The sequence below is a fragment of the Streptomyces sp. NPDC107765 genome, assembly GCF_055657085.1.
In genome coordinates this window covers 226176-337899 of the sequence record NZ_JBVKBL010000001.1, presented here as the reverse complement: position 1 = coordinate 337899, position 111724 = coordinate 226176, and the positions used below count along the sequence as shown (strand labels likewise).

The 111724-nt window shown below is 69.1% G+C and carries 107 protein-coding genes (2 of these 107 only partly in view); 53 read left to right on the top strand and 54 right to left on the bottom strand.

Features of this window, described 5'->3' with window-relative positions; all coding sequences use genetic code 11:
• The 3 genes from ACZ7MX_RS01635 to ACZ7MX_RS01625 form a co-directional block, all read right to left on the bottom strand.
• Positions 1–728, bottom strand: the 5' portion of a protein-coding gene (locus ACZ7MX_RS01635) for a sensor histidine kinase (RefSeq protein WP_472128264.1). The gene continues 589 nt to the left of window position 1, outside the view; 728 of the gene's 1317 nt are visible here — the first part of the coding sequence; its start codon is at positions 726–728; the stop codon falls past the left edge of the window.
• Positions 729–733: 5 nt separating this feature from the next.
• Complete coding sequence (locus ACZ7MX_RS01630; RefSeq protein ID WP_472128262.1) at positions 734–2941, bottom strand: MMPL family transporter; 2208 nt, start codon at positions 2939–2941, stop codon at positions 734–736.
• A gap of 125 nt (positions 2942–3066) precedes the next feature.
• On the bottom strand, positions 3067–3444 hold the full coding sequence (locus tag ACZ7MX_RS01625) for a hypothetical protein (protein WP_472128260.1): 378 nt from the start codon (positions 3442–3444) through the stop codon (positions 3067–3069).
• A gap of 238 nt (positions 3445–3682) precedes the next feature.
• Here ACZ7MX_RS01625 and ACZ7MX_RS01620 point away from each other — a divergent pair, with 238 nt between their 5' ends.
• The gene (locus ACZ7MX_RS01620; RefSeq protein WP_472128259.1) at positions 3683–3853 is read left to right on the top strand and encodes a hypothetical protein; all 171 of its coding nucleotides are present in this window, start codon (positions 3683–3685) and stop codon (positions 3851–3853) included.
• Between the two features lie 325 nt (positions 3854–4178).
• Positions 4179–5645, top strand: a complete 1467-nt coding sequence (locus tag ACZ7MX_RS01615) for a Dyp-type peroxidase (RefSeq protein ID WP_472128258.1) — start codon at positions 4179–4181, stop codon at positions 5643–5645.
• A 94-nt stretch (positions 5646–5739) separates the two neighbouring features.
• Here ACZ7MX_RS01615 and ACZ7MX_RS01610 read toward each other — a convergent pair whose 3' ends face one another.
• A complete protein-coding gene (locus ACZ7MX_RS01610; protein WP_472128257.1) occupies positions 5740–6318 on the bottom strand; it encodes a MepB family protein in 579 nt (192 codons plus the stop codon).
• A 222-nt stretch (positions 6319–6540) separates the two neighbouring features.
• Between ACZ7MX_RS01610 and ACZ7MX_RS01605 the strand changes: the two genes are divergently transcribed.
• The gene (locus tag ACZ7MX_RS01605) at positions 6541–7635 is read left to right on the top strand and encodes a PP2C family protein-serine/threonine phosphatase (RefSeq protein ID WP_472128255.1); all 1095 of its coding nucleotides are present in this window, start codon (positions 6541–6543) and stop codon (positions 7633–7635) included.
• A gap of 44 nt (positions 7636–7679) precedes the next feature.
• Here the strand turns inward: ACZ7MX_RS01605 and ACZ7MX_RS01600 are convergent, their stop codons facing one another.
• From ACZ7MX_RS01600 to ACZ7MX_RS01585, 4 genes are all read right to left on the bottom strand, one after another.
• Positions 7680–8120, bottom strand: coding sequence for a VOC family protein (locus ACZ7MX_RS01600; RefSeq protein ID WP_472128253.1), 441 nt, complete (start codon positions 8118–8120; stop codon positions 7680–7682).
• Positions 8121–8309: 189 nt separating this feature from the next.
• A complete protein-coding gene (locus ACZ7MX_RS01595) occupies positions 8310–9353 on the bottom strand; it encodes a hypothetical protein (protein ID WP_472128251.1) in 1044 nt (347 codons plus the stop codon).
• 103 nt (positions 9354–9456) lie between these two features.
• A complete protein-coding gene (locus ACZ7MX_RS01590; RefSeq protein WP_472128249.1) occupies positions 9457–10014 on the bottom strand; it encodes a hypothetical protein in 558 nt (185 codons plus the stop codon).
• Between the two features lie 96 nt (positions 10015–10110).
• The gene (locus ACZ7MX_RS01585; RefSeq protein ID WP_472128247.1) at positions 10111–10224 is read right to left on the bottom strand and encodes a hypothetical protein; all 114 of its coding nucleotides are present in this window, start codon (positions 10222–10224) and stop codon (positions 10111–10113) included.
• A 469-nt stretch (positions 10225–10693) separates the two neighbouring features.
• Here ACZ7MX_RS01585 and ACZ7MX_RS01580 point away from each other — a divergent pair, with 469 nt between their 5' ends.
• The gene (locus ACZ7MX_RS01580) at positions 10694–11182 is read left to right on the top strand and encodes a carboxymuconolactone decarboxylase family protein (RefSeq protein WP_472128245.1); all 489 of its coding nucleotides are present in this window, start codon (positions 10694–10696) and stop codon (positions 11180–11182) included.
• 515 nt (positions 11183–11697) lie between these two features.
• Complete coding sequence (locus tag ACZ7MX_RS01575) at positions 11698–12183, top strand: ATP-binding protein (protein WP_472129249.1); 486 nt, start codon at positions 11698–11700, stop codon at positions 12181–12183.
• 263 nt (positions 12184–12446) lie between these two features.
• Here the strand turns inward: ACZ7MX_RS01575 and ACZ7MX_RS01570 are convergent, their stop codons facing one another.
• Positions 12447–12914, bottom strand: coding sequence for a MarR family winged helix-turn-helix transcriptional regulator (locus ACZ7MX_RS01570; RefSeq protein WP_472128243.1), 468 nt, complete (start codon positions 12912–12914; stop codon positions 12447–12449).
• 61 nt (positions 12915–12975) lie between these two features.
• On the opposite strand from ACZ7MX_RS01570, the gene ACZ7MX_RS01565 reads away from it, so the two are divergent.
• Positions 12976–13551 (top strand): isochorismatase family protein, encoded by a 576-nt coding sequence (locus tag ACZ7MX_RS01565; RefSeq protein ID WP_472128241.1) that lies wholly within the window; start codon positions 12976–12978, stop codon positions 13549–13551.
• Between the two features lie 326 nt (positions 13552–13877).
• Positions 13878–14588: a carbon-nitrogen hydrolase family protein gene (locus tag ACZ7MX_RS01560; RefSeq protein WP_472128239.1), complete on the top strand. Its 711-nt coding sequence runs from the start codon at positions 13878–13880 to the stop codon at positions 14586–14588.
• 209 nt (positions 14589–14797) lie between these two features.
• Here the strand turns inward: ACZ7MX_RS01560 and ACZ7MX_RS01555 are convergent, their stop codons facing one another.
• Complete coding sequence (locus ACZ7MX_RS01555) at positions 14798–15859, bottom strand: hypothetical protein (RefSeq protein WP_472128237.1); 1062 nt, start codon at positions 15857–15859, stop codon at positions 14798–14800.
• Between the two features lie 192 nt (positions 15860–16051).
• Between ACZ7MX_RS01555 and ACZ7MX_RS01550 the strand changes: the two genes are divergently transcribed.
• Positions 16052–18199 (top strand): hypothetical protein, encoded by a 2148-nt coding sequence (locus tag ACZ7MX_RS01550; protein ID WP_472128235.1) that lies wholly within the window; start codon positions 16052–16054, stop codon positions 18197–18199.
• An 88-nt stretch (positions 18200–18287) separates the two neighbouring features.
• Here the strand turns inward: ACZ7MX_RS01550 and ACZ7MX_RS01545 are convergent, their stop codons facing one another.
• Entirely contained in the window at positions 18288–18692 is a 405-nt protein-coding gene (locus ACZ7MX_RS01545) for an ACT domain-containing protein (RefSeq protein ID WP_472128233.1), read from the bottom strand.
• The gene (locus ACZ7MX_RS01540) at positions 18689–19147 is read right to left on the bottom strand and encodes an OsmC family protein (protein WP_472128231.1); all 459 of its coding nucleotides are present in this window, start codon (positions 19145–19147) and stop codon (positions 18689–18691) included. The genes ACZ7MX_RS01545 and ACZ7MX_RS01540 overlap by 4 nt, the downstream gene beginning before the upstream one ends.
• A gap of 141 nt (positions 19148–19288) precedes the next feature.
• On the opposite strand from ACZ7MX_RS01540, the gene ACZ7MX_RS01535 reads away from it, so the two are divergent.
• The 4 genes from ACZ7MX_RS01535 to ACZ7MX_RS01520 all read left to right on the top strand — a co-directional run bounded on the left by ACZ7MX_RS01535 (position 19289) and on the right by ACZ7MX_RS01520 (position 21858).
• Complete coding sequence (locus ACZ7MX_RS01535) at positions 19289–19771, top strand: MarR family winged helix-turn-helix transcriptional regulator (protein ID WP_472128229.1); 483 nt, start codon at positions 19289–19291, stop codon at positions 19769–19771.
• Positions 19768–20223: a MarR family transcriptional regulator gene (locus ACZ7MX_RS01530; protein WP_472128227.1), complete on the top strand. Its 456-nt coding sequence runs from the start codon at positions 19768–19770 to the stop codon at positions 20221–20223. Before ACZ7MX_RS01535 ends, ACZ7MX_RS01530 begins: the two co-directional genes overlap by 4 nt.
• Before the next feature lie 136 nt (positions 20224–20359).
• Positions 20360–20908, top strand: coding sequence for a YciI family protein (locus tag ACZ7MX_RS01525; RefSeq protein WP_472128225.1), 549 nt, complete (start codon positions 20360–20362; stop codon positions 20906–20908).
• A 287-nt stretch (positions 20909–21195) separates the two neighbouring features.
• Positions 21196–21858 carry a lysophospholipid acyltransferase family protein gene (locus tag ACZ7MX_RS01520; protein WP_472128223.1) on the top strand — a complete coding sequence of 221 codons (663 nt, stop codon included), beginning with the start codon at positions 21196–21198 and terminating at the stop codon, positions 21856–21858.
• Positions 21859–21953: 95 nt separating this feature from the next.
• On the opposite strand, the gene ACZ7MX_RS01515 is transcribed toward ACZ7MX_RS01520, so the two are convergent.
• Positions 21954–23225 carry an MFS transporter gene (locus tag ACZ7MX_RS01515; RefSeq protein WP_472128221.1) on the bottom strand — a complete coding sequence of 424 codons (1272 nt, stop codon included), beginning with the start codon at positions 23223–23225 and terminating at the stop codon, positions 21954–21956.
• Positions 23226–23291: 66 nt separating this feature from the next.
• Here ACZ7MX_RS01515 and ACZ7MX_RS01510 point away from each other — a divergent pair, with 66 nt between their 5' ends.
• Positions 23292–24248 (top strand): ArsR/SmtB family transcription factor, encoded by a 957-nt coding sequence (locus ACZ7MX_RS01510; protein WP_472128219.1) that lies wholly within the window; start codon positions 23292–23294, stop codon positions 24246–24248.
• A 579-nt stretch (positions 24249–24827) separates the two neighbouring features.
• Complete coding sequence (locus ACZ7MX_RS01505) at positions 24828–25496, top strand: HAD family hydrolase (RefSeq protein WP_472128217.1); 669 nt, start codon at positions 24828–24830, stop codon at positions 25494–25496.
• A gap of 59 nt (positions 25497–25555) precedes the next feature.
• Here ACZ7MX_RS01505 and ACZ7MX_RS01500 read toward each other — a convergent pair whose 3' ends face one another.
• The 5 genes from ACZ7MX_RS01500 to ACZ7MX_RS01480 all read right to left on the bottom strand — a co-directional run bounded on the left by ACZ7MX_RS01500 (position 25556) and on the right by ACZ7MX_RS01480 (position 33203).
• Complete coding sequence (locus ACZ7MX_RS01500) at positions 25556–26557, bottom strand: aldo/keto reductase (protein ID WP_472128215.1); 1002 nt, start codon at positions 26555–26557, stop codon at positions 25556–25558.
• A gap of 601 nt (positions 26558–27158) precedes the next feature.
• Positions 27159–27935 (bottom strand): hypothetical protein, encoded by a 777-nt coding sequence (locus ACZ7MX_RS01495; protein ID WP_472128213.1) that lies wholly within the window; start codon positions 27933–27935, stop codon positions 27159–27161.
• A gap of 437 nt (positions 27936–28372) precedes the next feature.
• The gene (locus tag ACZ7MX_RS01490) at positions 28373–29326 is read right to left on the bottom strand and encodes a hypothetical protein (RefSeq protein ID WP_472128211.1); all 954 of its coding nucleotides are present in this window, start codon (positions 29324–29326) and stop codon (positions 28373–28375) included.
• 409 nt (positions 29327–29735) lie between these two features.
• Positions 29736–31382, bottom strand: coding sequence for a serine/threonine-protein kinase (locus ACZ7MX_RS01485; protein ID WP_472128209.1), 1647 nt, complete (start codon positions 31380–31382; stop codon positions 29736–29738).
• Between the two features lie 453 nt (positions 31383–31835).
• Positions 31836–33203 carry an MFS transporter gene (locus ACZ7MX_RS01480; protein ID WP_472128207.1) on the bottom strand — a complete coding sequence of 456 codons (1368 nt, stop codon included), beginning with the start codon at positions 33201–33203 and terminating at the stop codon, positions 31836–31838.
• Between the two features lie 274 nt (positions 33204–33477).
• On the opposite strand from ACZ7MX_RS01480, the gene ACZ7MX_RS01475 reads away from it, so the two are divergent.
• Positions 33478–34344, top strand: coding sequence for a GNAT family N-acetyltransferase (locus tag ACZ7MX_RS01475; RefSeq protein ID WP_472128205.1), 867 nt, complete (start codon positions 33478–33480; stop codon positions 34342–34344).
• Between the two features lie 183 nt (positions 34345–34527).
• Here ACZ7MX_RS01475 and ACZ7MX_RS01470 read toward each other — a convergent pair whose 3' ends face one another.
• Positions 34528–35193: a GntR family transcriptional regulator gene (locus ACZ7MX_RS01470; RefSeq protein ID WP_472128203.1), complete on the bottom strand. Its 666-nt coding sequence runs from the start codon at positions 35191–35193 to the stop codon at positions 34528–34530.
• Positions 35194–35287: 94 nt separating this feature from the next.
• Here ACZ7MX_RS01470 and glyA point away from each other — a divergent pair, with 94 nt between their 5' ends.
• The 9 genes from glyA to ACZ7MX_RS01425 all read left to right on the top strand — a co-directional run bounded on the left by glyA (position 35288) and on the right by ACZ7MX_RS01425 (position 44648).
• Positions 35288–36601 carry a serine hydroxymethyltransferase gene (gene glyA, locus ACZ7MX_RS01465; protein WP_472128201.1) on the top strand — a complete coding sequence of 438 codons (1314 nt, stop codon included), beginning with the start codon at positions 35288–35290 and terminating at the stop codon, positions 36599–36601.
• Positions 36598–37818 (top strand): sarcosine oxidase subunit beta family protein, encoded by a 1221-nt coding sequence (locus ACZ7MX_RS01460; protein WP_472128200.1) that lies wholly within the window; start codon positions 36598–36600, stop codon positions 37816–37818. Before glyA ends, ACZ7MX_RS01460 begins: the two co-directional genes overlap by 4 nt.
• A gap of 23 nt (positions 37819–37841) precedes the next feature.
• Positions 37842–38138 carry a sarcosine oxidase subunit delta gene (locus tag ACZ7MX_RS01455; RefSeq protein WP_472128198.1) on the top strand — a complete coding sequence of 99 codons (297 nt, stop codon included), beginning with the start codon at positions 37842–37844 and terminating at the stop codon, positions 38136–38138.
• Positions 38135–41017 carry a sarcosine oxidase subunit alpha family protein gene (locus tag ACZ7MX_RS01450; protein ID WP_472128196.1) on the top strand — a complete coding sequence of 961 codons (2883 nt, stop codon included), beginning with the start codon at positions 38135–38137 and terminating at the stop codon, positions 41015–41017. Before ACZ7MX_RS01455 ends, ACZ7MX_RS01450 begins: the two co-directional genes overlap by 4 nt.
• Entirely contained in the window at positions 41010–41663 is a 654-nt protein-coding gene (locus tag ACZ7MX_RS01445; protein WP_472128195.1) for a sarcosine oxidase subunit gamma, read from the top strand. Before ACZ7MX_RS01450 ends, ACZ7MX_RS01445 begins: the two co-directional genes overlap by 8 nt.
• Positions 41663–41818 carry a hypothetical protein gene (locus ACZ7MX_RS01440; protein WP_472129313.1) on the top strand — a complete coding sequence of 52 codons (156 nt, stop codon included), beginning with the start codon at positions 41663–41665 and terminating at the stop codon, positions 41816–41818. The genes ACZ7MX_RS01445 and ACZ7MX_RS01440 overlap by 1 nt, the downstream gene beginning before the upstream one ends.
• A gap of 4 nt (positions 41819–41822) precedes the next feature.
• Positions 41823–42707, top strand: coding sequence for a formyltetrahydrofolate deformylase (gene purU, locus ACZ7MX_RS01435; RefSeq protein ID WP_472128193.1), 885 nt, complete (start codon positions 41823–41825; stop codon positions 42705–42707).
• A 180-nt stretch (positions 42708–42887) separates the two neighbouring features.
• On the top strand, positions 42888–43592 hold the full coding sequence (locus ACZ7MX_RS01430; RefSeq protein WP_472128191.1) for a GNAT family N-acetyltransferase: 705 nt from the start codon (positions 42888–42890) through the stop codon (positions 43590–43592).
• A gap of 333 nt (positions 43593–43925) precedes the next feature.
• Positions 43926–44648, top strand: coding sequence for a hypothetical protein (locus ACZ7MX_RS01425; protein WP_472128189.1), 723 nt, complete (start codon positions 43926–43928; stop codon positions 44646–44648).
• 394 nt (positions 44649–45042) lie between these two features.
• Here the strand turns inward: ACZ7MX_RS01425 and ACZ7MX_RS01420 are convergent, their stop codons facing one another.
• Positions 45043–47001 (bottom strand): AfsR/SARP family transcriptional regulator, encoded by a 1959-nt coding sequence (locus ACZ7MX_RS01420; protein ID WP_472128187.1) that lies wholly within the window; start codon positions 46999–47001, stop codon positions 45043–45045.
• A gap of 524 nt (positions 47002–47525) precedes the next feature.
• Between ACZ7MX_RS01420 and ACZ7MX_RS01415 the strand changes: the two genes are divergently transcribed.
• Entirely contained in the window at positions 47526–47951 is a 426-nt protein-coding gene (locus tag ACZ7MX_RS01415) for a hypothetical protein (protein ID WP_472128185.1), read from the top strand.
• 479 nt (positions 47952–48430) lie between these two features.
• On the opposite strand, the gene ACZ7MX_RS01410 is transcribed toward ACZ7MX_RS01415, so the two are convergent.
• Complete coding sequence (locus ACZ7MX_RS01410; protein ID WP_472128183.1) at positions 48431–49303, bottom strand: helix-turn-helix transcriptional regulator; 873 nt, start codon at positions 49301–49303, stop codon at positions 48431–48433.
• Between the two features lie 249 nt (positions 49304–49552).
• On the opposite strand from ACZ7MX_RS01410, the gene ACZ7MX_RS01405 reads away from it, so the two are divergent.
• Both ACZ7MX_RS01405 and ACZ7MX_RS01400 read left to right on the top strand, forming a co-directional pair.
• Positions 49553–50332 (top strand): SDR family oxidoreductase, encoded by a 780-nt coding sequence (locus ACZ7MX_RS01405; protein ID WP_472128181.1) that lies wholly within the window; start codon positions 49553–49555, stop codon positions 50330–50332.
• 222 nt (positions 50333–50554) lie between these two features.
• On the top strand, positions 50555–51217 hold the full coding sequence (locus tag ACZ7MX_RS01400) for a hypothetical protein (RefSeq protein ID WP_472128179.1): 663 nt from the start codon (positions 50555–50557) through the stop codon (positions 51215–51217).
• Positions 51218–51244: 27 nt separating this feature from the next.
• On the opposite strand, the gene ACZ7MX_RS01395 is transcribed toward ACZ7MX_RS01400, so the two are convergent.
• Both ACZ7MX_RS01395 and ACZ7MX_RS01390 read right to left on the bottom strand, forming a co-directional pair.
• Positions 51245–51838 (bottom strand): NAD(P)H-dependent oxidoreductase, encoded by a 594-nt coding sequence (locus ACZ7MX_RS01395; RefSeq protein WP_472128178.1) that lies wholly within the window; start codon positions 51836–51838, stop codon positions 51245–51247.
• A 240-nt stretch (positions 51839–52078) separates the two neighbouring features.
• Positions 52079–52669, bottom strand: coding sequence for a TetR/AcrR family transcriptional regulator (locus tag ACZ7MX_RS01390; protein WP_472128176.1), 591 nt, complete (start codon positions 52667–52669; stop codon positions 52079–52081).
• A gap of 51 nt (positions 52670–52720) precedes the next feature.
• Here ACZ7MX_RS01390 and ACZ7MX_RS01385 point away from each other — a divergent pair, with 51 nt between their 5' ends.
• Both ACZ7MX_RS01385 and ACZ7MX_RS01380 read left to right on the top strand, forming a co-directional pair.
• Entirely contained in the window at positions 52721–53275 is a 555-nt protein-coding gene (locus ACZ7MX_RS01385; RefSeq protein ID WP_472128174.1) for a GNAT family N-acetyltransferase, read from the top strand.
• Between the two features lie 76 nt (positions 53276–53351).
• Positions 53352–53942, top strand: a complete 591-nt coding sequence (locus ACZ7MX_RS01380; protein WP_472128173.1) for a GNAT family N-acetyltransferase — start codon at positions 53352–53354, stop codon at positions 53940–53942.
• Positions 53943–54035: 93 nt separating this feature from the next.
• Here ACZ7MX_RS01380 and ACZ7MX_RS01375 read toward each other — a convergent pair whose 3' ends face one another.
• The 3 genes from ACZ7MX_RS01375 to ACZ7MX_RS01365 form a co-directional block, all read right to left on the bottom strand.
• Complete coding sequence (locus tag ACZ7MX_RS01375) at positions 54036–54953, bottom strand: cytochrome P450 (protein WP_472128171.1); 918 nt, start codon at positions 54951–54953, stop codon at positions 54036–54038.
• 323 nt (positions 54954–55276) lie between these two features.
• Positions 55277–56650, bottom strand: coding sequence for an NAD(P)/FAD-dependent oxidoreductase (locus ACZ7MX_RS01370; protein WP_472128169.1), 1374 nt, complete (start codon positions 56648–56650; stop codon positions 55277–55279).
• Complete coding sequence (locus ACZ7MX_RS01365) at positions 56647–56901, bottom strand: ferredoxin (protein WP_472128167.1); 255 nt, start codon at positions 56899–56901, stop codon at positions 56647–56649. Before ACZ7MX_RS01365 ends, ACZ7MX_RS01370 begins: the two co-directional genes overlap by 4 nt.
• A 179-nt stretch (positions 56902–57080) precedes the next feature.
• Here ACZ7MX_RS01365 and ACZ7MX_RS01360 point away from each other — a divergent pair, with 179 nt between their 5' ends.
• Positions 57081–57770: a TetR/AcrR family transcriptional regulator gene (locus tag ACZ7MX_RS01360; RefSeq protein WP_472128165.1), complete on the top strand. Its 690-nt coding sequence runs from the start codon at positions 57081–57083 to the stop codon at positions 57768–57770.
• A gap of 123 nt (positions 57771–57893) precedes the next feature.
• Positions 57894–58565: a hypothetical protein gene (locus ACZ7MX_RS01355; protein WP_472128163.1), complete on the top strand. Its 672-nt coding sequence runs from the start codon at positions 57894–57896 to the stop codon at positions 58563–58565.
• Between the two features lie 241 nt (positions 58566–58806).
• Here the strand turns inward: ACZ7MX_RS01355 and ACZ7MX_RS01350 are convergent, their stop codons facing one another.
• Both ACZ7MX_RS01350 and ACZ7MX_RS01345 read right to left on the bottom strand, forming a co-directional pair.
• Entirely contained in the window at positions 58807–59373 is a 567-nt protein-coding gene (locus ACZ7MX_RS01350) for a cysteine hydrolase family protein (RefSeq protein ID WP_472128161.1), read from the bottom strand.
• A 215-nt stretch (positions 59374–59588) separates the two neighbouring features.
• On the bottom strand, positions 59589–60632 hold the full coding sequence (locus tag ACZ7MX_RS01345; protein ID WP_472128159.1) for a S66 family peptidase: 1044 nt from the start codon (positions 60630–60632) through the stop codon (positions 59589–59591).
• Between the two features lie 404 nt (positions 60633–61036).
• On the opposite strand from ACZ7MX_RS01345, the gene ACZ7MX_RS01340 reads away from it, so the two are divergent.
• Entirely contained in the window at positions 61037–61945 is a 909-nt protein-coding gene (locus tag ACZ7MX_RS01340; protein WP_472128157.1) for a bifunctional helix-turn-helix transcriptional regulator/GNAT family N-acetyltransferase, read from the top strand.
• 239 nt (positions 61946–62184) lie between these two features.
• On the opposite strand, the gene sigJ is transcribed toward ACZ7MX_RS01340, so the two are convergent.
• Positions 62185–63102 carry an RNA polymerase sigma factor SigJ gene (gene sigJ, locus ACZ7MX_RS01335; RefSeq protein WP_472128155.1) on the bottom strand — a complete coding sequence of 306 codons (918 nt, stop codon included), beginning with the start codon at positions 63100–63102 and terminating at the stop codon, positions 62185–62187.
• Between the two features lie 101 nt (positions 63103–63203).
• Here sigJ and ACZ7MX_RS01330 point away from each other — a divergent pair, with 101 nt between their 5' ends.
• Positions 63204–63578 carry a hypothetical protein gene (locus ACZ7MX_RS01330; protein ID WP_472128153.1) on the top strand — a complete coding sequence of 125 codons (375 nt, stop codon included), beginning with the start codon at positions 63204–63206 and terminating at the stop codon, positions 63576–63578.
• A gap of 374 nt (positions 63579–63952) precedes the next feature.
• On the opposite strand, the gene ACZ7MX_RS01325 is transcribed toward ACZ7MX_RS01330, so the two are convergent.
• Both ACZ7MX_RS01325 and ACZ7MX_RS01320 read right to left on the bottom strand, forming a co-directional pair.
• Entirely contained in the window at positions 63953–64426 is a 474-nt protein-coding gene (locus tag ACZ7MX_RS01325; protein WP_472128151.1) for a hypothetical protein, read from the bottom strand.
• 233 nt (positions 64427–64659) lie between these two features.
• On the bottom strand, positions 64660–65601 hold the full coding sequence (locus ACZ7MX_RS01320; RefSeq protein ID WP_472128150.1) for a LysR family transcriptional regulator: 942 nt from the start codon (positions 65599–65601) through the stop codon (positions 64660–64662).
• A 90-nt stretch (positions 65602–65691) separates the two neighbouring features.
• Here ACZ7MX_RS01320 and ACZ7MX_RS01315 point away from each other — a divergent pair, with 90 nt between their 5' ends.
• The gene (locus tag ACZ7MX_RS01315; protein ID WP_472128148.1) at positions 65692–67188 is read left to right on the top strand and encodes an MFS transporter; all 1497 of its coding nucleotides are present in this window, start codon (positions 65692–65694) and stop codon (positions 67186–67188) included.
• Positions 67189–67441: 253 nt separating this feature from the next.
• Here ACZ7MX_RS01315 and ACZ7MX_RS01310 read toward each other — a convergent pair whose 3' ends face one another.
• From ACZ7MX_RS01310 to ACZ7MX_RS01290, 5 genes are all read right to left on the bottom strand, one after another.
• On the bottom strand, positions 67442–68050 hold the full coding sequence (locus ACZ7MX_RS01310) for a DinB family protein (RefSeq protein ID WP_472128146.1): 609 nt from the start codon (positions 68048–68050) through the stop codon (positions 67442–67444).
• A gap of 184 nt (positions 68051–68234) precedes the next feature.
• On the bottom strand, positions 68235–69008 hold the full coding sequence (locus ACZ7MX_RS01305; protein WP_472128144.1) for a class I SAM-dependent methyltransferase: 774 nt from the start codon (positions 69006–69008) through the stop codon (positions 68235–68237).
• Between the two features lie 181 nt (positions 69009–69189).
• Positions 69190–69513, bottom strand: coding sequence for a winged helix-turn-helix transcriptional regulator (locus tag ACZ7MX_RS01300; RefSeq protein ID WP_472128142.1), 324 nt, complete (start codon positions 69511–69513; stop codon positions 69190–69192).
• Between the two features lie 132 nt (positions 69514–69645).
• The gene (locus ACZ7MX_RS01295) at positions 69646–70551 is read right to left on the bottom strand and encodes an NADP-dependent oxidoreductase (protein WP_472128140.1); all 906 of its coding nucleotides are present in this window, start codon (positions 70549–70551) and stop codon (positions 69646–69648) included.
• Between the two features lie 135 nt (positions 70552–70686).
• Positions 70687–71757 carry an alkene reductase gene (locus ACZ7MX_RS01290; RefSeq protein ID WP_472128138.1) on the bottom strand — a complete coding sequence of 357 codons (1071 nt, stop codon included), beginning with the start codon at positions 71755–71757 and terminating at the stop codon, positions 70687–70689.
• Positions 71758–72154: 397 nt separating this feature from the next.
• Here ACZ7MX_RS01290 and ACZ7MX_RS01285 point away from each other — a divergent pair, with 397 nt between their 5' ends.
• From ACZ7MX_RS01285 to ACZ7MX_RS01270, 4 genes are all read left to right on the top strand, one after another.
• On the top strand, positions 72155–72742 hold the full coding sequence (locus tag ACZ7MX_RS01285; RefSeq protein ID WP_472128136.1) for a MarR family winged helix-turn-helix transcriptional regulator: 588 nt from the start codon (positions 72155–72157) through the stop codon (positions 72740–72742).
• Positions 72743–72823: 81 nt separating this feature from the next.
• On the top strand, positions 72824–72961 hold the full coding sequence (locus ACZ7MX_RS01280) for a hypothetical protein (protein ID WP_472128134.1): 138 nt from the start codon (positions 72824–72826) through the stop codon (positions 72959–72961).
• 193 nt (positions 72962–73154) lie between these two features.
• Positions 73155–73433, top strand: coding sequence for an IPT/TIG domain-containing protein (locus tag ACZ7MX_RS01275; protein ID WP_472128132.1), 279 nt, complete (start codon positions 73155–73157; stop codon positions 73431–73433).
• A 197-nt stretch (positions 73434–73630) separates the two neighbouring features.
• Positions 73631–74245 (top strand): DUF3995 domain-containing protein, encoded by a 615-nt coding sequence (locus tag ACZ7MX_RS01270; protein WP_472128130.1) that lies wholly within the window; start codon positions 73631–73633, stop codon positions 74243–74245.
• A gap of 283 nt (positions 74246–74528) precedes the next feature.
• Here the strand turns inward: ACZ7MX_RS01270 and ACZ7MX_RS01265 are convergent, their stop codons facing one another.
• Positions 74529–75170 (bottom strand): TetR/AcrR family transcriptional regulator, encoded by a 642-nt coding sequence (locus tag ACZ7MX_RS01265; protein ID WP_472128128.1) that lies wholly within the window; start codon positions 75168–75170, stop codon positions 74529–74531.
• 212 nt (positions 75171–75382) lie between these two features.
• Between ACZ7MX_RS01265 and ACZ7MX_RS01260 the strand changes: the two genes are divergently transcribed.
• Positions 75383–75799, top strand: coding sequence for a DUF6463 family protein (locus ACZ7MX_RS01260; protein ID WP_472128126.1), 417 nt, complete (start codon positions 75383–75385; stop codon positions 75797–75799).
• 176 nt (positions 75800–75975) lie between these two features.
• On the opposite strand, the gene ACZ7MX_RS01255 is transcribed toward ACZ7MX_RS01260, so the two are convergent.
• From ACZ7MX_RS01255 to ACZ7MX_RS01240, 4 genes are all read right to left on the bottom strand, one after another.
• The gene (locus tag ACZ7MX_RS01255) at positions 75976–77445 is read right to left on the bottom strand and encodes a pentapeptide repeat-containing protein (protein ID WP_472128124.1); all 1470 of its coding nucleotides are present in this window, start codon (positions 77443–77445) and stop codon (positions 75976–75978) included.
• A gap of 511 nt (positions 77446–77956) precedes the next feature.
• Complete coding sequence (locus ACZ7MX_RS01250) at positions 77957–78736, bottom strand: NAD(P)-binding domain-containing protein (RefSeq protein WP_472129247.1); 780 nt, start codon at positions 78734–78736, stop codon at positions 77957–77959.
• Between the two features lie 190 nt (positions 78737–78926).
• Positions 78927–79904: an aldo/keto reductase gene (locus ACZ7MX_RS01245; RefSeq protein WP_472128122.1), complete on the bottom strand. Its 978-nt coding sequence runs from the start codon at positions 79902–79904 to the stop codon at positions 78927–78929.
• Positions 79905–79917: 13 nt separating this feature from the next.
• Entirely contained in the window at positions 79918–80880 is a 963-nt protein-coding gene (locus ACZ7MX_RS01240) for an alpha/beta hydrolase (RefSeq protein WP_472129245.1), read from the bottom strand.
• 148 nt (positions 80881–81028) lie between these two features.
• Between ACZ7MX_RS01240 and ACZ7MX_RS01235 the strand changes: the two genes are divergently transcribed.
• Together ACZ7MX_RS01235 and ACZ7MX_RS01230 are read left to right on the top strand one after the other, a co-directional pair.
• Complete coding sequence (locus ACZ7MX_RS01235) at positions 81029–81718, top strand: TetR/AcrR family transcriptional regulator (RefSeq protein ID WP_472128120.1); 690 nt, start codon at positions 81029–81031, stop codon at positions 81716–81718.
• Positions 81719–82060: 342 nt separating this feature from the next.
• On the top strand, positions 82061–83377 hold the full coding sequence (locus ACZ7MX_RS01230) for a GNAT family N-acetyltransferase (protein ID WP_472128118.1): 1317 nt from the start codon (positions 82061–82063) through the stop codon (positions 83375–83377).
• 169 nt (positions 83378–83546) lie between these two features.
• Here ACZ7MX_RS01230 and ACZ7MX_RS01225 read toward each other — a convergent pair whose 3' ends face one another.
• Together ACZ7MX_RS01225 and ACZ7MX_RS01220 are read right to left on the bottom strand one after the other, a co-directional pair.
• Positions 83547–83759 carry a DUF4287 domain-containing protein gene (locus ACZ7MX_RS01225; protein ID WP_472128117.1) on the bottom strand — a complete coding sequence of 71 codons (213 nt, stop codon included), beginning with the start codon at positions 83757–83759 and terminating at the stop codon, positions 83547–83549.
• A gap of 84 nt (positions 83760–83843) precedes the next feature.
• On the bottom strand, positions 83844–84521 hold the full coding sequence (locus tag ACZ7MX_RS01220) for a DUF998 domain-containing protein (protein ID WP_472128115.1): 678 nt from the start codon (positions 84519–84521) through the stop codon (positions 83844–83846).
• A 105-nt stretch (positions 84522–84626) separates the two neighbouring features.
• On the opposite strand from ACZ7MX_RS01220, the gene ACZ7MX_RS01215 reads away from it, so the two are divergent.
• The gene (locus ACZ7MX_RS01215; RefSeq protein WP_472128113.1) at positions 84627–85247 is read left to right on the top strand and encodes a TetR/AcrR family transcriptional regulator; all 621 of its coding nucleotides are present in this window, start codon (positions 84627–84629) and stop codon (positions 85245–85247) included.
• 673 nt (positions 85248–85920) lie between these two features.
• On the opposite strand, the gene ACZ7MX_RS01210 is transcribed toward ACZ7MX_RS01215, so the two are convergent.
• The 7 genes from ACZ7MX_RS01210 to ACZ7MX_RS01180 form a co-directional block, all read right to left on the bottom strand.
• Positions 85921–86151 (bottom strand): e9imm peptide, encoded by a 231-nt coding sequence (locus ACZ7MX_RS01210; protein ID WP_472128111.1) that lies wholly within the window; start codon positions 86149–86151, stop codon positions 85921–85923.
• A gap of 267 nt (positions 86152–86418) precedes the next feature.
• Complete coding sequence (locus tag ACZ7MX_RS01205) at positions 86419–86832, bottom strand: cytidine deaminase family protein (RefSeq protein WP_472128110.1); 414 nt, start codon at positions 86830–86832, stop codon at positions 86419–86421.
• Positions 86833–87926: 1094 nt separating this feature from the next.
• A complete protein-coding gene (locus ACZ7MX_RS01200) occupies positions 87927–88328 on the bottom strand; it encodes a hypothetical protein (RefSeq protein WP_472128108.1) in 402 nt (133 codons plus the stop codon).
• Positions 88303–88515, bottom strand: coding sequence for a helix-turn-helix transcriptional regulator (locus tag ACZ7MX_RS01195; RefSeq protein WP_472128107.1), 213 nt, complete (start codon positions 88513–88515; stop codon positions 88303–88305). Before ACZ7MX_RS01195 ends, ACZ7MX_RS01200 begins: the two co-directional genes overlap by 26 nt.
• Positions 88516–88687: 172 nt before the next feature.
• Positions 88688–89236 (bottom strand): hypothetical protein, encoded by a 549-nt coding sequence (locus tag ACZ7MX_RS01190; protein ID WP_472128105.1) that lies wholly within the window; start codon positions 89234–89236, stop codon positions 88688–88690.
• Positions 89237–89604: 368 nt separating this feature from the next.
• Positions 89605–90903 (bottom strand): erythromycin esterase family protein, encoded by a 1299-nt coding sequence (locus ACZ7MX_RS01185; RefSeq protein WP_472128103.1) that lies wholly within the window; start codon positions 90901–90903, stop codon positions 89605–89607.
• A 167-nt stretch (positions 90904–91070) separates the two neighbouring features.
• Entirely contained in the window at positions 91071–91610 is a 540-nt protein-coding gene (locus tag ACZ7MX_RS01180) for a 2'-5' RNA ligase family protein (protein WP_472129243.1), read from the bottom strand.
• Positions 91611–91939: 329 nt separating this feature from the next.
• Here ACZ7MX_RS01180 and ACZ7MX_RS01175 point away from each other — a divergent pair, with 329 nt between their 5' ends.
• Together ACZ7MX_RS01175 and ACZ7MX_RS01170 are read left to right on the top strand one after the other, a co-directional pair.
• A complete protein-coding gene (locus tag ACZ7MX_RS01175; protein WP_472128101.1) occupies positions 91940–93457 on the top strand; it encodes an FAD-dependent oxidoreductase in 1518 nt (505 codons plus the stop codon).
• A 449-nt stretch (positions 93458–93906) separates the two neighbouring features.
• A complete protein-coding gene (locus tag ACZ7MX_RS01170; RefSeq protein ID WP_472128099.1) occupies positions 93907–95046 on the top strand; it encodes a ricin-type beta-trefoil lectin domain protein in 1140 nt (379 codons plus the stop codon).
• Positions 95047–95179: 133 nt separating this feature from the next.
• Here ACZ7MX_RS01170 and ACZ7MX_RS01165 read toward each other — a convergent pair whose 3' ends face one another.
• A complete protein-coding gene (locus ACZ7MX_RS01165) occupies positions 95180–98032 on the bottom strand; it encodes a helix-turn-helix transcriptional regulator (protein ID WP_472128097.1) in 2853 nt (950 codons plus the stop codon).
• Positions 98033–98337: 305 nt separating this feature from the next.
• Between ACZ7MX_RS01165 and ACZ7MX_RS01160 the strand changes: the two genes are divergently transcribed.
• The 3 genes from ACZ7MX_RS01160 to ACZ7MX_RS01150 all read left to right on the top strand — a co-directional run bounded on the left by ACZ7MX_RS01160 (position 98338) and on the right by ACZ7MX_RS01150 (position 99751).
• Positions 98338–98628: a hypothetical protein gene (locus ACZ7MX_RS01160; protein WP_472128095.1), complete on the top strand. Its 291-nt coding sequence runs from the start codon at positions 98338–98340 to the stop codon at positions 98626–98628.
• Between the two features lie 269 nt (positions 98629–98897).
• A complete protein-coding gene (locus ACZ7MX_RS01155; RefSeq protein ID WP_472128093.1) occupies positions 98898–99155 on the top strand; it encodes a hypothetical protein in 258 nt (85 codons plus the stop codon).
• Positions 99156–99481: 326 nt separating this feature from the next.
• Complete coding sequence (locus ACZ7MX_RS01150; protein WP_472128091.1) at positions 99482–99751, top strand: S26 family signal peptidase; 270 nt, start codon at positions 99482–99484, stop codon at positions 99749–99751.
• Between the two features lie 32 nt (positions 99752–99783).
• Here the strand turns inward: ACZ7MX_RS01150 and ACZ7MX_RS01145 are convergent, their stop codons facing one another.
• Positions 99784–100308 (bottom strand): hypothetical protein, encoded by a 525-nt coding sequence (locus ACZ7MX_RS01145; RefSeq protein ID WP_472128089.1) that lies wholly within the window; start codon positions 100306–100308, stop codon positions 99784–99786.
• Between the two features lie 64 nt (positions 100309–100372).
• A complete protein-coding gene (gene rph / locus ACZ7MX_RS01140; RefSeq protein ID WP_472128087.1) occupies positions 100373–102994 on the bottom strand; it encodes a rifamycin-inactivating phosphotransferase in 2622 nt (873 codons plus the stop codon).
• Positions 102995–103460: 466 nt separating this feature from the next.
• On the opposite strand from rph, the gene ACZ7MX_RS01135 reads away from it, so the two are divergent.
• The 4 genes from ACZ7MX_RS01135 to ACZ7MX_RS01120 all read left to right on the top strand — a co-directional run bounded on the left by ACZ7MX_RS01135 (position 103461) and on the right by ACZ7MX_RS01120 (position 109310).
• Positions 103461–104402 (top strand): ABC transporter ATP-binding protein, encoded by a 942-nt coding sequence (locus ACZ7MX_RS01135; RefSeq protein WP_472128085.1) that lies wholly within the window; start codon positions 103461–103463, stop codon positions 104400–104402.
• Positions 104399–105778, top strand: coding sequence for an ABC transporter permease (locus tag ACZ7MX_RS01130; protein WP_472128083.1), 1380 nt, complete (start codon positions 104399–104401; stop codon positions 105776–105778). The genes ACZ7MX_RS01135 and ACZ7MX_RS01130 overlap by 4 nt, the downstream gene beginning before the upstream one ends.
• A 4-nt stretch (positions 105779–105782) precedes the next feature.
• Positions 105783–108545 (top strand): alkaline phosphatase family protein, encoded by a 2763-nt coding sequence (locus ACZ7MX_RS01125; RefSeq protein ID WP_472128081.1) that lies wholly within the window; start codon positions 105783–105785, stop codon positions 108543–108545.
• A 237-nt stretch (positions 108546–108782) separates the two neighbouring features.
• The gene (locus tag ACZ7MX_RS01120) at positions 108783–109310 is read left to right on the top strand and encodes a DUF1877 family protein (RefSeq protein ID WP_472128079.1); all 528 of its coding nucleotides are present in this window, start codon (positions 108783–108785) and stop codon (positions 109308–109310) included.
• Positions 109311–109391: 81 nt separating this feature from the next.
• Here ACZ7MX_RS01120 and ACZ7MX_RS01115 read toward each other — a convergent pair whose 3' ends face one another.
• Positions 109392–110297, bottom strand: a complete 906-nt coding sequence (locus ACZ7MX_RS01115) for a LysR substrate-binding domain-containing protein (RefSeq protein WP_472128077.1) — start codon at positions 110295–110297, stop codon at positions 109392–109394.
• Positions 110298–110368: 71 nt separating this feature from the next.
• On the opposite strand from ACZ7MX_RS01115, the gene ACZ7MX_RS01110 reads away from it, so the two are divergent.
• Both ACZ7MX_RS01110 and ACZ7MX_RS01105 read left to right on the top strand, forming a co-directional pair.
• Positions 110369–111289, top strand: coding sequence for a dihydrodipicolinate synthase family protein (locus ACZ7MX_RS01110; RefSeq protein ID WP_472128076.1), 921 nt, complete (start codon positions 110369–110371; stop codon positions 111287–111289).
• A gap of 416 nt (positions 111290–111705) precedes the next feature.
• Positions 111706–111724, top strand: the beginning of a protein-coding gene (locus ACZ7MX_RS01105; RefSeq protein ID WP_472128074.1) for a S1 family peptidase. The gene runs 947 nt beyond the window's last position; only the first 19 of its 966 coding nucleotides appear in the window; it begins with the start codon at positions 111706–111708; its stop codon lies off the right edge, out of view.

The window sequence follows — 111724 nt, the reverse complement described above, 5'->3', positions numbered from 1 at the left end:
GCGGCCTCGGCCAGGACGACGACCGAGGCGAAGCCCTGCGCGAGGGTGTCGTGGATCTCCCGCGCCAGGCGCTCGCGTTCCTCGGCGGCTCCCTGGCGCCGGTGCGCCTCGGCCAACCGCAGCTGGGTCTGTTCCAACTCCTCGATCAGCCGGGCCCGTTCACCGCTCTGCTCGACGACCGAATGCACCCACAGCCCGATCAGCACGCTGGCCGCGACCACGATCAGGGTGGAGACCAGTGTCGATCCGAAGAACTCGGCGCTCCAGCCCTTCCGCAGCCAGCTCCCGGCCAGCGTGGACACCGTGGCGAGCCCGGTGAAGCGCAGCGAGGCCCGCACCGTACGGCCGAACAGCCAGAAGTGCGGCAGCGTCACGATGAACAGCGCCGCATAGCCGCTCCAGACGTACGCACTGCCCCCGAGCCCGAGGACCAGCACCCACAGGTAGGTGTACGGCCGGAGGACCGGGTTGCCGGGGAACCGGTCGAGGAGCGCGTAGCACAGCACCACACAGCCCAGCAGCGCCAGCGCCGCGTAGGTGCGTCCGCCCGGCCGCTCCGTCGTGGCCAGCCCGACGAACAGTGCGCCGAACAACACCCAGCAGACCGCGTTCCAGCGGCGCAGGGTGCCGGCCCGGAACGGGTCGGCGAGGCGGCCGGAGGCCGTTCCGCCGAAGACCGTTCCACCGAAGGAGTGGGGGCCGCTCGCACCCCTCGACCACCGAGTCATGGTGATCAACCTACGCCGACCGGCACGGGCGCCGTCCGCCGCGTCCGCCGCAGCCCGCGCGCCGGCCACCAACTCGCCTCGCCCAGCAGCGTCATGGCCGCCGGCAGCACCAGGATCCGGATGATGAACGCGTCCAGCAGCACGGCCGCGGCCAGCACGAACCCGATCTGCTTCATCTCGATCAGGTGCAGGAAGACGAAGCTGGCGAACACCGTCACCATCACGACCGCCGCACTGGTCACCACCGCGGCCGAGCTGCCGATCCCGTCGACCACCGCCTGGCGCGTCGGCACGCCCCGCAGGACGGCCTCCCGGATCCGGCTGACCACGAACACCTGGTAGTCCATCGACAGCCCGAAGAGGATCACGAAGAGGAACAGCGGTACCCGGGAGCCGATCGACCCGGTGGAGTGGAAGCCCAGCAGCCCCTCGGCCCAGGTGCCCTGGAAGACCAGCACCAGCAGCCCCAGCGCGGCCGAGGCCGACAGCAGATTGAGTGCGACGCCGAGCAGCCCCAGCACCACGGAGCCGAACGCCAGCGCCGTCATGACGAACGTGACCAGCAGGAGCGCACCGATGACCAGCGGCAGCTTGGCGCTCTGGTGGGCCGGGTAGTCCGTGGTCCGGGCGACGTCACCGGTCACCCCCGCCTCCGCACCGGGTATCCGCCCGACCGTGGCGGGCAGGTAGCTGCTCCGCAGTTGGTCCAGGGACGCCCGCGCCTCGGCGGAATTCCCCAGGTACGGCACGGACAGCTCCAGCACGCTGATGCGCCGGTCCTCCGACGTACGCAGCCGCGGGCGGCCGGTGAACAGGGGGTCGGCCTGCGTACGGCGTCCCAGTTCCGTGAGTGCTCCGGCCACCGCTTCGGCGCGGTCCGGCCGGGCCCGCACCACGACCTGATGGGTGACCCGGTGCTCGGGGAAGGCTGCGTTCAGCCGGTCGTACGTCCGCATCGCCGGTACTTCCCGCGAGTGCGTGTCCCGGCCCATCTCGACCAGTTTCAGCCCCGCCAGCGGAGCCGACAGACCCAGCAGGAGCAGCACCGACACAGCCAGCGTCAGCGCCGGTCGCCGGCTCGCCGGCCGGGTCAGCACCGCCCACACCCGGCCGCTGTGACCCGCTCCGTTCCGGCCGGTCCCGGCAGTTCGCTGCCACCGCGGGCCGGGTACGGCTGCCCGGCGTTGTGCCCGCCGTTCGGCCCGCTGTCCGGTCTTGACCAGCACCGCGGGCAGCACCGTCAACGAACTCGCCACGGCGACCAGGACGACCACGATGGTGCCGGTGGCCAGCGACGAGAAGATCACGTCCGCGGCCAGATACAGCGTGGCCGTCGAGACTGCCACCGCCAGCCCGGACACCACGACCGCCCGCCCCGAGGTCGCCGCGGCCAGCTCCACCACAGCCTCCGGACCGAGCCGGCCGCCGGACCGCGCCCGCTCCTCCCGCTCCCGCTTGAGGTAGAAGAGGGTGTAGTCGACACCCACCGCGAGGCCGATCAGGATGATGACATTGGTCCCGACGCCCGCATCGGGGAAGAGGTGCGAGGCCAGCATGGACAGCCCCAGGGCCGCCGCGATCGACGACAGCGCCAGCAGCAACGGCACCACGGCCATCACCAGCGAGCCGAACGCCAGCAGCAGCGTGAGCAACGTGGCCGGCAAGGTGATCGCCTCGGAGAGCGCGAGATCACTACCGCGCTGGGCATCCACCCCCTGACTGATGGACGGCCCCCCGGTCTCCTCCACCACCAGCTCCGGATGGCTTCGCTGCACCGCCGCGGTCTGCGCCTGCAACGGCCCGACGTGCTGACGCGCGGCCAACTCCGCGCCCTTCATGGTCACTTCGACCATGACCACCGGGGCGCTCCCGTGGTGCGCGGCCCGCGGCGCGGCCACGCTCTCGACCTCGGGCAATGTCCTCATCCGTACGGCGACCTCATGTGCCGCTGCATCGATAGCGCGCCGATCCGGCGCCCCGCCCTTCGCCGACACCAGCACCTGTTCCATGGGCTTCCGCTGCAGATGCCCCTCGGCCGCCATCGCCTCGGCCCGGCCGGCCTCACCGACCCGATAGTCCTCGGTCGAGGCGCTGTGGGTCCCCACCGCCGCCCCCAGCCCGAGGCACACCACCACGAAAACCAACCAACCAACAATCGCCCGCCAGGGGTGCAACGCACTCCACCGAGCGGCCCGCACGGGTAGCTCTCTCATGCCCCGAGCCTCGCGGTTCGGCCCCCACCCTCGACAGCATCGACCGGTTGTACTTCACCTCCACCGACTGGGGGACGGAGGTGGTGGGGATATCCCTACTTCAGGGGTGAGGCTGCCCCACGGTCTTACGGTCCACGCCAGGGTTCGGCCAGGCGGAGGGCGCATTCCCACATCAATGCGTGAACGAATGCCTGGGGCAGATTGCCGCGCATCTGACGTTGTATGACGTCGTACTCCTCGAAGAAGAGCCCTGGGGGACCCCCTGGGGGACCGTAAGCCGTGCGGTTGCGTTCGAACCAGCGGTGGGCGGCCACCTCGTTGCCCTGCTGGTGCTCGGCCAGCGCCGTCGCGAAGCCGCACAGGAGAAAGGCGCCTTCGGCTTCCTCCAGCGGTCGGTCGTCGTGGCGGAACCGATAGGCGAAATGATCCTGCGACAGTTCCCGGACGTACGCCCGCAGCGTTGCGACCGTGCGTGGGTCATCGGCCGGGAGCCCTCCCCGCAACGGAGGAAGAGCAGGGCACCGTCCAGGCCCGGGTCATCGGGGGAGCGTTGCCAACGCCCCGACGGATGCAAGCACGCGGCAGTGGCCGTGGAGACCAGCCGGTCCGCCAGCGCCAGCCACTCGGCCGACCGCGTTGCCGAGACCTTCGCCTGGGCGATCGCACGCAGTCCTGCGGCGCAGATCAGCCGGCTGTGGGTCCATCGGCGGGCGGCAGTTCCCATAAGCCGGCGTCGGGCTCGTGATGGCGGCGCGCGATGGCGTCGGCGGCGAGGGACGCAGCTCGCCGGGCGCCGGCATCGAGCCGGTCGTGGCGGGCCGCCGTGCCGAGCAGCAGGAGGGCCTCGCCGAAAGCGTCGAGCTGGAATTGGTCGCTGACCTGGTTCCCGATGCGGTCGAAGCCCCCGGGTAGCCGGGCAGACTCAGCTCCTGCTGCCTCGGAATCCTGCGACCGTCGACCGTGTAGGCGGGATCCATCCGGGGACCGTCCTCGTGCAGCCGGGCCGTGAGGAACCGTACGGCGTCGTCGAGCAGTGGGTGGGCGCCGGCCGCGGCGGCCGCCTGGCCGGCGCACTCGCAGACGTGTGCCGATCACCGCAATGGCGCACTGCCGCACGGTTCCGTACTCGTCGGACGACGTGGGGACTCGACTGGCGCAGCACCTGTTTAAAACGACGGAAATTTTCACAATGACATATCGGTAATCATACAACCACGCTATGTGATCGGAGTGTCGCATGACCACCACCCGCGTGCGCCCCACGGCTGCACCCGCAATGGAGCAGCTGCCCACACCCACGCTGCGTACGTCGCGGGAGATCCAGGGCAATGTCCTGGCCGCGTTCAACAAGGACCACATGGCGTTCCGCTACATGCGGTTCCCGGAGGACAAGGCAAAGGGGCGCGGGTGGCTGTCCGTGATCCTCAACAGCGTGGCGGTGACCGCGGACGTGGAGGACTTCAACGAGGAGTTCTCGCTGGCCCGCCGGGCGTACGGCCAGGACCCGGCGAAGCAGGCGACCTGGGTCGGGGTTTCCCTCACCTTCCCGGGCCTGCTCAATGTCGCCGCGGACGACGAGCAGGTGCTCAGGGAAGACCTCAAGAACTTCCCGCAGCTGCTCAACGGTGCGGCCGCGAGTGCCGGGAAACTCAGCGACACCGGAGCGAGCGACCCGAAGAACTGGCTGTTCGGCTCGCCCAACACCATGGTGCACGCGATCCTCCTGGTGGCCTCGGACAGCAAGGAGGCGCTCGAGGCGAAGCTGCAGAACATCAAGGCCGCGGACGAGGCGCACGACATGACGCTGGTCCATCAGGACGACGGCCGGACCCTGCCCGGCAAGCTGAAGGGACATGAGCACTTCGGCTACAAGGACGGCATCTCCCAGCCCGGCGTCAAGGACTTCCACCGCGAGGAGCCCACCAACCCGGGCTTCCGCGAGAACCGCCCCGGAGCCAAGCTCATCGAACCGGGTGAATTCGTCTTCGGCTACAAGACCGAGCCGAACAGCAAGAACCGCACCGGCCCCGCCTGGATGAAGAACGGTTCGCTCCAGGTCGTGCGCCGCCTGAGCCAGGACGTCCAGGGCTGGCGCGACGCGGTGGCAGAGCAGGCCGGGAAGTTCGTACCGGAGCTCGACGCAGCCCAACTGGGGGCGTGCCTGGTCGGCAGGCACCTGGACGGCACCCCCCTGGCGGCCCCCACCGACCGCCTGAAGGGCCTCGGCAGCGACGCCAACGATTTCGACTACGCGGACGACCCGGACGGCGGCCAGACCCCCTGCGCCGCGCACATCCGCCGCACCAACCCCCGCAAGGCCAGCCCCGACATCCCCGTGGACAGCAACCGCATCATGCGCCGGGGCATCCCCTACGGCCCCCTCCTGGAGGAGGACCCCACGGCGGACCGCGGGCTGATGTTCGTCTGTTACGGCACCTCAATTGACGAGCAGTTCGAATTCGTCCAGGCGATCTGGTCCAACAACGGGAAGTTCACCCCGGGCAAAGCGGGGTCGCCCAACTGCCTCGACAAGGTCACCGGGCCCGACGGCGGCGGCGAGATCGCGCTCGACCCCCCGCGCGGACCGAAGGCCACGATCACCATGGCGCAGTGCGTCACGACCAAGGGCTCCGTGTACGCCTTCACCCCCTCGATCACCACGCTGCGCCACCTCGCTGCGGGCAATCCGTTGCCCAGAGGTTGAGAGCGGGAACCCTGAACATCGAAGCCTTGCCGGTGTGGGCCCAGCGGCCCCGCGCCGGCAAGGCGCAAGACCCGTTGGCGGTCAAGCAACGCCCTCAGTTCCCACCGGCGTGGTAGAGCGCGTGGACGCGGGGAACGTCGATGGGCTCGTCTTCGGGCAGTGGGAGGAAGTGTTCCACCTGCCAGGTCTGTGTGCTGCGGGCCTGGCGGTTGGTGGTGGTCACCCATGGCGGATAGACGCGGAACGCCCGTTTCCCGCCGGAACCGTTCGTCGACACGACGTCCCGTTCACGGAGCACGTCTCGCGGGAACACGAACTGCCCGAATCGTTCGCCCTCGCGGGCACTGATGACGAACAGATCAACGGGATCCGCGGCATCGAAGGGCTGGATCGGCCCGCCCTCGGTCCTTTTCCACACCGTGACGAACTGGCCGACCTTCGTCGGGGTCGTCTTGGCCACGCGGAACCTGACCGAGAGGCCGTCCAACGTGAATGCGCAGGCCCCGTACTCGGCACTCTCCGCTTCGGGCGCCGGCTGTGAGCAGGTGAACCCACACGGGTCATACACCAGCGCCTTCGCCCTCAGCAGGTCACCGGGGATCCCCGGCCCGGGTGCCCAAGCTCCAGTGTCCCGGCCGCCGAATGTCCGAGACTCTTCACGTTCCCTCGCCATTCCCGCATCCTGTCATATATCGAACACGCGAACGAATTCGGCTCACCGGGCCAACTCCTCGGCCGCCCGCATCTCCGCAATCCGCCTCCCGCGCCCCGTGTCTGTGCCACCGAATCTTGAACGTTTGCGAACCCATCGAAGCCGGCGAGCCGGTCCGGGGCGGGCGGCCGACTCGGATCTGCCAGAGCGCTACGTCCCCTTTGCGTAGATATTCTGTGGAGTGTGATCGAGTCTGGACGGCCGCGGCTCCGTCGTCGCCACGGCCGGTGGCTTGTGCGGCTGTCGCCGGTGATCCTGACCGTCGTCATCGCCAGCCTGGCATATGCCACTCCGCCGGAAGTGGCCTTCAGTCGCCTCCTGCCCGCGGCGCCGGCCCTCGCCGCCGCCATGTGGCCGGTGCTCCCCACCGTCCTGCTGGGCACGGTCTGCCTCTTCTTGATGATCGGCCTCAGCCTCGTGTTCCCCGGCCTGGGAACGTGGTGGACGGCTGCGGGGATCATCGCGGTCACCGTGGCGGCCGCGTACGGAAGTCATGTCCGGCTCCAGCGGGAGCGGACCCTCTTTCAAGTGCGGCTCGTCGCCGACGCGGCGCAGCAGGTGGTGCTGAGCCCGATGCCGCGCCGCTTCGGAAGCGTCGAGATCGACTCGCTGTATCTCGCGGCCGCGGCGGAGGCCCGCATCGGCGGGGACTTCTACGAGGTGGTCGACACGCGGTACGGGGTCAGGCTGCTCATCGGCGATGTGAGGGGCAAGGGCCTGCCGGCCGTAGGGGCGGCCGCGGCGATCGTCAACTCCTTCCGGGAGGCGGCCTACGGCGAGGCCGACCTCGTCAGCGTCGCTCGCCGGCTGGACGCGAGCAGCACCCGTTACAACGCCGCCTTTCCCCCCGAGGGGCCGATGGAGCGCTTCGCCACCGCCCTCCTTGTCGAGATCCCGCACGAGGGCCGGCGCATCGAGATCCTCAACTGCGGACATCCCCCGCCGCTGCTCCTGAACCGCGGGGGACTCCGTGCTCTCGACCCCACGACCCCCTCGCCGCTGCTCAACCTCGCGGAGCTGATCGGTGATCACTACACCACCGACACCTTCGCCTTCGCCCCCGGCGACCTGCTGCTTCTCTACACCGACGGGATCGCCGAGGCCCGCGCCCGCGACGGCAGGTTCTTCCCGCTGGCGGCCTGGATGAGCCAGCAGCCCCCGACGCCGCCCCACGAGCTGCTCACGGCCCTTCACCGCGACCTCCTCCGCTACAGCAAAGGACGCCTGGACGACGACATCGCCGCCCTCGCCGTGCGCCTGTGTGAACCCGAAGTGTGAGGCCACACCCGAGGCCCCGGGGTGGGAAGAACCCTACGAAGGGCTCAGCGAAGCTGCTCGGCCAGTCCGACGACGATGCCCTCGGGGCCGCGGACGTAGCAGAGCCGATAGAGGTCCTCGTACTGCTCCAGCTCGCCGACCAGTTCGGCGCCGTGGGTGCGCAGTCGGGCGATGACGTCCTCGATGTCGTCGACGGCGAACATGATGCGACGCATGCCCAGCGTGTTCACCGGCGCGTCTTTCGGCTCGGCGGTGATGGCCTTCGGCCTGTGGAACTTCGCCAGCTCTACTCGGCCGTGGCCGTCCGGGGTCCGCAGCATGGCGATGTCCTGTCGGACGTCGTCGAGCCCGATGACGCGCTCGGCCCAACGCCCCTCAAGTGGCGCCTTGCCCTCCAGCTCCATGCCCAGTTCGACGAAGAACGCAATCACAGCGTCCAGGTCGTCGACAACGATGAGGACGTTGTCCATCCGCCGAATCGCCATGGTGGGTCTCCTCGGTGTGGTGCGGCCACGGTGGCCCCATCTGTCCCTGGGACGGAGTCGACAAGCCAATATCGACACCCCTGCCCCTCGCCTGCGAGAGCCGCGCGGTCTGCGCGATCTGTCAGGGGCGCGGAGCCTCAGCGAGCAGCCGGCACCACCAAGAGGCCTCTGGCCCAGAGGCCAGGAGGCTCAGTCCGTGGGTTCGGGCTCCAGTCGGTCGGTGACGATCTCGGTCATCGACAGGCAGTCGCCGCCGAGGGTGACTCCGCTCGCGGTCACGCTCGGCGTGAGGGACACCGGGCAGGCGCCGGGCCGGTTGACGGCGAAGAGTCCGAAGGTGGCCGTCCCCTCGGCGATCTCGTCACTGTGGGCGTGGCCGTAATAGACCTGAACCCCGTCGGGCTGGCAGAGCAGCACGTGGAATCCGCCGGTGCCGTCGGGCCAGGTGAGGACCAGGTAGCGCACGGAATGGTCCGTGCCGAGCGGCGCGAGCGTGGTGACCACTCCGGCCAGCGACGGGCCCTGCAGGAACGTGTCCGGCATGCTCATCCGGATGTCGGAGTCGATGCAGAGCAGCATCCGTTCCTCGCCGCACTCGATGGCGAGCATCCCTTCCTGCTCGGGCCGCACCATGTACAGCTCACCGGCAGACATCCGGCCGAGCAGCGCGACGTCCTCCGCCGTCGGCGCAGCGGTGCTGATGAAGAACACGTTGTTCTCGTCGGCGGGGATGGCAACGATGCCCGTATCGTCCGGGGCGGTGAGCTCAAATCCCGCCAACCCCGCCCGGTAGGCGATCACCGACAGTGCGAAGGCGGCCTGGTCACCGACCGGATCCCCGGCCGGGGGCGCCATCTGGGCCAGGGCGCCCAGGGAGTCGGAGAGGGCCACCTGCTGCAGGGTGCGCCAGGCGGCGAGCGCAATGACCGGTTCGTCGGAGAGCGCCGCTGCCTGGGCCAACGGCACGGCGTCGCGGCCCATCACCGTCGCCCGGTCGAGCGCTGCGGCGACCGTGAAGGGGTCCGGCGCAGGCTCCGCCACCACCTGTCCGACTGCCTGTGCCAGCGCCCCCAGCGGGCTCGGGTCGATCAGGGAGAGGATGCCCAGGGCGCGGACCCGGTCTTCGTCCTCCGCGGCGAGCGCACGGCCCAGGGCGTCGGCGAGGTCGTCGGCGTCGAGCGCAGCCAGGAGCGAGGGGTCCCCCCCCGTCCTTGGACGCGAGCAGCTGGTCAATGCGGTCGGTCATGGTCTCCGCGCCTCTCTCGCAACCCTGTGGGGTCTGACAGGGACTGGTGGGGTCTGACGGGGGCCTGTGGGGTCCGACAGGCAGTCCGACCTACAGGGTGACCTGGCAATGGCTGATCATCTTGACCGCCTGCGCGGGCGTGACCCCCGTGTTGGTCCCCGACTGCGCCCGCATGAAGTTCGCGGGGCCGCACAGCGATTCGTCCTTCTCGCAGTGCGGCAGGCCCAGGAAGTGACCGACCTCGTGGGCGAAGGTATTGCCGCTGTTCGCCGGGACGCCGTTCAGGGACACCACAGGTGCTCTCAGTCGACGCTTGGCCTTGTTCTTCCCGCACGCCCCGGGCGTGGGGGAGTACCCGTCGGCCTTGGGGTCGAAAATGCGCTTCACGACGAAGACGTCGAGAGCGTCGTTGCTGCGCACGGCAAACCGGTCGGCCAGTGCCATGGCGTCGGCCGCTCCCCTGATGATGGCGTTCGCCCCGGCGACGCTGAGCTCGATCTTGAAGCGGTTGACCGTGCCGATCACCGGACCATGTGTGGCGAAGATCGTCTTCATGACGTCCACGGAGTCGTTGACCTGCTTCGACTCCGCCGCGGTGAACGTCTCCTCGGCGACGACAATCAGATTGATGTCGACGTGCACTGCCATGCCAGCTCCAGAGGTGGCGATGTCGGAGAGGTGACGACTCCGAAGGTCCCTCCCGAAAAGGATGACGGCGGATCGGGCAGGCCGCCACTCGGCGGTTCAGTCGTCATCGGAGGAGCGGAGGATGCCGGGGAGTTCGTCCATCCACGCCAGCACCGCTCTCTCGTAATGGATGCCGAACCGCAGCGTACTGCGCTGGTACTTGTCGAACACGGGATCGGCGTCGAACTCCTGGTAGCCCTTCGGCGAAGGCCGCGCGCCCGGAATCGGTGAGGCGGTACGGGCGGGCCGACCTCGCTCGGGCGGGCTGGGCCTGGACCATGCCGGTCAGGAGGCGGCCGCTCCGTACGGCGACCCGATGTACCGGTACCTCTACGAGGGGCGGATCTGCGACCGGTACGACTCCAAGGAACCGGCGCCGGCGGCTCCGATTCCCACGACTCCCACCTTCAGGCGGCGCCGGCTCCTAGCGATGGGGGCGCGACCGCTCTCGGCCGGCTTGCTGGCTCACCGTAAGCACAGCGGTTGAGGTCCTGCGGCGACGCGTCCGTCCGTACGCGGCGCAACCAGATTGGTTCGTAGAGCGGCGAGAAAATTTCTTCGGGTTCCTGTCACACCTTGGTGGGTTGGCCCGTCGGTGCAGTGAAGCAGCCGCCAACAGGCCGATGTGAAGGAGCCAATCATGACGAACACCTCGATCTCCCGTATGCCGAACCCGTCCGAGTTCGTGCCCGAGTTGAACGACGTCAGCGCCGCTCTGTTCAGGGCCACGGGTAACCGCTCGGTACCGCGCACCACGCTGAGCCTGGTCCACCTGCGTGCCGGACAGATCGTCGGCAACACCTACCTGACGGTGCTGAACACCGGCTTCCTGCGGAAGGCCGGGGAATCGGAGGAGCGCATCACCGCCGTATCCTCCTGGCAGGACGCCCCGTACTTCAGTGACGCCGAACGTGCCGCGCTGGCCTTGGTGGAGGCCACCCTGCAGCCCGCGCCGCACGGCCAGGAGCGCGTGTCCGACGAACTGTACGCCGAGGTCGCCAGGCACTACGACGAAAAGGCGCTGGCCACTCTCACCATTGCGATCGGCCAGATCAGCTTCTTCATCGCCCTGGCTGTCATCGGCAAGCCGCAGCCGGTCAGCTCTCTCGCCGACGAGCAGTGGGACTGACCTGAGCCGTCCGTTACGCGGGTGCTGAACTCCTCGCCGGCGCCGGCATTTTGGCTGGGGGTGGACGGATGCCGGAGCAATCGCTGCGGACCGGCCTCCTCTCCACCCTCACTTTCATGGCGGAGGTTTCCGTCCGATGCCTGCGGGAAGCGGTCGGCGAGTCCAGACCTCTGGCCAAGGCACGCAAGGAGGTGGCACGCAGGAAGCGCGCGGTGGAGGAAGCCCTGGAGCATCACGCCCCGTACAGTCAACACGCAAATGGTATCCACCACTTGACGCTCGACAGAGAGTCGGTACGGCTGGCCGGCTCGGTCGGTCCGGCTTCCGGGAAATGGGGCACCGTGTCCTCGACTGTGCTCAGGGCTCAGCCTTGCCTGGGCAGGGGGTGCGGACGATTCCGCTTTATCACGCTGACTGGACGCATCAGGGCGGACCGTGCCGAACGGTACCTCTGCGGCACGCATGGTGGCAGGCTGGGTACTGACGCACGCGTGAAGGGGAGTGAGGTGAGGCCGGTGGGTTCCCATGCGGACGGGGACGGCTGTAGGGCGCTGGATGAGCATCTGATGCGCGCCGGCTACGCCCTGGATGGAGATGACGGGTGCATCGCTGATGCTCGCCACTACGCCATGGCCTTCCTCGATCGGGCCCACGCGAACCATCAGCTGTCGGTGCCCGCACGTGTGAGGGACCTTATTCAGCTGGTGGTCAGCGAGCTGGTCACCAACGCCCGCAAGTACGCCCCTGGCCCGGCTCTGATGGAACTGCGTATCAACGCCGTCAGCGTGGACGTCGTCGTATGGGACAGCGACCCCACCGTCCCAGCGGCCCGGCCCACCGATCCCGGCAGGATCGGCCAACACGGTCTGGAGATCGTCAAGGCGGTGGCGGAGGGCCTCTTCATCGAGCAGGAGCCGGTCGGCAAGCGCATCACCGCCCGCATCGCTCTGGCCGACACAGACAATCAGACGCACCACAACCACAACCCGCACCCGACGTAGCCGCCGGTACCGGGCTAGCGTCCGATCCCGCGTCGACGCTGCGCTCCTACCGCCTCAAGCGACGTACAGGCGGCATCCAATCGGCGCGCAAATGGTACATAAACGACACATGGAAACGACGTAACGGTCAGCGGGGCCATTCGGCCGCTTGGTGAATCGGGCCGCCTCCGCCATGCCGTGCACTCGTAGAGCTGGAGCTCCAGCGGTAGATCGTGGTCTCACTGGTGAGCCCGGTCCCAGTCAGTCGCAGCATCGCACGGAGATCATTCGTGGTCCTCGGTTGCAGAGGGCAGCAGCCCCTGACGAGCGGCCAGTCGGTCCAGCAGGCCGGCGAGTGCGGCGCTTTCCGGCGCGGTGAGGTCCGCCGCGAATTCCGCGTCGGCGGACTGTGCCAGTTCTCCGCAGACGGCGAGCAGTTCCCGGCCGCGCTCGGTGAGTGTCAGTAGCTGGCGTCGGCGGTCGGCCGGGTCTCTCACCCGATCAATCGCACCTAGCTTCTGGAGGTGGTCGGCGAGTGCCACGACCAGGCTGGGCGCGACACCCATCACCCCGGCTACCTCAAGCTGCGACGAAGCCCTCCCGGCGTCCAGCACGACCATCAATCCGACGTGTTTGGGCTTGAGTTCGTGGGGCTCGATGCGTTCCGCGAAGAGCTCGGTTGCCATCGCCCCGAGTACGCCGAGGCGGAAAACGACACTGGAGTTCACGTTGCTGGGAGCCACGGAGGGCATGCTACAGTAGGAGAATCATTCAGGCCGTGAATGATTAGACTTGTGACTGAAAGGGCCCGTCATGCTCAGCCCTGCCACCGTCCAACTGCACCTCGCCGACCTCCAGGAAGGCATCGTCGAGCTCAGCGGCACGACTCCACCGGCCACGATCAGGCGATCCGTCAGCTTCCTGGCCAAGCTGGCCCACCTGTTGGACATCCCGGTCACCCTCTCGGCAGCGCCACGTCCGGGAGGCCCCGCAGTCATCGAGGAGGCGTCCATCGCCGGAGCGCCCGTCTTCGTCCGTAGCGGACCGTGTGCCTGGGACGATGTGCCCACCCGCCAGGCCATCACCGCCCAGCCTCGGAAGAACCTCGTTCTCTGCGGCGTGACCAGCGAGATCGTCGTACTGCACACGGCACTGGACGCCATCGCGGCAGGCTTTGAGGTCACCGTGCTCCTGGACGCCTGTGGTGGGCTCTCGCCGCGCACCGAGCAGGCCGCCTTCCGCCAGATCGAGGCGGCCGGAGGCCGGATCACCGGCGTCGCCAGCTTCGCCTCCGACCTCGTACGCGACTTCACCACCCCGACGGGCCGCCAGGTGATCGCGGCCCTGCATGGCCTGATCCAGCAGCCTGCGGCCGACCCGGCACGGTAGCGGCCAGCGCAAGGGGCGGTCTGACGGAGTTCCTGGAGGCCGTGCGGACCTTCGTGGGCCCCTGTGGGTGGGATGCCCGTCCCCGCTGCTCAGCCCCACGGCCAGCGCGCGACCTCACGCCACGAACTCTCCAGATCTGCTGGTGAGGCAGGTCCGCAGATAGAGACACCGTTCATGCGGGCCAACTACAACACTCACGTACCCACGACATCGCTCACGTACCAACTGCAACGCTCACGGGCCAACCAGAGCCTGACTTTTCGATTACGTGATGCCTGGCAGCACCCCTGGCAACCGTCGACGTACCAGGCTGGCATGCTAGGGCCATGAAGATCGCGACAGCTCAGTTCACCTGCGTTCCTGCGGACATTTCGGCGAACGTGCAGCAGATGGCTTCCCTCGCCGACGAGGCACGTGTTCAGGGAGCTGAGCTGGTGGTCTTCCCCGAGCTGGCGCTGACCGGGTACGAGCTGGAAGCCGTGCTTGCCCGGCGTGAGCTGTGGGTGCAGTCGGGCGACGACCCGCGTCTGGATGCGGTCAGGGCGTCTGGTGTGGCCAGCGTCGTCAATTGTGTTGCCCCCACCGACGGGGAGCGACCTGCCATCGAGACGTTGGTCTTCGGCGCTGACGGCGAGCTGATCACCACGTATCGCAAACAGCATTTGTTCGAGCACGAGCAGGACGTGTTCCAGGCAGGACGGAGTGACGGGCGATTTGAGCTCGGAGGACTTCGTTTCGCTCTGGCCACGTGCTTCGACAACCACTTCTCCGAACTCGTCGCCCGTGGCGCCGCCGATGGGTGTCACGTGCATCTGGCCAGCTCGCTGTACGGCACGGGCGGCGGCGTGGAAGAGCTGGCGACGGTGTATCCGGGCATCGCCAAGAAGTTCAATCTGTACGTGGTGATGGCCAACCATGTGGGCCCTGCGGGGGAGTGGACCGGCTGCGGCCGCTCCGCCCTGTGGGCACCGGGCGGCGCCCTGCTCGCCCAGGCCGATGCTGACACGCCCATGGTGGTCACCGCAGAGGTCGGGTAGAGCCGGCTTTCTGCGCCATCCAACGCACCCTGCCCCTGGTGGCCGGGCTGGCCTTCGACGACGGGCTGCTCCGGCTGGACGAACCCGTGTGCCGCTCGGTCGGCCAGCCGCAGTTCGGCGGGGCAGGGAACACGGACGAAGGATCACCTGGCGGCACCTGCTGGACCGGTCCAGGCAATTGCCTGTGGAGATCCGTTACGGGACGGCGCTCAGGGACGTTGCATGCCCCGTACGCTGTCCAACAGGTCGAGTCCGCCGCCCGCCGATCCACGTTGCGTCCAGGAGAGCGCAATGATCCCCACCGCGCTGATCACATAGGTGGTGACCGTTGCCGGTACGTCGAGCAGGGTCAAAACGACGCCCAGTGCCGCCACCGCAGCTACGGCAGCCACCGGCCGGTAACGTCCCCGGTCTGGAACGGCTGTCACACCGGCGAGGGTTGGCGCGTCGAGAAGCGCTCCGAGGGAACCGGTGGCGTAGCGGTCCATGCTGGTGAGGACGAGTTGCGCAATGTCTCGCAGCGCGTCGTCGTCCCCCTCGTCGAGACGGGATTCAGCTTGGTGGAGGGCAGCCACCACCTTGCGGGCATGTTCGCTGAGCCCTCTTTGACGGTGGGATCTGCGGGGGACAGTACCTCGCCTACGGCTTGCCATGACGATGGCGGTTGCGTAGCTGTCCAACGCCGGAGCCACAGCTCGGAGCTTCTTGGTTCGGCTCTGGCCCCGCGCGGTTCGGGCGGCAGCGCAGGCGGAGATCGCTTTGCTGCCCAGGCCGAGTAGCTTCCACCGGCGGGCGTTGACTGACTTGGTGGACAGGGAGGGTGAGGTTCCGGTGGCTGTACCCCAGAGCAGGAGCCACGCAAGCCAGTAGAGGAGGAGGAAGAGGGTAAGTAAGCCTCCGAAGATGGCAGCGGGGACGATTCCCGCAGCCAGTTCCTCCGGTCTCGCTTGGGTGAGGCGTCGCAGTACTTCCTCCCACCAGGTCACGAAATGCTCGTCGCGTCCGGTGAAGGCATCCAAGGATTGACGTGCCGGAATGACCGTGAGACCCCACAGCCAATAGCCGGCAATGAGTTGCTTGGTCAGCGTCAGAGGGCCCTCCGCCTGCGCGTACCTCCGAAGCCCCACTCGGATCGCGGGCGACGGTCGTGAGCCGAGACAGAGGGCTCGCAGGCTCTCCTCCAACGACTTGACTGCTGTATCGCCACGACGAAGACGTAAGCGCCGTACCAGGCCGGCCAAGCGGCGTCGGGTTGCACCGATGTACGACACGCTACAAATCCTCCGTCCGGGATGCAGCCCTGGCGGCCCGCACCATGCGACGCCCGCCAGCCCCCGCCACCGTGGGGAACCGAGAAGATAGCAGTGCTAGGCGATCCGTGTGTGCCGGTACCACTTCGCGCAACAGGAGACACAGCCGGGACGGCTCTGCCAGTCTGAAGGGGTGATCACGAAGGAGGTCGCGTGAGCGACGAGGAGAAGTCCCGTCTCGGCGAGTTCAGTTCCCGGCTGGAGAGCGGCGACATCGACGTTGTCCGTGGGGCTCTGGAGGATTACCAGTCAGCGCAGGCAGACACCAGGTGGGGCGGGGACAACCCCTACTGGCCGCTGGACGACGAGGTGCGCTTCGCCGCCCGAGACCTCCTTGGGCGATCTCCGTCCGGCCGCAGCCACGCGAGCGCTCTCACCGTGTTGTGGCACCTCGCCGAGGAGGAGGACGCGGACTTGATCGCCGATGTCCTCGGAGGCGCCCCGGACGGCGAGGTACGGAAGATGGCGCTGCTCGCGGCCGGCACCGCCCTCGCGCAGGGCGAGGAGCCGAACGGGCGGCTGTTTGCGCTGATCAGCGACATGGTGCTGGACGAGCGAATCGATGTCGGGGATCGCAAGGACGCCATGCAGGCCCTGGACGATCTCGACCTCCCAGAGGTCGAGGACCTCATCGTTCGGCTCAGCGAGTCGTCCGCACTGGAACTCCAGGTGTACGCGGCAGGTTGTCTCGCGACGCCCCAGCGGCTCCGCGCCCACCGCGACCGCGTCCGGCGGCTCGTCCAGTCCTGGCCGGAGGACGCGGGTCGGGAGGCCGAGCACATTCGTCGTGAAGCGTGCGAGGGCTTCCACAGCACCTACTGGAAGGACACCGAGCTGGACGATCCCGTGCTCCGCAAGGCTCACGACGAGCTGAGGTTCCCGCTCAGCGACGAGGAATGCCTGCACGCATTCACCACCCTGCTCCGCAGCGAGGACCCGGTCGCCGTAGGTATCGCGCTCGACCATTACGAATCCTCGGAGGGGCTGCGCGGTGTCCTGGAGGACGAGGAACGTGCCGAGGCCTACCTGCCCGAGGTGCTGGCCCGCGCTCGTGAGGTGCTCCGGCGGCCGATATCTCCCGCCGAGGTGAGTGCGCTGAACATGATCGGGGCGCGGCATGCCGAGCCCCGCGACGCGGACCTCCTGCTGGATGTCCTCCTGCGCACCGACTCCAACTCCGTGCGAGCAGAGGCCATTTGGGTGGCCTCCGGCGTGCTCGATGGGGCCGAGGTGAAGGACCACAGGCTCGTCGCCGCCCTGGGCGACCTGATCTTCGACCCCTCCGTCGGCTTCTATGTCACGAAGGAGACGGCGATCCGCGTCCTGGCCGACAGCCTCGGCGCGGACGCGGACGACATTCTCCTCCGGGCGCTCCGCGAAGGTGAGCCGGAGGTGCAGGCCCACGCGGCCTATCACCTGGTCGAGACGGGAGGTCTGGATCGGCACCGGGCCACGCTGGAGGCAGTCGCCGAGAGCTGGGGTGACCAACCTCCCCATCGCCCCTGGGGCCAGGACCCCATCGAGCTGATCTTCGGCAAGCCGCACAGCATCCACTGGACAGGACATCGGCTGGCGGACCCGGACCTGTATCGCGCCCACAAGAGGCTGAGGGCTCCCGCGGTGGACGAGTCGTACCACCAGGCGCTTCGTACGCTGCTCGAAAGCGATGACCAGGCGGCCGTGGGCATCGCACTCGACCACTGGTGGAGTCCCGACGGCGCGGTGAAGCGGGGCGGCGAGGAAGCACGGGAACCGGAGAGGGCACTCGTCCTGGAGCGCATCCGGGAGGTGCTGCGGCAGCCTCCCTCGCCGGCCGGGCTCAGTCGCATGTACGGGCCCGAGGCCAAGCACCTCTCCGCGCTGTCGGCATTGGACGTCGTGGCAGCGGAAGAGCCGTCCCTGCTGGCCGAAGTCGTGGAGGCCACCGCGGACGACCGCGTGCGCCAGCGGGTTCTCGATGCGGTGGAAGCGGTGTTCAGCGACGCGGAGGAAGCTGACCTACGGCTCGTCGAGGCGCTGGGCAATGTCGCCTGCGACGAGAACGTGCCGTTGCACGACCGCCTCAGGGCACTGGGACTGCTGGATGAGTCTCCGGGGACCAACTCCGTTGAGGCGCTGGTCCGGGCGACGCGGTGCCCCGAGGTGGAGGTTCAAGCCGCCGCGGCGTGGGGGTTGATGTGGGAAGAGGTCATCGAGGACCATCGCGCCATGCTTGAGGAGTTGAGCGCGAACTGGCCTGTGGAGGACGCCCCGTGGGAGGTCACGCGGGCGCGGGACATGCTCAACGCCGCCAAGAAGTGAGGCCGGCCGCGGGCGCGTGCAGGTAAGAGGAGGAGCCCCGGGGCCGGCGCGGCTCGGCTGTCCCCGCGCAGGACCTCCCACCTCGGAGTCAGCGGTTCTCCCAGCGCACGAGGACGTCACGGCATGCCTTCGCGTGCTCCTCAGCGACCACCAGGACGAGATTGCCGGCATGATCGCTGTATTGGACCAGTACGTTGACTCCTGCATCGCCCAACCGCCGTGCCAGTGCGCCGAGTTGCCCAGGCGTCTCCTGGGCCAGCCGGGTCATGACGACATCCCGGACAGTCGCCGGGCCGAGCTGGGTCTCGCTGGCAGCCTGGAGCGCGAGCGGGCCGTTGTCGATGAGGTAGTGAGCGACGGCTTGGCCGTCGTAGGTGAACACGCCGCCGCCTTCCAGGCTCACGCCGGCGCGGCCGAGGGCTTGGCCCAGGTCGGCCAGTGCGCCCGGCCGGTCGGGCAGGTGGACCTCAAGATCCTGCAGATGGACAGTCATGCGGTCACCACCGTGGTGGTCACTTCGACGGGTACCGACAGCGAGTTGGCGATGTAGCACTCGCGGTGAGCCTGTTCAGCCAGCTCCTGGACCGTGGCCGTGTCGGTCCCGGCAGCGACCCTGACGGTGACAGCCAGGTGAATGGCACCGAGGCGGGTGGGCTTGGCCGCCAGGTCGAGGTGACTGGTCGCTTGGTCCTCGTAGGCCAGCACGTTGATACCGGCACGGGCGACGATGCCGAGGAAAGACAGCATCTGGCAGGAGGAGGAAGCCATGACGACGAGCTGCTCCGGGTTGAGCCGCTCAGGGCTGCCCCGGAAAGCCGGGTCCGCGCTCAATGCCACTTGGGTGGGGACGGGTGGTGCGATGGCGACGTGGTCGCGGGAGTAGGAGCGGATGCCGGCGGCAGTGGAGCCGTCCCAGCGCAGGTGGGTGGCGTACGTGTGCGAGCTCATGGGGGGACCGTAGGCTCGGGGTGTTTCGGTGGTCGCCGACATGTCGCACCCATATGGGGTGTCCTTGTGGAGGGATAGCAACCGGCACCCGGTGCAGAGGAATAGTAGCCATGTACATAGTATCCATGTACTGTAAGCCGGGTGAGTTCAGTAACTGAGGGTGCCACTGCAGGATTCCTGGTCTGGCGCTTGTCGATGAAATGGCGGGTGGCCGTCGACCGGGCGGTTGCGCCGTTGGGCCTGACCCATGCGCAGTACGCGCTGATGGCGTCGCTCCACGGCATGGGCCGCTCCAGACTGCGGCCCAGTCAACGTCAGCTCGCCGACACCACAGGACTCGAACCGCTCTACGTTTCCAAGCTCGCCCGTGCCCTGGAGGCCGCCGGACTCGTCGCCCGTACCCGGGACCCGCACGACCCGCGCGCGATGCAGCTGTCGCTCACCGAGCAGGGGCGCGACGTCACACGCCGAGCGATCAAGGTGGTTCAGGGACTGCTGGACCAGTTGCTGGAGCCGCTCGGGGGACAGGGCAGCCCGCGCACAAGGCAGTTCACCCGCGAACTGGCGACCCTGCTCGACACACCTCTTGATCCGCACACCGAGAACGACGAGGAGCAGTCATGACCACCACCGCACCCACAGTCAATGGCCGGGTCATAGCCCTGGCGCACTATGCCGGGCGTGCCCTCGTGGAGCGCATCATGGCCCGTCACGGCGCCACGTTCCATCAGAGCGTGGCCCTTCGGGCCGTTGTGGCCGCGGGCGAGTCCATCGGCAGGGGCGAGCTCGTCGGCGACGTCACCGGCTCGCTGAAGATCGACGAGTCGGTCGTGCGGAGCGTAATCGAGGAGCTGACGGCCACGAAGCTGCTGGAAGAGGACCCGGCGGAGGCGGTGTCCTCGTCCCGGTTGCGGCTCACGGACGCCGGACGCGAGCTGTGCGAGAGCACCGCCGCCGAGACTGCCGAGATCTCCGCCCGGCTGTACGCCGGTATCCCGGTCGAGGACCTGGCGATCGCGGGCCGCGTATTGACACTGGTCACGGAGCGGGCGAACGCCGAGCTGGCCGGCGCCTGAGGTTTGTGTCTGGCCGAGCACGATCGGGGCTTGGTGCTCCTTCTCCGGGCCCACCTTCCTCGCCTCCCTCACGTGGGGGCCTCGGATCGCTGAAACGCGTTGAGATGCTGCCGTGCGTTGGGGAGGATCTACGGTCATGGAGTTTTTCTGCTATCACCGTGATCGGGTCGACTCCGGGTCGCTGCGCGACGAACTGGCGGAGGAGCACTGGTCCTACATGGACCAGTACGCGAAGGAGTTGATCGCGCGCGGCCCGACCTTCGCCGACGACGGGGAAACGCCGACCGGCAGCGTGCACATCGTCGACCTGCCGGATCCTGCTGCAGCCCGTGCCTTCGCCTTCGACGAGCCCAACTACCAGGCGGGCGTGTACCGGGACGTGCTGCTGCGCCGGTGGCGCAACATGCTGGGGCGGACCATGTGGGATTTTCCCGGCGGCCGGACGGACGGCAATCGGTACCTGGTGCTTGGCCTCGGCCCGGAGCAGACCGCCGATGTTGCGGTGCCACCCAACCGGGACGAACTGATCGCGTTCGGGCCGCTGCTGTCTGACGACGGCACCACGTGGCTGGGCACGGCAGCGCTGGTGCGGGCCCCTGGCCCGGATGCGGCACGGGCTGTCCTGACCCCGAGCACGTACGCGGAGATCGAGGTCCACGACTGGGAGTTCGGCGGGCGGCGGTGACAAAGCTCCCCGGAGGAATGCCGCGCGTTACTGTCCCTACGACTTCGAAGAGAACGTCGAGCCCACCGCCATCCGGAGGCCAACAGCCTGAGCGGTGAGAGCGCAGTCACGGGCCGCCACCAGGGGCTGCCTGGTGAGAGAGGGGAAAGCGGGAGGTGTGGGTCCCGGAGGTTCTGGGTTCCGAGGAACCACTGCACAGTCAGGATGAGTACGGCGACTCACGCGAACAGCGGCGCCCCGCGGCGACGATGAGGGTCTGCATCGTTCAGGAAACCGGGGGACCGCTCATGCTCAGCCGCATCGCCGATACTCTGGTGCCCGTTTTCGGCCGTCTGTCGGTGACGGTCGACCCCGGCGCCGAGTTTGTGCCGGGCAGCCTGATCGTCGCCAATCACACGTCGCTGGCGGATCCCGCGGTCGTGCTCGCCGCCCTGCACCGCCTGGGTCCAGACCCGCTCATCATGGCGGCGGCGGGTCTGTGGCGCATTCCGCTGCTGGGTCGCATCCTGAGCCGTGAGGGGCACATTCCCGTCCATCGTGGCGACCGGCGCGCCGTTGACGCGTTGGAAACCGCGGCAAGGGCGCTGGAGCGGGGGCGGTTGGTCCTGATCTACGCGGAAGGTGGTCTGCCGCGGCGACGGGATGCCGCCGAGGCGGCTCCGGCGGCGTTCCGCAGTGGGCTGGCCAGGCTGGCGGAGCGCACCGGCGCACGGGTTGTGCCCGTGGGACAGGCCGGTGCGCGCCGACTGGCCTCCGGCAGCGTCGCCAAGCAGTTCGCCGGCCTGGCCACCGCGCCGCTGCGGCGGCCTTCGATGCACGTCCACGTGGGAGCGCCCGTGGAGCTGACCGGTGACCGCCTCGCGCGCACGGCCGTGGCGCGGACCGCGGTGACGGCCGCGTGGCGCACGGCGGCCTCCCAACTTGGCGAGCCCGCCGCCCTCGCCGCGTAACCCATTGGTGGGGTCCTCGGCGACGGGACTCGAACCCGCACTCCCCATCAATCCAAGGCCCGACCACTTGAGGCCGCCGCGTTCAGCCGCCGCGTTCAGTCGTCGAGTTCGTGCAGGTGACGTACGTTCCGCAAGGGTGAGCAGAAGATGATGAGCCAGCTGGTGGCGATAAGGACGGCGCCGGTGCAGATCGCGGCGCGGGGAGCGATCCAGGCACCGATCAGACCGGCCAGCAGCGCGCCGACGGACAGGGCTCCGGTGAGCAGGAACCGGTAGGTGGCGTTCATCCGGCCCAGCATCGCCGTCGGGGTCACGGTCTGGCGGGTGCTGACCGCGAGGACGTTGGCCAGGCCGGTCTGGACGATGGTGAGCATCCAGCCGGCCGCGGCCACCCACAGCAGTGGGCCTCGGGCCATGAACGGAGTGAGCAGGGCGAAAGGCCCCGTCAACATGCCGACGAGCCACAAGGCGCGGCCGTGCCCGAGGCGTCGGCCGGCAACGGGCGCGAGGAGCGCCCCAAGGAATCCGCCGAGGCCGCCGGCCGACAGCACCAGCCCCAACACGCCTGGCGACAGGTGCAGTTGTTGCGTGCACAGCACGACGAACGACACCTGACACAGCTGGATGGCGAGGTTGGTTACGGCACCTTTGACGGCGAGCGCGCGCAGCACCCGGTGACCGAGCACGAAGCGCAACCCGGCGGCCGTCTCCCGCCACAGCCGGGGCCGAGCCGTACGGTGCGGGCTCGGCTCGTTGGCCCGGATCCGCGCGATCCACCACGCCGACCACAGAAAGCCCAGCGCATCGACGGCGATGGCCGCCGCCGGCCCGAGCAGCTGCACCACCAGGCCGCCGATGCCGCGTCCGGAGACGTCGGCAACCTGGTTGAGTCCGGTGAGGCTGGAGTTGGCGGCGACGAGCCGGTCCGTACCGACAAGGGAGGGCACGTACGACAGGTGGGCGATGTCGAAGAAGACGGTGGCCACCCCGATGAGGAACACGACCACGTACAGCTGCGGAAGGGTGAGCACTCCGCAGGCCCAGGCCGCGGGCAGGGAAGCGACCAGCACCACCCTGCTCAGGTTGGCAGCGAGGAGGACGGTCCGCTTGGGCATGCGGTCGACCCACGTCCCCGCGGGCAGGCCGATGATCAGGAAGGCCATGGTGCCGAGCGCGGACAGCACGCCGATCTCACCCGCCCCCGCATGCAGCACGGTCTGCGCGAGGACGGGGATCGCCAAGAAGCTGACTTGCGCGCCGAGTCTGCCGGCCGCATCGGCCGTGTAGAGAAGCCGGAAGTTGCGGTCGGCGAGGACGCTGCGGTGCCGCTGGTCCGCGGCGGCGGGTGCGATGAGTGTGCGGGTCATGGCGCCCGAGATTGGCGGTTCCCCTCGGCCGCCCGCCATGAGTTCAGAAATACCTAAACTCAATGGGTGCTGGAATTGGAGTTCACCACCGAGGACCTGGCGCTGACCCGCTTGGCGCTCTCCCCGTTGTGGGAGGCGATCGCGAGCCTGCGCGTCCTGACCCGCCCAGACGGTCACACACTGCACCACCCGTGGCTCGCGGCCGTACGGCCGCGGCTCGCGCGGGCGCGGCTGGATCTGCGGCCGGTCACCGAACTCCTCACGCCGAAGGTCGCCGCGTTCGTCGCGCCGGCTCCGATGACCTCCGCCCCGGACATCCAGCTTGAACTCGCGACGATCCGCGCCCAACCCGCGGAACGCATCCACGCCGACCTTGATGCTCTGGGACGGCCCCGATACCCGGATCCCGCCGCGGCGGTGGAGCAGGTGGCGAGCACCATCGAGGCGTACTGGGACCTGGCGGTCGCACCGTACTGGCCGCGTATCCGCGCGGTCCTCGAAGCAGACATACGCCACCGGGCGTATCTGCTGTCCACCGGCGGAGGCCGCCGGCTCTTCGCCGACCTGGACCCCAATCTCCGCTGGGAGGGCGGCAGGCTCGAAGTCAGGCTGCGCAACAACCGCTCCGGCACCGTCGAACTGAACGGGCGGGGCCTGGTCCTCGCCCCGTCCGCCTTCGCCTGGCCCCGGATCTCGCTACTCACCACGCCTCCCTGGCAGCCGCTTCTGCGCTACCCGGCGCGCGGAACCGCGACCATCTGGGAGTCGGGCCCGGCCGCTCCCTCCACCGCGCTCACCCGGGTGATCGGCAGGCCCAAGGCGCGCCTGCTCACCCTGCTCCACGAGCCGGCGACCACCACCCAACTCGCCGCGCTCGCCGGGCTCACGGTCGGCGGGGCTTCCCACCATCTCACCGCGCTCCGGGACGCCGGTCTGGTCCGCCCCACCCGGGTCGGCCGCAGCATCCTGTATGCCCGGACCGATACGGCGGAGACGCTGGTGGGCGACGCAGTCGAACGCTGAGCAGGGGCGGCAGCTTCGCCCGGCATACGTCTTCGAACAGGGCATTTCGGGCGCGTTGTGGGGGCGCAGGTCTGCTGACGCTGGGCGTGATGCGCGAGCCCCACACATAAATGCAGGATTCCTGCCCGATTTCGGGCAGGAATTGTGGACGCTCCAGGGTGACCGCCCTAGGGTGATCACCCATGATCAGCGTGGACGCAAGAGAGACTTTTGCTCTGATATGGGGATCCCTCACCCTCACTCCCGGACTGGATGCCGCACTCTTCGTTGGCTCGGAGCCGCGTCCCTGGCGTGGAGGGGTGGCAGGCCGTGGTGTGCCACCTGGCGTCGCTCATCGAGCGGGAGCTGGCAGCAACCAACGGGTGTACACATTCTTCTGGCCATCGCCTGGGCCTGCGCGTTGATCGCCTGAGCCAGGCGGTTGATCGCCTGCGCGCACGCGGTGCGCGACCGCCCGCAACGGCCCTCGGCCCGCCGCTACTTCAATGGCCAGTGAGCCGTCGGGCGGCACCACCGCAAGGCCACAGACAGCTACCCAACGGGCGATCCGCGCATCACCCGGCCTGAAAGGACAACTGCATGAGCTCGCTCCCCACCAACGTCGAGGCCGTGGTCTTCGACTGCGACGGCCTGCTGGTCAACACCGAAGCGTGCTGGACCGTTGCGGAAACGGCGATCTTCGCGGCGCACGGCCATCCCTTCGGCCCCGAGCAGAAGGCCCTGGTCATCGGCCGGAGCGTGGAGGCCGCTGGCGAGGCCATGGCCCAATACCTGGGACGTCCCGACGCCGGTGCCGAAATCGCCGCCGAACTGCTCGGCAGAGTCCGAGAGGAGCTTTCCCGGGGCGCCTCAGCCCTCCCCGGCGCGGCCGAATTGGTGCGCGCCTGCCGGGCAGCCGTACCCATCGCCGTGGCAAGCAACAGCCCCCGGGAACTGCTGGATGTGGCCCTGTGGTCGGCCGGCCTCACCGACTGCTTCGCCCACTCCTTCGCCGCCGACGAAGTGCGTTCGCCGAAGCCCGCACCAGAGCTCTACCTCACGGCATGCGAGACACTCGGTGTGGCCCCGAAGAATTCCGTCGCCTTCGAGGACTCGGCCACGGGCATCGCCTCGGCCCGTGCTGCCGGGCTCTACGTCGCGGTCGTACCGTCCCTCGCAGGAGCCGAACCGGACCACGATTGGCTGGGCGCCAGCCTGACCGACGCCGAACTTGAGGACTGGGCCCGGGGATTGGGGACTGGGAGCTGAAGGCTGGGGTTCGCTGCCTAGGCATTCTCTCAGGCGCTCTCTCGCGGAGATCCAACTGCTCAGTGCCCCAGCCTCCTCAGAGCCGTTTCCGGGTAGCGCTCGCCCGCCACGGCTTCCTCCGGTACGGCCTTGCGCAGCAGATCGAGGTCGGCGTCGGTCAGGGCCAGTGACACGGCAGCGGCGTTCTCCTCAAGGTAGTGCCGGCGCTTGGTGCCGGGGATGGGCACGATGTCCTCGCCCTGGGCGAGCAGCCAGGCCAGCGCGGCCTGGCCGGGCGAGCAGCCGATCCGCTCGGCGACGTCCCGTACGGCCTGGACGAGTGCCAGGTTGTGCTGGATGTTCTCGTCGGCGAACCGAGGCCAGCGCCGGCGGTTGTCGTCCGGGACAAGGTCGCCGCGCGAGGAGAGCGCACCGGTGAGCATGCCGCGCCCGAGCGGGGAGTAGGCCACTACGGCGATTCCCAGTTCCCGGCAGGTGGCGAGCAGTTCGCCCTCCACCACGCTGCGGGTGAAGAGGGAGTACTCCACCTGGACCGCGCTGACCGGGTGGACGGCATGGGCTTTGCGGAGCGTCGCGGGGCTGACCTCGCTCAGTCCGATGTGGCGTACCAGCCCGGCCTGCACCAGCTGGGACATGGCACCGATGGTCTCCTCGATGGGAGTGGCGGGGTCGCGACGATGGGCGTAGTAGAGGTCGATGTGATCGACACCCAGGCGGCGTAGCGAGGCGCGGCAGGCGTGGGGAACGTAATCGGCCGACGTGTCGACCTCGCCGACCCGGCCCGTGGCCGCGTCGTGGCGGAGCCCGAACTTGGTCGCCACGACGACCCGGTCACGCTCATGAGCATGCCTACGCAGCCAGCGACCGACCAACTCCTCGTTGGTGCCTTGGCCGTAGGCGTCGGCGGTGTCCAGAAGGGTGATGCCCATTTCCAGGGCGCGGTCCAGGGTGCGTTGGGACTCCTCTTCGTCCGGGACTCCATAGGCGATGGACATGCCCATGCAGCCCAAGCCGATCGCGGACACCTCGGGACCTTCATTGCCCAGCCTGCGGTACTTCAACGAACCTCACCTTCCTCTCAGTGGGCCGAGCGGCCCGCGCCTCTTGCGACGCTTCTCAGGTCATTCCCTTGTGCCGGTTTTTCTCGAACATCGTCCCGTCGTGGGCCGCGGTGATGTGACGGGCGAGGAGTGGACGTGATGCGCGCCGTAAGGTGCCCCTTCTGCGGACGGGCGCGACTTTGTCGCCGGGGGAGAGAGATTCAGGGACACTGTCCTCATCTCGAGCTCCACGGTCGTTTCCGTGCGGTGCGGCGTAGGTGCGTTGCCCTCGAAGCGCAGTAGGCCGGTGACCTGGTTGGTTTCGGACGTTGGTGCATCGTTCTCGGGCAGCAAACGGCTGCCCGAGTTGCCGGTGATCCTGACCGACCCCGTGATCGTGTCGACCGATGCCCCGAGTTCACCGCCGGATGCTATGCAGAGTGACTGGTCGGCTGCCACATTCAGAGCTGCGTGCTCAGTCGTGCCGAGTCGTTCCGAGTCGTGGTGAGGCAGGCACGGTTTGCTGAAGCCGACCGTGATGCTCGTGGATGGTGTCAGGAGCGGCCGATGCAGTGGTCGATGCATGTGCCTGTGCATGGCAGAGAGGGTCAGCTGCAGCCGGTCACTTCCGGCGGGGCACGGTGAAATAGTCCTCCGCGGTGGAACCCCACATGGCTCCCAGGCTGAAGGTCAGGAGGGTGCCGTATCGGGCCCGCGCAGCCGCCACGCTCATCGGGGTTGTCGGGACTGTCGACCAGCGCTGGTAGATCCCGGTGTCGGCTGGGGGCCACGGGGCGGGGTCCTCGACCTGGTTCGGGAGCGGGAGGTCCGGCCGGTCCCAGTCGATCCGGAGCCCCGGAGCTGTGAGCGTCGGGGCGGGCATCAGGGTGCCGTCCGGGTTCCGGCCGTGCTTACGGTGGTAGTCGAGTGCGTAGGAAACCGTGCCGGCCGCGTGCGGCAGGTCCCGCCCCTTGCCGTACTGCGTTTCCCAGGTCGCGATGCCGGCCGCGTGGATCCGGGGCAGCACGTCGGTGATGTCGCCCCGGACGCCGAAGTAAACGACGGCATTCATGCCACATGTGAGGACGTAGGGAGACGCGTTGTTCTCGAAGACCGAGCGGTTGCTTGGCCTGGCGCAGGAGTCGGTGAAACGTGTGAGTACGTGCTCAAGGCCCTCGACAGCGGTAAGGCGCTCGATCAGGGCGTGTATCTTGCGCTCCTCCTCCGCCCGGCGGGACTCGGCCAAGGGAGATCTGGCCTGCGTCCGCAGCTTCTTCTCCGACGGCTTCCGGGAGGACGCTGTCGTCAGCCCGATCAGGGCGAACGCCAGCAACAGTCCACCCGCTTGGGCGCACCGCCCGCGGGCTCGGCGCCACCTGCTCGCCAGGGTCTCCTTCATTCCCCGCACCTCCGGCTCCACCTTTCGGTGAGGCGGGGCCGAGCGCATGAGTACGCGTACTCAGATTCGAGGGTTACGAATGTCCGTGAACGGAGGGGACGGAGGCGTCATAGGCAGGTTCCGGGGGCCTGATCCCACCAGGCGATTCTCCTTGCCGCACATGGTCGCCTGTCGTCTCAGTTTCGGTCGTATGGCGCACGTCCGGTTCGGTGGAAGCTGTTTCACGCTCAGCTCACCAGGCGTCTACGACCCCACGGGAAGGCGCGGGCCGCTGTTGTTATTGCGTACGCCAAGGAGGCGGCCCCCCCCGCCGTGCGCGCAATGGTGCAGACTGGGGGCTGGCTGGCCCCCAGTTCCGCGGAAAATTCCCCTGCGTGGCCTCGACCCTCCCTTTCCCGGGCCGAGGCCACTTCGTTGTATGGACTGCCAGTGAGGGCCTAGATCACGCGCTTGAACCAGGTGATCGGGCTGGTGGTGTCGTGGGCTTGGACGTAGACGCGGGCCGGGACGGCGACCATCCTCTGCTCGGTGTCATTGTTCTGCCGGTAGACGATATAGCCGGTGTAATACCCGCCGTTGCCCCGGGGCTCCAGCCAGCCCTTCTTCTTCCCGTCGGGCACAGTCATCTCGACGTCGGTTTCCAGGGTGCTTTGGAGCTTTTTGGTGGAGGTGGACGAATAGCTGTAGGTGAAACTCACCTCTCCGGGAAGCTCGTTCTTTCCGTCGCTGATCTTCGGTGTGATCTTTCCGCCTATTGACCAGCCTTCGGTCTCGCTCTTCTCGTCGGCCACCGAGCTGGAGATCTTGTAGGTCAGCTTCCCGCCACCGGCCAGACCGTCTCCGGCCGAGCCTCGGAGGGGGTACTTGTCGGTGAGCTTGCCGACGAAGGCGCAGGGCGGCTTCTGGCCGACGCGCGCAGGGTCGTGGTTCGGTCGATTGCAGAGCTGGTCGAGATTCTCCTGGGTCCATTCGTCCTTGTAGCCAGCTTTGCCGGTGAAGACGGGGGCGGTGTAGTCGGGCGATTCCTTGAGCCCAGAGATGGGCTGGTAGAGCCTCTTGGCGCTTTCGCGGGCAGGCTCCTTGGTGTTGGGGTCCTCGGCGAACGTCTTGGCCGCGGCCTGGGCGTCCTTGATGGCCTGATCGGGGCTGTAGTTGACCTGCCCTCCCTGTACGTCCGAGAGGTTGACCTGCTTGTCGTCGAGGCCGGTGGGCAGACCCATCACGCTCTCGGAATCCTGGAGCGGCGACCACTTGGTCAGGTCCGCCATGACCTGGTCATCGGATTCGTAGATGGTGTCGGGCACCGTGGACGAGCCCTCGGCGAAGGCCGGCGTCTGCGAACCGAGTACCGACGCACCGGCGAGAAGAGCGGTGGCGACGGCAATGGACACACGGCTGTTTCTGCGCTGACGTCGTACGGCAGCTGTGGATGCGGGCATGCGCATTCCCTTCGACCGGCACGCGCGCCTACCCCACTCGTTAAGGTGCGCATGACGGAACTGTGATGGAGAAGAACGAGGAATCAACGCTGCATCACGCAGGACGCGTTCACCGAAGTGTCCGGGAATTCATGGTGTGACGTTCCGGCGGCTTCGGTGTTCGGAGCCTTGTAGGGCTCGTTCGACCACAGAGATGGCATTCCTTGGCGTCCGGTTGCTCCGAACTGATGGGTAGCTTCCGGCGGTGTTCCGGTACGCCGGCCAGAGGGCGGAGTAGGCGAAAGGGAACGCTCGGTAGGGGTGCGGTGGCGGGGCGCGGCCCGGAATTCGGGATCGTGGACGAGAACGAGAGACTGACCGATCAGGACGGGGAGTTGACCGCCTGGTCCGGCAGCCGAATGCCCTTCATGGTGGTGTCGAAGATGGGCCGGTAGCGGGTCCACTGTGCCTCTGGGGCGGAGAGGTAGACCGTGTACTGGGTGCCGTCCGTCCCGGAGAAGGCCATTTCGACAGCCCGGAATCCGCGCTGAGTGCCGTCGAAGGTGAACTCCCAGTAGCCGGCCGGGAGTCCGCGGAAGGTGGTGCGGCTCATCCGGACGCGTTCGTAGCCGGGGTTGTCCCGGCGGGTCTGGGCCTCTTCGGTCTCCTCCCAGTGCCGCAGCGGATCCGACCCCGCGAATTTCACGACGTCGACCCGCAGGCCCACCAGCCTGGTCGGGTCGATGTAGCGGATCTCCCCGTCGGGTGTGTCCTGGCGGCTCCAGCCGTCCTGTACGGGGAGCGAGAAGCCCTGTGCCACGTTGACCTGGTGGTATCCGGAGGGCAGCGGAGGAGGAGTCGGGTTGGTGGAGGGGCGGTGCCGGGGGGTGTTGGTCGTGGAGGGGCGGGCGCGCGCTGTGGTGCCGTCGCCCGGGGGCCAGAGCAGTACGGCGCCGGTCACGCCGGCTCCGGCCACCACCGCGACCGCCGGCACCAGCCATCGCGCCCGGCGGCGGCCGGAGCGTCCCTGGCGCGCGGGGGCGACAGCAGCGGGCACCGGCTCCCGCCGGGTGGCCACCTCAACGGGAGCCACCTGCGCACCGGCCCACTTCCCCACGTCGGCCTCCTCCGCACCGGCCAACTTCCCCACGCCGGGCTCCTCCGCACCGCTCAACTCCGCACTGCCGGCCTCCTCCCGACCGACCTGCCCGCCGGCCACCTGCTCCAGGAGCCGACGGGCCGCGGAGCCGTCCATCCGCCGCGCCGGGGCCTTGACCAGCAGCCCCTCGATCACCGGGGCCAGGGCACCGGCGGCCCGGGGGTGCGGGTGGTCCTCGGCGGCGATGGCGTACGCCGTCTCGATCGCGGTGTCCCGGAGGAACGGCGGGCGCCCATCGACCGCCTGGTACAGCGTCGCTCCCAGGGACCACAGGTCGCTGGCCGGGCCGGGTTCGCCCATCGAGCTGCGCAGACGTTCCGGTGCGAGGTACTGGATCGAGCCGACCAACTCCCCGGTCCGCGTCAGCGAGGGCGTTCCGGACACCACGGCGATGCCGAAATCGGTGAGGACGATCCGGCCGTCATGCGCCAGCAGGACGTTGGCGGGCTTGACGTCGCGATGCAGCACGCCGGCGTCGTGCGCGGCGCGCAGGGCACCGGCCATCGCACTGCCGATCCGGGCCGCCTCCTGCGGCGGCAGTGCACCCTGCCGCTTGAGCAGATCGCTCAGCGTGACGGAGGGGACGTACTCCATGACGATGCACGGCAGGCCCTCGTCATCGACGACGTCGTGCACCACGATCACATGGGGATGGGTGATCCGGGCGGCACTGCGCGCCTCGCGGCGGGTCCGCTCGTGGAGGGTGCGCACCTCATCGTCGTGCAGGTGCGGCGGTACGTGGAGCTTCTTCACGGCGACCTGGCGCCCGAGCACCTCGTCCTCGGCCCGCCAGACCGTGCCCATGCCGCCCCGGCCCAGCCGTTCGATCAGCCGATACCGCCGGGCTATGAGCCGCCCCGATTCGGACACCGTCGGACCCCCTTCTCGGCTACTCGGCTTTTCGACCACGTCACGGCAACAGGTCGTCACCCTAATACGGCGACGTCGGCTGCCATGACACGGGAGCGAGTCGACGCCTCTCACCCCCAGCTTGAGCAGAATCCTCGGTCAGGCTCGGCTTCCTGGGCCCGTGACAGCTCTGGTGGGTGATCGAGGCGCGGTTGGTACGCAACCTTGCGGTGGCTGCAACACAGGGCTGGCTGACTTGCCGAGCAGGGGCACTTCCCAGACCGGCCACGTCCGGACTCGACGGGACGCCGCACGTGTGTAGCAGCCTTCGGAGGCCGCGCGTGCGTAGCAGCCTTGGACGCCGCGGGTACGTAGCCGCCTTGCCAGGCGGGGTCGTTGTGCCTGTTCCTGGAGGCGTTGGGACGCCATTGGCAGGCGCGCTTTACCGAGGTCGAGCGGTTCCCACCGGACCTATCATCGGGCCGTACCGTCCGGCACTGTGGCCGGTGCGTGCGTGCCTGGTGTCGTCGCGGTGGCCGGGGAGGCAGAGGAGGCAGGGGTGGTGGGGAGTCGGTGGGCTGCGGCGCATGCGGTTGCCAGGATGCAGGCGAGGACGGCGTAGACCGCCTGGTAGCCGCCGGTGGCATCGGCGAGGTGTCCGGTCACCCAGGGGCCGGCGAAGCCGGCGAGGTTGCTGAGTGCGTTGGTTGCGGCGATGGCGGTGGCGGAGTGGCGGCCGGCCAGTGAGCTGGTGCAGCGGCTCCAGAGGGCGGGCACGGCGGCCAGGTTCGCCGCGACGGTCACGGTCAGCGCGACCAGGGTGACCAGGGGCAGCTCGCACAGTGCCGCTGCGGTGGCGGCGAGCGCGCCGACGGCGACGGGCCCGGTGACCAGCGAGGTCCGCTCTCCTGTGCGGTCGCTGTGGCGGCTCCAGAGGAGCATGGTCGGGGCCGCGACGAGGTAGGGGAGGGCGGCCAGCGCGCAGACGCTGAAGGTATGCACGCCGGGGAAGAGGGCGGTGAGGGCCTGCGGCAGGAAGAACTGCAGTGAATAGGCCGCGAAGCACACGCCCGCCTGCACCAGCGCGAAGTGCACGACGCGCCCCAACACGGCGCGGCCGGTGGCGGTCGGCGGTGTGTCCTTGGCCAACTCGCCTTCCAGCGCCGTACGTTGGGCGTCGGTCAGCCAGGCCGCCCGGCGCGGCGAATCCGGCAGCAGGCGCAGCGCCGCGGCACCCAGGACGATGGCAGGCGCGGCCTCGATCAGAAACATCGACCGCCACCCACTGAGACCGAAGACGCCGGCATGCTCGACCAGCAGGCCGGAGGTGGGCAGACCGGCTGCCGTCGCCACGGGAATGGCCAGCAGAAACGCCGCCAGCGCACGGGTGCGCTGCTGGGCGGGGAACCAGGTGGTCAGGTAGGCGACGACGCCGGGGAAGAACCCGGCCTCGGCCAGGCCGAGGAGGAAGCGCGCCAGGTACAGGGCGCGGGCGTCGGTCACGAAGGCGGTGGCGGCCGAACACAGCCCCCAGGCAGTGACCACGCCCGCCAGCCAGCGCCGGGCACCGAACCGCTTCAGGCCCACGGCAGCCGGCACCTGGAAGAGCACGTAGCCCACGAAGAACATGCCGGCGGCGGTTCCATAGTCAGTCGCGCTCAGGTGCAACTCGGCGTTCATGGCCAGCGCGGCCACGCCGATGTTGGCGCGGTCAAGGAAGTTGACCACATACAGCACGAACAGCAGCGGCAACAACCTCCGCGCCACCGCACGCACCGCGCCCTGGCCGGCCGCCCCATCCTCCCCGTGCCCCGCCGCCCCGCTCGCCTCTTCTACCGCCATCGCTCGCCGCCTCCGCTTCTCGGGCCACCTGGTGCCGCCTGCCGCCTGCCGCCTGCCGCCTGCCGCCTGCCGCCTGCCGTCGCTGGAGTAACAACGACTCAGGCGGCCTCAGGTGTGCGGTACGTGCTCCCGTGGGCGAGGGCTTTCTGTGGGCGCCCAGCTCCTCGCCACCGCTGGTGCCGGCGGTTACTCCTCCAAGTCCCCGACTCCGTACCACGCCGGTCGGTCGGAAACCGGGTGCGGACCGTCGGTGCGGTGGTGTGTGATCGGGCGCATGGCGATTGTGTTGGGCAAGCCGGGGGTCGACGGGCTGAGCGAGGTGGTGGGCGTGCTGCGGGAGTGGCAGTACGACGGGGCGCCGATGCAACTGCATCCGGGGGACGTGGGCTGGTTCTGGCGGTCAGGTGCGGAAGCGACTGCCGCGGCGGTCAGGACATGGAGCCGGGAGGGGCAGGTTCTCGCCGTCGGGCTGCTGGACGGTCCCGGGCTGTTGCGGCTGGCGATCGCGCCAGACGTTCACCGGGACGAGGAGCTGGCGCAGCAGTTGGTGGAAGACGTGACCGAGCCGGGGCGCGGCGTGCTGCCCGAGGGGAAGGCCAACATCGAAGCGCCGATGGGTGCGCTGGTCCAAGATCTGCTGTCCGAGGACGGCTGGAACGCCGACGAGCCATGGACGCCACTGCGCCGCGACCTCACGGAGCCGGTGCCGGACCCAGGCGTGCGGATCGAGGTGGTCGGGCCGGAGCGGGCGCAGGTGTTCGCCGCCGTACATCGGTCAGCGTTCGACGGGTCGAGGTTCACGGGCGAGCGCTGGCACGCGATGGCGGCCGGATTGCCGTACGCCGACGCCCGGTCTTTGATCGCGTACGAGGACCAGGGCAACGCGGTGGCGACGGTGACGGTGTGGTCGGCCGGTCCGGGGAGGCCCGGGTTGCTCGAACCGATGGGCGTGCACCGGGACCATCGTCGTCACGGCTACGGCGAGGCGATCACCGTCGCCGCGGCCGCCGCACTCCAGGAGTTGGGCTCGTCGAGCGCGATGGTCTGCACCCCGAGCTCCAATGTCGGCGCCGTCGCCACCTACAAGTCGGCCGGCTTCCAGCAATGCCCCGAGGTCCGGGACCGGTACCGGGACGCCTAGCGTCGTGTCTCCTCGATCACGAGCGGAGCCGGACGAGGAGTGCGGCGTGCGGCAGCGGTGACGGTGGAGAGGAAGAGGTGTTGCACCTGTGGACCACCCTGGCGGGCAGGTCCCGCCTGCGCGGGGAGGAACCACGGGGCGTCGCGCACTGACCTGACCGGTCCGGAGCGCCGGCAGAGGGCTTCAGATGGCCTCGCGGATGGCCCGCTCGAAGCCCTCGACGTGACCGCGGGCGAGCTGTGCCGCCTTGTCGGGGTCACCGGCGACGATCGCCTCGATCAGGGGTCCGTGCTCTTCGACATGGCCGGCCATGTCTGACATGCGCTCGACGAACAGGCACCAGATGCGGGTGGCCAGGTTGTCGTGGCGGACGAGGGTGTCCTCCAGGTACGGGTTGTGTGTGGCGGCATAGATGGTGCGGTGGACCTGAAGGTCCAGGCGCATGAGCTCGTCGGCGTCGCGGCGGCGGGAATCCACGCTCTCCAGCTCCCGCCGTACGGCCGTCAGGGTCGCGCGGTCCGCAGTTGTGGCGCGCCGCGCGGCCTGGGCGGCGGCCAGTGGCTCCAGCTCCAGGCGGACCTCGGAGATGTGGGCGAGATCGGTGATGTTGACGTCGGTGGCGAAGGTGCCGCGCCGGGGATAGGTCGTGATCAGCCGTTCGTACTGGAGCCGCTTGAGCGCCTCGCGCACCGGCGTCCGCCCGACGCCCAGGGAGTGTGCCAGCTGGTCCTCGTTGATCGGCGCGCCGGGGCGGATCTCGAGCATGACGAGCCGGTCGCGGATGGCGCGGTAGGCGCGCTCGGCGAGGGAGAGCTCCTCGCCCCTGGGCTCGGTCGCCACGTGCTGCATGAGGCCCCCTTGACGTGTTCAGCAAGCTCCCATACCTTAACGCACAGTCTGATATATCAGTTGCTCATTAGTTGGCTCCCAGAATGGTGTGCAGATGGCAACGAACCCGTCGATCGCCACGGTCGCCTCGCCCCTCACCCTCCCGCTGAGCACGATCGACCCGGAGATCGCCACCGCGGTGGACGCAGAGCTCCAGCGTCAGCAGTCGACCCTGGAGATGATCGCCTCGGAGAACTTCGCCCCGGCCGCCGTGATGGAGGCCCAGGGCTCGGTGCTGACCAACAAGTACGCCGAGGGCTACCCGGGCCGCCGCTACTACGGCGGCTGCGAGCACGTCGACGTCATCGAGAAGCTGGCCATCGACCGGGTGAAGGAACTGTTCGGCGCCGAGGCCGCGAACGTGCAGCCGCACTCGGGCGCCCAGGCCAACGCGGCCGCGATGTTCGCGCTGCTCAAGCCCGGTGACACGATCCTCGGCCTCGACCTGGCGCACGGCGGTCACCTGACCCACGGGATGCGCCTCAACTACTCCGGCAAGCTGTACAACGTCGTGCCGTACCACGTGCGTGAGTCCGACCTGCGCATCGACATGGACGAGGTCGAGCAGCTCGCCCTCGCGCACCGGCCCAAGATGATCGTCGCCGGTTGGTCGGCCTACCCCCGCCGCCTGGACTTCGCCGCGTTCCGGCGGATCGCCGACGCCGTGGGCGCGTACCTGATGGTGGACATGGCGCACTTCGCCGGCCTGGTGGCCGCCGGCCTCCACCCGACCCCGGTGCCGTACGCCGATGTCGTGACCACCACTACGCACAAGACCCTCGGCGGCCCGCGCGGCGGTGTGATCCTCAGCCGCGCCGACCTCGCCAAGAAGATCAACTCCGCGGTCTTCCCGGGTCAGCAGGGCGGTCCGCTGGAGCACGTCATCGCGGCAAAAGCGGTGGCTTTCAAGGTGGCGGCGGGCGAGGCGTTCAAGGAGCGCCAGCAGCGCACCCTCGACGGCGCCCGGATCCTGGCCGGACGGCTGCTGGCCGACGACGTGGCCGAGGCCGGGATCACCGTGCTGACCGGTGGCACCGAGGTCCACCTGGTCCTCGTCGACCTGCGGAACTCCGCTCTCGACGGGCAGCAGGCCGAGGACCGGCTGCACCGCATCGGCATCACCGTCAACCGCAACGCGGTGCCCTTCGACCCCCGCCCGCCGATGATCTCCTCCGGGCTGCGGATCGGAACCCCGGCCCTGGCGACCCGGGGCTTCGGAGCCGGGGAGTTCCGCGAGGTCGCCGACATCATCGCGCTCGCCCTCAAGGAGGAACGCGCCGACGAGCGCACCGATGAGCTGCGCGGCCGCGTCACCGCGCTCGCCGGGAAGTTCCCCCTCTACGCCGACCGGAACGGATTCGCCGGATGACCACCACACCCCTCCCGGAGCACCCCGACTGGCTCTGGCGCAACCCCGAGCCGCGCTCCTCGTACGACGTCATCATCGTCGGCGCCGGCGGTCACGGCCTGGCCACCGCCTACTACCTCGCCAAGCACCACGGCATCACCGATGTCGCCGTCCTGGAGAAAGGCTGGCTGGCCGGCGGCAACATGGCACGCAACACCACGATCATCCGCTCCAACTACCTGTGGGACGCGAGCGCCGCCATCTACGAGCGGGCGCTCAAGCTGTGGGAACAGCTGCCGGAGGAGCTGGACTACGACTTCCTGTTCAGCCAGCGCGGCGTGCTCAACCTCGCGCACACCCTGCAGGACGTCCGCGAAGGCGTACGCCGGGTCAACGCCAACCGCCTCAACGGCGTCGACGCCGAATGGCTCGCACCGGACGAGGTCGCCAAGGTCTGCCCGATCCTCAACGTCTCGGCCGACACCCGGTACCCGGTCCTCGGCGCCACCTACCAACCGCGGGCCGGCATCGCCAAGCACGACCACGTCGCCTGGGCGCTCGCCCGCCGGGCCGACGACATGGGAGTCGACCTGATCCAGGGGTGCGAGGTCACCGGCTTCCACAAGGACGGTGACCGGGTCGTCGGCGTCGAGACCAGCCGCGGCCGCATCCACGCCGGCCGGGTGGGCCTCGCGGCCGCCGGGCACAGCAGCGTACTGGCCGAGCGGGCGGGCTTCCGGCTGCCGGTGCAGTCCCACCCACTCCAGGCACTGGTCTCCGAACTGCACGAGCCGGTGCACCCCACCGTGGTGATGTCCAACCACGTGCACGTCTACGTCTCGCAGGCGCACAAGGGCGAACTGGTGATGGGCGCGGGCGTCGACGCGTACAACGGGTACGGCCAGCGCGGCTCCTTCCACGTGATCGAGCAGCAGATGGCGGCCGCCGTCGAGCTCTTCCCGGTCTTCGCCCGCGCTCATGTGCTGCGCACCTGGGGCGGCATCGTCGACGTCACGCCCGACGCGTCCCCCGTCATCGGCACCACCCCGATCGAGAACCTCTACGTCAACTGCGGCTGGGGCACCGGCGGATTCAAGGCCACCCCGGCCGCCGGCCTGACCTTCGCCCACACCATCGCCACCGGCGAGCCCCATCCGCTCAACGCCCCCTTCGCCCTCGAACGCTTCACCACAGGCGCACTGGTCGACGAACACGGCGCCGCAGCCGTGGCCCACTGAAACGCCGCTGAGAGAAGGACACCGTGCTGCTGATCAGCTGCCCCTGGTGCGGTCCGCGCGACGAGACCGAGTACCACTACGGCGGACAGGCCCATGTCCCCTACCCCCAGACCCCCGCGGACCTCACCGACGAGCAGTGGGCCGAGTACGTCTTCTACCGCGACAACCCCAAGGGCCACTTCGCCGAACGGTGGATGCACGGCCTCGGCTGCCGCCGTTGGTTCAACGTCCTGCGCGACACCGTCAGTTACGACGTCCTCGCCGTCTACCGGCTCGACGAACCCCGCCCCGAACTGCCCCAGGCCGGAGAGAACCGATGACCGACCAGCACTTCCGGCTCCGGCAAGGCGGCCGGGTCGACCGTGGCACCGTGCTGCGGTTCACCGTCGACGGCCGCGAGCTGACCGGCCACCCCGGTGACACCGTCGCCTCCGCGATGCTGGCCAACGGCATCATCGAGGTCGCGCCGTCCCTCTACCGCGGCCGCCCGCGCGGCATCGTCGCCGCCGGTGTCGAGGAGGCCAACGCCCTGCTGCAGATCGGCGGTTCCTGCTCGGAGGGCATGCTCCCGGCAACGGCGGTCGAGCTGTACGACGGCCTGTCCGCCACCACGTTGTCCGGTATGGGCCGGCTCGACCCGGCCCCCGACCCCGCCGTCTACGACAAGAAGTACCTCCACACCGACGTCCTGGTCGTCGGCGCCGGACCGGCCGGGCTCGCGGCCGCCGCCGCTGCCGCCGACTCCGGCGCCCGGGTGGTCCTCGTCGACGACCGGCCCGAGCCCGGCGGTACGCTGCTCTCCGGGCGCACCGAGACGATCGGCGCGCAGCCCGCCCTCGCATGGGTCGCCCACATCCGCGCGGCGCTCGACGCCGCTCCCGAGGTCACCGTCCTGCCGCGCACCACGGCGTTCGGTTCGTACGACGACAACTACGTGCTGGCCCTGCAGGCGCGCACCGACCACCTCGGAACTGCCGCTCCCGAGGGTGTCTCGCGCCAGCGGTTGTGGCACATCCGCGCCCGTCAGGTGGTCCTGGCGACCGGCGCGCACGAGCGTCCACTGGTCTTCGCCGGCAACGACCGGCCCGGGGTGATGCTCGCCGCGGCCGTGCGCTCGTACCTGAACCGGTACGGCGTGGCGCCGGGCTCGCGGGCCGTGGTGAGCACGACCAACGACAGCGCCTATGACACGGTCGCCGATCTCCACGCCGCCGGTATCGCCATCGCCGCCGTCGTGGACGCACGTCCGGAGCTGTCCCACCGGGCCGCCGAGGTCGCCGCGGCGACGGGCGTGCGGGTGCTGGCCGGCAGCGCGGTGGTCGACGCCGCGGGCGGGGGCCGGCTCACCGGAGTCACCGTCCAGTCCCTCGACGCCGACGGCCAACTCGCAGGCACCCCGCAGACGTTCGACTGCGATCTGCTCGCCGTCTCGGGCGGCTGGAGCCCGGTCGTGCACCTGCACAGCCAGCGGCAGGGCCCGCTGCGCTGGGACGAGGACCTGGTCGCCTTCGTGCCCGACGGCACCGTTCGGGACCAGCGCGTCGTCGGAGCGGGCCGTGGAACGTACGACCTCGACGACTGTCTGGCCGAAGGGGCGCGGGCCGGTGCGCAGGCCGCGACGGACGCCGGGTTCCCGGTCGCCGTACCGCCGCCCGGCGATGCCCGGCCCGTGAGCCCGACGCGTGCCCTGTGGCTGGTCCCCGCCCCCGACGGCGAGCCCGGCGCCTGGGACACCCACTTCGTCGATCTGCAGCGCGACGTCACCGTCGCCGATGTCTGGCGGTCCACCGGAGCCGGCATGCGCAGCGTCGAGCACGTCAAGCGCTACACCTCGCTCGGCACGGCCAACGACCAGGGCAAGACGTCCGGTGTCAACGCGATCGGGGTGATCGCCGAGGCCCTCGGCGCGGGCGCGTCACCCGGGGAGATCGGCACCACGGCCTACCGTGCGCCGTACACGCCGGTGGCCTTCGCCGCCCTCGCCGGGCGGGAGCGCGGCGAGCTGTTCGACCCCGAGCGGACCACGTCCCTGCACAGCTGGCACCTCGCGCACGGAGCGGAATTCGAGGACGTCGGACAGTGGAAGCGCCCCCGGTACTACCCCCTGCCCGGTGAGGACATGGACACGGCCGTGGCCCGCGAGTGCCGCGCGGCCCGTGGGGGAGTGGCCTTCATGGACGCCTCCACCCTCGGCAAGATCGAGATCTGGGGCGCGGACGCCGGCGAGTTCCTCAACCGCATCTACACCAACGCCTTCAAGAAGCTCAAGCCCGGCATGGCCCGCTACGGCGTCATGTGCAAGCCGGACGGCATGATCTTCGACGACGGTGTGACGCTGCGCCTGGACGACAACCGCTACTTCATGACCACCACGACCGGCGGCGCCGCCGGGGTCCTGGACTGGCTGGAGGAGTGGCTGCAGACCGAGTGGCCCGGACTCGACGTCCACTGCACCTCGGTGACCGAGCAGTGGACGACGATCGCCGTCGTCGGCCCCCGCTCCCGCGAGGTCGTCGCCCAACTGGCCCCCGACGTCGACCTGTCCGCCGAGGCCTTCCCATTCATGGCCTTCCGCGAGACCACCCTGGCCTCCGGTGTCCCGGCCCGCATCTGCCGGATCTCCTTCTCCGGCGAACTCGCCTACGAAATCAACGTCTCCGCGTGGTACGGCCTGGCGGTCTGGGAGGAGGTGGACGCGATCGGCCGCCCGTACGACATCACGCCGTACGGCACCGAGACCATGCACGTCCTGCGGGCCGAGAAGGGCTACATCATCGTCGGCCAGGACACCGACGGCACCGTCACCCCACAGGACGCGGGCATGTCCTGGGTGGTCTCGAAGCAGAAGGACTTCGTCGGCAAGCGGTCCTACTCCCGCGCCGACACCTCCCGCACCGACCGCAAGCAACTCGTGGGCCTGCTGCCGAGCGATCGCCGGACCCGGCTGCCCGAGGGCACCCAGCTCATCGCGCCCGACGTGCCCCTCACCCCCGAAGCCGGGCCGGTGCCGATGCTCGGCCATGTCACCTCCAGTTACCACAGCGAGGCGCTGGGCCGACCGTTCGCCCTCGCCCTGGTCGCCGCCGGCCGGGACCGCGTCGGCGACACGCTCTTCGCGCCCGTCGGCGACGACCTCGTACCCGTCCAGGTCACCGAACCCGTCCTCTACGACCCCGAAGGGACCAAGCGAGATGGCTGAGCCGACGTTCGCCCCAGGCACAGGCACAGGCGCAGGCGCAGGCACAGGCCCAGTCGCACTGCGCAGAAGCCCGCTGACACATCTGGAGGAGCGGATCCGCGCCGCCGCCGTCACCGGCGCCCGCGGCGTCACGCTGACCGAGTGGCCGTTCCTCACCATGGTGAACCTGCGCGTCGCCCCCGCTTCCGAAGCGGCCGCCCGCATCGAGAAGGCCCTGGGCGCACCGCTCCCGCGGCAGTGCGGCCACACCTCCGCATCCGGCCCCCACACGGTCTGCTGGCTCGGCCCCGACGAGTGGCTCGTGCTGTCCCAGACCGAATCGACCGCTGTGACCGCCGAGTTGCGGGAGGCGCTCGCCGAAGCCCCGGGCTCGGTCGTGGACGTCTCCGCCCACCGCACCACGCTGGAGCTGAGCGGCCCGAGCGCCCGGCAGGTGCTGGAGAAGGGCTGCCCGCTGGACCTGCACCCCCGTTCCTTCGCACCGGGCCAGGCCGTGTCGACCACTGTGGGCCCCGTCGCGGTCCTGCTCTGGCAGGTCGACGACAGGCCCACGTACCGGCTGTTCCCGCGCTCCTCGTTCGCCGACTACCTGGCGCGCTGGCTCATCGATGCGATGCGCGAGTACCGCGGCCCGAAGGTCCCCTGATGGCACTCGGCCCCGGGGCCCACCTGCGATTCGGTCGGCGGGCGGTCAGCCTGGACAAGGCTCTCAAGGCTGTGCGCGACACCGGCCCGGACATGAAGAGCAAGTACAAGGAGTCCGCCCGCGGCGGCCTCGCCGTCAACGTAATCGAGTGCTGACACCATGACTGATCTCGCAGCTTCCGCCACGGCGCCGCCCGTCGAGCACATACTCACCGTCGACTGCCCCGAGGCTCCCGGCATCGTGCATGCCGTCTCGCGGTTCCTTCTCGAGCACGGCAGCGACATCATCGACAACCACCAGTTCGGTGACCGCCGCGACGGCCACTTCTTCATGCGGGTCCGCTTCGCCACCTCCGGCAGCGAGAACACCACCGAGGCTCTCCGCCGGGACTTCGCCACCGTGGCCGCCCCCTTCGCGATGCGGTGGCACCTCGAACCGGCCGGCACCCGGCGCCGCGTGCTCGTCATGGTGTCCCGTCACGGCCACTGCCTCAACGACCTGCTCTTCCGCACCCGCAGCGGTGACCTGCCCATCGACGTGGTCGCCGTGGTTTCCAACCACCCCGACCACGAGGCTCTCGTCAGCTGGCACGGCATCCCGTTCTTCCACGTGCCGGTCACCGCCTCGACCAAGCCCGAGGCCGAAGCGAAACTCCTCCAGATGGTCGACGAGTTCGATGTCGACCTGGTCGTGCTGGCCCGCTACATGCAGGTCCTCTCCCACGACCTGTGCACCCGACTGGCCGGACGGACGATCAACATCCACCACTCGTTCCTCCCGAGCTTCAAGGGCGCCAAGCCCTACCACCAGGCACACGAGCGCGGCGTCAAGCTCGTCGGCGCCACAGCCCACTACGTCACCGCCGACCTCGACGAAGGCCCGATCATCGCCCAGGAGGTCATCAGCGTCGACCACAGTCACACCCCCGACGACCTGGCCGCCATCGGCCGCGACGCGGAGTCGGCAGCCCTGGCCCGAGCGGTCCGGTGGCACTGCGAGGGCAGGGTGTTCGTCCAGGGCCGGCGCACGGTGGTCCTCCGCTGACGGCCGGACGACTGCTTCGAACGCTACGGCCGTCGCCCCGCACGGGGCGGTGGAAAAGGGTGACTCCCTCACCCGGGCGCCCCTACCGGATATGCCCTCACGTCTCCAGACTGGGAAGGCACCCGGGCGGTATCGCGCCGCTCGGCCGACAGCGCAGGCACCGGGAAAGGGCACAGCACGATGACAAGCGGTGACACCGCGGTACTGGACGACCCGGTGGGCGAGTCGCTACGCGGCCGCCACGCAGGTCTCGGCCGCCGACTCGGCCGGGCTGCCACCTACCTGCCGCACGTCGCGACCTTCTCGTCGGTACCGGCCGACGCCGACGCGGCGGACTGGGCAGACCTCGCGCGGCTCCTCGGTCACGAGGCGTTCGCCGACATGTTCAGCTGCCCGGCGTCCCCACCGTCGGACTGGGAGCAGGTCTTCGTCCTCGAAGGCCGACAGCTGATCTGGCCCGGCAGCAGCCGCCCCGCCCAGGCTCCGGCCGCGACCGGCACCGAGGTGGTCGAACTGGGCGCGGCCGACGTACCCCAGATGCTCGACCTGGTCGCACAGACCCGACCGGGACCGTTCTGGCCACATACCCACGAACTGGGCACCTACCTCGGTATTCGCGACGGCGGCAGACTGCTGGCGATGGCGGGCGAACGGCTCCGGCCACCGGGATGGACCGAGATCAGCACCGTCTGCACAGCCCCCGAGGCACGCGGCCAAGGCCACGCCGCCCGCCTGGTCAGCACTCTCATAGCTCGCATCCTGGCTCGCAACGAACGCCCCTTCCTGCATGCCGCCGAGACGAACACGGGCGCGATCGCCCTCTACGAACGACTCGGCTTCGCGACCCGCAAGCACGTGACCTTTCGCGGCTTCCGCATTCCGTGACGGGGACTGACCGGTCAGGCATCGCACGACTGTAGAGAGCGGGTTTCGCAGTCCACCACCGCGGTGTCGTTCGACCGCGGTGACACCAACTGCAGCGACCCCGTGTAAGCGGCTTGTGAGCCGAACATGAGCGAGGGGGCCAAGACTCGTGGTGTGCCGGTCACGGCGGCAAGCCCTTCGTGCCGCGCGGCCGGCGTCAGCTCCGTTCCGGCCGGTTCGGAGCTGACGCACACCCCGCTCGCCACGGGCGCCGCCTTCCCAGGGCGGCCACACCCGAAGTGGTGAACGGACCGGACGTAATCCGCCCTTCAGGTGCAAGCAAGGGAAGCAGAAATGAACGGACGAGTACGCAATCTTCTCCCGTCCAGCAGGGGCTGGCGGGCGAGGGCGGCCGCGGTGGGATCGATGGCCCTCGCGGCGACGCTGTGCCTGGCCATCAGCCCGGCGCAGGCGGACGGCGGCGGAGGCGGCTGGGTGACGTCGCCCCCTTCCGGATACACGCCCGACCCGGGCCCTGACTGGAGCACTCCCGAGGCGATCGCGACGTTCCTCTCCGATTGCGGCCAGGACTGCACCTTCACGCCCACCGCATGGGTCGGTGAGCCGTCCGAGGGCACGCCGACGATGCTGGGCAAGCCCCGCGAGAACTGCACTACCGAGAACGTCGACTTCAACTACGGCGAGTCGGAGACCACCGGCGAAACGACGATCATCGGCCTGTCGCTCGGTGCGAACCCCGTCTCGCTGCTGCCGAAGATCGAGCACAACTGGTTCACCCAGAACACCGAGAGCACCACGACCACGGGCACGCTGAAGCCCGGCGAGGTCGGCTGGTTCGACGAGGTGACGGTCAGCCGCAAGGCGAAGGGGAACTGGCAGCTCGCAGGAGTCGATCAGTCCAACCCGTTCGCTCCCGTGAACGCGCACAACACCCATGGGCCGCACGAATTCACTGACGTTGAGTCGGACATCAGTTACAAGGTCATCAGGGTCCAGTCCCGCCCCATGACCGAAGAGGAGCGCACCACCAAGTGCGGCAACTCAAGCCCTAGCTAAGGAAGTTGACGCAGCAAGTCGGTTGACTCACCAAGGCGGCTGACTCGCCAAGGCAGTCGGCGCGCCTTGCGGTGATCGCCGACATCCCGTGATCGGCCCCGCTGGGACGAGGTCAAGCCGGCCCCGGTTCGGACCTCGAAATCTGACACCGGTGACCAGCAGGTCCGTCCTGTCTCCACCACCTACACGGCCGACCACGCGGCAGCCCCAGGTCACTGACCTGGGGCTGCCGCTGTGAGCGCGACATGACCCCGGACGCGGACGCGAGAAGGCCCGCCTCAGCCCCCCACAGGCGACCCGAACCCCACACCGTAAAGGACCGAAATCCAGTTGCCCAGAAGCGGTGAAGCGGGGTGGGTCCGGGTACCGCGCCGGGCCGCGGACCCACTCGCTGTCAGTGGGGGGACACCTGCCGCTGGTCGAAGTGGGCGAGGAGCCGCCGTACGGCAGCGTCCCGGGCGCACCGCGGCTCCTCCTCCGCGACGCGCTGGGCGGCGTAGATGCGTACCAACTCCGATTGCACGTAGTGCCCTTCGACGTTTTCTTCGAGGAGGTGGGCGTCGCACAGCTCGGCGAGACGACGGCGGGTGCGCTCGACGTTCCAGCCGGCCAGCACGCCGGCGTCCTGGTCCTTCACGCACGGGCCGGGGTGCAGACCGAGGAGGCGGAAGAGCCGGGCGGCGCCGCTCGACAGGGCGCGGTAGCTGAGATAGAGGGACGCCTCCATGGTCAGATCGGCGTCGTGCGCGGACAGCTCCTGCAACCAACGACGCTCATCGGCCAGTTTGCTCGTCCAGCAGTCCAACGACCACTCGGGGTGCGCCATCAGCCGGACCGCGGCGATCCGCAGCGCCAGCGGCAGCCGGTCGCACCGTTCGACGAGCGCCCGGGCCGCCGCCGGGTCGGCCTCGACGCGCTGCCGCCCAAGCGCGTTCCTCAGCAGTTGCAGTGCCTCCTCCGTGGTGAGCGGCCCCATCCTGACCAGTGCGGCGCCGTCCCGCACGACCAGTCCACTCAGTCGCCGCCGGCTGGTCACCACCGCCAGACAGCCCGGAGTGGAGGGCAGGAGGGGGCGCGCCTGCTCGGCGGTGCCGGCGTTGTCCAGCAGCACGAGCATCCGCCGGCCGGCGAGCAGCGAACGGTAGAGTGCCGCCGCCTCCGTCACGGACTCGGGGATCTCCGCTTGAGGAACCCCCAGGGCCCGCAGAAACGCCCCCAGTACGGTGCCGGGCCGCATCGGCGGCCGCTCGAATCCGCGCAGGTCCGCGAAGAGCTGCCCGTCGGGGAACTCCGCGGCGCGGTGGTGCGCCCACCGCACCGCGAAGGCGGTCTTGCCGGCCCCGCCCGCCCCGGCGAGCACCACGCACGCCGGCCGCGGCACCCGCTCCAGATGCTGGTCCAGCACCGAAAGTTCCCGGTCGCGGCCGCAGAAGTCCGCCAGTGCGGGCGGAAGTTGGGCGATCCTGGGCGGCAGGAGCCCGAGCCGGTGCTCGCAGACATACGCGTACGGGGCGACGTACGGCACCCCACCGGGCCCCATCCCGCCGGGCCGCACCCCATCAGGCCCCATCCCACCGGGCCGCACGCCATCCCGCCGCACGCCACCCGGCCCCGCGGTCGACGGCCTCGCAGGGGGAGCCGGCGGCGGCCCCGCGTGCGCCGACGCGGCCGGTGCCGGGTGCCGTGCCGCGGACTTCGGCCCGTCGGTGGCAGGCGCGCGGCTGCGGCCGCCGGCGAGGACCGCCAGGTACGCCTCGCTGAGCGCCGGACCAGGGTCGATGCCCAGCTGGTCCTTCAGATGGCGGCGGGTCCGGTGGTACTGGTCGAGGGCCTCGGCCTGCCGGCCGCTCGCCTGCAAGGCCCGCATCAGCAACGCGGTCAGCTCCTCGTGGAGCGGATGCTCCACGATCCACCCGGTCAACTCCGTGACCAGCTCGCTGTACCGGCCGAGCTGCAGCAGCCGTTCGCCAAGCTCTTGCAGCGCGGCCAGCCGTGCCTGCGCCAGGCTGACGCCCACCGTCCGGCGCACCCGCTCGCCGGGCACGTCCGCCAGCGCCTCGCCCCGCCACAACTCCAGGGCCTGACGCAGCATCACGACCGCCGCCCGGGGATCGGCGTCCCGGGCGCCTCCGACCAGGCTGCGGAAGCGGTTCACGTCCACCGAGCCGGGATCGGCGAGCAGCATGTATCCCTGCCCCCGCGTGGCGAGTTCCGCATGACCCGCCAACAGCCCGCGCAGCCGGTGCACATGGTTGTGGACCACGCCCCGCGCTCGGGCCGGCGGCTCCCCGTCCCACGCCAGGTCGATCAGCCGGTGCACCGGGACCACCTGGTTGATCTCGCTGATCAGCACCGCGGCCACGGTACGGATGCGACCCGCCCCCAGGGCCAGTGACAGGCCCTGGTCCGTCTCGATCTGAACTGGCCCTAGGAGCCGCAACTGAACCATCGTGCCCTCTTGTGCGTACCGCCGAACGGCGCGTGCCTCCTGAACGCCCTTGCTCAAGTACTGACTGCGGAATTGACTACAGGGTTGACGGCCCCGCCTTCCTCTCACCATGTGGAACGTCTGGCGCATCAGGGCCGTGGCCGGACCGGTCCGATGCGGCTCGATGGGGTCGGCGATGCGGCTCGTGGGTCCGATGAGGTCCGATGTCGACCCGACCCCTCCCCTCGTGCCGACGTCGCCTCAGTGACTTTTTCGCATTGATGGGGGATCGACCCGGTCAGGATGCTTTGTCATCGATTGGTAAAGGCGCCGGGCAGGGTGCAACGGGCGGGGCGGCCGGCTCATCTGGGTAGTCAGCGAGGCGCACCGGGCGCCTACGCGAACGGGTGGGTCTCACCATGTGCGGGAGGTCCACGGGAGGGAAGTCCATGACCAGGACTAAGAAGACCGGGATGAGGGCGCGGGGCGGTCGTGTGGCCGTGGTCGGTGCGCTGGGTCTGGCCTCGGTGGCTCTGGCCGCAGTGCCGGCATTCGCCAAGGGCAGTGTGGAGATCACCGCGCCGCACACGGCGCATGTCGGCAAGACCTTCACGGTCAAGGCGCACGGGGACGACGACGCTGCCAGCTACCTGCAGATATGCCTCGAGGGCCGCAGCGGCGGCAAGGCGTGGCACCGGGTGACCTGCGGCGCCGTGGTCGACACGGGCACCGAAGCGCGGGCCACCGCACACGTCAAGGCCGCGCACCGCGGCACCCAGCAATACCGAGCGGTTCTGTACGGCCTGACCAGCCCGCACGACCGCCACCCCGTACGCGAGAGGACGTCTGCCGTGGCGAAGGTCGCGGTTCGCTAAGCCCAGCAGCGTGACCATGGGCAGCCAGCACCACCGTTGCCTGCGGCCGCGCGCGGTTCAGTGCCTGTTCTGCAGCACAAAACGTAGTCAGCGCACGGACGATGAACCGTCACCGCGCTGATGATGACGGTCACTGAACTGACGATGAATGACGCGCCGATGCCCCGACTCCACCGGTCGTTGTGGGGATAGCCGGGGGCGTGCGTGACGGCGGCCTGTACGACCCCGTTGGGGTGGTGCAGGCCATCGCCGTGTCCAGAGCCGGTTGCGGGTTCGGGTTCATGCCATTGCGTGGGTGGAGCTGGCGGAGATCCCGGCGGGCCGATCGAGCTAGGTGACGGGATCGAGTTTGGCCGTCTCGAACGTAGGCGATGTCATGTGCCTCGAAGGGGCCGTAGCGGTGAGCGGCCCGCCACCAGTAGCCGTGGTGCATCGTGTCGCCCAGGCACGCGCCGAGGCCCCGTGAGGGCCGTGGCCGTCTACGCTCCCCGTTCCTCCGGCGTCCCCGTCGGCTGCGGCGCAGTCCAGCTGGTGAGGAGCCGGAGCGCCTGGGCGGTGTCGGACGAGGGCTCGACGTTGTAGACGCACAGGGTCTGTTCGGCGTCGCCGGGGACCTGGAAGGACTCGTAGGAGAAGGACAGGTCGCCGACCAGGGGGTGGTGGTACTGCTTCGTACCGTGCGTGCGGCGCAGCACCCGGTGGTCGTTCCACCAGACCGGGAACTCCGGTGACTTGAGGGTGAGTTCGCCGATGAGGTCGGCGAGCCGGCGGTCGTCGGGGTGGCGACCGGCTTCGAGGCGCAGGATGGCGACGGTCTCGGCGGCGATGCGCTCCCAGTCACCGACGCGGACGCGGGCCTCGGGGTCCAGAAGGTAATAGCGGGCCAGATTCCGCCGGGTCGCGGGCAGGGCATCGAAGTCGGTCAGGACTTCGCGGGCCAGGCGGTTGGACGCCAGGACGTCGGTGCGCCGGCCGAGGATGAAGGCGGGCACATGGTCGAGGGTCTGCAGCATCAGGTGCAGGCCGGGGCGCACGCGCTGCGGGCCGGCGGGGGCGCGCCGGGCCGGTGCGGGACGGGCCAGAAGATCGGTGAGGTGCTCGCGCTCGGCGGCATCGAGCTGAAGGGCGCGGGCCAGGGCCTCCAGGACCTCGGGGGAGGGGTTCTGCGCACGGCCCTGTTCGAGCCGGGTGTAGTACTCGGTGCTCACCCCGGCCAGGCGGGCTGCCTCGTCACGACGCAGGCCGGGCACCCGGCGGATCCGGCCGTCGGCGGGCAGCCCCGCCTGGTCGGGGGTGATCCGGGCCCGGCGGGTGCGCAGGAAATCGGCGAGCTCGCGACTACGGTCATCCATCCCCCCAGTGTGACGGGCGAAGGCGGGCCACACCGGGTGCCAGGTGGTACTGCCAGTACCTGCCTTGCGGATACCTGCCTGCTCAGGGCCCTTTGTGGCGTCCAGTGGGACGTCTGCGGGTGGTGTTCTTGTGAAGGGCCCGGCGGCGACAGACCGCAGACCCGAGCCCCTCATCCCACTCACCTCGAATTCCCACCCACTTTGAGATCTCACCCACCACGAAATCTCACCCCCTTCGAAAGGTGTCCCATGACCACCACGCAGACCGCTTCCCGTCCCCTCTCCGGCCGCGTCGCGGTCGTCACCGGTGCCTCCAGCGGTATCGGTGAGGCTTCGGCCGAACACCTGGCCGGGCTCGGCGCCCGTGTCGTCGTCCTGGCGCGGCGTGCGGAGCGGCTGGACGACCTGGTCGCCAGGATCGAGAAGAACGGCGGCGAGGCGCTGGCCCTCGCGGTCGACGTGACCGACGCCGCGGCCGTGCAGGCGGCCGCGGACCGGGTGGCGGCCCAGCTCGGAGGTGCCGACCTGCTGTTCAACAACGCGGGTGTCATGCTCCCGGCCCCGGTCGAGGAGCTGGCCACCGACCAGTGGCAGCGGCAGATCGACCTGAACATCACCGGCCTGATGAACGTCATCGGCGCGTTCACGCCGCAGCTGGTGACGGCCGCCAGGGAACGGGGTGTGGCCGACCTGGTCAATACGTCGTCGATCGCCGCGCAGAACATCTTCCCGAACTTCGCCGTCTACTCCGCGACCAAGGCGTACGTCACTCATCTCTCCCGGCACCTCAGAGCCGAACTGGGCGCCAAGAACGTCCGGGTCTCGGCGCTCGAACCGGGCATCGTCGGCACCGAGCTGCAGAGTCATGTCACCGACGCGGGGGCGTTGGAGTGGCTGGAGGGCTCCCAGCAGACCATGGAGTGGCTCACGCCCCAGGACATCGCGCAGACCGTCGGCTTCCTCGCCAGCCTTCCGCCGCGGGCCAACCTCCAGCAGATCACCATCATGCCCACCCGCCAACCCAGCTGAGTCGGAAGCACGCTTCCCCGCCGGTCGGCACCCTTCCACAACCATCGGTCGAGAGGGCCGTTGCCCTTGGCCGGGCGGACCTGCAGACGGTGGCCAGCTCCGGCATGGCCACCGTTGGTGTCATGGTTGGGCCATTGGGCTCGCCGGACGCGCGCGCCGGGCGATTGCAAGCTCGATGTGGTGGGACCATCGCCTTGTTTCGCCTCATGGAGCCAGGTTGTCATGAAAACATTCGCAGATCTGTTGAGTGCACTCTCCACTCTGGCATGGCCACTCCTCGCCGGCTTGGTGATCTGGCGTCTCTTCCCCACCATCAAGAAAACCATTGACTCTCGGGGATTCACCGTGAAGGTCGGATCGGCGGAGCTGACGGTTCAGGAGGTCTCCGAAAAGGTCTTGAAGACCACGGCTGATATTCAGGGGAAGCTGGCGTCGGTCAGTGCCTCTCCCGAATACGCCGGACTGGAGAACAGAAGCGTTCTCCGCCCCCTGCGAAGTGTCCTGTGGGTGGATGACCACCCGTCGAACAACGCCTACGAGGCGGCACAGTTGCAGGCCCTGGGCGTGGACGTGGTGCAGGTCGAGTCGACCGGTAAGGGAATCAACGCGATGTCGGTGTCGGTGCCGCCGTTCGACGCGGTCATCTCCAACATGGCGCGGAGCGAGGACGGCAGTCTTCACCCGGATGCGGGTATGGAGCTTGCCCGGGAGATTAGGGCGCGTGGCTACGACGTCCCGGTATTCATCTATGCCCCAAGCCAGGAAATTGCCAGGCGGGCCGAGATCCTGGCAGCTGGCGTCAAGGAAATCACCAGCTCGCCCACCCACCTCTTCACGCTGTTGCGCAAGGTGGGGGAGTTCCCGCACGAGTACACGACCGGTTGATGGCTATGGCCCAGCCCGTGCGCGGTTTCAGCCCAACAGCCCGGCGGCTTCCTGGCGTGCCTGGTGCAGCCATGCCCCACGTACGTCATCGGCCGAGTCGCTGACCGTGCGGAAGACGACGCGGCGCACGTCGGCAACTCCTACGTATGGCAGGACACATGCCGCCCAGATCCGTTGCAGCGGGTCGCCGAACTCGCTCTCCTCACGGTCGGCGGGGGTGTCGGAGGTGTTCAATACGAGGGCCTTGGCGGCCCTCAGAAGCCCTGCGGGTTCCCCTTCCGCAGCATCCAGTTTGTATGCGACGCCGGACACGAGGACGCGCTGCACCCAGCCGGCAAGGACGGCGGGCGGCATTCCCCACCAGTTCGGGTGGACGAACACCAGCGCATCAAGCGTGGCCAGCTCTGCCCGGTGCAGTTCCACCTGCGCATCGTGACTGCGTGATGCCGACCGGACCGTCTCCGTCTCCTCGGCCGACAGCAGCGGCGGAAAACCTTCCGCGTAGAGGTCATGCGCGAAGACCTGGCACTGCCGCTCACGCAGCTCCTCCACAACGGCATCGAACACAGCGTGGTTGAAGCTGCCCGACCGCGGATGTGCGAGGTAGACCCCTATACGCATAGTGCTTCTTCCCCCTACCGAGACGACCTGTCATCGGCTGTTGCTCCGTGTGGGCTGTGCGGCTGCCGCCCCCGTGCTGCTGATCGTCATTATCCATGGGCCTCTGACCGCAGGAACGGGCTTCGGCATCGCCCCGGCGAGCGGACCTCAAGAGTGCCCGAAGCTGCCGGGCCACCGCGGTCGGCGATCGAGGGTGCTCAGAGCCCGGCGTCGGGATCGTGCCGAGTGATCGCCGTGGGATCAGCGGGGGCTGGTCAGGGTGGCCAGGTAGTCGTCAAGGAGCTCGATTTGCCGTTGCGGTGGGAACTCCGCCGGGGCGAACAGGGCCTGGACCACCAGGCCCAGAGTGAAGGCCTGAGCGCCGGCCGCGAGGTGATCGGGGTTGCCTGGGGGGAGTTCGCCGGTTTCCTGAGCGGCAGCCACCCGCTCGCTCAGCCTGTCGCGGCTTCGGGCGTACTTGCGGGCGTAGTCGGTGCTCAGGGCGGGGTCGGAGAGTGCCGCGTCCCAGGAGGAAACCCAGATCCGGTTGCTGTCGGTGGCCTCGGGGGTCAGCGGCAGGATGTCCAGTAGTGCGTCCCTGACGGCGGCCAGGCCCTTGCCGGCTTGGCGGCGGGGACGGGAGAGGGTGCGCCGTTCGAGGAGGTCAAGGGCGTATTCCACCAAGGCTTGTTTGGTGGGGAAGTAGTGCGTGAGCAGGCCGGTGGTCGCTCCGAGTTGGGTGGCGACGGCGCGCAGCGTCAGGCTGGCGAAACCGCGTGTCGCCATGACCTGCCAGACCGCTTCGGAGACGTCGCGTCGGCGGGCCTCGTGATCTCCCTTGGTGCGTGGCATGCTCCCACGGTACATTGCCGTAACACCTGTTATGTGAATGGGGAGGCTCTCATGTTCTCACTGCCGCTGCGCGACGGTGCTCGCCTTGGTCCGCTGGAGGTCTGGCATGCCGAGGAGTTCGCCGACCATATGGACCGGGCTCGCGAACACATTCGTCCCTGGGTCGGGCCCGCGTTCGTCACCGGCGATGTGGACGGCGCGAGGGCCACCCTCCAGCGCTATGCCGAACGCCAGGCCGGCGACGGCGCCCGTCTCTACGGCATCTGGCGGGGCGAAATGTTGGTCGGCGGTGTGATGTTCACCGATTTCAATGCCGCTGCCGGTCTGTGTGAGATCGGTTGCTGGCTGGAGCCGTCCGCCGAGGGCCACGGCCTGGTCACACAGGCGTGCGGGGCGTTGTTGGACTGGGCGTTCACATCCCGGGGACTGCACCGTGCCGAGTGGCATTGCAGGGCCGACAACGACCGCAGCTCAGCCGTGGCCAAGCGGCTCGGCATGACCCTGGAGGGCGTACGACGCGAGGCATGGCCGTACGAGGGCGTACGCCACGACAAGCAAGTCTGGGCGATCCTTGCTCCCGAATGGCGAGCCCTGACCGGTCAGTGACCGGCGACGGCTCGGTCAAAAAATGGATCCGCCGTCCCGATGGCTGGCCCGCGCTCGCGTGGATCATGATGCGGGGATGACCAAGAACCCGAACGCCCCGGACTCTGCGGACTCTCAGGACTCCCCGGCCTCTCCCCACTCTGCGGCCTCTCCGTCGTCCACCGCCGTACGCCTGAAGCGCTACACACGAGCCGAGCAGAACGAAATCCTTGGTGACGTCGGTGATCCGTTCAGCGTTGCGGAGACCGGCCTGACGTGGCGCGGCAAGGACGAGCACTTCGGCATCCGCCACGGCGCACGTCTTGTCGCGCACGCAGGTCTGGTGCGACTTCCACTCACGATCGACGACATGCCGACCGAGGTCGTGGGTGTCGGCGGGGTGGCTGTGGCCGCTGATGTACGCGGCTGTGGCCTCGCCCGGCAAGTCGTCGCCGCGGCATTGGAACACGCCCGCACGATGGGCCCACGCCATGCTCTCCTGTTCTGCCGACCGCCCCTGGAAGCGCTGTACCGCCGGCTCGGCTGGCACCGACTCGACGGCGACGTCCTCGTGGAGCAGCCCGAATCCCGTGTGGTGGTGATGCCCCTGCGCACCATGGTCATCTCACTGCACGATGACGCGTCGTGGCCGTCGGGACGCGTACGACTGCTGTCCTTGCCCATGTGACTGGTGTGCGGATGCGCCCCTCGTCCCCGGCCGCCGCGGGGTTCACCCAGGGCGGCCGGGAACGAGGGGCCGGGCACAGGACCCGGGGACGGTTCAGCTCCCGGGTGGGGTGTCTGAGGTGAGGCGTTCGAAGGCGACCAGGAGGTGTTCCGGACCCCGCAGGATGGCGTTCTCCCGGTACGGCGGCGGATCGGTGACCAGGCGCGGGGGTTGCAGCCTGCGGGCGAGGGCGGTGAGCGCTATCTGTGCTTCCGCGCGGGCGAGGGTGGCGCCGATGCAGTAGTGGATACCGCCGCCGAAGCCGAGGTGGGCGTTGTCGCGGCGGTCGGGGACGAACCGGTCGGGGTCGTCGAAGCGGTGCGGATCGCGGTTGCCCGCGGCGAGCATGAGACGGATACGGGAGCCCCGGGGGATCGTGGTGCCGGCGAGGTCGATGTCGGCCAGGGCACTGCGGCCGGAGATCTGCACCGGCGGGTCGTGCCGCAGCACCTCTTCCACCAGCGGAGTGGCCAGGTCGGGGTCGGTGCGCAGCTGGGCGAGGACATCGGGGTTGCGCAGCAGGGCGAGGGTGCCGTTGGCGATCAGGTTGACGGTGGTTTCGTGCCCGGCGATCAGCAACAGGCCGAGGGTGACGCGCAGCTGTACCGGGTCCAGCACCCGGTCGGGGTCCTCGTGGAACATCAGGCCGGACAGCAGGTCGTCGCCGGGGTTCGTCCGGCGCTGGGTGATGAGCCCTTCCAGGTACTGGACCAACTCGCCGCGGGCCCGGTCGAGTTCGCGCAGTTCGTCTTCGGTCTGGGTGTCGACGGGGTCCAGGCCCCGGGTGAGTCGGCGGGCGAGGCTGCCGAAGAGGGCTTCGTCCTCGCGGGGCACGCCGAGCAGTTCGCAGATCACCGTGACCGGCAGCGGGTAGGCCAGATCGGCGACGACATCGAGTTGGCCGGGACGGTCGCTGGTGTGCGCGTCGAGGAGCCGGGCGACCAGTTCGCCGAGGTGATCGCGCATGCCCATGATGCGGGGAATTGAATTCCTGGGTGACCACGCGGCGCAGCTGGTCGTGGAACGGCGGGTCCTGCAGGAGCAGGCTCCTGGCGGGCTGGGGAACCTTGTTCTGCGGGGCGAGCCGGTCGGCGCTGCTGCGCGGGTCGTGCAGCAGTTGCCGGATCTCCCGGTAGCCGCTGACCAGCCAAGAATCGTCGTCCATGCGCAGGACCGGGTGCCGGCGCAGCTCGGCGTAGTGGGGGTAGGGGTCGGCGCGGTTCTCGTACCGCAGGGCCCGGGCGAACAGGTCGGTGGCCGAGGGCGGGGTGGATGTCGTCATGGGAACTCTCCGTTCACCGGTGTGCGGACGCGGCCGGCGCGAGGGCCGACGGCGTGCCGAGGTCGTGGTCCGGGGTGCTGCCGGCGACACGGCCGGGAAATGCAGCGTCGACGGGGTCGAGGAGGGCCGGGCCGTCGGTGGCGCCCAGCATCGGCGGGAAGGGTGCGCGGGCTGCGATGAGGGCCGCGTAACCGTCCAGCACGCGGGGGGAGTCGACCGCCACGGCACCGACCAGCCTGCCCTTCAGTCCGTACGCGGCGACGAACCGCCTCTGGTCCAGGGAACCTTGGGTGACCACGACCTGGTCGGCGAGGGCCGGCACACCGATGGACTTGAGGTAGCGGCCGAACTGGTGGGACCAGAAGGCGGGCAGCGGACGGTGGACGCGCTGATCGCCCGGGCCGTGGACGAGATTGTGCGCGGCCGTGCGTGCCTGGGCGACGGCGTTGTCCCAGTGGTCCAGGCGCAGCAGCTGCCCGGGGTAGTGGGGATGCGGCCAGCGGGCGACGTCACCGGCGACGAACACGTCCTCGACCCGCTTGCCGTCGGTGTCCACGGCCCGGCACCCGCCGTCGCTCACCACGCCGCGCCGGTCGGCAGCGAGCCCCGAGCCGGCCAGCCACTCGGTGTTGGCCAGGGCGCCGGTGGCGACGACGGCCACCTCGGCATCCACCACCGTCCCGTCGGACAGCACGGCACGGCGCAACCGGCCGGACGGGTCGCCTTCCAGGGCCTGGACCGTGGTGTCCGTCCGCAGCTCCACCCCGGCCTCGCGGTACCAGTCGGCGGCGGCCCGGCCGATCACCCCGCCCAGCGCACTGGTCAACGGCCCCCCGCTGCGCTGCGTCACCGTCACCGCCAGCCCCAACTCGCGGCAGGCGGAGGCGACTTCGCCGCCGGTGAAGCCCGCGCCGATGACCAGCACCCGGGACGGGCCGGCCACCAGCGCGCCGCGCAGCCGCTCGGCGTCCTCGCGGGTACGCAGCACATGGACGCCGTCCAGGCCACCCCCGGCACGGGCGGGCCAGGGACGTGCCCGGGTGCCGGTGGCGATCAGCAACCGGTCGTACGCCACCGACCGCCCGTCGGCCAGCTCCACCCGACGGGCGGGCACATCCAGCCCGGTGGCACGGGTGCCCAGCAGCCAGTGCGCGTCGATGTCACGAACCCGGGGCAGCACGATGTGGTCGCAGCTCAGCCGGCCGGACAGCACCGCCTTCGACAGCGGCGGCCGGTCGTACGGCTCGTGCGGCTCCTCGCCGATCAGGGTGAGTTCCCCGCTGAACCCCTCGTCCCGGAGGGCCTCGGCCGCGCGCAACCCGGCCAGAGAGGCGCCGACCACCACGATCCGGCCCGTACGCAGCCCTGCTGCGCCCGACGCGGTCACTGGTCGGCTCCGCTCACGCTGGGTGCGGGCTCGGTGGCGCCGCTGAGCGTGATCGCCTGGACCGGACAGGCGGCAGCGGCCCGCTCCACCTCGCGGCGGAGCCCGGCATCGGGCGCGTAGTCGTACTCCAGCGATTCCTCACCGTGGAACCGGAAGACCGTCGGGGCGGCGTAGACGCACTGCCCGTAGCTCTGGCAGAGGTTCAGGTCCACCACCAGCCTCAGGGGCTGCGGCGGGGACTGCGTGGTCATCTCTCTCCCTTTCCTCACTGGTCAGGGGCTCGAAAGCGGCGGCTTTCGCCTCGTGTGCGGCGGGTGGCCGAGCCCGGGCAGGCGATAGCGAGCGCCATTCAGATAGGCACCGCTATTTGGACTGTACACGCTATCCAAGCTTTTGACATAGCAGTCCCTATCTGAATAGCTTCGGCAACATGAATGCTGAGAGTGACGAACCTGCCCGCCGGCGATTGAGCCGGGCGGAGGCCAAGGCGCGTACCCGGGCGCTCCTGCTGGACGCGGCGGCGCGGGTCTTCGCCCGCAAGGGTTTCACCGGCGCCTCCGTGGAGGAGATCGCCGAGGCGGCGGGCTTCTCCATCGGCGCGCTGTACTCGAACTTCGGCGGCAAGGAGGCGCTCTTCCTGGAACTGCTCTCGCACCGCCAGACCGACCGCATCGCCGAAGCCGCCCAGACCCTGGACCGCCACGAGCCAGGCACCGGGGAAGCCGCCGCCGAACTCGGCCGACTTCTGCTCGACGTCGCCGACAAGGACATCGACTTCGCCCCGCTCCAGGCCGAATTCTGGCTCTACGCGGTGCGCAACCCGGACGTCCTGGAGGCCATGGCAGCCAACCTGCGCGCGCCCCGCCAGGCACTGGAAGGCGTGATCAGCACGTCCCTGGCGCAGCAGGGCGCCCCCGCCGAGGTCTCCGCCGAGGCCGTCGCCACCGTGGTGGCGGCCCTGTTCGGCGGCCTGGTACGCCAGCGGCGCATCGACCCCGCCAGCGTGCCCGAGGAACTCTTCGGCCAGGCCCTGAAGTGGCTGTTCGCCGGCATCAACGCAGGTACCGCACCCGCGGCCACCGGAGCGAGTGACCGGCCCGCCGCCACCGAGCGCGAATGACATCCCGCAGCGGCCCGCCGAAGGCCGCCGCGGACCGTCCACCCACCCAGGCACCGCCCCGGCCCGGTCGATGCCGCACCGCGCGGCCGTCCCTCGCCTGCCTCCCACGAAGGAAGCACCTGCATGAACGCTCACCAGAAGACGCCGCCCCTCCCGGGCCGAGCGGCCTCCCGTGACCGCAGTATCCGGATGAGCTACGCCGCCATCGGCCTGTTCATGGCGTTCACCTGGATGGGAGGAAGCGACGAGCCCTCGTGGGCCCACGCCCTGCGCGCCGCCGTCATGCTGCTGATCGTCCCGCCCCTGCTGTTGCCGGCCAACCGCCGCCTGACCCACAAGCTCTACGAGGCCGAGCACCCCGCCTGGGCAATGGGCCAGCTGATCGCCGCGCGCATCCTGATCCTCTCGGCCGGCTTCGGCATCAGCATGCTGCTCGGCATCCTGCTGGACCCCCGCGCCGACCACTCCCTGACCTCACTGGGCGTCCGGGTCCTCCTACTGCTGCTCACCGTTCCCCTTCAGATCCGCCAGGCCCACCGCACGCGCGCTCAGACCGAGCACCCGTCGGCACGTCCCACCCTGTCCGCGCCGCGCCTGATGGCCGCAAAGCTCACGGTGATCATCGCCGCACTCCTGGCGCAGTTGCTGCTGATGCCGCACCTGAGCAACGCCAGCGTCGTCGTGGCCGTAGGCATCTTCGTCGCTGCCCTCACCCTGGGACCCAAGGTCCACCACCACCTGATGGTCACCCACGCCCCCACCACGAACCGGGAGTCGGTCGGCGACGCGGTCTGACCGCCTGCGGGAGGGGGTCGCGGTCAGCCCTGGGCGAGGACCGCTACCGACGGTATCCAGTGTGCAGGAAAGAACGTGAAGTAGCAGTCCCAGGCTCGTAGTTGTCGAGGTCGCCCAGGCCGCGCTGGGCGACGTACCTCATCAGCGGTCCGGAGGCGGGACAGGCGGGGTACCAGCAGAGCTGCGCCGGTGCCTTGGGCTGGGGCGTGCGGCTCACCCGGGCACCTCGGCTGGTCTGCCACTACCGCTGTTGAAGGGCGATCGTCTTGACCCATTCATCGACGGTGACGACGTCCGCCCACTGCGGGAACAGTCGCTCGATGAGGACCCGGTGGACCTCCGGGTCGGTGTCCAGACAGGCGTCGGAGAGAACGCTGAGGCCGAAGTCCAGGTCGTTCGCCTGGCACAGGGTGGACAGCACCACAGCGCTGGTGGCGATGCCGGTGAGCACGAGACGGTCGATACCGCGTGCCCTCAGCACCACATCGAGATCGCTGCCCGAGAACGCGCTCGCCCGCCTCTTGGTGACCACCACGTCCCCTGGTTGGGGCGCGACCTCCGGGTGGATCTCGGTGCCTGGGGCGCCCTCGACGAAGAGCCCAGCACGTGCGATGGCAGCCAGCGGCCTGTTGCGCGTGCCGACTTCCGGAAAGCCGGGACGGAGCGCGATGACCACGTAGATCACGGGAATGTTCGCCGCCCGGGCTCCATCGATCGCCCTGCGCAGGCGTGGCAGGTATCCGGAGCCGTCGTCGACGAGGTCCACGATCGCCTGTTGGACGTCCATCACGAGAAGGGCGCTGCTCATGTCGTCTCCAGGAACGAAGTTCGCTTGGGTGGAAAAGGGCCGGGTTCTGCATGTTCGGACCTGCGCGGGCTCGGACATGGTGGTGGGCCTGGCGGCCTGTTGGCCTGTTGGGCAAGGTGGGCCGGGCAGGGGCGCTCAGCCGGCCGCGCGTGCGAGGCAGGACGAGGCCGCCCGGCACTGGGACAGGTCTCGGCAGGGCGAGCGGTGTGGGTGCCTCAGTACATGACGGTGATCCGACGTTCTGGCCCGTCTACCCTGACCGTGCCGCCAACGGGAATCACCACCTGCGGGTCGGTGTGGCCGAGATCGACATCGAAGACCGCCAGCATGTCCGGGGCGTACTCGGACAGCGCCCGCAGCACCGCCTTGCGCTGGGCGCTCCGGTACGCGGCGCGGTGATCCGCATCGTTGGGATTCTGGAACGACCAGGCCTTGGCGCGCCCCACCAGCAGCGCGGAAAACTGCCGTAGCAGCCCGCGTTCGCCCATGTTGCGCAGGATCCGGTAGACCGTCTCGTCCCGCGGCATCTCCTCCGAGGTCTCCACGAACAGCACGCGCCCGGCGTACTGATCCGCCGGAAGGATCTCCCGGTCGGCCATCATCAGCCACGACAGGATCTCCAGTTCCCCTCCCCACGCACGGCCCTCGACGACCCGGTCAGCGTTGTGCCACCTCCAGGCGTCCGCCGGCTCCATGGAGGGTTCGACCTCGAACGTGGCCGGGTCCTGCCACAGCTTGTCCTCGGCCCGCGTCTCCTTCGGCTCCGTGAGCTCGAACGGTCCGGAGGTGAACAGTGCGGCGCGCAGCGACGCCTCGGTCAGCGGGTGCATCGCTCCGGGACGCCCGAGCTCGACCATGACGGTGCCGCCGTGGTAGGCGACGATGCCACAGTTGGCGAGGTAGACCAGCAGGTTCGTGTTGTCGCTGTATCCGAAGAACGGCTTGGGGTTGGCGCACAGCAGGTCGCGGTCGAGATGCGGCAGGAGCGTGATCTGATCGTCCCCGCCGATGCTCGTGATGACCGCCTTGACCTCTGGGTCGGCGAACGCCGCGTGCACATCGGCCGCGCGCTCCTGTGGGGTGCTGTTCATCTTCCGGGTGGTCGGGTATTCCACTACTTTCAGGCCGAAGTCCTCACGCAGCCGCCGCAAGCCCAATTCGAAGGGCAGCGGCAGGATGCCGGCAAGTCCGCTGGACGGTGAGACCACGGCGACCGTGTCACCTGGTCCGGGCTTCGCGGGGTACAGAGGCGCTGTCATGACGCGACACTACAGAAGTGGCCCACGGAGAGGCCGTGGATTTCCTCAGCGCGCAGAGAGCGAGCCATCCTCGTTGGCCCCGACCGGCTGCGTGCGCCAACGGCCTGCTGAACTGGCCGCCGGATCAGGTGACTTCACCTGGCGGACCATGGGCGGTCGATCGGCGGGAGCACAGCCGGATTGCGGCGGCTGTGCCAGTGCCGTGAAACCACTGATCAGTGATCAGCCAGGACCAGGACCAGGACCAGGGCCAGGGCCAGGCGTCCTTTCCTATGGCGTGTGCGCTCGTCCAACGGTTCAGGTGAGTCAGGTTGAGGCGCTTGGCGCACGGCGAATGTGCGGCACGGGGCCACTTCGCACCAACCGCTTTGACTCATCCATCATTACCTGACTAAGGTCAGAGAATGTCGACGGATCAGGATCATGATCAGGCAGAGCAGGTAGGACAGGTACGGCGCTTCAACCGAACGGTCGCCGAGCGTGTGGGAGTGCTGCACGATCACTATCTGGGCGGTGCGCGCCCCTATGGGCAGGCCCGGCTGCTCTGGGAGATCGACGACGAGGGCACGCACGACGTCCGCAGCGTACGGGCCCGGCTCGGCCTCGACTCCGGCTACGTGAGCCGGCTGCTACGGGCGCTGGAGCACGACGGCCTCGTCGCCGTCGAGCCCCACCCCCGCGACCGGCGAGTACGCACCGTTCGGCTGACCAAGGCCGGGCGGGAGGAGCGCGCTCTTCTCGACGACCGCAGCGACGCACTCGCCGCATCACTCCTTGACCCACTCGATGCCAAGCAGCGGGACCGGCTGACCTCGGCCATGGCAGAGGTCGAGCGACTGCTGACCGCCTCGGTGGTCTCCTTGGAAGTGCTCGACCCGGACCACCCGGACGCCGTGCACTGCCTGCGGTCCTACGCCGCCGAACTGCAGGAACTCTTCGACGGCGGCTTCGACCCCGCAAACACCCTGCTGCCCGACCCGGGCGAACTGCGCGCACCACGCGGCCTGTTCCTCGTCGCCCGGCTGCACGGCCAACCGGTGGGCTGCGCCGGGCTCAAGCTGCCGACCGGAGCCCCCGCCGAGATCAAACGGCTGTGGGTCTGCCCCCGCACCCGAGGGCTCGGCCTGGCCCGGCGCCTCCTCTCCGAACTTGAGGAACGCGCCGCCCGGCACGGAAGTGATCTGGTGCGGCTCGACACCAACAAAGCCCTGGAAGCAGCCACCCGTCTCTACCGCAACAGCGGGTACGCCGAGGTCCCCGCCTTCAACGACGAGCCCTACGCCCATCACTGGTTCGAAAAGCGGCTCACCTGAAACGAGGACCGTTTCAGTCGGTGAGTCGGTGAGTCGGTGGTAGCGGTAGCCGATAAGGGCTGCGGCTGCGGCTGCGGTTACGTCCGGGACCCGTTGCTCGGCACCCCACGCGACATCGGGGCCTGTCAGGGCCTTGCCAGTGCCTTGCCGTGGCCTTGCCTACCAGTCAGTCCGCCTTTCGACTGTCTCCGGTTCCTTCCCCGGTGGCCGGTGCGTGGAGTCCGCCGGACAGGCTCCAGTTAGCCTTCCCGCGCCCACGGCCGTAGCTTCTCCGGATTGCGGACCACCCAGATCCGCGTGACGCGCCCGTCGGAGACGTCGAAGGAGGCCACGGTCACGACGACGCCGGCGCGCTGGGCCACCAAGCCCGGGACACCGTTGACCGATCGCTCCAGGAGTTCGAGCCCCGGAGCCTTGTCGGCAATCGCGACCATGTACTGGGCGATGCGCGCGCCGCCCTCGACCGGGCGCAGGACGGTGCCGACCATGCCGCCGCCGTCGGCGGTCATCACGGCAGCCGGGTTGAGGAGACCGACGAGAGCTGCGATGTCCTTGCTCTCCCATGCCTCTTTGACGTGCCTCACCACATCGGCCTGGCCGGTCGCGGTTGCCGGAGCGGGCGGGATGCTCACCCGCCGCCGGGCGGAGGACGCCAGCTGCTTGCAGGCCGCGGGGGTGCGGCTGAGAACGTCGGCGATCTCGGCGAACGGGTACCGGAAGACCTCGTGCAGGACGAACGCCACCCGCTCGGCGGGGGTCATGGACTCCAGGACGACCAGGAAGGCCATGGCCACCGACTCGTCCAGAACGATCTGGTCGGCGGGGTCCGCGGGACCGGCAGGGTGGGCACCGCCCGCGGGGTCCCACTCGTTGCGGTCGGGCAGCGGCTCGGGCAGCCAGGCGCCGACATAGCGTTCACGGCGGGCCCGCGCCGAACCGAGCAGGTCCAGGCAGATGCGGCTGGTCACCGTCGTCAGCCAGGCACCGGGGGACAGGATCTCCTCCTGCCGGCTTCGCGGCAGCCCGTACCAGCGTGCGTAAGCATCCTGTACGGCGTCCTCTGCCTCGGTCACCGAACCGAGCAACCGGTACGCCACATTGATCAGTTGGCGTCGCTCGCCGGCGATCTCATCGGCGCCGGTCCCGACAGTCCCCATGCTTTCGGCCGCCCCCTCGCCTTACCTTTTGCCGGCCCGCGTCGTCGGGCTGGTGAGACCTTATCGATCCACTGCCCGAGGGCGGAAAAGGGGACTGTGACATGGCCACTCAGGTGACGGCGACGGCGCACGCACCGCGCAGCTTCTCGTTCCTGCAGATCGCGATCGCCCTGCAGACCCTGACCATCTTCGTTCAGGCGGTCTCCGCCGGACTGCTGCTGACCTCGTCCTACGGAGAGACGCTGCACAGCGTCGGAGCCCGGGTGATGTACGGGGCCGCGATGCTGTATGTGCTCGCGGCGGTGCTGGCGTGGAAGCCGGGCGGTGGCTCGCCCCGGCCTGTCTGGCACGCGTCAGGGTTCCTCGTACTCGCCTCGGTCCAGGTCGTGCTGGGCATCGCGCACGTTCCTTCGGTCCATCTCCCCCTGGGTGTCTTGATGTTCGGTCTGAGTGTGCTGGCGCTCGCCCGGCGCTGAGGTCCGATTGCGCACTCAGCGTGCCTGGTGCCCGTACCGTGTTCGCTCATGGGGAGTTGTCGGACCCGGTCGCCGTCCGTGTGCGGGAGGAGACCGGGGCCGGATTCCAGCGAATGACTGTCGTCGGAGGTCATGTCGACCGGATCAAGAGGCTCAAGCGCCCGATGTTCGGCCGCGCAGGGTTCGCAAGAAGTGGACCGGAGCCCCATTCCGGGGTCCTGGCGCCACTTCTGGGGTGCAGTCACGATTGGTGATCCCGTGAGGGGTGTTGCACGGCACATACAAGAGGCCCCAGCAGACCCCAGCAGGTCTCGGCGTCGTCGAGCGCCTGGCCGTACGCGGCAGTCGAAGCGGGAGTTGGCGGGGGTCACCCGTCACTGGTCATCGAGAGGTGGCTGTCGGGCGAGGAACTCCTCGAACGCCGCCTTCTGCTTCGGAGCCATGAAGCCCTGGCGGACATCGCGAGCCTGCGCTTGGAGCCAGTGCGCCTCGTCGGGGTTCAGGAGTTCGGCGACCACCACGCCTCCCCGAGCGACCGCCGTGCGCCCTCCCACGCGACGACGAAAGAGCGTGAACGCACCGAATTCCGCCGGGTGGGCCAGTTCCGGCCTTTGCGCTTCAGCTCGGTTCTCGTCCCCTCTGTCACTCATCGGGTAAGCGGCGGGGGCCCAATGCTCCCAGAGCGCCAGCGTGGCCGCGGGCACCAGCACGGCGTGCTCCGCCTCTTGACGCCCTTCCCACATGAACGTGACTCTGACGGGTTCGCCGACCGCCTCGGCCAGCCCGAGCACCCTCTCCACCTCATCGTTGATCGGGTAATCCACCACTACATCGATCTGAACTCCCATGGTGCCTGAGGCTACTGGCCGCTTCCGACATCTCAGGCTCGCTGCTCCCGCTCCGGCTCCCGCTCATCGTCGACCACAGCGCGAAACCGGGGACGTGACCGACTGAGCGCCTGTCCGAGGCAATATTGCGACGGGAGATCAACCGCTCCACACCATGTGCATGGGGACCAGAGCGGCGCGCCGTCGGCCCACCCCGCCGCGGAGCCGTTGCCTGTTCACGATGCCTTCGTTGATCATGAAGCCTTCGCCGCACGTGCCGTGGCGGTGGCCTCGGGCAGGGGGGCCGCGCGGCGGGCCACGTCGAGGAGGACGCGCAGAGTGCGTTCGGCCGGTCCGAGCCGTGGCCGCCACTGGGCGACGATGCTGACCGGGCGGATCCGCTCCGCCAGGCGCAGCGTCACCAGCTCACCCTCCTGCAGCTCCCGGGTAACTGCCAGTTCCGGCAGAAGCGACAGCCCGTGCCCGTGCCCGGTCAGCCGCAACAGTGCCGACAAGGAGCCCTGAATCATGGCCAGTTGAGCCCCGGCCAGCAGATCCCGCCCGAAGCGGTCCACCAGCATCTCTGAGGTGCAGCCCCTCTCGGCTACCAGGAAGTCGTACCCCAGCAGCTGTTCCGGCGTGACCTCCTCCTCCCGGGCCAACGGATGACTGGGCCTCGCCACCACAACCGTCCGGTCGTGTCCCACCACCGCATGCGGGCCGAGCGCACGCATGCCGTTGTCGTACTGGAAGACCACATCCAGCTCGCCCGCGCCGAACGCCTGCTCCAGCGTCCGCCGGTTGGCGACCGTCAACTCCATGTCCGCGCCGTCCTCCGCGCCGTCCTCCGTGCTGCCCGCGCTGTACTCCAACGCGGCCAGCACCTCCGGCATCCACACGTGCGCCAGCGATTCCTGCGCCCCGATCCGCAGCCGCGGCCGACCACCGCGCGCCACCCGGCGCATCTGCTCCTCCAGCTCCAGGGCCTCGCGCGCGTACGGCAGCAGCCGGGCGCCGGCCTCGCTGAGCACCGACCCCGCGCCCTGGCGCACCAAAACGCTCACCCCGAGGTCCGCCTCCAGCCGCTTGAGCTGGGCGCTGAGGCTGGACTGGGCGTATCCCAACGCCTGTGCTGCGGAGGAGATGCCACCGTGGTCGGCGACCGCGACGAAAGCGCGCAGATAGCGGGAGTCCACGACAGCAGCATAACGCCCATCGGACTTTCCGATGGGGGTATCGGAGATACGACGTCGCAGGCCAGCGGCCCGCCGGGGGAGGCTGCCGCCATGACTACCGCCGATCCCCTTTCCTGTCCTTCTGGGCTCGCCGAGCCGGGCCTGACCCCACCAACCGCACCCGCCCAGGCGCCCGCGCCGACCCCACCGACCCCACTGACCGCGCCGGCCCAGGCGCCTGCGTCGACCCCACCGACCGCGTCCGCCCAGGCGCCCACCCCGCCCAAGAGTCACTCCAAGCTGACGTTCGCCGGTATCGCCACCGGCAATCTGCTCGTCCTGCTCGACACCTCGATCCTCAACGTCGCGGTGCCCGACGTGCAGAAGTCGCTGCACCCGGCCACCGCCGCCCTGCCCTGGGCCGTCGACGCCTACACGGTCGTCTTCGCCGGACTGCTGCTGGCCGGTGGTGTCATCGCCGACCGTTGGGGCGCGCGCCGCGTCTATGCCACCGCGCTCGGCTTTTTCGCCGCCCTGTCCGTGGTGTGCGCCTTGGCGCCGAACGTCGGCGCCCTCATCGGCGGCCGCGCACTGCTCGGTGCCGCGGGCGCCGGCCTGGTGCCCGCCTCCCTGGCACTGCTGATCCACCTCAACCCCGAACCCGCGCGCCGCACCCGTGCCATCGGTGCCTGGACCGCGCTCAGCGGCCTGGGAGCCGCCGCCGGACCCGTGCTCGGCGGCGCCCTGGTCGAACTCGGCGGCTGGCGACTGGTGTTCCTGGTCAACCCTCCCATCGCATTGGCAGCTCTGCTGCTGGCCCGTCGACTGCCCGTGCCGCCCCTCCGCGCCACCCGCGCTCTGGACCGACCCGGCCTGGCGCTGTCGACCGCCGGACTCGCTCTGCTCACCTTCGGTCTGGTCGAGGCCGGCATCGAGGGATGGGGCTCACCGCGCGCCCTGGTCCCGATCGTCGCCGCGCTGCTCTGCTTCGTCGCCGTGACCGTCGTGGAACGCCGGGTGGCCGCCCCGGTGCTGCCGCCGGCGTTGCTCGCCCTGCCGAAGGTCCGGGCCGCCATGGTTGCCGCCGCGGTGTCCTGCTTCGCCTACTTCGGCGGCATGTATCTGTTCGCTGTCTGGCTGCAACACACCTATGACCTGACTCCATTCAAGGCCGGTCTCGCCTCCTTGCCGATCGCCTTCCCGGTGTGCGTCATGCCGTTCTTCACCGGCCGGCTCGTCGCCCGCTACGGCTCGCGTCCGATCCTGCTGACCGGCATGTCCGCCTCTGTTGTCTCCGGTGTGTTGCTTGCCTTCTGCACCGGCCATCATCCGCCGCTGCCGCTGATCCTCGCCGTCGAGCTGACGTTGGCCGCGACCGGCACGCTGTCGATCCCCGGCGCCGCCGCCGCGATGGCCGTCTCGGCACCGCCGGAGTACGCCGCAACCAGTCAGGGCGCCCTGAACGGCATCCGGCAGGCCGGCTCGGCGCTCGGCGTCGCGGTACTGGGCACCCTCGGCACCCTGACCACCTCGGGTTACGTCCTGATCTGCATCGGCCTGCTGGCGGTACTGCTGGTGGCCAAGGCGACGGCCAGGCAGGCTACCTGACGATTCATCATCATCACCCGGCACGACGCACAGAACCCGACGCCCCGGGGAATTCTCCTTCCCGCGGGGCGTCAACGCGTGGGCAGTTGCGGATCGCCGGTCGCCGGCCAGAGTTCGCCGGCCAGGGCTCGCCAGCCAGAGCTCACCGGCCAGAGTGCGCCGTGCGAAGGCAGGGCCGTCCCCGCCCCGTCGATGCAAGGTGTTCACCACGTTCGCGGGGTGATATCCCGCCCCCCCGCTCAAGCCACATCAGTCAGCGCCGGCCGAGCGGCGCGCCGTGCCAGCGCCAGTTCGCCCGGCGGGGGCGATCAGGCGTCTCCATGCGACCGGTGGCCCAAAGAAGGGTCGACCACGGGGTGTCGACGACGGGGACGTCGGGGAAGAGCCGCGCGAGGACCTGCTCACTCAGGTCCTGCGGCGGCTCCCACGTACGGTTCAGTCCCTGGGCGATGTCATGGGTGTGGACCAGGGTCTCGACGATGCCCATCGCTGCGAAGCCCTCGGGATCGGTGGCCCCGAAGACGTGGGGAGCCAAGGTAGTTGCGTCGGTGGTGTCGACGGCCATCGCGAGCAGTCCGCCGCAGGCCTCCACGACGGTCAGGAGCCCATCGGGCCCCGCGCCTTGGTCCCCGAAGATGACATTGGCTGGACCGCCCGGTCGATCACTGGAAATGCGCAGGGGGACCCGCGGTACGGCAATGGGCTGCGCGAGCCCGAACCGTAGCGCGTACGTGAGCAAGTCGTCCGCGAGGTGTTCAAGGGTCTCCCAGCACGTCCACTCCAAGCCGTCGGCCCGAGCGTGCCATTGGGGCGCCGGAACGCCTTTCAGGGCGTCGACGCAGTGGGCGACGGCCTGGCGCACGTGCTCTCCGCCCACTGGCATGCGCGGCTCTCCGGACTGAGGCATGCGGAGAGCCTACAGTCGTCGGCGTCCTCGATATCGATCTGCGCCCTCAGGCAGGTGCCAAGCCAACGCGCCTACATCTTCCACGGCACCGTCGTCGTCGCCTCATCCGACTCGGGCTCCGCAGGCGATCCACGACTGGCTAGTCGTCCGAGCCCCCAGCCGACTGAGGCACCTCGACGACGAAGAACAGGAAGCAGGTTTTGGTCGAAAGGTCAGGGAAGTCGTCGGGGAAAAGCTCGCGGGCGGCCGGGTCGGGTTGCGGCTCGCTGATGACGGAGAGGCGGAAGCCGGCGGTGGTGAAGGCATCGGTCATCGCGTGCAACGGCCTGCGCCAGAACTTCATCGGGACGGACTGCCCGTTGAAATTCCAGTCGAAGGTATAGCTGGTGGTCGCGAAATAGTCGGGCCGAGGATCCTCGATGGTGTAGGCCACGAATGGGTGCTCCAGCGACGCGATCAGCCGGCCGCCGGGCCTGAGCACTCGCCGCAATTCGGCCAGCGTCGGCCCCCAGTCCTCCAGATAGTGCAGCACCAGCGAAGCGACCACGTCGTCGAACGCACCGTCGGCGAACGGCAGACGGTCGCGCAGGTCCACCACCTGCAGGTCCACGTCGTCACCCAGCCGCTGCCTGGCCAACGCCAGCATCCCGGCGCTGGCGTCGATGCCGGTGACGAGGGCACCGCGGTCGCGCAGTGCAGAGGTCAGGGGCCCCGAGCCGCAGCCGGCGTCCAGGATCCGACGGCCGGCCACGTCCCCGGCGAGGGCCAACATCGCGGGCCGCTCGTAGTACGCGTTCACGAGGTTGTTCTCGTTCTCCGCCGAGTACGCCTCGGCGAAGCTGTCGTAGTGATTCGCCTGGGCCGCATCCGCGGACTGGCCGAGACTCTCGGGCACCTCGGTTAAGTGTTCCATCGTCGCAGCCTAGTGGTCACATGGCCGGCCGGACAGAACATGGTCCGCCGGACCTGCCGGCGCCATGAGCGAGGACGAGGCCGGGGCCGGAGCCCAGGACGGTGCGGGCGAAGGTGGCTTCAGGCAACGGTGCGTGCGGGGGGACACGGGGGTTGTCTTTTTGGCGGAGTAGCAGGCGGCGCTAGGTGGTGCGGCGCTGTGCCCAGGAGCGGATCTGTTCCAGGGCCGGGAGGAGGGCTCGACCGTCGGTGGTGAGGGTGTAAGTGGCGGGCCCGGGCGGGAGTTGGTCGTGGGTGACGAGCCCGGCCTCTACCAGTTCGCGCAGCCGGTCGGCGAGCATCTTGGTGCTGATCGAGCCAATGGCGCTGTGCAGTTCGCCGTAGCGGGCGGGGCGTGAGGCCAGGGTGTGAAGGATGATTCCGTTCCATTTCTGGCCGAGGACCTCGAACGCGGCGAGGAGGTCCGCGTCGGCGGTCAGCGGCGCAAGGGAGGGCCAGGCAGCCAACGGCTCTTGATCCTCCGTCCTCGGTGATGCGGCAGCGGGGGATGGGCCGCAGCCGGCCGGGGGGTTCCGGCTGCGGCCCGATGCTGCCTTGCCCGCTCCGCAACCCCCCGGACGAAGCGGCAGCATCGCGGGTCAGGGAAGGAGAACGACCTTGCCCTGGTTGCGCCTTGCCTCAAGGTCGGCATGGGCGGTGGCTGCCTGGTCGAGCGGGTAGGTGCGCCAGACGGGCAGGGCGAGCTTGCCGGCGGCGGCCAGTTGCACCAGCTCCGGGAGGGCTTCGCCGGCCTGGTCGGGGCTTCCGGCGCTGAAGCGGACGTCGTGCTGCGCGGCGGACATGTCGGCGATGGTGAGGACGTGTGCGCTGTCGCCGGTCAGGGCGACGGAGCCGGCGAGCACGCCGGCGCCGGAGGCGTCGAAGACGAAGTCGACTCCCCGGGGAGCCGCGGCCTTCACCCGCTCCACCCAGCCGTCGCCGTAGGGGACCGCAGTGGCCCCCAGCGCGGTGACGCGCTCGATGTCGTGCTCGCCGGCCGTTCCGATCACGGTGATGCCACGGGCGACGGCCAACTGCACCGCGATGGTGCCCACACTGCCGCCGGCGCCATGGATGAGGAGGGTCTGTCCTGCCTGCACCGCCAGCTGCCCGAGGACACGGAACGCGGTCTGGCCGACCGTGACCAGCGAGGCGGCGACCTCCCACGACAGCGCCTCGGGCTTGGCCACCGGCCGATCGAGCAGGGCGTACTCGCCGTAGCCGCCGCCGACGGCGGCACCGAGAACCTCGTCCCCCACCGCCGCATTGGCTCCCTCGCCGACGGCATCGACGACACCGGCCGCATCCAGGCCGGGGATCGCGGGGAAACGGGCGGGGACGGTGCCGGCCATCAGACCCGATCGGATCTTGATGTCGAGGGGGTTCACGGAGGCGGCCCGCACCCGGATACGGACCTGGCCAGGGCCGGGCTCCGGGGTGGTGACCTCTGACAGTTGCAGCACTTCGGGCGGACCGTGCTCGGAGAAAGTGATCGCTCTGGACATGGGAAGCTCCCAAAGAGAGGCGGAGGAGAGAGAGGGGACCGCACGCGCTGTGACTTACTGCGCACTGTGCGGTCACGCGGGTGGGGTCGCGCGGGTGGGGCTACGCCGGTAGGGCGACGCCGGTGGGGTCGCCGCTCAGGCGCTGAGGGTGGGGTAGTCGGTGTAGCCGCGGTGGTCGCCGCCGTAGAAGGTGGCCTGGTCAGGGGCGTTGAACGGACCACCGGCGAGCAGGCGGCGCGGCAGGTCGGGGTTGGCCAGGAACAGTGCGCCGTAGGCCACCATGTCCGCGCTGCCGTCCTCGATCAGCTTCAGCGCATCGGGACCGGTGACGTCGGGGTGGGTGAACGGGTTGAGGACGAACGTGCCGGGCCAGACCTTGCGCAGCCGCGGGGTCAGGTCGCGGTCCGGGCCCTCCATCAGGTGCAGATAGGTCAGGTTCAGGCCGGCGAGCCGCTCCAGCAGCGCTCCGTAGACCTCGCCCGGGTTGTCCTCGGACATGTCGTTGTACGGGTTCCCGGGCGAGATCCGCAGGCCGACCCGGTCGCTGCCGATCGCCTCGGCCACGGCCGTGACGACCTCGACGGCGAAGCGGATCCGGCTCTCGGTGTCACCGCCCCAGGCATCGGTGCGGTGGTTGGAGTTGTCCGCGAGGAACTGGTGGATCAGGTAGCCGTTGGCGCCGTGGATCTCCACGCCGTCGAACCCGGCCTCGATGGCGTTACGGGCCGCGTCGGCGAAGTCGGCGATGGTCTGCCGGATCTCCGCCTCGCTCAGCTCCTTCGGCGTGACGTACTCCTTGGGCCCCTCGTGGGTGTAGACCTGCCCCTTGGCGGCCACCGCCGACGGTCCTACGGGCACCAGACCGTCGGGCAGCAGGCTCGGGTGGCCGATCCGTCCGGTGTGCATCAGCTGGGCGAAGATCACGCCGCCCTCGCGGTGCACGGCACCGGTCACCGTCCGCCAGGCCCGCACCTGCCCGGGCGTGTGCAGGCCTGGGGTGTCGGGGTAGCCCTGGCCGACCGGCGAGGGCTGGATGCCCTCGGTGACGATCAGTCCGGCACTGGCCCGCTGCGCGTAGTACGCCGCCATCAGCTCCGTCGGCTCGGCACCGGGCCCGTAGGCACGGCTCCGGGTCATCGGCGCCATTACGAGGCGGTTCGACAAGGGCTTGCCGCCCAGGACGATCGGGTCGAAAGCAGTGGTCATGACTTCTTCCTCGGGGTGAGTGGTGCTGCGCGGCCAGGGAGCTCTGGTGCTTCCCCGGCCTGACTGTGCCTGTCTGAACAAGTAAATCACCTGTCCGAACAAGTAAGTGCCCATCGTTCATTCCCGAGGGATAGGTGTGAGGCGCGTCACGAGCTCAGGGGCCGGGGTGGGAGGTCGCCTCCCGGTGTCGGAGTGGCCGGGTGGTGGGACGGTAAGTAACCCGATCCGCTTGGCCGGTGTGTCTGTACGCGGACGCTCGGGAGCCGCCCGGGTGGCTGGAGCCGGAGCGCTCGACAGGCGGCTACCTACCCGAGCAAGTAACTAGCTCCGTACAGAGACGGCTATCCTGATTACTGTCCGGCCAACTTCAGAGCCGGCCGGGAAGGGGAAGATCCTGATGAGCCGGGCAGCCAACCCGAAGAAACAAGTCCAACCGAGCCGGCCGCCCAAGGAGGCGCCGGACATCTCCAGCGTGCCGGTGCCCGCCGCCGCGCACGTGGGGCCCGTCAGTCACGCGATCTTCCGCGTGGCCCGCCTGCACCGCATGATCGCCGGACAGCTTCTGCGCCGGGTCGGCCTCCACCTCGGCCAGGAACTGGTCATGATGCATCTGTGGGAACTCGGCCCCCAGCGGCAGACCGATCTGGTGCGTCTGATCGACTCCGACGCCGCAACCATGACCCGCAGCATCAAACGCCTGGAAAACGCAGGCTTCGTCCGCCGTCGTCCCTGCCCCGACGACAAACGTGCCACCCTCATCGAACCGACTGCTGCCAGTCAGGCGCTGCGCCGAGAAGTCGAACGCATCTGGGCCGAGCTGGAAGACGCCTCGACCGGCGACCTCTCCCGCGATCAGGTCACCGAAACGCTGGAAACCCTGCGACGCGTCGAAGCCAGCCTCGCCCGCGCTGCCGCACACGCCGACGCGTTTGCCGCGCACGACGACAACACAACCGACAACGTGCGGAAGCCGCAGACGAGTTGAGCGCGTAATTCGTCGTCGCAGTTCACCGCCCACCTCAGGCATCCGGACATGGCAGGGAGTGCGCCTCCCGGAGTGTCCCGGGTGGTGCGCTCCGCTGAATGGAGCGTAGGTCAACCGTCGCCGGCGATCAGCAAGGACGGGCTGCTGGCGTACGTCGCGCGCGACGGCGATGACAGCGTCTCCGCCATCGACCTCACCAGAAGCCAGATCATCGATTAGGTGCCGGGCTTCCACGCGCAGTCCTGGCCGGTGGTCACGCCGGACGACCTCGAAGTCTTTGTGGTCAACAACGGCAATGAGATGGCGCGGGTGCTGCCCGCGCCGTCCGGTGCGTACCCCGACGTGGATCGACGCCACCATCGGGCAGCGCACCACCTGGACCGTAGGCCGCTTCTCCTACCTCCCGGACTCGGTGCTGACGAAGATCAGCCCAACGTCGGGGCCGCTGAGCGGGGGTGGCACTCTGACCGTCACCGGCCGGGGCCTGGTGACCACCACATCGGTGCGCTTCAGCACCGTGGCTGTCCACGCAGTCGGTGACGATCGGCGGCGCGGCGGCCGCCTTTCAGTCATCTCGAACACCCGAATCGCCGCCGTCACTTCCCCCGCCGGCATCCCCGGCCCGGCGAACGTCACTGTGACAACGACGGGCGGCACGATCACCGCGCCCGGGGCCTTCAGCTACATCTGATCGCCGGGGCTGGTCGCCGGATGTGCAGCAGAAGCGGGCGGCGGCGAGTCCGCGAAAGGCCAGGTAGTTGCGGGGGAGGGGGGCGTTCGTAGCGAGGCTGAGTCCGTCACGGGGATGCCGCGAGCTAGCTCCTGCGGCGGAGCTGATCGTCCGTGCGGATGACCTCTCGTCGTCGACGGTCCGGCCACGATGGAGTCATGGCGATCAAGCTTTCCGTGGACGATGCCGCGCGTCCGGCCCCGCGCCAGGCACCCCGCCTTCGGCCGGGCGCCTGGCCGGGGCTCGCTGCTGCGGTATGGGGGCTCCTGTTCGCGGTCCCCAGTTTCGCCTGGGCGATGGGAATGACCTTCGGCGCGCGGACGACGGTGGCGCCGTCCCTGGTGAAGCTCGCTGATGATCGGGTGGCGTGGTTCGTGGCCGTCTTGTGGGTGACCGGTCTCCTGAAGGTCGTTGGGGCCCTGATCGGTATCGGCCTGACACGCCGGCGCGGCAGACGGATCGGCCGTCTCATGGTGTTCTGTGGCGGCGGCGCGGCGGTACTGCTCGTCTGGCACGGTTGTCTCTTCGTTGCCCACGGAGCGCTGGTTGAGCTCGGGATCCGCTCTGTCGCGCCCGATCTGGCCGGGCTGACCCGCTGGTACCTCTGCGTGTGGGGACCGTGGTTCATCGTCGGCGGTCTGGCTTTCGCCGCCGCCACCGCGCGGTACGTCCGCCGACTGGATGTCCGGGGTGAGCTGCGACGCTACGGTGCTGTGGGGACGCTGGGTGCGTTGCTCCTGTCGTTGGCATCGATGGGCACCGGCATCGGCTGATGACTGTCGCACAGCCGCCGGCTACCGGTGACGTGACCAGGCAGTGGCCCGACATGGCTCTGAGGGTCGCTGTGGACCGCGGCCGACCTCCTCAACGGGCTCGCATGGGACACGCATTGGGCACTGCACCGGGCACGCATCGGGCACGCATTCGGCACGCCGCTGTGATCGCCGAACGCATCGTGCGTTCGCCTCTGCAGACTCCCTGGCGGGGACACCGCACGCGATCAGTCAGTCAGCCAGCCAGTCAACCGCCCCTACCGCCCGTCTTGGAGGGGTTGGCCTACGTCACGACTTCCCTGCCGGAATCGTCTGGGCCGCCGGGAGGTCCGGGGCTGATGAGGGTGAGTGTCGCGTCGAGAAGGGCGGAGGTCAGGGCGGGGAGTTGGTCGGGGGATTGGGACAGCAGGAACAGCCAGGCGAACACGGGTCCGACCAGCAGGGCGTTGAGGGTTGCTGGGTCGGGGCGGGTGGTGAGTTCGCCACGTGCGGTCGCGCGGTCCAGGATCTCCTTGAGGGTCTGGCGCTGGGCTCCGAGGTATTTCTGGTCGAACCGGTCACGTAGTGCGGGGTCGGCGTGGATATCGGCCAGCAGGCCCGGGATCGTCCCCTGCGGTGGAATGGCCATGCTGTCCGCGATCTCGGCGAGCACGGCAGCCAGGTCGGCGCGGAGCGATCCGCGGTCGGGTGCCACGGCCAGGAACTGATCAGGCAGAAGAACGTCAAAGATCATTTCTTGTTTGGTGGCGTGGCGCCGATAGATCGCCGCCTTGCCCACGCCCGCTCGCGCGGCCACCTCAGCCATCGTGAGCTGCATATATCCCACCTCTGTCAGCAGCTCTCCAACGGCGGAGGCGATGGCGTCGTCGACGCGACTGTCTCGGGGGCGGCCCCCCTGATTGCGGGCTTGCTTTCGCACAGGCATGGAGGCATCATACGAAACCAACAGTATCGAAACCAGTAGTTCCGAAATTAGAGGGTTCATGCTTGGGGCTTCGGGTCGATACTTGCGCGCGCCCATGCATGCACCCGGGCTGCGAGCCGACCCGGTCCGGATTGACCCGCGCCCGAACCGCGGCCCCACCACAACCGTGTGAAGTCCCGCGGTTCCACATTCGCAACAGATGGGGGATTCAGATGATCAAATGCGCCGGCTGGCTCTTGGTGTTCTTCGGGGCCGCGCACACGCTCCTCGCCCTGACGGTGGAGGGAGCAGCACGCCACGCCGGGGAGTGGCTCAGTGGGTCGCTGTGGGGCGAAGACTTCTCCGAGATGAGCCCGGCCAACAGCGCGCTCTGGCTATCTCTGGAGAGTTTCGGCCCGCCACTCGTATTGGTCGGCCTGCTCGTCCTGTGGCTGGACCGCCGCAGCATCACACCACCGCCGTTCCTCGCGTGGACACTGGTGATCTGGAGCATCGTGGACGCCGTCATCCTCATCACCACGCCCTGGCCGCTCTTCCTGCTCGCGAACATCCTGCTGTTGGTCGGAGGCCGCCGCGCCGCCCGCCGCGCCAACCCCGAGCCACACACCGACACGACGCGGATGCCGTAGGAATCCGTGCGGTGACGGAGTTGGGTCACGTGTTTGATCCTGTTGACGTGGCCTTCGACGATGCCTGGGTTCCAAGGAGAGACTGAGGCCGGCATGGTGAGGCTGGCGGAAACGGCGTCGAGATCGCAACGAGGTTCCGTAACCCTTCAGGCGGCTGGCCCGCCCGCACGCCGAGGTCAGGGCTGTACCTCCTGGCCGACTGGGCCATGAGCCTCAGGTCCGGTCCCCTGCTCGCTGCGCCGGCATGCTGCGCGGAGCGTTGGGTCCAGTTGTGCCTTGTCGATCGTGCCCGCCGCGAGCAACTGGTCTGCTGTCAATCCCCGCGCCCTGCGAAGGTCGGCTCTGGTCAGATCGGCGCCTGTCAGATCTGCGTCGGTGAGGTCGGCGTGCCGCAGCTTCGCCCCGATGAGACTGGCGTTCCTCAATACGGCTCCGTTGAGGCGCGCTTGGTCGAGGCAGCTTCTATCGAGGCGCACCGGCTCCTCCTCTGCTCGGGCATCCGTCAGATCGGCATTGGTCAGGTCAGTGTTCACCAGGCGCGCACCCGACAACTTTCCACCAATCAAGGTTGCCCGCTGCAGATCTGACTTGGACAGGTCGGCATCGCGCAGATCTGCCTCGGTGAGGTCACAGGCCACCATATTTGCCAGGATGAAGACCGCCTCGCGCAGATCAGCGCCCTTCAGCTGTGCCTTGTTGCATCGGGAACCCGTAGCCAGCACCCGTCGAAGAGCGCAGTTTTCCAGGTTTGCTCGTCCCAGCGCAGCACGGACTAGGACAGCATTGGTCAGCACTGCTCCGCTCAGCTGCGCCCCATGCAGATTCTGGCGCGTCAGATAAGCACCGGCGAGGTGATATCCGTTGAGATCGATGCGGGACGAATGCAGCTTGGCGTGTCTGGTATTCAGCGCGGTCAGCGCCGCCTGGACATCGGCCGCTGGCCTTTCTGGGCCCGAGGGCACGAGCCCCGGGGGCAGAAGCAAGCCTGGAGCCGCTGTTGCCGGCACACCCTCCGACGTGCTCTCTCTCGCCTTCGGTGCCTGACGGCGGATGAACGTACGGACGATGTGCGTCACATGCTCTGCCTGTGTCGGCGCATCGTGGATGATCTGCTGAAGGGCGAGAATACCGCCGAGACGTACGAACTCTTCGGTGGACTCCAGGCGCTCCAGGGCCTTGGAGAGCCGATCTGTCACCTGGCCGCGGCGAATGAGCCGGTAGTTACGTGCGGTGTAGAGCAACGCGATCACGCCGCCGGCAGCAGCGCAGGCCTGAACGACGGCGAGCCGGTACTGTCCGACTGCCTGTGCACGCTCTGCAGGCTTCAGCCCCTTGTACTGCGGCACGACTGTCGAGGAGACGGCATCCCACAGGTGCTGCCCCCACAGCCAGATTGCGGCTACTGCCAACAGTGCGATTGCCAGGCCGATTTGACGGTCGCGCCGGTACCGCAGCCAGAGCACCAGAAAGATCGTGACACCGACGACCAGGGCACCGACCAGCAGTACCCAAGCCGCTAGCTTGCTACCCCTCAGGAGCGTCGCGACGAGCGACATGTACATAGCGACCAAGAAGAGAATTCCTGGTAGTGCGACGACGGCAGCGAGCACAGCGCGAACGGCGCGTACCGTTTTCTTGTATGCCACCGGCTCATTCCAGCCGAAACTCGCGCTGGGCGCGGCTATTTGAAACGTTCTTGTCCTGACCGGTCCGTTTCGGGTAGCTGTGCGACACTGCCGTCCGGTCATGGTCCGTCGTGGTCAGTTACGCACGGCTGATCACCCTGGCCGTGGCAACTATGCGGCCCAAGTTGGTCATCAGGCCAGCTGGTGTCAGTGCCCCGCACGTCGACGTGTGGCCGGTGACTTGGGTGGCCGGTGGCTTGCGGGGTTGTTGACTTGTGTGGTCGGCGAGTATCGACACGGGCCACCTCCCCCCCCCGTGACAGCCAGGTCCCGCAACCGCTCGTGAGGCGCGGGTCTCGGACCGCAACGCGGGAGCGTGTAGGTCTGACGTACGACCTCAACCTCTTTCCAGCGGCGTAGGTCACGCCCCCGCGCGTGGCGCGAACCCCGCCTCCCTCAACGTCCGGAAGCGTCGCCCCACACGGCCACCCCATGACGAAGTGCCGGAAGTGACGCCCCCTCCCGGGCGCTCTTACTGCAGATCGGCGAGGAGGCCATCCAGGGCCTTCTTGAGCGCTGCGGCGTTGGCCGGATCGAACCAGGTGGTACGGATGCGCTCGTTGTTGCCCTTCGGTGTCTCGTGGTCGGCGGCGAGTTGGTGTAGAGGCCGGGTTTCGTCGCCCAGGGAGCGGCCGACGTTCTGGAACAGACCGCGTACATAGCGGTCGGCGGCGTCGGGGACGATGCCGTGGCCGGCGGCCCACGAGGTGAGCGTGGCGAGGTAGGCGTAGTGGGCGGTGAGCGTCCCGGTCAGTGCGGAGAAGACGTTGAAGGCGGCCTCGTCCGGGACGGGGAGTGCGCCGCCCAGTTGCTCGAAGAGGGAGTCCACCACCGGGTGCGAGGGGCAGGTCACTGTGACGGAGCGGCGCTCGCGCACCGCGGGCAGGGGGATGGCGCGGACGATCGGGGCGCCGGTGGCGAGGGTCCGCCGCAGGTCGTCCGTGGCAACGCCGGCCATGAGGTTGACCACGATCTTCTCGTCGTCGACCTTCAGTCCGGCGAGCGCCTCGTGGTGGCCCTGGCGGCGTACGGCGATGATGACCAGCTCGGAGCGGTCCACCACCTCCTGGTTGTCGGCGCATATCCGGACGTCCTCGTAGCGCTCGGACAACTCGGCGGCCGTGCGGGCTCCCCGGGGAGGGAGGAAGATTTCCGGCGACGCACCGCGCCCGTGCCGCAGGCCCTCGACGATGGCCCGACCGATCTCGCCCACTCCGATGATGCCGATGCGCTTCACTGTGTCCTCCTGCATGGCGTCCTCCATGTCGTCTTCCATGTCGTCCTCACTGTGTTCTTCCATGTGGTCCTTCATGGGGCGTGGTGGTGGTGACCCGTGTGGTTGCGGGTTTGTGTCGTCGGGATGGTTGTCTTTTGCTTCTCAAGTGCAGGTTCGCATAGGGCGGTTGACGTTACGTTGGCTTCGTCATCAGGGCGCTTCTCCTTCATTGGTCGATCAGTGCGATGCCGTGGTCGCCGTATCGGGCTCCTTGGGCGCCGGTGGCTGGGACGGCGGCGTCGATGTCGCGGAGGTCGGCCGCGGTCAGGAGCAGGTCGAGGGCGGCCAGGTTGTCGCGCAGATGGGGGCGGCGGGAGCTGCCGGGGATGGGGATGACGTTGCTGCCGCGGGCGAGGAGCCAGGCGAGGGCGATCTGGGCGGGGGTGGCGTTCTTTGCGGCGGCGAGTCGGGTGAGGGCCTCGACGACGGCCAAGTTGGCCTTGAGGTCGTCGCCGTTGTAGCGGGGAGCGGTGGCGCGGAAGTCGCCGCTTTCATAGCGCGTGGTGGCGCGGACGGCTCCGGTGAGCAGGCCGCGGCCGAGAGGGCTGTAGGCGACCAGGGTGGCGTCGAGGGCGCGGAGCGCGGGCAGGATGTCGTTTTCGACGTGGCGCTCCCACAGCGAGTACTCGGTCTGGACGGCGCTGATCGGGTGGATGGCGTGGGCCCGGCGGAGGGTGGCGGCCGAGACTTCGGACAGGCCGATGTGGCGCACCTTGCCGTGGGCGACCAGTTCGGCCAGTGCACCGACCGACTCTTCAACGGGGACGGCGGGGTCGATACGGGCGAGGTAGTACAGGTCGATGTGGTCGGTGCGCAGCCGGCGCAACGACGCTTCGCAGGCACGCCGTAATGCGTTGGGCGAGCCGGCGGGGACCAGGCCCTCGGCGGTGCGGCGGACTCCCGTCTTGGTGGCCAGTACGACGCGATCGCGGTGCGGTGCGAGGGCCCGGCCGAGGAGTTCCTCGTTCGCTCCGTCGCCGTAGAAGTCGCCGGTGTCGAACAGGGTCACGCCCGAATCGAGGGCCTCCAGCAGGGTGGCCGCGGCCTCGTGCGGGTCGGCGGGGCCGTAGACGCCGGTCATGCTCATGCAGCCGAGGCCGAGTCGGGAGACCGCAGGGCCGTCGGGTCCAAGGGTGGGGTGCATCGTTCTTCCTCCGTCACTTTGCCAGGGCCGCGCGGAGGAACTGGAGGATCTCCGCCTGGGCGGCCTCAGCCTGTGGTTCCATGCCGGGCAGGGTGAGGAACGCGTGCCGCGCTCCCGGGTATTCGGTGAGCCGCACGGAGGTCCCGGCCGCCTGCAGTCGCTCGGCGTAGCGGCGGCCTTGATCGGCGACCGCGTCCTGGGTGGGCACCACCACGAGCGCCGGGGCGAGCCCGCCCAGGTCGTCCGCGTACAGCGGCGAGACCGCGCCGGCGTCGGCTCCCGGCGGGACGGCGAGCCGCTGGAAGAGCTGCAGTTGCGGCAGGGCCAGGGTCGGACTGGATGCGTACTCGGCGATCGAGGGGTAGTCGAACATCGTCCCGGTCACGTCGACTGCGGGGTTGACCAGCACCTGCGCCTTGAGCTCCAGGCCGGCCTCCCTGGCCCGAATGGCCGTCAGCGCGCTGATCAGCGCGCCGCAGCTCTCGCCGAAGACGGCCGTGCGCGCCGGGTCGACGCCCCACTGCGCTGCGTGCCGCATCACGTGCTGGAGCACGTCCCAGCCGTCGTCGGCGGCGTTCGCGAGCGGGCTGCCGGGGGCGAGGAGGCGGTGCTCGACCGAGACGACGAGGGCGGGCAGCCGCGCGGCGAGGTGGCTGTTGGTCCAGTCGCACTGCACCGCTGTGCCCACGAAGCCGCCTCCGTGGACATGGACCACGAGTGGGAGATCGGTTCGGGCCGCGGCGGCGTCGTCTTCCGTGGGGGCCGGCCGGTAGACCCGGACCGGGAGGTCGCGGCCGGGCAGCGCGATCTCCTGCCAATCGATCGCGGCGCCGGTGTCCGGCTCGCCGAGGATCGTTCGCGCCGCACCGGAGGCCCGGAAGCGGTTCTCCGCTTCGCGGTAGGCGAGCAGTTCCTCGGTCGTGATCGCCGAGAAGTCCGGCTCCGGCGGCCGCTTCGCGGCGGCGATCTCGTTCATATCTGTGGTCTCGGTCATGTCTCCTTCTCCCCCCTGGCCCGATGCCAGGTGTGTCGTTGCGTTCGGGCAGCACGTTGTCCTCATTATGCACGCGGTGCGTGCATCGGCAAGTGCATAGGTTAGGCTGAGTACCGACGAGAGGGGCGACATGACAGGCCGAAGGCGATGGTCGACCGAGGAGATCCTGGACACGGCGGTGGAACTGCTGCGCGCGAGCGACGCCGAGTCGTTCAGCGTGCGCAAACTCGCCGCAGCGCTCGGGACCGACTCCTCCAGCCTCTACCGGCACTTCCGCAACAAGACCGAACTTCTGCGCGCGGTTGCCGACCGGATCCTGCTGACCGCCATGGACGGCTACCGCCCCAAGGGCGACTGGAAGCAGCGCATCACCGCCCTGGCCTTGCGCCTGCGCGAAGCCTTCGGTGAGCAACCCCAACTGGCCGCGGTGTGGGGGCGCTACGGCTCCGGCGGCACCGGGTCCCGATTGGTCATGGAGGAGGTGCTGCAGGCCCTGCGCGCGTCCGGCCTGCCCGACGAGGAGGTCCCGGTGCGCTACCACCGCATCGTGATCCTCCTCGCCGCGCTGATCGCCTCCGAAGCCGGTATCAGCTCCATCAGCCCCAAGGAGTACGAACAGGGCATGGAGCAGTTCCGCGTCGCGGTACTCGGCGCCGACCCCGAACGCTTCCCTGCCCTGGCCCACTTCGCCCGCGACATCCGCCCCCTCGGAGCGGACCGCAGCGCCGCATTCGAAGAGATCCTCGCCGCCCAACTCGCCCACGTCGAGGCGCAGATCGAGCGCCACATCGAGCCCCAGACCCAGCCCCAGATCCCCTGACGTGCCCTCCCGGCCGGCTGCTGACGATGCGGGCCGGCGCTGCCGGTGGTGGCCGCCCGGATCGTCAAGCCTTCGCGCACGCGCGGGGATCACCGCCGCCGACGCCGACGACCCAACTCATCTTGGGGCCGGGCTGGAACCGGGTTGGGACCGGGCTGAACCGGTTTGGGGCCGGGTGGGGACCGGGCTAGGAGCGGGCTGGGGCCGGCTGGAATCGGGCTGTGCTGTGACCGTCCCGCGGCCCCGGCCGTAATTCGTTTGACCTGGCCAACGGGTCAACGCTGCACTGTCGCGGGACACCACGAGGCGTGGTGCCGGTACCCCGGGGAGGCGGCAGCAGCAATGGAGATCCGTCCTACGACCGACCAGGACCTCGACGTCTTCGTCGACACACTCCATGCCGCGTTCGGGCGCTTCCCGGAAACCCCGACCGAGGGCGGCGGCGGACTCTGGTGGTCGGCGCTCGAAATGGACCGCAACCTGCTCGCCATGACGGCGGACGGGCGGCCCGTGGGCACCGCCGGTGCGTACTCCTTCGAGCTCACCCTGCCTGGTGAGATCCTCGCCCCGACGTCCGGAGTGACCGCCGTCGGCGTCCTGCCCTCGCACCGACGCCAGGGCGTGCTCAGCGCGATGATGCGGCACCAACTCACCGAGCTGCGGGCCCGAGGGGAGTTCGTCTCCGTACTGCTGGCCTCCGAGGCCTTGATCTACCGCAGGTTCGGCTACGGACCGGCGACCTACACACAGCAGCTGACTGTGCCGCGCCACCAGGCCGCCTTCGCCCTGCCCCGGGCGCGCGGAACGGCCGGTGCCCCAGCGACCGGTTCGGACATGGGCTCGGGCACGGGATCGGATACGGGCTCGGAGACCGGATCGGATGCGGGCTTGGGGACCGGATCGGATGCGGGCTCGTACACGGGCTCGGTCGAGTTGCTGCGGCGTGCCGAGTGCGGCGAGATCCTGGAAGAGGTCTACGACCGGTACCGCCGCGCCCAACCCGGCGCGCTGTCCCGGCCGCACCGCTGGTGGGCTTCGGGAGCGGGGCAGCCTCCGGTCTCTTCGACGCCGCGCTACGTCGCCGTCCACCGGGCCGCCGACGGTGTCCCGAACGGTTACGCCAGCTACTCGGTCGAGTCCGGCACCCTGACGGTCGACGAGACCATCGCCACCGACGACACCGTCTTCACGGCCCTGGCCCGGTTCGTGCTCGGCCACGACCTGGTCACTCAGGTCCGGTTCAAGCACGTCCCGCCCGAGCACCCGCTGCGCTGGCAGCTCGCGGACTTCCGCGCCGGCCAGGTGAGCGAGGACACCGACTGGCTCTGGGTGCGGCTGCTGGACATCCCGCGTGCGCTGACCGCGCGCGGCTGGTTCACCGACGGCGAGCTCGTCCTCGACGTCGACGACCCGTTCCTCGGCGAGCACGGCCGCTACCTGCTGACCGTCCGGGACAGCAAGGCCGACTGCGTCCCGACGGACCGGGAACCCGACCTGTCCCTGGACGTGAGTGACCTGGGCTCGGTCTACCTCGGCGGCACCGCCCCCAGCACCCTCGTGCGTGCCGGACACATCCGGCCCCACCACCCGGGCGCGGCCACCCTCGCCGACGCCCTCTTCCGCGCCAAGCGCCCTCCGCACTGCCTGCACTGGTTCTGACCGCGCGCTCGCCGACCTCGCACACGTCCCGCAACCGCTCGCGAACATGCACGTCGCGTAGCGCGGCTCCATTCGTCGCCTCCCGCGGTTCTGTCTTGAGAAGAACAGCACCGGGGCCGAGCATGCCTACCGCGGGACCTGCAAAGGTACCGCGGCGCAGGTGCGACGGTTACTTGCCGCTGACTTCGGTGAGAGTGTGGGCGACGAGGGCGTTGGCGTGGCCGTGGCCGAGGCCATGCTCGGTCTTGAGCCAGGCGACGAGTTCCATGTGCTTGGTCAGGGGCGTGGCGCGGATGAGTTCCTTCCATTCCGCAATCGGCCGGCCGTACTTCTTCTCGATCGAGGGGAAGTAGCTGGCGGGACCCTTTACCGGTGCCGTCATGGGTGTTGTCCTACCTCTTCACTTCGGAGAGTTCATGGAGATCACGCTTGTTGTTTGTGTGTTCAACGGGCCTGGCGGCTACGGCTAGTTCTGCGCGACCGGGGGCGCGGTGGCCAGCCGGGCAGTGATCGCGGTCAGCCACAGCAGGCCGAGGGCGGCTCCGGCGGTGAAGGCCAGCACGGTGGCGGAGGACGCGGCGAACCCCGCGAGGACGCCGAGCGGCACCAGGCGGGAACCCAGGGCCCAGCCGCGCTGTCGCCGGGCGGCGAAGTGGCGGGCCAGCATCAAAAAGCATGCGCACAGGGCGAGGAAGCCCACCATGGCACTGAGCATGTGCAGCCCGCCGTGCCAGCTGAGGGAGGCGGCTGGGGCATCGGGAGCGCCGGCGGGGAATCCCGCGCCCGGGTCGGCGGTGAACACCGCGGCGAGGACGAACGAGGCACCGAACACGCGGACCAGCCGCGGCGCCCAGCGCCCTTCGGTCGTGCCGGCCAGCGTGCGGCGGATTCCGGCGGCACCGGCGATGGCCAATGCGCCTGTGAGCAGGAAGCTCGTGACCTGGATCCATCCAAGTTCGCCCAGGCTGAGCTGACTGATCGCGTTGCGGCTGAAGTCAAAGCCGTCGCGGGCGAGTCCCTGGACTGCGCCGACGCCCAGGAACAGCGGACCGGCCGCGATGCCACCTGCAAGCAGGGCCTGCGTCTTCGGCCGTCTCGCCGATACGTAGGCGGCGGCGGACGGAGCGTCGATGGCCTGAGTCATGGAATCCCCCTGAATAGAACTAGACGGTGTGGTACTCGCTTGGAGCCGAGCGCTAGAGTAGCCACGAAGAAACTAGACTGTCCAGTACTGAGGAGAGGGTGGGGCATGGCTGTGAGCGAAGAAGGCCGGTCGGCACGCAAGCACACGGCGATCATGAACGCGGCGACCAGGGCGTTCATGGCCAACGGCTACGCCGGAACCAGCATGGACGACATCGCCAAGCTCGCCGCGGTCTCCAAGCAGACCGTCTACAAGCACTTCACCGACAAGGAGAAGCTGTTCACCGAGATCGTCCTTGCCACCACCGACCGTGTCGATGCCATGGTCGAGCTGGTGGCCGACATCCCGGCCGACGCCCAGGCCCTTGAGGACAACCTCACCCGCCTGGCCCACCAGTTCCTGACCGCCCTCACCCAGCCCGAAGTACTCCAACTCCGGCGCCTGATCATCGCCAACGCCGACACGTTCCCCCAACTCGGCGCCGCCTGGTACGAGCAGGGCTTCGAACGCATCCTGGCCACTCTCGCAACCACCTTCCAACGGCTCGACGACCACGGCCTCCTCCGCATCGCCGACTCCCACCTGGCCGCCAACCACTTCTCCGGCCTGCTGCTCTGGATCCCCGTCAACAAGGCCATGTTCCATGGAAGCCCGCAGCACACGCAGGACGAACTCGACCGCTACGCGTCCGCCGGCGTCCAAGCCTTCCTCGCCGCCTACCGCTGACCTCAACGACACCCAACGGGGCCGCCCCTCACGTGGCTTTGGACATGACCTGACGCTGGTTCGCCGTGGGCACCTGACACCAGCGAGGTGGAGAGCCAGCAGCGAGTCGACGGGTTGACGGACGCCATGGCGGGGCTGCCGTGGCGGCAGCAGACGGAGCCGCTGTGTACTGCGATGCCCAGTTCGGTTCTCGCGGCGTTCTGGCTACGTGCCTGGCGGTACTCGGCGGGCCACGGCGGCCGGTGCGTTGATGTTGAGGAATTGACGGCAGGGGGCGTCGGGCCGCTAGGAGCTGTCCGGGCGATCAAGTGGCCGCCCTGCGGCTCCGCGGGCCGGTCCGGGCCGGCCCGCGCACGAAGCCCGACAGCGTCGCGGCCGACAACGGATACAGCAACGGCCCGTGTCGTGGTACCTACGGCGCCGGGGCATCCGGCACACGATCCCGGAGCAGACCGATAGCCAGGCCGCCCGCCTACGAAAAGGCTCACGCGGCGGACGACCACCCGGCTTCGACGAAGAGCGGTACAAGAAGCGCAACACCGTTGAACGAGCGATCAACAGGCTGAAGCGTTCCCGGGCCGTGGCCACTCGCTATGACAAGCGCGGCTACGTCTTCCTCGGCACTGCAACAACCGCAGCTCTGCTCATCTGGCTTCCGAGTTGAGCCCCGACCTCACAACGCGATGGGCCGATACGCCAGGGCCTGATCGACTACCTCCTTAGCCGAAAGCTCCCGCTCCGACGGCCAGAAGATCAAGTCGCTGACATAACCGGACGGGCATGCCAGGGCTCTGTCGAGCCTGTCCAGCCAGCCGTCCACCTCGTCGTCTGAGGCGTAGTCCGCTTGCATGATCCGCTGCACGAGCGTGACGGCATCCGAGCGACTCATCTCCACAGCACTCATCAGGTCCCCCCCGCCGAGTACCGCTTCCGCGGACAACTTCACCATTGCCTCCAAACCCGGCAGCCGTTCGACAGAGTACGCGGTGGACCTCGTGGGCGGACTTCCTGGTCATTCTCGTGGGACTAGGTATGACGGCCGGGCTGCCTCGTTCGTCGGCCAGCTTCCTCTGGTCTGCCCGGTGATCCAAACGAAACGGCCTGGTTCCGCACCAGACAACGTTCGCCCTGTTGCCGGCTGGCGGTGTCAGCCCGTGCTGAGTGACGCGGTCTACTCGGCCTTGAGCTGGTGGTCAGCCCAGACGTAGCTTTCGGGCAGCAAGTCGGTGATGAGGACGGTCCGGATGAGGTCGTCTTCGCCGACGATGACCTTGAGGGCAGGGAAGTAGTCGAGAAGGACCTGACGGCACCGACCGCAAGGGGGAACAACCCCGCGGTCGCGGTCGCCCACGGCGACGATGGTGTCCAGCTCGTAGGCTCCCTGGGCGGCTGCCGCGCCGATGAGGACCAGCTCAGCGCAGGGGCCTCCGGTGAAGTGGTAGGCGTTCACCGCGGTGACGATCCGGCCGTCCTGGGCACGGGCTGCGGCTGCCATGGTGTGGTTGTCGCCCCGGCAGCGCGTGCGTGCGACTTCAGCTGCGGCCTGGATGAGTTCATGGTCGACGTGCTGGGTCTGCGTGGTCATCTTCTCCGCCTTTCTCGGGTGTCAGGCGACGTTGGCCTGCGGGGCGAGGGTGCGCAACCGAATATCTAGGGGGTGCTTGTTGGGCGTGCGGAAACCTTATGCCGCCCCGGCTCTGACAGGTGTGTGGCTGGATGGGCGAGCAGCTCCGGGCGGCGTCAACCGCCCGGAGCTGCTGTGCGGGGTGTCTAGCAGCCGAATCCGCCGGACGACGTCCAGTGGTTGAGCCGGGCCCATGTCTTGTGGCCGACGATGCCGTCGCCTTGCCCTTGTAGTGGTCGCGTCCGACGAGGGCGAGGGGGCTGCATCAGGTGTCGAAAGCGACGCCCCGCACGGGCTGCAGGCAACCGGCTTGGTCCCTCCCGCCCGGGGAACTCTTGCGGAGGCCAGCATGTCGCCCCCCGGCATGGAGAAGGGAGCCCTGGGTGAGGACAGTCGGTGCAGCGCACCCTTTGAGGGCCCGTACGCGATCACGTGGCGGGTGTGCACACGTGTCGAGAGCGACCGCGTCTCCTTCGCCTTGAAGATCACCAACCACAGCCGGGCAGAGGCCACGGTCAAGGCCCGTCTGGAGTACGCACAAGCCACGAAGTTCCACCGGTGCCCGAACGCGCCCCACCCCCAGCAGCTCAGCGTCCCGGCAGGTAAGACCCTCATCACGGATCCCAGGCAGTGCACTGCGCCCCGGAATCAAACGCCGTTCGCCTATCAGGGGGTTGGCTGGGTACTCGCTGCAGAAGCTACTGCGGGCTCCTGTGAACTGTCTCCCACCGCCCATGTCTATCCCGACCGTGTCATCTGGAAGCCGGACCTGGTGTGACGTCGAGCGCCGCCCCACCAGCACGGAGCGCAGCAAGCGACAGTCGCACGGCGTCCAGGCGCATCGCGCGGGCATGTGCAGGAACTCGTTTGCACCATCTGCGCAGCAAGTCAATTCAGAGCAACAGGACGAAGCGGCGGCAGACGTGCATGCGGCGGAACTGTCCTTATAGCGCTTCCTTTGTCCTCAGCCTCGTCCGGCACCGATCCCCAGTGACCAGGTTGATGGCGTTGCCTGGTCGGACATGCGGTGGCGAGCCGTCCGAGGCGATGCCTTCTCAGGTGCGCCGAGACAAGAGGGCGACGAACGTGATGTAGGTGATGGCGGCGGTGGCCACGAACCAGATGTACGGATCGCCGCTTCTTCCGGAGGCCAGTTCACCGATGAAGGCGCTGAGATTCCCCACGGTGAGCACAATGCCCGTGCCGGCCCAGGCCAGCCCTCCGATCCGGGCGAAGCGCTCGTCGGGAGCCTTCTCGGTGAGGCCCTGATAGGTCTCGCTCCGGCGTCCCAGCAGCACTAAGACAAGGCTGCAGACCGCCAGGATCCCGAACGTCACCAGGCCGAGAGTGAGATGGCCGCTGACAGTCGCGGCCACGAGGCAGGCGGCTCCGACGGCGAGGAAGAAGCCGGGCACGGCCCGCCTGGCTGTGTTACTGGTCAACTGCTGGGCTTTCATTGGCATGAAACATCTCCTCAACGCTGACCTCGAAGAACTTGGCCATGGACAAGGCGAGCGGCAGGGAAGGTGTGTACCGCTCGGTCTCGATGGCGTTGATCGTTTGCCGTGAGACCCCGAGGGCTGTGCCCAGCTGGCCCTGGGAGAGCCCTCGTGACGACCGCAGCTTCCTGACGCTGTTGCGCATGTGTAAAGCTTACTTGTCACCTCTCGACGCTTGTCAAGCTTGCTTTACAGGGGGTAGGGCTCACACGCCGCTTCGGGCTCCGTGTTCATCGTGCTGGTCTCACGGACATTTCGCGGCGCTGTGATCGACAAGTGCGGTCTGAACTCCGACCGCCCTATGCAAGCCCAGGCACTCACTCAGCAGTCGTTGCCCGGCGGCGGGGGGAGCGGTGGCGGCGGTAGTAGGAGATGGTGACGGCAGCAAGGAGCGGGCCCCAGAGGACCAATGGTTGGTAGAGGATGCCGACGACGAGGTTCCCAACAGGCGTCATGGCAGTGTGCGGGTATGTCCACCACCACGGGACAGTGGCCCAGAGCAGGGGCAGCGCCACCGCGCCGAAAGCGGCAGGGACGACGGCGGCCATGGGACGGAGTCTTCGCCCTCCGATCAACGGTACCCAGCGGGGCACGACCTCGCCCCAGGGCCGCACCAGACCGATCGTCAGGAAGGCGCCCAACTCGCAGAGCACGCTGAGGGTCAGCATCCACACCTTTGCCCCCATCGTCTCGAAGCCGGCGAAGCCTGCATCGCTGTATCCAGCTGGATATCCGAGCACCAAGAGGATGCGCCACAGGCCGCTCGGCAGGACCACCAACGTCGTCGAATGGGCGGCCCATACCGCCCAACCAGGAGCTGGTGCCGTGGAGGTGACATGGGTGGACGGGTTCGACTGGATGCTCATGAGAGGCATCTTCACGTGTTCCGCGGAGCGTTCCATCGTCCTGCGTGGCTGTCTCGGGTAGCCACCTGGCACGAGGCCTGGACGACGGATCCACCACGCGGGGGAACCACCCTCATACTCCGAGACGATGGACTCAGCGACTGTGTACGCGCTTCCCCAAAGCTCTTCGTCGAGCGGTGAGTTGATTGGCGAGCAGGTTGGCCACCCACGCCATCCTGCAGGTGGAGGTGCCGGATGCGCCGGGCAGTCACGTCTGTGCGACATCGGCTGCAGAACATGGGCCCGCTGGAGCCGATTGAGATCACGCACGGCAATGAAGTGGTCAAGAGGCGTTGGCGCGGCCCGAGTGGGCGGGGCCGGCGTCGGGTCTACTCGCCGAGGTCCGCTGTGAGCGTGGTGCGGGGCACGCTGACCACCGCGTCGTAGGCGTCCAGGGCGGGGACGGGGAGGAAGCCGTCGTCCATGCGGATGCAGGTCGGCTCCGGCAGGTCGTGGTCCCGGGAGTGCGCGCGCAGGGCGCGGAGGTCCACCAGTGCTGGTGCCTCCGGCACCCCCGAGAACAGGGCCTCCAGGCTGTCGGGCGGCGCCGCCGGGGCGTCGGCTGCGGACTGGCGCATCCCGGCGGGATGTGCCGGATCGGGCACGTTGCGCACGGTCCGGCCGCCGCCGCTGGTCAGTGCCACAGACACGTAATCCGTTCCGAGTGCCTGGGCGAGGGCGTGCCCCATGGGGATACGGGGAAGCGGACTGCCTTCGGGGCTTGTGGTGCGCTGAATGTGGGCGTTGTGCGCGGCGACCACGATGCGGGCGCCGGGTGCGGACTGGTCGAGCAGCTCCAGCAGGCTGTCGGCCAGGTAGCGGTCGCGGGCGGCGAGATCGGCGGCGTCCGGTGCGCCGCCGAAGAGTTCGGACATCGCGCGCTGCATCTGGTCGGTGCGCCAGGCTGCCCAGACGTCCGAGAGAGCGCGTTCGTAGGCGTCGGGTCCGCTGCACCGGACGTAGATTTCGCGCATGGCGGTGACGCGGTTGAGCAGTCGGCCGAGCGTTGCCGAGAGCCGGTCCTGCGGCTCGGGGCCGAGGGCGAGGCGGGCGTGGGCGGAGACGAGGCCCGAGCCGCCCGTGAGCGGCTCTGCCAGTTCCAGGGCGGTACGGGCGTAGCGTGCCGCGCCGGGATCGACTTCGGCCAGATACCTGGCGACCGGCTCCAGTGCGGGCGCCAGCGAGCCGCCGGCTGCCGGGATGTCGAGTCCGGCGAAGCGGACCGGGTGCGGTGCCGTGACGTTGTGGGAGCGCAGCCACCGTATGGCGTCGCGGCCCTCGGCGGACTGGCCCGGGTAGCCGTCCGGATGAGGCGTGAGCAACGTGTCGAGGTCGCCGTCACCACCCTGCACCCAGGCATCGACGGCCCGTCCGGAGGCAGCCCCGAACTCCACGGCGTAAACGGTGAATCCGCATTCCTGGACCAGAAAGCGCAGTATGCGTGCGCGCAGCAGCCCGAACTCGCGTATCTGGTGGGAGTTTTCGCCGAGAGCGACCACTCGCGCCTCGCCGACGAGTCGGCGCAGCATTGCCAGATCGTCGAACGGGGCATGGGGATCGTCGGCGGTCAGGCGGATGGCGTTCCGGGTTGTCCATTCAGCGAGGGTGAGTGGATGACTGGTGCCCATGATCGCGACCCTAGCAGTCGGCGCTCAGGTTGGGGCGTCGGTAATGCCGCGGCCGGAACAGCAGCACGTAAGGACGGCAACCGGCGGGTCAGCGGCCGCGTTTGTGGCGCAGCAAACTCCTCATTAGGGCTGTGCCTGCAACGGTCCTTACAAAACAAACAGACGCGTCAACCATGGAGCGCGAACGACGCCCGGTCCTGCCACTTCGTGCCGTCATGCACCACGAGGTCAACTGACGAGACTCGGGAGGTGAAGGGCGGTTTGCTGAGGACGTCGGCCTCGATCTCCTCCAGGACAGCATCGTCCTGGCCGTCGGCGACGGTCAGGTGGGGTACGACGTCGGTGAACCTGCCGCCGTAGGGAGGAGCCTCGGGCCACCGGTCAGTGATCACCTCGGTGAGCCGCCGCAACGGCGTGTCCGGCTCAGGACGGAGAAACAGCACACCCGGAAACCGCCCGCAGCTCTCGAATCGCAGGTCAAAGGCATGATGCCTGCCGAGCACGTCAGCGAGAGCCGAGCAGACACGCTGATCCATTCGGCTCTCGTCGAGGAATGGGAAAAGCACCGTGATATGTGCGGGAACGCCGGCCCGGGCTGACGGATCGAACCGTTCACGCCATGCGCGGACGGCCGGCTCTGCTTCCGGGATCCTGACGATGAGTCCCGTCTGCCCTGCCTGAAATCCACTCGTGCTGTCGTCTGTCATGCCACGGCATGCTGCCATCTCCGAGGCTGACAGGGCCCGGCGTGCCGCCTCCACGCGCACCCTCTCCACGTACGCCGCCGGCAGGGTGCCGAGTTCGGTGGTGAACCGGCGCTGTACGTGATGCGGTGGGGATCCTGACTGGCACGGCCCTTGACGTGTTTGGAAGGAACGAGCGGCGGAGCCGCGGTGTCGGCGGCTTGTCGGGGGCTGTCGCTGGGGTGTTGGTGGCATATCGGGGACTGTCGGTCCGGTGTCGGTGGTGACTGGCACCTTTCGAGAGGTCCTGCCGGGTGTCCACCCGGCTGTGGGTTGGGAAAGGTATCTCTCTCGTGCATGACGTAGTGATCGTGGGCGCTGGCCCGGTTGGTTTGTTCCTTGCCTGCGAGCTTGGGCTCGCTGGTTGTTCTGTCCTGGTGCTTGAGCGGGAGTCGGAGCCCCGCTCTCCGTTCAAGGCGAAGCCGCTCGGGATGCGGGGCCTGTCCGCCGCGTCGGTCGAGGCGTTCTACCGCCGCGGGATGTTGCACCAGTTGCGGGCTGCATCGGGTGCCCCCGCCGACTCCGGCGCGGATCCCGATGCGCACGAACCGTTCGCCCTCCGTGGCGTGGGCCATTTCGCCGGCATGGTGCTCGATCCGGCCCAGGTCGACGTCGCCGCCCTGCCGTACCGGCTTCCCGGCCCGGCGATGGAGAGCATGCTGACCTACCTCGAAGCGGTCGAGACGCTGCTGTCCGAGCAGGCCTCTCGGCTCGGCGTGGAAATCAGGCACGGCGCCACGGTCTCCGCCATCGCCCAGAACGATGAGGTCGCGGTCGCGCGAGCCGGCGGGCACGAGTACGCGGCGCGCTGGGTCGTCGGCTGTGATGGCGGACGCAGTGTGGTGCGTGGGCTCGCTGGATTCGAATTCGTCGGCACCAAGCCGCAGTTCACCGGTTACACCATGCACGCCACCGTCGCCGATTCCGAGAAGCTGCGCTCCGGGATCCACCTGACGCCGACGGGCATGTACCTCCGGCCCTCGGAAGGGCACATCGCGATGATGGACTTCGACGGCGGCGCGTTCGACCGATCGCAGCAGCCGACTCGTGACCATCTCCAGGCGGTTCTGCGCCGGGTATCCGGCACCGAGGTGACGCTGAGCGAGGTGCATCTCGCATCGAGCTTCACCGATCGGGCGATGCAGACGACGACCTACCGACGGGGACGCGTCCTGCTCGCGGGCGACGCCGCTCACATCCACTCGCCCCTTGGCGGGCAGGGACTCAACACCGGCATCGGCGACGCCATGAACCTGGGATGGAAGCTCGCGGCGACCGTGCACGGATACGCGCCGGACGGGCTGCTCGACACCTACACCCGCGAGCGCCATCCGATCGGCGCAAAGGTGCTCGACTGGTCGCGCGCCCAGGTGGCGGCCATGCGGCCGGACCCGCATGGACGGGCGGTGCAAGGAGTGATGCGCGACCTGATCGGGACCCGTGACGGAACGACCTACATGTTCGAGAGGATCTCGGGAGCCTCCATCCGTTACGACCTCGGTAGCGAGCATCCCCTGGTCGGCCGCAGCGCCCCGGACCTTCGCCTCGAAGACGGCACTCGGCTCGGCGATCTGATGCGGGACGGACGGGGCGTCGCGCTGGATTTCAGCGCCGACCGGTGCCTGCATGGTTCAGCGACGGGCTGGGGGAGTCGGCTGCGGTATGTAGCCGGTCCGGCGAGGAACGACCTCGGACTGGGGGCCGTGCTCGTCCGGCCCGACGGCGTGGTCGCGTGGGCAGGTGAGCGCAATCCTGATCGGGAAGCGTTTGAGCGGGCTGCCAGTCAGTGGCTCGGGGGTCCGGAAATCTGAAGCAGCTGGCCCGTTCTCCTCAGCATTCCTCTCCTCACCCGAGCTTCCGGTCTCGGGTTCGGCTACCCGCTGCGCGTCGCGGGGGAGTGGGGGCCCCGGCACCCGGAACGGCCCGTGACCTGGCTGAACACCGCACACGCGGGCGACAAGGTAAGGGGCCTCGAAGGCTTGGTCGCGTGACCGGGCCTCGCGATCGGCCGCAACACCGGCGATCGCGAGGGGCTCGGCCGGCCAGGCCACCCCGGGCGGGCCGCGGGCACAAGTTCCGAAAACCCTCCGTCAGTTGAAGGATGTAACACCGCGTGGGCCCTCGTACGTTGGCACCGCCGCAGCGAGCCTCAGCCGCGGGTGGGGGTTCCTCTCCTGTCCGGAAGGCATTGCTGCGGTGAAAAGGCTGGTCATCGAACCCGCCTCACAGGCAAGAACTGCCGAAGGAGAACAGACCAACCATGATCACCGAGTCGACCCCCCACGGGTCGGTGCGGCGGACGATGGCCGCATTCGCCGCGGTTGCCCTCGCCACGCTCGCCACCTCAGTGTCGCCGCTCACCACCGGAACGGCCCACGCGGACACCCCCACTCTGGCGGGCCTGTCCCTATCACCGCGCCTGCCCCAGGCGGACGGCCTTGCGGCGTCCTTGGACCTGGCGAAGGACTCGTCGGACTACGGAACCGAAATCGTCATCAACAAGTCGCCGATCGCGAGCTGGAGCATCGTGCCCAACGGTGACGGTAGCTTCCTGATCCGCAACGACAAGACGCAGAAGTGCCTGGACTTCAACACCGACAACAACCATCTCGTCGAGCCGGTGTACTGCGACCAGAAGAACAGCAAGCAGAACTGGTACCTGCAGCCCTCGGCCGGTGGCGGCGGTTACTACCTGATCCGCAACGTCAACACCGACAAGTGCATGGATGTGTTCGGGGGAAGCAGTAACGACGGTACGACAGTCGGCATCTCCGGCTGCAACCGCGGCAGCAACCAGGAATGGACGATCGGCCCGACGCCCAGCCCGGGTTACACGGGTCCCACCCTCTCGGATCTGGCCACCGCGTACGCGCTGAAGCAGTGCAGCAACGGTTCCAGCATCATCAAGTCGTGTGACTACGACATCACCGGCGACAGCGTGGCGTCCGTGGGGAACCTGCATCGGGTCAGCTCCAACGTGTGGAACAACAGCACCGATCCCGCTGACCGGACCATCACCTGGACGCAGACCTCGTCCCAGACCAACACGGTGGGCACCTCCCTCACCGTCACCAGCGAGGTCGGGATCAACGTGGAAATCGTCACGGCCAAGGTCAGCACCGCGATCAGCGCACGCTACGAGCATTCCTGGACGCAGACCGACACCGTGAGCGATGCCAACAAGATATCCGTGAAGCCGAACAACTACAGCTGGGCGATGCGAGGCCAGCTGATGAAGACGGTGACGGGTAAGTGGACGTTCACCAACGACCTCGGTGACACCTGGTCCGGCGAGGGCACCGCCACCGTCCCCGCCGTCGACGGCACCGACGGGCTCAGCAGCAACCTGGTGCTGTGCACGAGCGACAGCCTCGCCAAGGAGTGCGTCGACAACCGGTAACCAGCGCCGGGCTGAAGAGCACTGCACGTCGATGTCTGACGGCGCACCGTCGGACAGTTCCCCGGCCTCCGCGTACGGAGCCGGGGAACACCGCGTCGGCCCGCCGCACCCAGCACCGGTCGGCGCCAGACGCCTACGTGGGTGACTGGCCGGAATTCTGCCGGCGGGTCACCTCCGCGGCGATCTCGACCCGCGAGGTCATCGCCAGCTTCCTGAGGATGCTGGACACATGGGTGCTGACGGTGCTTCGCGCGATGCACAGCCGAGCCGCGATCTCGGGATTGGAACACCCTTCGGCCACATGCTCCGCAACCAGTCGTTCCGTATGGGTGAGTGCCTGCCAGCCGTCGCGGACGCCGGTCCGGGCCCGGTGGGAGCCCCGGCGGACGGCGACCGCTCGCAGCCGGGACGTCGCCTGTGTCACGTCCCAGACCGCGCCCAGCTGCGTGTACGTGTCCAGCGCCTGATCGAGCAGGAGACGGGCCTCGTCCGGTCGCCCTCGGCGGGCCAGTATTTCCGCCGCATCGGTACAGGTGTGTGCCGCGTTGAGGGGCCGCGGAGCGTTGCGGTAGCAGCGGACCGCTTCCATGAGCAGGTCGGGGTCCTCGTTCAGCAGGCCCTGGCAACGGTAGGCGTCACCGAGGTGGTAGAGGCCGCCGCTGTGCTCGGCGCGCTGCTGCGCGGCGGCGGCGTATCGTCGTGCGTTCTCGTGATGCCCCCGGGCCAGGGCCAGTCGGACCAGATCGGGTGTCAGGAAGCCCAGGATCAGCCGGCCGGGCAGGTGGCCGACGCCCTTGTCGAACGCCTCGGCAAGCCGGAGGTACGCGCGCTCGGCATCGCCCTGCGCCTCGTCCAGAAGGGCGCCCGCGCACAGCGGCAGATACTCGTAGAAGGCGGCTACCGTCACGTTGTCGATCTCGGGCAGCGTGGCCTTCAGGTGTGCTTCGGCATCGGGGCGCCGGCCTCTGTGCACGGCGATCATCGCTGACACCGCCCGCAGTGCCCGGCTCATCGAGGCGACCTGGCCTCCGTAATCGAGACCTGCTGCGACCTCCGCCAGCGCATCGTCCCAGCGCCCCGAGTGGAAGGCGAGCAGCGCGCAGGACAGGTGGTACCAGGGCAGGAAAACCCCTCCGGTGCGCTCCGCCGGTCTTCGTACGGCGGCGAGGGTCTGCCGGGCGTCCTGGCCGAGGTCGAGGTCGATGTAGCAGTTGCCCAGGGAGAGTTGCAGCCCCAGCCACTGGGCCGGGTGCATCGTGTCGGGTGTGAGGCGGGAGGCCTGCCGGGCCAGTTCGACCGCTTCTGCGTCCGGTGTTTCGAGAAAGCGCTTGGCGGCCAGTACGTGCAGGGCGCTGGCCAGGGCGGAACCGTCACCGGCCTCGTCGGCGAGGCATCGGGCACGTGAGGCGACCGCCCCGGCTTCGGTGAGGTCGCCCAGCGCGAAGAGACACACCGCGCTGAATGCCTGGAGCCGGACCCTCTCGATCGCCGGTATGTCCGGGCTCCGGCATCCGGCCCGTGCCTCTGCCAGTGCCAGATCGGGTCGGCCGCGGGCGAACGCGGCCTGGATGACGATCCAGCGCAGCAAGCATTCCGGACCGGGTTCCGGTGCCTTGGCCAGTGCGGAGCGGGCGCTTTCCTCCGCTTCGGCGAGGTGACCGGCGGACAGCTGTGCCACGGCGTGGTGCAGTGGGAGATTGCCGTACCCGGCATCCGTGGGATCGCCGAGTTCCAGCGCCGTGGTGATCAGCCGCAGCGCCATGGCTGGTGCCCGGGTGGTGAGCCGTGCCGCGGCTCCCTCCAGCCACCTGATCAGGAAATCCGGGCTCGGCACCCCGTTGAGCAGGTGCTCGGCGACGCGTTCGGGCGCCGCCCCGGATTCGGCAAGACACTGTGCCGCTCGCGTGTGCAGCATGGCCCGCAGCGGTCCCGGCACGGCGTCGTACAGCGCGTGCCGGATCAGTTCGTGGCGAAAGCCCAGGAACGGGCCGGAGTCCGTCAGTACTCCGGATGCCTCGGCCTCCGCCATGATGGTCAGCAGGTCGCGTGTCGGGATGTCCGCGACCGCTGCGAGTTCGGCCGTGGTGCAACTGGCGCCCAGTACGGCGACGATGCGCAGCATCTGCAGCACGTCCTCACGCAGGTACCGAAGCCGGTGGGTCACCAGAGCGGTCAGCGGCGGCAGCGAACAGCCGGCCGCGATGTCCGCCATCGAGTCGGCGCCGGTCTCGATGGCGTGCTCGCGCTGCAACGCGGCGATCAACTCCGTGAGGTACAGCGGGTTTCCGGCAGCTCCCTCGGCCATGCGCCGCAGCCGCGGGCCGACCTCCCGGCCGCACAGCTTTCTCAGCAGGGTCGCCACGGCTTGCGCATCCAGTGGTGCCAGTTCCAGCAGGGTGTGGTTGCCGGTGATCCGGTTTCGTGACAGGCGGTCGACGTCCCCCGCTCCGGGCAGCGGCCGGTGGGCGCCCACCACCAGCAGCGGCAGTTGGTGCACCGACCGCACCAGCTTGTGCAGCACCGCCACACTCGCCGCATCGGCCCACTGGAGGTCGTCGAGGAACAGCGCCAGAGGGCCCTGCGCGCACAAGTCCTCGACCAGCCCGACCATCGCCTCGATCGTCGCGGCGTACGCCCCCGCCGCCTCGCTCCTCGCGCCCGGCAGACCATAGCGGGCATCGCCCCGCAGGACCTCGGCGGCCTCCGCCCGCCGGTCGTCCGAGGGGGACTCCTCGATCCTCAAGCAGCTTGAGATGAAGGCGAACGGGCACGGCCGGGCCAGGCGCTGGGCACGGCCGTACAGCACCCGTATGCCCAAACGCCGTGCGTCCGCGGCGGCCTGCTCAAGCACCGCGGTCTTCCCGAGACCGGCCTCACCCACGACGAATCCGGCCCGACCTTCCCCCGCGAGCGTGGACTCCGCCAACCTGGACAGCTCCGCCAACTCCGCCGCACGACCCAGAAGACGACCTTCAAAAGATGTCATGCAACCCCCACGCGCCATGCAATGTCAGGGATTTCATAGCACACGTCTTGGATATGCCTAGTAAAGGACCACTCTCTGGACGGATCGTCAGTACGCCCACCCCCACGCAAACGACAGTCCTCGGGCACCGGCCGGGCACCGCCCCGCCCTCCCGAGGACCGCGACCCCATCGCGCCGGCGGGCCGTTCGGATGACCAAGGACGGCCCTTCAGGTGATCTCCCGGACTCCTTACGAGGAGGCAGCCGCCGCAAGGGGTACGGCGTTGCAGCAAGCACGCCCCTTGAACCCCACGAGGAGATCGGCCATGTACGTAGCAGTCCGGCGGTACGAAGGGGTGACCGATCCAGGCGAGGCGGCACGCCAGGTCAAGGAAGGGTTCGTACCGCTCGTGCGCCAAATCCCCGGCTTCGTGGCCTACTACTGGGTCGACGCCGGGAACGGCGTGATGGTCTCGACCAGCGTCTTCCGCGACCAGGCCGGCGCCGAACAATCGGTCTCCAAGGCAGCGGAATTCGTACGGGACAACAACCTCGCGACGCTGCTGCCCAACCCACCGCAGGTCTCGGCCGGAGAGGTCGTGGCCTCCGCGGACTAGCCGACGGCCGGCACCGCAAGCCTGGCGAAGGCCACTGGACGAAGAAGTCGACGCGAGCCCTTGCCGGGTAGTTCCGCGAGCCCGGCAGGGGCCCCTTGGCGCGGGCCCGGGCCGAGCTGTCCGAAGCACGGCCCAGACACCCCGCTGACCAGGCCGGACAACGGCCGGGCTGTCCCGGACATGTCCCGGACGGTCGAACGGTTCCCTCGTCTTGGCTGCCCTGGCGAGGATGGCGACTGCCCACAACACTTCGACCGTGAGGGGACATCATGCGTACCCGAATATGGATCACCAGTGCCGCGATGGGAGCCACCCTGCTGATCGGCGGAGCTGCTGCCACAGCGCAGGCAGCGCCCTCGTCCTCGTCGAACGGCACGACAGCGAGCAGTACGTCAGCCGCGGGCGGGATCTACGTCGGTACCTACCGCAGCCTGTCGGCCTGCAAGGCGGACGGCCGGAACTCGGCCCAGCGGTGGACATGCGTGCCCCGGCCGGACGGCAAGTTCGACCTCTATGTCTACAACTGAGCACCGAGCACTGAGCACCGAGCACTGAGCACTCACACTGAGCAACTGAGCAACTGACGTGGCGTGAACCCCGGTTGGCGCGTGCCCCTGTGAGAGGCACGCGCCTTCTGGTTGCCTCGGGGCCGCCGCGAAGGGCCGCCGGGCCGCCGGCAGCGTCGCTGCTTGCATCCGGGGTCGGCCCCAGCGGTGCCGGCGTTCGCTGCGGATCCAGAAGCGGTCGCGGCGCCGGGCGGCCAGGGCTCGAAAGGGCTCGACGCCGGGAGCAGACCAACGCCCCGGACCCCTGCCCGGCCCCCGCCCCGCCACCCGCCGCCCCGGCCCGCGCGGTGCCGGGCCCGGCGCTGCTGATCAAGCGGGTGGCCGCGGTGCCCGGGGACCCCGTGCCCCGCGACCGGGTGGCCGCGCTGGCCGGCGTTCCCGAGCGGTGCGTGCCCCGCGGGCAACTGGTCCTGCTCGGCGACAATCCGGGGGCCAGTTTCGACTCCCGCCATCGGGGCTACTTCGCGGCCGCGCATGTCGTGGGAACGGTGTGGCGCTCGCTTCCGGCGTCGACACGGCCGCAGGGCGGCGGCCGTCGTCGGGACGGTGATCGCTGAGTCCTTGCGGCTCGATCGGGCCGGAACGGGTGCTACCAGCGATCCCACCAGGCAGGCAGTTCCGGGACGTCGAGCAAGAACCCCCGTCGCCGGCCGGGCAGTACGCCGATCGACGACTCGGCGGGGTGGCGACGCTGGAAGGCGTGGGCGTCTTCGCCGTTCTGCCCGGAGAACCGGAAGACCTTGCTCGCCTCGTGTGGGCGCCCGTTGAGGGGATCCGGCCAAGCCACCACGAGCCGCACCGTCCAGTGGCCCGGACCTCGCGGGTTCTTGGCGAACGAGGTGCGCGCCGCGACGACCCGGCCCTGTACGGCCGGGCCGCAGCGGCGCAGCCGTCGCAGGTGCCGGTAATGCGCGAGGCGCAGCAGTCTGGTCCAGCCGATGACCGCGGCAGCAGTTCCGGCGATGCCCGCCAGCGGGATCGCCGTGTCCACGATGGCCGGGTCACCGGTCAGCGGCCTTGTGAGGACGGCGGCGGCCATCGCGCCCAGAACGAACCCGAAGAAGGGCGCGACGATCGCTCCCACCACCAGGAGCGCGATCCGGACGATCCGCATGAGAGGCGATCCTAGTTTCTCGCCTCCCGGGCCGACTCCGGCGCCGCGCTCCTGGTGTGGTCGGTCACGTCAGGATCTCGATGTACCCGTCCGTTCCGTGCACGCGGATCCGCTGCCCGTCCCGGATCAGCCGGGTGGCCCGTTCCACGCCCACGACGGCCGGCAGGCCGTACTCCCGGGCGATCACCGCGCCATGGGTCATCAGGCCGCCCACCTCCGTCACCAGGCCCGCGGCTCCGACGAACAGCGGCGACCAACTGGGATCCGTGAAGGTCGTGACCAGGATGTCACCCGCTTCGAGATCGGCCTCCGCCATGTCGAGGATGACGCGGGCCCTTCCCTCGACGGTCCCGGCGGAGACCGGCAGGCCGATCAGGGCGCCGGCCGGCACGTCGTCGCGCCGGTACGACCCGGTGACGGCCTCGCCGTCCGAGGTGAGCACCCGGGGCGGTGTGAGCGCGTGGTACGACCGGAACGCGTCCTTGCGCTGCTGGATGAGCTGGTCATCCACCTGGTGCGAGCGCACGGCGTCGTGGAACTCCTGGAACGTGAGGTAGAAGACGTCCTCCTTCTCAGGAAGCACACCTGCCTGCACGAGGCGCTCGGCCTCCTGCAGCAGGGCCTGCTTGTAGAGGAAGTAGCGGCTGACGATGCCGTACTTGGGGTACTCCCGGTACCCGATGAAGGTGCGGACCCGGTCGATCATCCGCTTGGTCTCGTCGGCTTTCCGGTCCCCGTCCGGCAGGGCCCGCAAGCGTGACAGCACGTCCTGTTCCTTCGTCTGCGCCTTCTGCCGGCCTTCCTCGAAGCGCCGCACGGCGGCGCCCGGTGCGAAGTTCCTGACGTTGTCGAGGATCACGGGCACGAGCGTGGTGGGGCGCTCGCGCCAACGCGGCCTGGTGATGTCGATCTCGCCGACGCAGCGCATGCCGTACCGGTCGAGGTAGCCCTCGATGGCGTCGCGTGCTTCGGTCCCGCCCGCGCGCTTCGCCAGCTCGTCCAGGAAGGCGTCGTCCTCGACGTCCTCGACGCCCTGCAGGAACTCCACCACCTCCGGGTGCGGGCGGATCACGTCAGCGACGTCGAGCAGCGCCAGTCCCATCTCCGACGTGACGTTGTCGGGGGCGGACAGCGTGAGCGTGTCGGCCGCGTTCTTCTCGCCCAGCCACTCCTGCAGCGTGTCGTTGAGCCACCACGTGGCCTCCATCCCCGCCATGATCGCCTGAAGGCTCAGCGGATCACTGAGGACTCGCTTGTGCTCCTCGAAGGCCTCCCGCAGGAAGTCGAACAACGCCGGTCCGGTCTTCGTCCGGATGTCGCGCTCCAGGGCGGCGATGGAGGCTCGGCTGCGCTCGATCAGCTCGGTGACGATGGCCGGATCCGTCTCGATCGGCGCGGACGCACCGCCGGCCGGCGGCCCGCCGGACTGCGGCCTGCCGGGAGGGGCGTCCGGGAGCGACGGGACGAAATCGTCGCGGTCGAGGACGGTCTCCAGCGCGTCCCTGATCAGCGGATCGCCTCTCCCCAGGACGTCCAGGAGGCCGGCGCGGCTCGCGGGCGAGGCCAGGCGCCGGGTGACGTCGACGAACAGCCTCCCGCCGGCCTCGTGCATCGGCACCATGGCCGTCAGCTGCCACATGGAAAGCCCCAAGGGCTTCATGGGGTCGGTCATCATCTGCCCATGACCGACGGAGACGTAGACGTGATTCTCCTGGTCGCCGGTCTCGGGGAGGGGAAACAGCGTCGTGATCGGCCGGCTCTGAACGATCTGGAAGCCCCCGTCGACCAGGCACCATTCGATGTCCTGCGGGCGGCCGAAGTGCGCTTCGATCCGACGCCCGAGCTGCACGAGCCGCACGACCTGTGCATCCGTCAGCGCCGGCTGCTCCTGCCGCTGTGCGTCGATCGCCACTTCCTGCGTACCGCCGGCCGGCAGGGCGTGCACGGCACGCTGTTTGGCGGCGATCGTCTTGGCGACGACCTCGCCGTTACGCACCTTGAAGACGTCCGGGTTCACCAGACCGGAGACCAGGGCCTCGCCGAGGCCGAAGCCGGCGTCCACGGTGGCGACCTGCCGGTTGCCCGAGACGGGGTCAGCCGTGAACAGGATGCCGGCCGCCTGCGGGAAGACCATCTGCTGTACGACCACGGCCATGTGGACCGTACGGTGGTCGATACCGTTTTGCTGGCGGTAGGTCACGGCCCGCTCGGTGAACAGCGAGGCCCAGCACCGGCTGACGTGCTGGAGGACCGCCGTCGGCCCCACGACGTTCAGGTACGTGTCCTGCTGGCCGGCGAACGAGGCCGTCGGCAGGTCCTCTGCCGTCGCGCTGGACCGGACGGCGTAGGCGGCTTGCTCGCCGAACCGGGCGAGTGCGCGGGTGATCGCCGCCGCGAGATCGCCCGGAAGGGCAATCCCTTCGATGGTCCGGCGAATCTGCGCGCTGAGCGTGCGGATCGCCTCCCGGTCGTCCGGATTCACGCGCGCCAACTGGTCGAGCCGCTCGTGGACCGACGGCGCTTCCGCCATGACCCGCCGGAAGGCGTCCGTCGTCACGCAGAACCCACCCGGCACGCGGACGCCTTCGATCCTCGACAGCCCGCCCAGGTGCGCGCCCTTGCCGCCCACGACCGCGACCTGCGTCTCGTCAATGTCCCAAAGATCCCGCACGTACTGCTCAGTCATCGGGCTACCTCCTCCGTGCCGTGCACCCGCAACCGCAACCGCGCTGCCGGTCCCCCCACTGATTCGACGTCACCGCGTCCCCCGTACGTCGACAACAACACACGCACGTCGTGCCCCTCATTTCCGCAGGTTGTGTGGCCTCGGCCGATGATTCTGCGCTGCCCCCCGGGTCTTGCCGCAAGCCCCCCAGTGCGCTATACGTTGAGAGTGGCAAGGAGAGAACTCTCCTTGCCTTTCCCTTTGCCCCTAGCCGACCGCTGGGGCCTTGCCGTCCCGGCCAGTTCGTCCACGCTCGCGCCGTCGACCACGCACCGCACCCCGACACCCCGGCGCTCCTCGGCGCCCGCCCGGGCATCGTCGCGGTGCATGCCGGTCGTCAACCGTTCCATGAGCATTCAACTGACTGCTCCTGGTCATCGTTGGGGACGGCCTCTACCGTCCTTGAGGCTCTCGAAGGAAGGGACTCATGGACGCACTCCTCGCAGTCCGGGCTCGCGGGATCACCAAGTCGTTCGGCGATGTCGTCGCGCTCGACGGCGTCGACCTGGAGGTGACGCAGGGGCAGATCCACGGCCTGGTCGGACCGAACGGTGCCGGCAAGACGACCTTGCTCGGCCTTCTGCTGGGTCTGGCCGTCGCCGACAGCGGCAGCCTCGACATCCTGGGTACACCGGTCGGGCGGACGCCCGACGCTCCCGACGGTGTCGCGGGCTTCGTGGACGGCCCCGGTCTCTACCCCTCGCTCACCGCCCGGCAGAACCTCGCCGCGCTCGCCGCTCTCCGCGGCGACGACACGCGGACGACGGCGATCGACGACGCGCTTGCGCAGGTCGGGCTCACCGATGTCGCCGACGATCGGGCCCGCGGCTTCTCCCTCGGCATGCGACAACGGCTGGGGCTGGCCGCGGCGTTGCTCAGCAAGCCCCGGCTGCTTGTGCTTGACGAGCCGTCCAACGGGCTGGACCCGGCCGGCAAAAAGCACGTGCACGGTGTCCTGACCCGGCTCGCGGCGGACGGCACCGGCGTCGTGCTCTCCAGTCACCGCATGGACGACGTCGAGGCCCTGTGCTCCGACGTCACCCTCCTCGCCACCGGACGGGTCGTCTTCTCCGGGCCGCTCGGCAAGCTGGCCGCCGAGGAGCAGGAACTCGACTACCGGATACGCACCTCCGATGCGCCCGCCGCCCGCCAACTGGCGGCCGGGACGGCCGGGATCCGCCTCGTCGAGGACGCCGGGGCACGGCACGACGCGCAGGCGCTCATCGTCCGCGCGCTGGTGCCTGCCCTCGACGAACTGGTGGTGCGGCTGGTGCGGGCGGGCGTCGCGGTACGGGAGCTCTCCCCCCTGGTGTCGCCGCTCGAAGCAGCGTTCCTCGCCCTCACCGAGCCTGAGGAGGCCGGACGATGACCGCGCCCCTCACCCACGCCCAGGCCCAGGCCGAGCCCCACGGTGCCGGTGCCCGCCGCGCCTCGGTGGCGCGTTGCTACCGCTTCGAGCTGGTCAAACTGGTCTCGCAGTGGCGGATCCGCCTGCTGGTTCTTGCCTGTTGGATCGCGCCGGCGCTCTTCGTCGCCGCGGTGAGCCAACAGAGCACGCTCCCCGTCGACACCCTTTTCGGCCGCTGGATGCACGCCACGGGATGGGCCGGGCCGCTGGTGGTGCTCGGTTTCGCGGGCACCTGGGCGCTGCCGCTGCTGACCTCGCTGGTCACCGGCGACGTGTTCGCCGCCGAGGACCGGCTCGGCACCTGGCGCCACCTGCTCGTGGCGGTCCGGTCGCCCAGGCGGATCTTCGCCGCGAAGGCGTTCGCCAGCCTCACCGTCCTCCTGCTGCTCGTGGCCGGACTGGCCTGTTCCAGCGCGGCCGGTGGCGTCGTGGCGGTCGGCAACCAGCCGCTGGTCGGCCTCGACGGCCACCTGCTGACGCCGGCGGACGCCGCCGTCAAAGTCCTGCTCGCCTGGGTCTGCGTCCTCGCTCCGACCCTCGCCCTCGCCGGAATCGGACTGCTCGGGTCCGTCGCGCTGGGGCGCTCCCCGATGGGACTGCTGCTGCCCGTGCTCGTCGCCCTCGCGATGCAGCTCGCCCAGATGATGCCGCTGCCCGTCGCCGTGCGCCTCGCCCTGCCCAGCTACGCCTTCATCGCCTGGAACGGTCTGTTCACCGGCCCGGCCCAGCTCGCCCCGCTCCTGATCGGCATCGGTGTCAGCCTGGCGTGGGCCGTGCTGGCGACAGCGCTGGCCTATCTGCTGTTCCTGCGGCGCGACTTCACCAACCTCAGTGATGACGGCTCGGGGCGCCGCGCGATCACGTTCGGAGTGCTGCCGCTGACCGGGCTGGTCGCCGTGACGGTGGGGGTCCTCACCACGTCGCTCACGACCACGGCGACCGGCTCCGGGATCGGGCAGGAGAAGGTGCAGAGCTCGGTCGCCACGGCATTCGCCCACCTGTACCGCATGCAGACCGAGCAGCTCCACCGGCCCGCCGTCACCGAGGACCGGCTGAGAGCCACGGCGACGTGCGACAAGGGCAGCCTCCAGGTCGCCGCGCAGGGGCCGGGCAACGACTGGCGCTGCGTCGTCTCCTGGCATCTCCCCGGCGTCCAGACCGCCGGGCAGGCCATCTATCAGCTCGACGTGACCCCGGACGGGCGGTTCATGGCTGATGGCGATGGGCCGAAGGAAGTCAACGGCTACTTCCTGGTGCGGACCCCGGAGGGGGACGCCCCGAACCCGCTGTGGCAGTTCGACGGCAATGTCGAACTTCTCTCCACCTCGAAGGGATGACTCCATGCAGGTCATACGCCGCCGTCGACATGACGAGAAGGAACGTTCCGGCTTTCTCGACAGACGCTTCAGCCGCTTCAGCCGCCGCAGTGCCCTGGCAACGGCCACCGCGGTCGTTCTCGCCGCCACGGCCGGCATCGGTTATGCCCAGACGCACCAGTTCGGCACCGACCAGGTGGGCCAGCAGACCGCTGACGGCCAGGTCGTCTCCAGCGACCAGTACATCGCCCCGTACGGCGACCGTCTCGTCATCGACAACGGCAAGATCATGTCGTCCTCGGTCAGCCCGGACGGCACCCACGTCGCGGCCTCGCTGACCGACGGCGGAGCGGCGCTGGCCATCGTCGACCGCAAGAACTGGAAGGTGCAGCAGCTCGTCAGCGCCTCCGCATCCTCGAACCCGCGCCTCAGCAGCAACTCCGTGGGCCAGGAAGGCCCCACGTACTCGCCCGACGGCAAGCAGCTGTGGCTGGGACAGACCGACGGCTACACCAAGCTCACCGTGAACCCGGACGGCAGCGTCAGCAACCCGACGTTCCTCAGGATCCCGGCGGACGGCGCCAAGCACGCGCTGGTGGGGGAGCCGGTGTTCTCGTCCGACGGCTCCACCGTGTACGCCGCGGTCAACGGCCAGAACAAGGTGGTCGCCCTCGATGCGGCGACCGGGGCCGTCAAGCAGAGCTGGGACGTGGGCAACGCCCCGCGCGACATGGTCAAGGTCGGCGACAAGCTCTACGTCAGCAACGAGGGCGGCCGTCCGGCCAAGCCCGGCGACACCACGATCAACTCCTACAACACCCAGGTGCCCGCCAACCCGAAGACCGGTGCCACCACCAGCGGCACGGTCAGCGTCATCGACCTGGCGAAGCCGGATGGCGCCGTCAAGAGCATCGACGTCGGTCTGCACCCGACCGCCCTCTACGCCAAGGGCGGGGCACTGTTCGTCACCAACACCGCCACCAACGACGTGTCGGTCATCAACATCGCCGCCGACAAGGTCGTGCAGACCATCGCCACCCGTCCGTGGCCGGAGGCGTCGGTGGGTTACGAGCCCAACGCGGTGACGCTCACCGACGACGGCCATCTCCTGGTGACGCTCGGCCGCGCCAACGCGGTCGCCGTATACAAGTACAAGAGCCCGCAGGAACCGGTCAGTTACGTCGGCCTGCTCCCCACGGACTACTTCCCCTCGGAGATCGCCACCGTCGGCAACCAGGTGCTGGTCTCCAACACCCGTGGCATCGACGCCCGTCGCCCCAACCCCAGCGGCGCGCACGGCACCCACGACACCACCTCCAGCCTGCAGCGCTTCACGCTGCCCGACGACAGCGCCATCAGGTCCCAGACGGCCAAGGTCTTCAAGCAGAACGGCTGGCTGGGCCACTCCGTCAAGAAGGCCGACGGCAGGAGTACCGCGAAGCCGGTAGCGGTCCCGCAGCGGCTCGGCGACCCCTCGCCGATCAAACACGTCTTCCTGATCGTCAAGGAGAACCGGACCTACGACCAGGTCTTCGGCGACATCCCGCAGGGCAACGGCGAGGCGAAGCTGGCGCAGTTCGGCGAGAACGTGACGCCGAACCAGCATGCGATGGCCAGGCAGTTCGGGCTGTACGACAACACCTACGACATCGGCACGAACTCTGCCGAGGGCCACAACTGGCTGATGCAGAGCGACAATCCGGAGTACACCGAGTCCTCGGCCGGCGAGTACCAGCGCAGCTACGACACCGAGAACGACGCTCTCGGCCACCAGAGGTCCGGTTTCCTGTGGACCGGCGCGCAGGCGGCGGGCAAGTCCGTCAAGGACTTCGGTGAGTTCCAGTCGGTGGAGAGCAAGCCGTCCGGAGCGTCCTGGCAGAACCTGTACTGCGACGCCAAGACCATGGACGCAACCGGGAAGCCCACGGACTACCCCATCAATGTCGGGTCGGCGATCCCCTCGCTCAACGACGTGTCGGTGCCCGGCTTCCCGATGTTCGACCTCGACGTCCCGGACGTCTACAAGTACCAGATCTGGAAGCAGGACTTCGAGAAGAACGGGCCGGCGAACCTGAACATGTTCTGGTTCTCCAACGACCACACCGGTGGTCCCGCGAGCCCCTCCGCCCAGGTCGCCGACAACGACCTCGCGGTCGGCAAGATGGTCGACAAGATCTCGCACAGCAAGTACTGGAAGAACTCGGCCATCTTCGTCGTCGAGGACGACTCCCAGGCCGGCCTCGACCACGTCGACGGGCACCGGGCCCCGATCCAGATCATCAGCCCCTGGGCACAGCGCGGCAAGACCGACAGCCACTACTACACCCAGATCACGGTGATCCGGACCATCGAGCAGATCCTCGGGATCCACCCGATGAACCAGAAGGACAGCGCGGCCAGCCCCATGAGCGGCGCCTTCACCCGCCTCCCGGACACCACCCCGTTCACGGCGCAGCCCAACCGCGTCTCCCTCACCGACGGCCTGAAGACCCAGCCGCCCTGCGGCTCGGACACCCCGGCACCGCAGAGCCCGAACGCAGCGGCCGTCGCGCCCGCGAAGGTACCCGCGGACAAGCAGGACCTCGCGGCAATCTGGGACAAGTGGAAGTCCAAGCAGCGGCTGACCGGCCCCCACGCCATCCCCGACTACGCCAACCCCGCCCAGATGAACCACCTCACCTGGTACGAGACGCACAACTGGAACAAGCCGTACCCGGGCGAGAAGAAGATCTTCGCGCCGCAGGATGTGCCGGGGGCGTACCTTCCCTCCTCGGAGAACGACGGCTGACGTCTGCCGGAGGCTGACCGCCGACCGGCTTCACCGCGGCCCGGACCTTCTTGGTCCGGGCCGCGAGCATCGCCCTTCTCGTTCTCCGCACGCGGCGCTCGGTGCCGGAGGGCGTCTTGGCAGTGCCTGGGATCCCGCGCCACGTCAGGAGACCGGGCGTCCCGCTGTCAGTGCCGTCGAGTAGGTTCTGCCCGTTCGGCCTGACTGGCGGGCCACTGAATGGAAGGACTCGTCGCCGTGAGCATCCACCTGCACCTGCGCGCCGTCGCGGAATCCGAGATCCGGGACGACCACACCTGGCTTGCGGCGTTCATGGGGAAGGCTTGGGAGAACCACCCCGACGAGTACGCAGCGGGCCTCGCCGACTCGATCGACAAGGTCTGGAGCTCAGTCAATGACCTCTACGCCGCAGCCGAAGTCCTCGATGCAGATGCAGATGCAGATGCAGATGCGAAGGCAGATTCTGACAAGCCCTGGACGCTGCCGATCTACGGCGGCCGCCCCGTGGCGCACAGCACGGACGCAGACCCCTCCAACCCACCCCTGGTGCTTCTGGAGTCGCCCGGGGTGTCACAGGCCGCACACTTCCTCGCGAGTGTCTCCTTCGACGAGTTGTGGAGCGTCGCCGGTGCCAAGCTCGTCGGCTGGGGCCGGGACGAGGAACAGGCCAGGCAGGAGTTCCTCGCTCATCACGGGGACCTCCAACGGTTCTACGGGCGGGCGGCTGCGGCAGGCCACGGCGTGGTCAAAGCGGTCTGGGCTTGAGACGTCGTCGCCTGCCGGCCGCAGTCATTCGTTGAGGGCTGCGACCTGCACAGTTGCCCACGCCGGCGCCGGGGGCGAACTTCACTTCCGCTGACCCACTGCTGCTCTTGCCGCGGCCACGAATGCGGCGATCGCCGGATGCGTACCGCCGCCCGCGCGGAAGGCGACCCTCGATCGACGGAACAACGGCAGCTTGGTCAATACGACGCCCGCCGGGGGATGCGCAGTGGCCATTTCCGGTACAAGTCCGGCACCTTGCCCGATGGCGGCCAGGGCCAGCGCTGTGCGGAAATCGTTGACCTGGTGGTGGATTCTCGGCTGGAACCCGGCCGCCTGGCAGGCGCGTACGGCCATCGCGTGACCGGTCGTGCCGTCGCGTGCGGTGATCCACGGGACCTCGGCGTAAGGACCGAGCAGCTCTGCCAAGGTGTTGCCGCGGCTGGTGGTCTTGGTCGCGGTGTTGGTGGCGAGGTACATGGGCTCCTCCAACAGGGGCACCTCGTCCACGGTGGTGTCCGGCGACGCGGGTACGAAGTCGTAGTCGTGGACAAGGGCCACGTCGAGTTCGCCGGCTCGCAGGCCGTCGGAGACGCGCGCCGAGTCGATCTCCTGCACCATCGGTTCCAGTGCGGGATGCCGTTGGGCCAGCTCGGCCAGCGCGGCGGGAACGATGGTGTGGCCACCGGAGGGGAAGGTCCCGATGCGCAGCGACCCGCCGATGCCCTCGCGCGCGTTGGCGAGTTCGGCGACCGCCAGTTCCAGGCGTTCCAGCACGGCATCGGCGTGTGCGACGAGGGACCGGCCGGCGGGCGTGAGGATCACACGCCTGCCGCTGCGTTCAAGCAAGGCCACGCCTGCCTCACGTTCCAGCACGCTCAGCTGCTGGGAGACGGCAGATGCGGTGAAGGTCAGCGCCTCGGCCACGGCGGCGATCGTGCCCCGCCGGTCCAACTCGCGAAGCAGGTAGAGACGACGCACATCAAGCATAAGTTCAGCTTAGGTATCACGGCAGAAATCAGCAATGGACCTACAGGATCGGCATGAGCAAGGGTGGGACCATGAAGTCCGATCCGAAATTCACCGGCCTGTACGTCCCCCTGGTGACTCCGTTCACCGACGATCTGCGCTTGGCGCCCGATGCGCTGGCCCGACTCGCCGACGAGGCGCTGTCGGCGGGTGCCTCCGGGCTCGTCGCCCTCGGCACCACCGCGGAAGCTGCCACATTGACCGCGGAGGAGAAGCAGACCGTGGTGGAAGTCTGCTCAGCCGCCTGCCGGGGACACGGCGCCCCGCTGATCGTCGGGGTCGGCACCAATGACACCGCCACCGCCGTCGAGTCGCTGCGCGAACTGGCGACCAGAGGCGACATAGCCGCGGCGCTGGTTCCCGCGCCGCCCTATATCCGCCCCGGTGAAGCGGGGACACTGGCGCATTTCACCGCGCTGGCCGACCACGGCGGCATACCGCTGATCGTGTACGACATTCCCTACCGCACCGGGCAGACTCTCAGCGCCGACACCCTTGCGGCACTCGGCCGCCTGCCAGAGGTCGCCGGGGTCAAGCACGCGACCGGCGCGATCGATGCGACCACGGTCGAATTGCTCGACTGCGCACCGCACGGTTTCGCCGTGCTCGGCGGCGACGACGTGGTCATATCACCCCTCGTCGCGGCGGGCGCGCACGGTGGAATTCTCGCCTCGGCCAATCTCCGTACCGCCGACTACGCCGAACTGATCTCGTTGTGGCGCCGCGGCTCCGGCGTACCCGCCCGCAGGCTCGGAGCGGAGTTGGCCCGCTTGTCCGCTGCGCTATTCGCCGAACCGAACCCGACAGTCATCAAGGGAGTGCTGCACGCCCAGGGACGCATTCCCAGCCCGGCCGTCCGGATGCCGCTGCTGGCCGCCTCCACCAGCTCGGTCCGCCGAGCAGCGCTCCTTGCCGGCAGCCGCACTCCCGTAGGGGCAGCGGCAGCTCACTGAACCAGATCTTCGCTGACGTCCTGGCGGCGGAGGGAAGCGACGTCCTGCCCCTTGATGCGTCGGGCGGGTGTGTGCCTGGCCCGTTGCGAGGACTCGGCCCACGTCATGCCGGGTGGCCGGGCGGCGGTTCTTCGCATCCGTCGGTCGGCCGGGGCCGGGACGAGGCGTGATCACCGCGGCGACATCCGCACCAGGGCCCAGGCAGACTGCGTCCAGTACCGCCATCCCAGTTGTACGGCTCTTCCCCGGCGCTCTGTGAAGTCCTCTGCCGGACAGCCACACTCCGGGCCCCGCGTCTTCCCCAGGACAGAGGGGGGTTAGCCCCACCATCGACCGACCCGTTGCCCAGATGGTCCGGCAGGCATCGAACAACGAGGCTGCATGCATACGGATCCGCCAAGGAAAAAGGACCCTCTGTGTTCAGTTTCAAGCCGC

Coding starts and splice junctions, on each gene's coding strand:
- ACZ7MX_RS01630 (WP_472128262.1), bottom strand. CDS start 2,941: ATGAGAGAGCTACCCGTGCGGGCCGCTCGGTGGAGTGCGTTGCACCCC.
- ACZ7MX_RS01615 (WP_472128258.1), top strand. CDS start 4,179: ATGACCACCACCCGCGTGCGCCCCACGGCTGCACCCGCAATGGAGCAG.
- ACZ7MX_RS01610 (WP_472128257.1), bottom strand. CDS start 6,318: ATGGCGAGGGAACGTGAAGAGTCTCGGACATTCGGCGGCCGGGACACT.
- ACZ7MX_RS01600 (WP_472128253.1), bottom strand. CDS start 8,120: ATGGCGATTCGGCGGATGGACAACGTCCTCATCGTTGTCGACGACCTG.
- ACZ7MX_RS01590 (WP_472128249.1), bottom strand. CDS start 10,014: ATGGCAGTGCACGTCGACATCAATCTGATTGTCGTCGCCGAGGAGACG.
- ACZ7MX_RS01580 (WP_472128245.1), top strand. CDS start 10,694: ATGACGAACACCTCGATCTCCCGTATGCCGAACCCGTCCGAGTTCGTG.
- ACZ7MX_RS01570 (WP_472128243.1), bottom strand. CDS start 12,914: ATGCCCTCCGTGGCTCCCAGCAACGTGAACTCCAGTGTCGTTTTCCGC.
- ACZ7MX_RS01565 (WP_472128241.1), top strand. CDS start 12,976: ATGCTCAGCCCTGCCACCGTCCAACTGCACCTCGCCGACCTCCAGGAA.
- ACZ7MX_RS01560 (WP_472128239.1), top strand. CDS start 13,878: ATGAAGATCGCGACAGCTCAGTTCACCTGCGTTCCTGCGGACATTTCG.
- ACZ7MX_RS01545 (WP_472128233.1), bottom strand. CDS start 18,692: ATGACTGTCCATCTGCAGGATCTTGAGGTCCACCTGCCCGACCGGCCG.
- ACZ7MX_RS01540 (WP_472128231.1), bottom strand. CDS start 19,147: ATGAGCTCGCACACGTACGCCACCCACCTGCGCTGGGACGGCTCCACT.
- ACZ7MX_RS01530 (WP_472128227.1), top strand. CDS start 19,768: ATGACCACCACCGCACCCACAGTCAATGGCCGGGTCATAGCCCTGGCG.
- ACZ7MX_RS01525 (WP_472128225.1), top strand. CDS start 20,360: ATGGAGTTTTTCTGCTATCACCGTGATCGGGTCGACTCCGGGTCGCTG.
- ACZ7MX_RS01520 (WP_472128223.1), top strand. CDS start 21,196: ATGCTCAGCCGCATCGCCGATACTCTGGTGCCCGTTTTCGGCCGTCTG.
- ACZ7MX_RS01515 (WP_472128221.1), bottom strand. CDS start 23,225: ATGACCCGCACACTCATCGCACCCGCCGCCGCGGACCAGCGGCACCGC.
- ACZ7MX_RS01505 (WP_472128217.1), top strand. CDS start 24,828: ATGAGCTCGCTCCCCACCAACGTCGAGGCCGTGGTCTTCGACTGCGAC.
- ACZ7MX_RS01495 (WP_472128213.1), bottom strand. CDS start 27,935: ATGAAGGAGACCCTGGCGAGCAGGTGGCGCCGAGCCCGCGGGCGGTGC.
- ACZ7MX_RS01480 (WP_472128207.1), bottom strand. CDS start 33,203: ATGGCGGTAGAAGAGGCGAGCGGGGCGGCGGGGCACGGGGAGGATGGG.
- ACZ7MX_RS01475 (WP_472128205.1), top strand. CDS start 33,478: ATGGCGATTGTGTTGGGCAAGCCGGGGGTCGACGGGCTGAGCGAGGTG.
- ACZ7MX_RS01470 (WP_472128203.1), bottom strand. CDS start 35,193: ATGCAGCACGTGGCGACCGAGCCCAGGGGCGAGGAGCTCTCCCTCGCC.
- glyA (WP_472128201.1), top strand. CDS start 35,288: ATGGCAACGAACCCGTCGATCGCCACGGTCGCCTCGCCCCTCACCCTC.
- ACZ7MX_RS01460 (WP_472128200.1), top strand. CDS start 36,598: ATGACCACCACACCCCTCCCGGAGCACCCCGACTGGCTCTGGCGCAAC.
- ACZ7MX_RS01450 (WP_472128196.1), top strand. CDS start 38,135: ATGACCGACCAGCACTTCCGGCTCCGGCAAGGCGGCCGGGTCGACCGT.
- ACZ7MX_RS01445 (WP_472128195.1), top strand. CDS start 41,010: ATGGCTGAGCCGACGTTCGCCCCAGGCACAGGCACAGGCGCAGGCGCA.
- ACZ7MX_RS01440 (WP_472129313.1), top strand. CDS start 41,663: ATGGCACTCGGCCCCGGGGCCCACCTGCGATTCGGTCGGCGGGCGGTC.
- purU (WP_472128193.1), top strand. CDS start 41,823: ATGACTGATCTCGCAGCTTCCGCCACGGCGCCGCCCGTCGAGCACATA.
- ACZ7MX_RS01430 (WP_472128191.1), top strand. CDS start 42,888: ATGACAAGCGGTGACACCGCGGTACTGGACGACCCGGTGGGCGAGTCG.
- ACZ7MX_RS01425 (WP_472128189.1), top strand. CDS start 43,926: ATGAACGGACGAGTACGCAATCTTCTCCCGTCCAGCAGGGGCTGGCGG.
- ACZ7MX_RS01415 (WP_472128185.1), top strand. CDS start 47,526: ATGACCAGGACTAAGAAGACCGGGATGAGGGCGCGGGGCGGTCGTGTG.
- ACZ7MX_RS01410 (WP_472128183.1), bottom strand. CDS start 49,303: ATGGATGACCGTAGTCGCGAGCTCGCCGATTTCCTGCGCACCCGCCGG.
- ACZ7MX_RS01405 (WP_472128181.1), top strand. CDS start 49,553: ATGACCACCACGCAGACCGCTTCCCGTCCCCTCTCCGGCCGCGTCGCG.
- ACZ7MX_RS01400 (WP_472128179.1), top strand. CDS start 50,555: ATGAAAACATTCGCAGATCTGTTGAGTGCACTCTCCACTCTGGCATGG.
- ACZ7MX_RS01395 (WP_472128178.1), bottom strand. CDS start 51,838: ATGCGTATAGGGGTCTACCTCGCACATCCGCGGTCGGGCAGCTTCAAC.
- ACZ7MX_RS01390 (WP_472128176.1), bottom strand. CDS start 52,669: ATGCCACGCACCAAGGGAGATCACGAGGCCCGCCGACGCGACGTCTCC.
- ACZ7MX_RS01385 (WP_472128174.1), top strand. CDS start 52,721: ATGTTCTCACTGCCGCTGCGCGACGGTGCTCGCCTTGGTCCGCTGGAG.
- ACZ7MX_RS01380 (WP_472128173.1), top strand. CDS start 53,352: ATGACCAAGAACCCGAACGCCCCGGACTCTGCGGACTCTCAGGACTCC.
- ACZ7MX_RS01375 (WP_472128171.1), bottom strand. CDS start 54,953: ATGGGCATGCGCGATCACCTCGGCGAACTGGTCGCCCGGCTCCTCGAC.
- ACZ7MX_RS01365 (WP_472128167.1), bottom strand. CDS start 56,901: ATGACCACGCAGTCCCCGCCGCAGCCCCTGAGGCTGGTGGTGGACCTG.
- ACZ7MX_RS01360 (WP_472128165.1), top strand. CDS start 57,081: ATGAATGCTGAGAGTGACGAACCTGCCCGCCGGCGATTGAGCCGGGCG.
- ACZ7MX_RS01355 (WP_472128163.1), top strand. CDS start 57,894: ATGAACGCTCACCAGAAGACGCCGCCCCTCCCGGGCCGAGCGGCCTCC.
- ACZ7MX_RS01350 (WP_472128161.1), bottom strand. CDS start 59,373: ATGAGCAGCGCCCTTCTCGTGATGGACGTCCAACAGGCGATCGTGGAC.
- ACZ7MX_RS01345 (WP_472128159.1), bottom strand. CDS start 60,632: ATGACAGCGCCTCTGTACCCCGCGAAGCCCGGACCAGGTGACACGGTC.
- ACZ7MX_RS01340 (WP_472128157.1), top strand. CDS start 61,037: ATGTCGACGGATCAGGATCATGATCAGGCAGAGCAGGTAGGACAGGTA.
- sigJ (WP_472128155.1), bottom strand. CDS start 63,102: ATGGGGACTGTCGGGACCGGCGCCGATGAGATCGCCGGCGAGCGACGC.
- ACZ7MX_RS01330 (WP_472128153.1), top strand. CDS start 63,204: ATGGCCACTCAGGTGACGGCGACGGCGCACGCACCGCGCAGCTTCTCG.
- ACZ7MX_RS01325 (WP_472128151.1), bottom strand. CDS start 64,426: ATGGGAGTTCAGATCGATGTAGTGGTGGATTACCCGATCAACGATGAG.
- ACZ7MX_RS01315 (WP_472128148.1), top strand. CDS start 65,692: ATGACTACCGCCGATCCCCTTTCCTGTCCTTCTGGGCTCGCCGAGCCG.
- ACZ7MX_RS01305 (WP_472128144.1), bottom strand. CDS start 69,008: ATGGAACACTTAACCGAGGTGCCCGAGAGTCTCGGCCAGTCCGCGGAT.
- ACZ7MX_RS01295 (WP_472128140.1), bottom strand. CDS start 70,551: ATGTCCAGAGCGATCACTTTCTCCGAGCACGGTCCGCCCGAAGTGCTG.
- ACZ7MX_RS01290 (WP_472128138.1), bottom strand. CDS start 71,757: ATGACCACTGCTTTCGACCCGATCGTCCTGGGCGGCAAGCCCTTGTCG.
- ACZ7MX_RS01285 (WP_472128136.1), top strand. CDS start 72,155: ATGAGCCGGGCAGCCAACCCGAAGAAACAAGTCCAACCGAGCCGGCCG.
- ACZ7MX_RS01270 (WP_472128130.1), top strand. CDS start 73,631: ATGGCGATCAAGCTTTCCGTGGACGATGCCGCGCGTCCGGCCCCGCGC.
- ACZ7MX_RS01265 (WP_472128128.1), bottom strand. CDS start 75,170: ATGCCTGTGCGAAAGCAAGCCCGCAATCAGGGGGGCCGCCCCCGAGAC.
- ACZ7MX_RS01260 (WP_472128126.1), top strand. CDS start 75,383: ATGATCAAATGCGCCGGCTGGCTCTTGGTGTTCTTCGGGGCCGCGCAC.
- ACZ7MX_RS01250 (WP_472129247.1), bottom strand. CDS start 78,736: ATGCAGGAGGACACAGTGAAGCGCATCGGCATCATCGGAGTGGGCGAG.
- ACZ7MX_RS01245 (WP_472128122.1), bottom strand. CDS start 79,904: ATGCACCCCACCCTTGGACCCGACGGCCCTGCGGTCTCCCGACTCGGC.
- ACZ7MX_RS01240 (WP_472129245.1), bottom strand. CDS start 80,880: ATGAACGAGATCGCCGCCGCGAAGCGGCCGCCGGAGCCGGACTTCTCG.
- ACZ7MX_RS01235 (WP_472128120.1), top strand. CDS start 81,029: ATGACAGGCCGAAGGCGATGGTCGACCGAGGAGATCCTGGACACGGCG.
- ACZ7MX_RS01230 (WP_472128118.1), top strand. CDS start 82,061: ATGGAGATCCGTCCTACGACCGACCAGGACCTCGACGTCTTCGTCGAC.
- ACZ7MX_RS01225 (WP_472128117.1), bottom strand. CDS start 83,759: ATGACGGCACCGGTAAAGGGTCCCGCCAGCTACTTCCCCTCGATCGAG.
- ACZ7MX_RS01220 (WP_472128115.1), bottom strand. CDS start 84,521: ATGACTCAGGCCATCGACGCTCCGTCCGCCGCCGCCTACGTATCGGCG.
- ACZ7MX_RS01215 (WP_472128113.1), top strand. CDS start 84,627: ATGGCTGTGAGCGAAGAAGGCCGGTCGGCACGCAAGCACACGGCGATC.
- ACZ7MX_RS01210 (WP_472128111.1), bottom strand. CDS start 86,151: ATGAGTGCTGTGGAGATGAGTCGCTCGGATGCCGTCACGCTCGTGCAG.
- ACZ7MX_RS01205 (WP_472128110.1), bottom strand. CDS start 86,832: ATGACCACGCAGACCCAGCACGTCGACCATGAACTCATCCAGGCCGCA.
- ACZ7MX_RS01200 (WP_472128108.1), bottom strand. CDS start 88,328: ATGAAAGCCCAGCAGTTGACCAGTAACACAGCCAGGCGGGCCGTGCCC.
- ACZ7MX_RS01195 (WP_472128107.1), bottom strand. CDS start 88,515: ATGCGCAACAGCGTCAGGAAGCTGCGGTCGTCACGAGGGCTCTCCCAG.
- ACZ7MX_RS01190 (WP_472128105.1), bottom strand. CDS start 89,236: ATGAGCATCCAGTCGAACCCGTCCACCCATGTCACCTCCACGGCACCA.
- ACZ7MX_RS01185 (WP_472128103.1), bottom strand. CDS start 90,903: ATGGGCACCAGTCATCCACTCACCCTCGCTGAATGGACAACCCGGAAC.
- ACZ7MX_RS01180 (WP_472129243.1), bottom strand. CDS start 91,610: ATGACAGACGACAGCACGAGTGGATTTCAGGCAGGGCAGACGGGACTC.
- ACZ7MX_RS01170 (WP_472128099.1), top strand. CDS start 93,907: ATGATCACCGAGTCGACCCCCCACGGGTCGGTGCGGCGGACGATGGCC.
- ACZ7MX_RS01165 (WP_472128097.1), bottom strand. CDS start 98,032: ATGACATCTTTTGAAGGTCGTCTTCTGGGTCGTGCGGCGGAGTTGGCG.
- ACZ7MX_RS01160 (WP_472128095.1), top strand. CDS start 98,338: ATGTACGTAGCAGTCCGGCGGTACGAAGGGGTGACCGATCCAGGCGAG.
- ACZ7MX_RS01155 (WP_472128093.1), top strand. CDS start 98,898: ATGCGTACCCGAATATGGATCACCAGTGCCGCGATGGGAGCCACCCTG.
- ACZ7MX_RS01145 (WP_472128089.1), bottom strand. CDS start 100,308: ATGCGGATCGTCCGGATCGCGCTCCTGGTGGTGGGAGCGATCGTCGCG.
- rph (WP_472128087.1), bottom strand. CDS start 102,994: ATGACTGAGCAGTACGTGCGGGATCTTTGGGACATTGACGAGACGCAG.
- ACZ7MX_RS01135 (WP_472128085.1), top strand. CDS start 103,461: ATGGACGCACTCCTCGCAGTCCGGGCTCGCGGGATCACCAAGTCGTTC.
- ACZ7MX_RS01130 (WP_472128083.1), top strand. CDS start 104,399: ATGACCGCGCCCCTCACCCACGCCCAGGCCCAGGCCGAGCCCCACGGT.
- ACZ7MX_RS01125 (WP_472128081.1), top strand. CDS start 105,783: ATGCAGGTCATACGCCGCCGTCGACATGACGAGAAGGAACGTTCCGGC.
- ACZ7MX_RS01115 (WP_472128077.1), bottom strand. CDS start 110,297: ATGCTTGATGTGCGTCGTCTCTACCTGCTTCGCGAGTTGGACCGGCGG.
- ACZ7MX_RS01110 (WP_472128076.1), top strand. CDS start 110,369: ATGAAGTCCGATCCGAAATTCACCGGCCTGTACGTCCCCCTGGTGACT.